99 protein-coding genes (2 of these 99 only partly in view) are annotated in these 115343 nt (G+C 31.9%); 44 read left to right on the plus strand and 55 right to left on the minus strand.

Going from position 1 to position 115343, the window contains the following annotated elements; all coding sequences use genetic code 11:
- Window positions 1-134, minus strand: the 5' end (the start) of a protein-coding gene (gene flgM / locus H7355_RS05590) for a flagellar biosynthesis anti-sigma factor FlgM (protein WP_186645734.1). It extends 235 nt beyond the left edge of the window; only the first 134 of its 369 coding nucleotides appear in the window; the start codon lies at window positions 132-134; its stop codon lies beyond the left edge, outside the window.
- A 432-nt stretch (window positions 135-566) separates the two neighbouring features.
- Here flgM and H7355_RS05595 point away from each other — a divergent pair, with 432 nt between their 5' ends.
- The gene (locus tag H7355_RS05595; protein ID WP_186645735.1) at window positions 567-2309 is read left to right on the plus strand and encodes an AMP-binding protein; all 1743 of its coding nucleotides are present in this window, start codon (window positions 567-569) and stop codon (window positions 2307-2309) included.
- A 7-nt stretch (window positions 2310-2316) separates the two neighbouring features.
- On the plus strand, window positions 2317-3288 hold the full coding sequence (locus H7355_RS05600) for an SGNH/GDSL hydrolase family protein (protein ID WP_186645736.1): 972 nt from the start codon (window positions 2317-2319) through the stop codon (window positions 3286-3288).
- Here the strand turns inward: H7355_RS05600 and H7355_RS05605 are convergent.
- The 6 genes from H7355_RS05605 to fni are packed head-to-tail and all read right to left on the minus strand — an operon-like array spanning window position 3281 to window position 10029.
- The gene (locus H7355_RS05605) at window positions 3281-4366 is read right to left on the minus strand and encodes a tyrosine-type recombinase/integrase (RefSeq protein WP_186645737.1); all 1086 of its coding nucleotides are present in this window, start codon (window positions 4364-4366) and stop codon (window positions 3281-3283) included. The two genes, H7355_RS05600 and H7355_RS05605, sit on opposite strands and share 8 nt — an antisense overlap.
- The gene (gene mvk / locus H7355_RS05610) at window positions 4347-5351 is read right to left on the minus strand and encodes a mevalonate kinase (RefSeq protein ID WP_186645738.1); all 1005 of its coding nucleotides are present in this window, start codon (window positions 5349-5351) and stop codon (window positions 4347-4349) included. The genes H7355_RS05605 and mvk overlap by 20 nt, the downstream gene beginning before the upstream one ends.
- Before the next feature lie 27 nt (window positions 5352-5378).
- Window positions 5379-6584, minus strand: coding sequence for a diphosphomevalonate decarboxylase (gene mvaD, locus H7355_RS05615; protein WP_186645739.1), 1206 nt, complete (start codon window positions 6582-6584; stop codon window positions 5379-5381).
- A complete protein-coding gene (locus H7355_RS05620; protein ID WP_186645740.1) occupies window positions 6581-7585 on the minus strand; it encodes a hypothetical protein in 1005 nt (334 codons plus the stop codon). Before H7355_RS05620 ends, mvaD begins: the two co-directional genes overlap by 4 nt.
- 14 nt (window positions 7586-7599) lie before the next feature.
- Window positions 7600-8910 (minus strand): hydroxymethylglutaryl-CoA reductase, degradative, encoded by a 1311-nt coding sequence (locus H7355_RS05625; RefSeq protein WP_186645741.1) that lies wholly within the window; start codon window positions 8908-8910, stop codon window positions 7600-7602.
- 15 nt (window positions 8911-8925) lie between these two features.
- Window positions 8926-10029 carry a type 2 isopentenyl-diphosphate Delta-isomerase gene (gene fni / locus H7355_RS05630; RefSeq protein WP_186645742.1) on the minus strand — a complete coding sequence of 368 codons (1104 nt, stop codon included), beginning with the start codon at window positions 10027-10029 and terminating at the stop codon, window positions 8926-8928.
- A 228-nt stretch (window positions 10030-10257) separates the two neighbouring features.
- On the opposite strand from fni, the gene H7355_RS05635 reads away from it, so the two are divergent.
- From H7355_RS05635 to H7355_RS05680, 10 genes are all read left to right on the plus strand, one after another.
- Window positions 10258-10875, plus strand: coding sequence for a hypothetical protein (locus H7355_RS05635; RefSeq protein ID WP_186645743.1), 618 nt, complete (start codon window positions 10258-10260; stop codon window positions 10873-10875).
- 2 nt (window positions 10876-10877) lie between these two features.
- Window positions 10878-11522 carry a hypothetical protein gene (locus H7355_RS05640; RefSeq protein ID WP_186645744.1) on the plus strand — a complete coding sequence of 215 codons (645 nt, stop codon included), beginning with the start codon at window positions 10878-10880 and terminating at the stop codon, window positions 11520-11522.
- Window positions 11523-11842: 320 nt separating this feature from the next.
- A complete protein-coding gene (locus H7355_RS05645; protein WP_186645745.1) occupies window positions 11843-12067 on the plus strand; it encodes a hypothetical protein in 225 nt (74 codons plus the stop codon).
- A gap of 55 nt (window positions 12068-12122) precedes the next feature.
- Entirely contained in the window at window positions 12123-12734 is a 612-nt protein-coding gene (locus tag H7355_RS05650) for an HAD family hydrolase (protein ID WP_186645746.1), read from the plus strand.
- Between the two features lie 611 nt (window positions 12735-13345).
- Window positions 13346-14359: a hypothetical protein gene (locus H7355_RS05655; RefSeq protein ID WP_186645747.1), complete on the plus strand. Its 1014-nt coding sequence runs from the start codon at window positions 13346-13348 to the stop codon at window positions 14357-14359.
- 108 nt (window positions 14360-14467) lie between these two features.
- Complete coding sequence (locus tag H7355_RS05660) at window positions 14468-14920, plus strand: hypothetical protein (RefSeq protein ID WP_186645748.1); 453 nt, start codon at window positions 14468-14470, stop codon at window positions 14918-14920.
- A gap of 501 nt (window positions 14921-15421) precedes the next feature.
- Entirely contained in the window at window positions 15422-15859 is a 438-nt protein-coding gene (locus H7355_RS05665) for a hypothetical protein (RefSeq protein WP_186645749.1), read from the plus strand.
- A gap of 129 nt (window positions 15860-15988) precedes the next feature.
- Window positions 15989-16639 carry a hypothetical protein gene (locus tag H7355_RS05670; protein ID WP_186645750.1) on the plus strand — a complete coding sequence of 217 codons (651 nt, stop codon included), beginning with the start codon at window positions 15989-15991 and terminating at the stop codon, window positions 16637-16639.
- A 142-nt stretch (window positions 16640-16781) separates the two neighbouring features.
- Window positions 16782-17429: a hypothetical protein gene (locus H7355_RS05675; RefSeq protein ID WP_186645751.1), complete on the plus strand. Its 648-nt coding sequence runs from the start codon at window positions 16782-16784 to the stop codon at window positions 17427-17429.
- An 847-nt stretch (window positions 17430-18276) separates the two neighbouring features.
- Entirely contained in the window at window positions 18277-18894 is a 618-nt protein-coding gene (locus H7355_RS05680; RefSeq protein ID WP_186645752.1) for a hypothetical protein, read from the plus strand.
- Window positions 18895-18930: 36 nt separating this feature from the next.
- On the opposite strand, the gene H7355_RS05685 is transcribed toward H7355_RS05680, so the two are convergent.
- Window positions 18931-19188: a hypothetical protein gene (locus tag H7355_RS05685; RefSeq protein WP_186645753.1), complete on the minus strand. Its 258-nt coding sequence runs from the start codon at window positions 19186-19188 to the stop codon at window positions 18931-18933.
- Between the two features lie 173 nt (window positions 19189-19361).
- Here H7355_RS05685 and H7355_RS05690 point away from each other — a divergent pair, with 173 nt between their 5' ends.
- On the plus strand, window positions 19362-20060 hold the full coding sequence (locus H7355_RS05690) for a hypothetical protein (RefSeq protein WP_186645754.1): 699 nt from the start codon (window positions 19362-19364) through the stop codon (window positions 20058-20060).
- Here the strand turns inward: H7355_RS05690 and H7355_RS05695 are convergent, their stop codons facing one another.
- From H7355_RS05695 to ptsP, 3 genes are read right to left on the minus strand one after another with little or no spacing between them, the layout of a single operon-like run.
- Window positions 20061-21788, minus strand: coding sequence for a fructose-specific PTS transporter subunit EIIC (locus tag H7355_RS05695; RefSeq protein ID WP_186645755.1), 1728 nt, complete (start codon window positions 21786-21788; stop codon window positions 20061-20063).
- 23 nt (window positions 21789-21811) lie between these two features.
- Window positions 21812-22765, minus strand: a complete 954-nt coding sequence (pfkB, locus tag H7355_RS05700) for a 1-phosphofructokinase (RefSeq protein ID WP_186645756.1) — start codon at window positions 22763-22765, stop codon at window positions 21812-21814.
- Complete coding sequence (ptsP, locus tag H7355_RS05705) at window positions 22762-25287, minus strand: phosphoenolpyruvate--protein phosphotransferase (RefSeq protein WP_186645757.1); 2526 nt, start codon at window positions 25285-25287, stop codon at window positions 22762-22764. The genes pfkB and ptsP overlap by 4 nt, the downstream gene beginning before the upstream one ends.
- Before the next feature lie 519 nt (window positions 25288-25806).
- Here ptsP and H7355_RS05710 point away from each other — a divergent pair.
- Window positions 25807-27495, plus strand: a complete 1689-nt coding sequence (locus H7355_RS05710) for a hypothetical protein (RefSeq protein WP_186645758.1) — start codon at window positions 25807-25809, stop codon at window positions 27493-27495.
- Window positions 27496-27567: 72 nt separating this feature from the next.
- Here H7355_RS05710 and rpmF read toward each other — a convergent pair whose 3' ends face one another.
- Entirely contained in the window at window positions 27568-27774 is a 207-nt protein-coding gene (gene rpmF, locus H7355_RS05715) for a 50S ribosomal protein L32 (RefSeq protein ID WP_186645759.1), read from the minus strand.
- A gap of 163 nt (window positions 27775-27937) precedes the next feature.
- A complete protein-coding gene (locus H7355_RS05720; protein WP_186645760.1) occupies window positions 27938-32269 on the minus strand; it encodes a serine/threonine-protein kinase in 4332 nt (1443 codons plus the stop codon).
- Between the two features lie 156 nt (window positions 32270-32425).
- Between H7355_RS05720 and alr the strand changes: the two genes are divergently transcribed.
- The 6 genes from alr to H7355_RS05750 are packed head-to-tail and all read left to right on the plus strand — an operon-like array spanning window position 32426 to window position 38097.
- Window positions 32426-33637: an alanine racemase gene (gene alr / locus H7355_RS05725; protein WP_186645761.1), complete on the plus strand. Its 1212-nt coding sequence runs from the start codon at window positions 32426-32428 to the stop codon at window positions 33635-33637.
- A complete protein-coding gene (gene queA, locus H7355_RS05730) occupies window positions 33637-34809 on the plus strand; it encodes a tRNA preQ1(34) S-adenosylmethionine ribosyltransferase-isomerase QueA (protein ID WP_186645762.1) in 1173 nt (390 codons plus the stop codon). The genes alr and queA overlap by 1 nt, the downstream gene beginning before the upstream one ends.
- Window positions 34810-34811: 2 nt before the next feature.
- The gene (gene tgt, locus H7355_RS05735; protein ID WP_186645763.1) at window positions 34812-36086 is read left to right on the plus strand and encodes a tRNA guanosine(34) transglycosylase Tgt; all 1275 of its coding nucleotides are present in this window, start codon (window positions 34812-34814) and stop codon (window positions 36084-36086) included.
- Window positions 36087-36088: 2 nt separating this feature from the next.
- Window positions 36089-36394 (plus strand): hypothetical protein, encoded by a 306-nt coding sequence (locus H7355_RS05740; RefSeq protein WP_186645764.1) that lies wholly within the window; start codon window positions 36089-36091, stop codon window positions 36392-36394.
- Window positions 36395-36443: 49 nt separating this feature from the next.
- Window positions 36444-37079 (plus strand): hypothetical protein, encoded by a 636-nt coding sequence (locus H7355_RS05745; protein WP_186645765.1) that lies wholly within the window; start codon window positions 36444-36446, stop codon window positions 37077-37079.
- Between the two features lie 43 nt (window positions 37080-37122).
- Entirely contained in the window at window positions 37123-38097 is a 975-nt protein-coding gene (locus H7355_RS05750; RefSeq protein WP_186645766.1) for an LPP20 family lipoprotein, read from the plus strand.
- Between the two features lies 1 nt (window position 38098).
- On the opposite strand, the gene H7355_RS05755 is transcribed toward H7355_RS05750, so the two are convergent.
- Complete coding sequence (locus tag H7355_RS05755; RefSeq protein ID WP_186645767.1) at window positions 38099-40339, minus strand: heavy metal translocating P-type ATPase; 2241 nt, start codon at window positions 40337-40339, stop codon at window positions 38099-38101.
- Between the two features lie 96 nt (window positions 40340-40435).
- On the opposite strand from H7355_RS05755, the gene H7355_RS05760 reads away from it, so the two are divergent.
- Complete coding sequence (locus H7355_RS05760) at window positions 40436-40744, plus strand: metal/formaldehyde-sensitive transcriptional repressor (protein WP_186645768.1); 309 nt, start codon at window positions 40436-40438, stop codon at window positions 40742-40744.
- 117 nt (window positions 40745-40861) lie between these two features.
- Window positions 40862-41395, plus strand: a complete 534-nt coding sequence (locus tag H7355_RS05765) for a gamma carbonic anhydrase family protein (RefSeq protein ID WP_186645769.1) — start codon at window positions 40862-40864, stop codon at window positions 41393-41395.
- 22 nt (window positions 41396-41417) lie between these two features.
- Here H7355_RS05765 and H7355_RS05770 read toward each other — a convergent pair whose 3' ends face one another.
- The 11 genes from H7355_RS05770 to H7355_RS05820 all read right to left on the minus strand — a co-directional run bounded on the left by H7355_RS05770 (window position 41418) and on the right by H7355_RS05820 (window position 55671).
- Entirely contained in the window at window positions 41418-43103 is a 1686-nt protein-coding gene (locus H7355_RS05770; protein WP_186645770.1) for a hypothetical protein, read from the minus strand.
- Between the two features lie 189 nt (window positions 43104-43292).
- Window positions 43293-44336 (minus strand): rod shape-determining protein, encoded by a 1044-nt coding sequence (locus tag H7355_RS05775; protein WP_186645771.1) that lies wholly within the window; start codon window positions 44334-44336, stop codon window positions 43293-43295.
- A 206-nt stretch (window positions 44337-44542) separates the two neighbouring features.
- Entirely contained in the window at window positions 44543-47224 is a 2682-nt protein-coding gene (locus H7355_RS05780) for a 1-acyl-sn-glycerol-3-phosphate acyltransferase (protein ID WP_186645772.1), read from the minus strand.
- A 20-nt stretch (window positions 47225-47244) separates the two neighbouring features.
- A complete protein-coding gene (gene panC / locus H7355_RS05785) occupies window positions 47245-48162 on the minus strand; it encodes a pantoate--beta-alanine ligase (protein WP_186645773.1) in 918 nt (305 codons plus the stop codon).
- Between the two features lie 6 nt (window positions 48163-48168).
- Complete coding sequence (locus H7355_RS05790; protein WP_186645774.1) at window positions 48169-48876, minus strand: ABC transporter ATP-binding protein; 708 nt, start codon at window positions 48874-48876, stop codon at window positions 48169-48171.
- Window positions 48863-49672, minus strand: coding sequence for an ABC transporter ATP-binding protein (locus tag H7355_RS05795; RefSeq protein WP_186645775.1), 810 nt, complete (start codon window positions 49670-49672; stop codon window positions 48863-48865). Before H7355_RS05795 ends, H7355_RS05790 begins: the two co-directional genes overlap by 14 nt.
- Window positions 49665-50624, minus strand: a complete 960-nt coding sequence (locus tag H7355_RS05800) for a branched-chain amino acid ABC transporter permease (protein ID WP_186645776.1) — start codon at window positions 50622-50624, stop codon at window positions 49665-49667. Before H7355_RS05800 ends, H7355_RS05795 begins: the two co-directional genes overlap by 8 nt.
- 5 nt (window positions 50625-50629) lie before the next feature.
- A complete protein-coding gene (locus H7355_RS05805) occupies window positions 50630-51505 on the minus strand; it encodes a branched-chain amino acid ABC transporter permease (protein WP_186645777.1) in 876 nt (291 codons plus the stop codon).
- 42 nt (window positions 51506-51547) lie between these two features.
- Window positions 51548-52720 (minus strand): ABC transporter substrate-binding protein, encoded by a 1173-nt coding sequence (locus tag H7355_RS05810; protein WP_186645778.1) that lies wholly within the window; start codon window positions 52718-52720, stop codon window positions 51548-51550.
- 364 nt (window positions 52721-53084) lie between these two features.
- Window positions 53085-54248 (minus strand): ABC transporter substrate-binding protein, encoded by a 1164-nt coding sequence (locus H7355_RS05815; RefSeq protein ID WP_186645779.1) that lies wholly within the window; start codon window positions 54246-54248, stop codon window positions 53085-53087.
- A 268-nt stretch (window positions 54249-54516) separates the two neighbouring features.
- Window positions 54517-55671, minus strand: a complete 1155-nt coding sequence (locus H7355_RS05820; RefSeq protein ID WP_186645780.1) for an ABC transporter substrate-binding protein — start codon at window positions 55669-55671, stop codon at window positions 54517-54519.
- 168 nt (window positions 55672-55839) lie between these two features.
- On the opposite strand from H7355_RS05820, the gene nadE reads away from it, so the two are divergent.
- Window positions 55840-57729, plus strand: coding sequence for an NAD(+) synthase (gene nadE / locus H7355_RS05825; RefSeq protein ID WP_186645781.1), 1890 nt, complete (start codon window positions 55840-55842; stop codon window positions 57727-57729).
- Between the two features lie 395 nt (window positions 57730-58124).
- On the plus strand, window positions 58125-58697 hold the full coding sequence (locus tag H7355_RS05830) for a hypothetical protein (protein ID WP_186645782.1): 573 nt from the start codon (window positions 58125-58127) through the stop codon (window positions 58695-58697).
- A 36-nt stretch (window positions 58698-58733) separates the two neighbouring features.
- Here H7355_RS05830 and H7355_RS05835 read toward each other — a convergent pair whose 3' ends face one another.
- The 4 genes from H7355_RS05835 to H7355_RS05850 are packed head-to-tail and all read right to left on the minus strand — an operon-like array spanning window position 58734 to window position 61600.
- The gene (locus H7355_RS05835; protein WP_186645783.1) at window positions 58734-59039 is read right to left on the minus strand and encodes a Trp family transcriptional regulator; all 306 of its coding nucleotides are present in this window, start codon (window positions 59037-59039) and stop codon (window positions 58734-58736) included.
- 11 nt (window positions 59040-59050) lie between these two features.
- Window positions 59051-59761, minus strand: a complete 711-nt coding sequence (locus tag H7355_RS05840; protein ID WP_222435668.1) for a hypothetical protein — start codon at window positions 59759-59761, stop codon at window positions 59051-59053.
- Complete coding sequence (locus H7355_RS05845) at window positions 59745-60212, minus strand: hypothetical protein (protein WP_186645785.1); 468 nt, start codon at window positions 60210-60212, stop codon at window positions 59745-59747. The genes H7355_RS05840 and H7355_RS05845 overlap by 17 nt, the downstream gene beginning before the upstream one ends.
- Window positions 60213-60232: 20 nt before the next feature.
- Window positions 60233-61600, minus strand: a complete 1368-nt coding sequence (locus H7355_RS05850; protein WP_186645786.1) for a 1-acyl-sn-glycerol-3-phosphate acyltransferase — start codon at window positions 61598-61600, stop codon at window positions 60233-60235.
- 92 nt (window positions 61601-61692) lie between these two features.
- On the opposite strand from H7355_RS05850, the gene H7355_RS05855 reads away from it, so the two are divergent.
- From H7355_RS05855 to murB, 4 genes are read left to right on the plus strand one after another with little or no spacing between them, the layout of a single operon-like run.
- The gene (locus tag H7355_RS05855) at window positions 61693-62379 is read left to right on the plus strand and encodes an alpha/beta hydrolase (RefSeq protein ID WP_186645787.1); all 687 of its coding nucleotides are present in this window, start codon (window positions 61693-61695) and stop codon (window positions 62377-62379) included.
- Window positions 62376-63743: a GTPase HflX gene (gene hflX, locus H7355_RS05860; protein ID WP_186645788.1), complete on the plus strand. Its 1368-nt coding sequence runs from the start codon at window positions 62376-62378 to the stop codon at window positions 63741-63743. Before H7355_RS05855 ends, hflX begins: the two co-directional genes overlap by 4 nt.
- Window positions 63722-64057, plus strand: coding sequence for a hypothetical protein (locus H7355_RS05865; RefSeq protein ID WP_186645789.1), 336 nt, complete (start codon window positions 63722-63724; stop codon window positions 64055-64057). The genes hflX and H7355_RS05865 overlap by 22 nt, the downstream gene beginning before the upstream one ends.
- Window positions 64058-65764: a UDP-N-acetylmuramate dehydrogenase gene (gene murB / locus H7355_RS05870; RefSeq protein WP_186645790.1), complete on the plus strand. Its 1707-nt coding sequence runs from the start codon at window positions 64058-64060 to the stop codon at window positions 65762-65764.
- 13 nt (window positions 65765-65777) lie between these two features.
- Here the strand turns inward: murB and H7355_RS05875 are convergent, their stop codons facing one another.
- Window positions 65778-67724 carry a leucine-rich repeat domain-containing protein gene (locus H7355_RS05875; RefSeq protein ID WP_186645791.1) on the minus strand — a complete coding sequence of 649 codons (1947 nt, stop codon included), beginning with the start codon at window positions 67722-67724 and terminating at the stop codon, window positions 65778-65780.
- A gap of 417 nt (window positions 67725-68141) precedes the next feature.
- Here H7355_RS05875 and H7355_RS05880 point away from each other — a divergent pair, with 417 nt between their 5' ends.
- Entirely contained in the window at window positions 68142-69380 is a 1239-nt protein-coding gene (locus tag H7355_RS05880) for an MFS transporter (RefSeq protein WP_186645792.1), read from the plus strand.
- Between the two features lie 101 nt (window positions 69381-69481).
- On the opposite strand, the gene H7355_RS05885 is transcribed toward H7355_RS05880, so the two are convergent.
- From H7355_RS05885 to H7355_RS05935, 11 genes are read right to left on the minus strand one after another with little or no spacing between them, the layout of a single operon-like run.
- On the minus strand, window positions 69482-70363 hold the full coding sequence (locus H7355_RS05885) for a hypothetical protein (RefSeq protein WP_186645793.1): 882 nt from the start codon (window positions 70361-70363) through the stop codon (window positions 69482-69484).
- Entirely contained in the window at window positions 70360-71442 is a 1083-nt protein-coding gene (locus H7355_RS05890; RefSeq protein ID WP_186645794.1) for a type VI secretion system protein TssA, read from the minus strand. The genes H7355_RS05885 and H7355_RS05890 overlap by 4 nt, the downstream gene beginning before the upstream one ends.
- A 41-nt stretch (window positions 71443-71483) precedes the next feature.
- Entirely contained in the window at window positions 71484-71876 is a 393-nt protein-coding gene (tssE, locus tag H7355_RS05895) for a type VI secretion system baseplate subunit TssE (RefSeq protein ID WP_186645795.1), read from the minus strand.
- Between the two features lie 30 nt (window positions 71877-71906).
- Entirely contained in the window at window positions 71907-72467 is a 561-nt protein-coding gene (locus tag H7355_RS05900) for a hypothetical protein (protein WP_186645796.1), read from the minus strand.
- 34 nt (window positions 72468-72501) lie between these two features.
- Window positions 72502-73992, minus strand: a complete 1491-nt coding sequence (gene tssC, locus H7355_RS05905) for a type VI secretion system contractile sheath large subunit (protein ID WP_186645797.1) — start codon at window positions 73990-73992, stop codon at window positions 72502-72504.
- A gap of 19 nt (window positions 73993-74011) precedes the next feature.
- Window positions 74012-74530, minus strand: coding sequence for a type VI secretion system contractile sheath small subunit (tssB, locus tag H7355_RS05910; protein ID WP_186645798.1), 519 nt, complete (start codon window positions 74528-74530; stop codon window positions 74012-74014).
- Between the two features lie 55 nt (window positions 74531-74585).
- The gene (locus H7355_RS05915; protein WP_186645799.1) at window positions 74586-78395 is read right to left on the minus strand and encodes a hypothetical protein; all 3810 of its coding nucleotides are present in this window, start codon (window positions 78393-78395) and stop codon (window positions 74586-74588) included.
- Window positions 78396-78403: 8 nt separating this feature from the next.
- Complete coding sequence (locus H7355_RS05920; protein ID WP_186645800.1) at window positions 78404-79129, minus strand: DotU family type IV/VI secretion system protein; 726 nt, start codon at window positions 79127-79129, stop codon at window positions 78404-78406.
- Window positions 79126-80457, minus strand: a complete 1332-nt coding sequence (gene tssK / locus H7355_RS05925) for a type VI secretion system baseplate subunit TssK (protein WP_186645801.1) — start codon at window positions 80455-80457, stop codon at window positions 79126-79128. Before tssK ends, H7355_RS05920 begins: the two co-directional genes overlap by 4 nt.
- 12 nt (window positions 80458-80469) lie before the next feature.
- Entirely contained in the window at window positions 80470-81129 is a 660-nt protein-coding gene (locus H7355_RS05930) for a hypothetical protein (RefSeq protein WP_186645802.1), read from the minus strand.
- Entirely contained in the window at window positions 81107-81631 is a 525-nt protein-coding gene (locus tag H7355_RS05935) for a hypothetical protein (protein WP_186645803.1), read from the minus strand. The genes H7355_RS05930 and H7355_RS05935 overlap by 23 nt, the downstream gene beginning before the upstream one ends.
- A 600-nt stretch (window positions 81632-82231) precedes the next feature.
- On the opposite strand from H7355_RS05935, the gene H7355_RS05940 reads away from it, so the two are divergent.
- The 7 genes from H7355_RS05940 to H7355_RS05970 all read left to right on the plus strand — a co-directional run bounded on the left by H7355_RS05940 (window position 82232) and on the right by H7355_RS05970 (window position 87623).
- Complete coding sequence (locus H7355_RS05940) at window positions 82232-83545, plus strand: sodium-dependent transporter (protein WP_186645804.1); 1314 nt, start codon at window positions 82232-82234, stop codon at window positions 83543-83545.
- A 38-nt stretch (window positions 83546-83583) separates the two neighbouring features.
- On the plus strand, window positions 83584-84399 hold the full coding sequence (locus H7355_RS05945) for a 2OG-Fe(II) oxygenase (protein WP_186645805.1): 816 nt from the start codon (window positions 83584-83586) through the stop codon (window positions 84397-84399).
- 3 nt (window positions 84400-84402) lie between these two features.
- Entirely contained in the window at window positions 84403-85035 is a 633-nt protein-coding gene (locus tag H7355_RS05950) for a LysE family transporter (protein WP_186645806.1), read from the plus strand.
- A 3-nt stretch (window positions 85036-85038) separates the two neighbouring features.
- A complete protein-coding gene (locus H7355_RS05955; protein ID WP_186645807.1) occupies window positions 85039-85923 on the plus strand; it encodes a DNA-3-methyladenine glycosylase family protein in 885 nt (294 codons plus the stop codon).
- Between the two features lie 21 nt (window positions 85924-85944).
- Window positions 85945-86664, plus strand: coding sequence for an AzlC family ABC transporter permease (locus H7355_RS05960; RefSeq protein ID WP_186645808.1), 720 nt, complete (start codon window positions 85945-85947; stop codon window positions 86662-86664).
- The gene (locus H7355_RS05965) at window positions 86657-87001 is read left to right on the plus strand and encodes an AzlD domain-containing protein (RefSeq protein WP_186645809.1); all 345 of its coding nucleotides are present in this window, start codon (window positions 86657-86659) and stop codon (window positions 86999-87001) included. Before H7355_RS05960 ends, H7355_RS05965 begins: the two co-directional genes overlap by 8 nt.
- A gap of 142 nt (window positions 87002-87143) precedes the next feature.
- Window positions 87144-87623, plus strand: coding sequence for a hypothetical protein (locus H7355_RS05970; protein ID WP_186645810.1), 480 nt, complete (start codon window positions 87144-87146; stop codon window positions 87621-87623).
- Between the two features lie 84 nt (window positions 87624-87707).
- On the opposite strand, the gene H7355_RS16015 is transcribed toward H7355_RS05970, so the two are convergent.
- From H7355_RS16015 to H7355_RS06015, 10 genes are all read right to left on the minus strand, one after another.
- Window positions 87708-87836, minus strand: coding sequence for a hypothetical protein (locus H7355_RS16015; RefSeq protein WP_286190665.1), 129 nt, complete (start codon window positions 87834-87836; stop codon window positions 87708-87710).
- Window positions 87836-88378: a hypothetical protein gene (locus tag H7355_RS05975; protein ID WP_186645811.1), complete on the minus strand. Its 543-nt coding sequence runs from the start codon at window positions 88376-88378 to the stop codon at window positions 87836-87838. Before H7355_RS05975 ends, H7355_RS16015 begins: the two co-directional genes overlap by 1 nt.
- A 321-nt stretch (window positions 88379-88699) precedes the next feature.
- Window positions 88700-90532: a hypothetical protein gene (locus tag H7355_RS05980; RefSeq protein WP_186645812.1), complete on the minus strand. Its 1833-nt coding sequence runs from the start codon at window positions 90530-90532 to the stop codon at window positions 88700-88702.
- A 14-nt stretch (window positions 90533-90546) separates the two neighbouring features.
- Entirely contained in the window at window positions 90547-92271 is a 1725-nt protein-coding gene (locus tag H7355_RS05985; protein WP_186645813.1) for a hypothetical protein, read from the minus strand.
- Window positions 92272-92322: 51 nt separating this feature from the next.
- The gene (locus tag H7355_RS05990) at window positions 92323-94095 is read right to left on the minus strand and encodes a hypothetical protein (RefSeq protein ID WP_186645814.1); all 1773 of its coding nucleotides are present in this window, start codon (window positions 94093-94095) and stop codon (window positions 92323-92325) included.
- Window position 94096: 1 nt separating this feature from the next.
- Complete coding sequence (locus tag H7355_RS05995; RefSeq protein WP_186645815.1) at window positions 94097-95320, minus strand: hypothetical protein; 1224 nt, start codon at window positions 95318-95320, stop codon at window positions 94097-94099.
- Between the two features lie 19 nt (window positions 95321-95339).
- Window positions 95340-97025, minus strand: a complete 1686-nt coding sequence (locus tag H7355_RS06000) for a hypothetical protein (RefSeq protein WP_186645816.1) — start codon at window positions 97023-97025, stop codon at window positions 95340-95342.
- A gap of 14 nt (window positions 97026-97039) precedes the next feature.
- Entirely contained in the window at window positions 97040-98878 is a 1839-nt protein-coding gene (locus H7355_RS06005) for a hypothetical protein (RefSeq protein ID WP_186645817.1), read from the minus strand.
- Window positions 98879-99655: 777 nt separating this feature from the next.
- Window positions 99656-100696, minus strand: a complete 1041-nt coding sequence (locus tag H7355_RS06010) for a tRNA/rRNA methyltransferase (protein ID WP_186645818.1) — start codon at window positions 100694-100696, stop codon at window positions 99656-99658.
- Window positions 100644-101945 carry a DNA recombination protein RmuC gene (locus H7355_RS06015; protein WP_186645819.1) on the minus strand — a complete coding sequence of 434 codons (1302 nt, stop codon included), beginning with the start codon at window positions 101943-101945 and terminating at the stop codon, window positions 100644-100646. The genes H7355_RS06010 and H7355_RS06015 overlap by 53 nt, the downstream gene beginning before the upstream one ends.
- Before the next feature lie 270 nt (window positions 101946-102215).
- Between H7355_RS06015 and H7355_RS06020 the strand changes: the two genes are divergently transcribed.
- The 3 genes from H7355_RS06020 (at window position 102216) to H7355_RS06030 (ending at window position 104509) form a co-directional block, all read left to right on the plus strand.
- On the plus strand, window positions 102216-102746 hold the full coding sequence (locus H7355_RS06020) for a DUF2058 family protein (RefSeq protein WP_186645820.1): 531 nt from the start codon (window positions 102216-102218) through the stop codon (window positions 102744-102746).
- Between the two features lie 68 nt (window positions 102747-102814).
- Complete coding sequence (locus H7355_RS06025) at window positions 102815-103945, plus strand: DsbA family protein (RefSeq protein WP_186645821.1); 1131 nt, start codon at window positions 102815-102817, stop codon at window positions 103943-103945.
- 36 nt (window positions 103946-103981) lie between these two features.
- Entirely contained in the window at window positions 103982-104509 is a 528-nt protein-coding gene (locus tag H7355_RS06030) for a c-type cytochrome (RefSeq protein WP_186645822.1), read from the plus strand.
- Window positions 104510-104516: 7 nt separating this feature from the next.
- Here H7355_RS06030 and H7355_RS06035 read toward each other — a convergent pair whose 3' ends face one another.
- A complete protein-coding gene (locus tag H7355_RS06035) occupies window positions 104517-105248 on the minus strand; it encodes a response regulator (RefSeq protein ID WP_186645823.1) in 732 nt (243 codons plus the stop codon).
- Window positions 105249-105468: 220 nt separating this feature from the next.
- Between H7355_RS06035 and H7355_RS06040 the strand changes: the two genes are divergently transcribed.
- Window positions 105469-106338, plus strand: a complete 870-nt coding sequence (locus H7355_RS06040; RefSeq protein ID WP_186645824.1) for a CheR family methyltransferase — start codon at window positions 105469-105471, stop codon at window positions 106336-106338.
- Here the strand turns inward: H7355_RS06040 and H7355_RS06045 are convergent, their stop codons facing one another.
- Window positions 106339-107721, minus strand: coding sequence for a hypothetical protein (locus tag H7355_RS06045; RefSeq protein WP_186645825.1), 1383 nt, complete (start codon window positions 107719-107721; stop codon window positions 106339-106341).
- A 111-nt stretch (window positions 107722-107832) separates the two neighbouring features.
- The gene (locus tag H7355_RS06050; protein ID WP_186645826.1) at window positions 107833-108720 is read right to left on the minus strand and encodes a phosphatidate cytidylyltransferase; all 888 of its coding nucleotides are present in this window, start codon (window positions 108718-108720) and stop codon (window positions 107833-107835) included.
- 60 nt (window positions 108721-108780) lie between these two features.
- Here H7355_RS06050 and H7355_RS06055 point away from each other — a divergent pair, with 60 nt between their 5' ends.
- Genes H7355_RS06055 through H7355_RS06065 form a run of 3 tightly spaced genes read left to right on the plus strand, consistent with a single transcriptional unit; the run spans window position 108781 to window position 112853 of the window.
- Window positions 108781-110946 carry an Hsp70 family protein gene (locus H7355_RS06055; protein ID WP_186645827.1) on the plus strand — a complete coding sequence of 722 codons (2166 nt, stop codon included), beginning with the start codon at window positions 108781-108783 and terminating at the stop codon, window positions 110944-110946.
- 4 nt (window positions 110947-110950) lie between these two features.
- Entirely contained in the window at window positions 110951-112396 is a 1446-nt protein-coding gene (locus H7355_RS06060; protein ID WP_186645828.1) for a hypothetical protein, read from the plus strand.
- Window positions 112380-112853 (plus strand): hypothetical protein, encoded by a 474-nt coding sequence (locus tag H7355_RS06065; protein WP_186645829.1) that lies wholly within the window; start codon window positions 112380-112382, stop codon window positions 112851-112853. The genes H7355_RS06060 and H7355_RS06065 overlap by 17 nt, the downstream gene beginning before the upstream one ends.
- Before the next feature lie 76 nt (window positions 112854-112929).
- Here H7355_RS06065 and H7355_RS06070 read toward each other — a convergent pair whose 3' ends face one another.
- A complete protein-coding gene (locus tag H7355_RS06070) occupies window positions 112930-113940 on the minus strand; it encodes a C1 family peptidase (protein ID WP_186645830.1) in 1011 nt (336 codons plus the stop codon).
- Between the two features lie 773 nt (window positions 113941-114713).
- Between H7355_RS06070 and H7355_RS06075 the strand changes: the two genes are divergently transcribed.
- Window positions 114714-115343: the start of a tetratricopeptide repeat protein gene (locus H7355_RS06075; protein WP_186645831.1), read on the plus strand. 903 nt of this gene lie beyond the right edge of the window; the window shows 630 of its 1533 coding nt (coding positions 1-630); its start codon is at window positions 114714-114716; its stop codon lies off the right edge, out of view.

Below are 115343 nucleotides of genomic sequence, written 5' to 3' on the forward strand. Positions count from 1 at the left end.
GCATCTTTTACCTTAGCGTAGTTTGCTTGTGCAGAATTTTTGGGCGCAGCTTTTTCGGCTTTAGCTGCTTCTGGAGCAGCGACTGCATTGGGGTTTGTGATCACTCCCGAACCTTTTACTGTATTTACACTCATGACACTCTCCTTTTTTTAGTGGTTTGCTTTGAGTTTAGCTGCATTTCAAAAAACTTTAGCTGCAAGTTTGACTTTTTGTGTCAAATTCTTTGTGTCTCTAGGGAAGGATGTGCACTTTGAATAAAAAATGCATTCACATCGAAGAATAGCATAAATTGAGTTCATTAAATATTCTTAGATTTTGCAAATTAAAATGTATTTACATACACAACAATAGATTTATCCACATTCAATTTATAAAGTCCTCAAAATTAAAGATTGTTCAAAAAATAATTGACAAAAAGATAAAGTTGAAAAATAACATGTAAGATAATTAACTTCATTAAAGATGTTATGACATGCTACATGTTTGAAACAATTTCGTATGTATGAATTTGACGTTTCTTCATGATTAGCTACAATTCGAGTTAAGTGCATTAGAGGAGAACTGTGATGTCAGGTAGTAAATTTGAGTGTGTAGATCGTCCTTGGCAAAATCATTATGGACAAGGAACAAATTGTGAATTAGAAAATTTTGAATATAATAATTTAGCAGAAATGGTTTCAAAAAATTCTGTTCGCTGGAAAGACAGAACTGCTTATCAAATGATTCTCCCTAATGGAATGGATAAAAAGATTACTTTTGCAGAGACAGAAGCACTTTCAAATTATTTTGCTGTTTATTTAAGAGAAGAATTGAAATTAAAAGCAGGTGACAGAGTTGCTATCCAATTGCCAAATTGCCTTGCATACCCAATTGTTGTCTTTGGTTGTTATAAAGCAGGGCTTGCGATCGTCAATGCAAATCCTCTTTATACCGCTCATGAAATGCAACATCAATTCTTAGACAGTGGTGCAAAAGTTCTTGTTATAATTGATATGTTTGCTGATAAACTCAAACAAGTTATTCCAAATACAAAAATTGAAAAAGTTGTATTAGTAAGTGTTGCAGATCTATTCTCACTACATAAAAAAGTTTTGATTAAATCAGTTTTAAAATATGTTAGAAAACAAATTCCAGTCTGTGAAGTTCATTATGTCCCTTTTGAAGAAACTATAAAAAAAGGTAAGAAAATATTAAAGGAAAATAAAATTGATGTGATTAATTATTGGATAACTGTTACATTGGATGATATTTGCGCTTTACAGTATACGGGTGGAACGACTGGGATCAGTAAGGGTGCAATGCTCACTCATAGAAATATTATTGCAAATATGTATCAAATAATAGAAATGGGAAAATCAAAAATCACAAATGGCCAAGAAGTTTTACTGACTGTTCTTCCTCTGTACCATATATTTGCTTTTACTGTTAACTTAATTACATTTTTTAAAGTGGGTGGAATCAGTGTTTTAATTCCTAATCCACGACCGCTTACAAATATTAAAAAAGCTTTTGAAAAAGCAGATATCACCTGGATTTCTGGAGTTAATACTCTATTTAATGGTCTATTAAATGAAAAATGGTTTGCTGAAAATCCACCTATTCATTTAAAAGCATCTATAGCTGGTGGAGCAGCCTTGCATAAAGCAGTTTCGGAACGATGGTTAAAAGTAACAAAAACGTCTGTTGTTGAAGGTTATGGATTAACAGAAACTTCTCCGGTTGTTTGCTTTAATCCCATAAATGGTGTGGTTAAATCAGATACAGTTGGTGTGCCTGTGCCAGGAACAGATGTTCTATTAATCAATGAAGAAGGTAAATCCGTGCCAATCGGCGAAGAAGGAGAAATAGCAGTTAAAGGTCCACAGGTCATGCTCGGTTATTGGCAGCGCCCTGAAGAAACTTCAAAAGTATTGAAAGATGGCTGGATGTTGACTGGTGATATTGCTGTTATGGATCAAGATGGGTATATTAAAATAGTTGATCGTAAAAAAGATATGATACTTGTGAGCGGTTTTAACGTCTATCCAAATGAAGTGGAAGATTGTATCGCAAAATTACAAGGTGTGGGTGAGGTCGCTGTTATTGGGATACCGAATGAACGGACAAGCGAAGCTGTAAAAGCTTTTATTGTAAAAAAAGATTCAGATTTATCTGAAAAGCAAGTTATTGAGCACTGCAAAAAGTATATCACTGCTTATAAAGTTCCAAAATATGTCGAATTTAGAATGGATCTGCCAAAGTCTCCTATCGGTAAGATATTGCGCAAGAATTTGCGAGCAGAAGAATTGAGTAAACCTCATAACGAGTGAGTGAAATATGCTAAAAAAAGGGATTGTTTTTATTGTTACGACTTTTTTCTGTTCCATTTCTTTTGCTCAAGAAAGAAAAAATACGATAAAAGAAGTTATAATATTTGGTGACAGTCTTTCAGATAATGGCAATTACTTTCAAGCTTCAGCTTCTTCTGCCAATCGTATGCCTTTGCCACCTTACTTTAATGGACGTGCTACGAATGGGTTTGTTTGGTCAGAATATTTTGCAAAATCAATAGATGCAAAACTCATTGATTTTGCTTTTTTAGGAGCAATGACCTCAGGAATAAACGCACGCTATCCTTTTGCAATTCCGCTTTTAACGCAGGTCGAAAACTATATTCCAAAATTAAAAAGTGGTGGCGTGAATCCTGCAAACACTTTATTCGTTGTTTGGGCTGGGTCAAATAATATTTTTACTTTAGATTTTGATAAGCCAATTGAATCTATAAAATCACTTTGGAATTTATCATTTGATGTTGTCAATTCCATTCGTTTACTAAAAGACAATGGAGCATTAAATATTCTTGTCGCGAATTTACCTGATTTGGGCAAGATTGCCTTAAATAATGAAGTTGAGGAGTACAGAAAATTAAGCTTTATGTTGTCTCTCATTTCACGCACAGAGAATTTAGCTGTTAAAACACGCGTTCTAAGGCTGAATGAAAATAAGAAAATCAAAGAATTCAAACTTATATATTTCGATGCTAAAGAGTTATTAGAAAAAATTAGGTTAAATCCAAATCAATACAACATTAAAAATTCAGAAAAAGCATGTTATTTAGGCGTTCCCAGCACTCCAGCAAATCCAAATGTTGCTTGTCAAAATCCACGTGATTATTTGTTTTGGGATTTGGTTCATCCTACAACGCGAGTGCACTGCATAGCGGCCTATGAAATCCAAATGTTATTAGCAAAAGAAGCTCTTGTAAAAATGCCAAATGAAAATGATTTAAAAAAATGCAATTCTATTTAGATTTAAAATTTGGAATATTGATTTTAGTAGCAGCTGATTCCTGTAATTCATCTGCTTTTTTTATATAAATAGCTGTTGTTGATATGCTGTTGTGATTAAGTATTTTTTGAATATTTGCGATGGGCACTCCTTTTTTGTGGAGAACTGTAGCAAGTGTTGCTCGGCAACTGTGTGGACTAACTTTTTTTTCAATACCAATTTTTTGGGCAATAGAATTTATCATATAATAAATAGCTGATTGACTTAATTTTGTATCTTTTTTTACTTCTTGTGCTCTTATAAATAGATAATCATTTTCTTTTGCAAAAGTTCGAATGTCTTTTATATAGTTCTGAATAATTAATGATATTTTTTCATGAAGAAAAACGAAATGCTGTTTGTTCCCTTTTGTTCTTAAATGAACTCTGCTGAATTCATTATTAAATTCTAGATCACCAATTTTAATTTCGCAAAGTTCATTCACGCGCATGCCAATTGCAAACATAGTACTGATTAAAGTATATTTTAAATAAGCTGTCTTATATTTTCTTAAATTCTTTATTTTATCTGGCATTATTTTTTGTAAGTCTTCTTTTAAGTGAGCTATTATCTTTTTTGATTCCTCTTCTGTAAAAGCATTTGTTTTACTTTCATCTTTAATTTTAGGTAAATTTATAAATTTCATTGGATTTTCGATTATTAAATTTCGATTGATATTAAATTCTAAAAATGAAGAGAGTGTGACAAGTTTTCTTCGAATACTTTTTTGCGATAATTTTTTTTGTGAATTTAAGTGTTCATGCCATAAAATAAGTATATTTTCTGTAATATCATTAAGATTTTCGCATTTAAAGTTTAGATATTCTGTAAAAGAAATAAAATTTTTTAAATCATTTAAGTAGCTTCTCTGGGTGTGTGGACTGTGAAAGCTCATTATAAAATGTAAAATTGCATCATGGATATTTTGTGTTAAAGGCTTTTGTGCCCAAAGGCTTAGAGCACTTTTTGTATTATTGAGCAATTCTTGTTGAAATGATTCTTTTGCAACAGAATTAATGGTGACTTTGGATAAAGAATTATCAAGTTGATCTTTCGACATATTGAGGGACTCGCGTGATAAAAAGAGAATCTTTCTCAAAGCAAGAGTATAAATTTTCCGGATAATTTTCAAATATACCCAAGACCATTCCACCGCCACCTGCACCTGTCAATTTCGCTGCGAGAGCACCATTTGATTTGAATTTTTGAATAATACTTTCAATTTTTTCAGTTGAGACACCCATTTCGCATAAATATACTTGGGCTAAATTCAAACAATCAGCTAACTGATTTAGTTTGCCTGTATTTAAGGCAACAATTGATTTTTCTGCCAATGCTCCAAGTTGATTGAGTGCATTTTCAGTTTGTAATGGTTGGGAATTGAGTTTCTCAGCTACATTTTTTACCATATTTGCAGTTTCACCACGTTCTTTTGTGTCAACAAGGGCCAGCCAAAATTCTTTTTTATTATGAATGTATTTAGGCAATTCGCCTTTTGTGAATTCAATCATACCATTGCTTGCAACTGTCGAAGCATCTAGGCCACTTGCTTTGCCAAAATGAAATAAGCAATCTATTTCATTTGCATATTGAATTTGTTGCTGAAAACTCATTTCTAGTTTTGTTTTATTTGCTAAGTTAAATATTTGATTTGCTATTTTTAACAAACACGTGCTGATCGCAGCGCTGCCTCCCATTCCTCCGCCCAGTGGAATATCAGAATCAATGAGAATTTTCTGAGGGCGATGCAATTGGAGAGAATCTGTCACACCACAAAGCATAAGTGCTTTAGAAAAAGCTTTATTCAAGAGTTTAGTAACTCTCTCTTCTGGAATAAATGCATCTCCTCTTACATTTGTATACCAAGCATTGTCCCAATCGGTCACTTCACTTGATTTCTCAGGGCTGAATAAAGTGATGTTGAGCTTTACGTCAGGCAGCGCGAGCGCTATGGCTTTGTGACCATACACAACAGAATGCTCACCAATTAAAATAGCTTTCCCAGATGCAGTTGCAGTTAAATCGATTTGAGTTAAAAAAATCATATGTATCCCTAAAACAAAAAAATAAAATCAATTTAAACTGCTTTTAAGTAGTTCTTTATCAAGAATATTATAATATTCATTTTTTCCGATGAGAAGTCCTCCTCGATATACATTTTTGAAGACTTTAATCTCTCTATTCAATAGTTCTTGTAATTTAGCATGATAATCTCTCAGGATTTCTTTAGCATCTTTATAGAATAAGATGTGTATATTTGGTCCGGCATCTAATGTCCAAAACGCCAAAATTTCATTTATGTCTCGCATTTGAATAAAAAGTGCTATGGCTTTGCTGGTCTCTTCATCAAGGTAACAAGCTTTTGGATTTCCTGTTTGCATGACTGCATGCATCGCAAATGCATCTTCTTCACTGATTTGCTGAACAGTTTCAAAATCAAACTCTTTTAATGCTTTGGTCATTCGTGCGATTTTTTTAGTAACTCCGGCAACCCTTATATTGTGAAAAGGAGAAGTGGAAGCTGACTTATGGCCATCTGAACTTGAAATCTTTTTTTCATTTTCATTTAGGACAAAAACGCAATGTTCAACCTGTTTCCATTTGGGATGAAAAATCATTTCAGATGTTTCAGTAAAGTTTTCATTAGAGTTATTTTCTAATTCCCATTTAATGAAAGATTCTTCAGAACTTTGAATAGCACTGCGTGTAGCAGATCCACTGCCTAAGCGAGCCCACTCTGTAAGCCAAATATGTAGTTCTTCTGTTCTAAGATGTTTTTTGAGCTGGAGAAGATCGGCAATGGCACCAACAAGTGCAGCATAACCCGATGCACTCGAAGCAATACCGCAAGCTGTGGGAAAATTATTTATGCTTTCTATTTTCAAAGTAATTTCATCAGCGAAATTATTGAAAATAGATCGAATGAGAATATCCATTTTTTCTGGAATTGGTACTTCAATATCTTTGTTATTTAAAAACAATTTATTTTTAATTGAAATTGTTTTTTCATTAGTTTCGGGAAGGAAACGACCCTGAGTTGTTACTTTAGTAAAGGACCGAAATCCGCCTAAGGTGTAGCTTAAACTTGAATTGTCTGGGATTTGTTTTCTATTTAAATTTTTACCCCAATATTTTATGAGTGCAATATTACTTGGTGCAGTTGAATAACCCTCATCACCATTTTGAATTTCAAATTTCCCTGCTATTTTTAACTGACATAATTTTTCTTGAATTAATGTAAGTTTAGAAGGTATATCTGTTATAATATTATTTTTCATTTGGCTTGTCCATTTGTAGTAAATGCAAAAGGGATATCAGAATCGTTTATCTTAAAATCCTTTATGAATTTATTTTTATCATATAAAACCCAGAGGCAATCACCATGCCCAGCACCCATTGTTTTATAGGGTATTTGCATATCATTTAATTTGTCGAGAAGTATATTTAAATTCAAATTGTTTCTAGGTAAAAGATTTTGTCTTTGAGCAATTTCAAGCGACATTTTCATCAAGTAGATTGTATTCAAAAGTGAAGAATCTTCTATAAATTTATCTGCAAGCAAAGCATGTTCAGAAGCATGCTTTTCCCTATTTTCTTGTGACTGAAAGCCTTTTACTATTTTTGAGGTGTCAGAGTACACACGTGTTTTTATAAAAAAACCATAGTTTTCAATGCTGTCAGACAGCGTAAAGTTTTCAATAATAGGAATCGAGCTTTCTTGGCGGTTTTGAAAAAGCCAAAGTTGAGTTTTATCAAACGGTATATTTTCTTGGCTTGCTGCAAGTTGAACTGCAACATCATAACAGCTTCCCGAACCTTGAATACAATTTAAGGATTCTCGAACAGCTTTCCAAAACTCTTCGTTATTCATGAAATCTTTTTCGTTAAATAACAGTAGCCAAAGCCCCTTTGATATTCCAGCGATGAGTGCTGAAGAACTGCCAAATCCAAGGTCAGGATTAAATGAATTTTTAATTTCAATTTGTAAGTCTTTATTTTGTAAATTCTGCTTCCACGGGAAAAGTAGGTTCTTAAAAAAATTAAGATCACGGTTATCTTTGGAATTTAGGCTCTCGGTTAATTTAAATTCAAGAGGATTTTCTGTAAAAAATGAGCTTTTTACAGTAACTTTTCCATCAGATTGAGTTGGTTGCAAGTGTATATCTATGTGAAATGTATGTTGATAGAAAGTCAGAGCAATAGCTCTTCCTGAATACAATACGCCGTATTCACCAAAAAGCATGGCTTTTGCAGGGACATAAAAACTTATTTGAGGCATTTCTAAAGTTTTCTTTACTTTTGCGCGTTATCTGTTTCAACCACAGATATGCTTGGGAAATGGTCGTATTTTCTCATCATTTCTAGATTTTTTTCATGCAATGCCATATGCCCTTTCTGAATGCCTTCACACCCGAGTGCACGAATCGCTGATAAATTTTGCGCTAAGCCGACGCTTGCAATGATAGATGATAGTTTTGCTGAAGAGGGTGAACCCATTAATTTTAAGCATGCAGCCGCTGAAGGATGCAACGTGGTCACACCACCTACAGTGCCCACAGCAATAGGAACGGCAATTTCACCTTGTAGTCGGTTGTTTTCATTAATAAACCACTTTGTTAGAGGTTTATACACTCCCGACAATGAAGCGTATGCATGGCATCCAGCCTCTACGGCACGCCAATCATTACCAGTTGCAATGACGATTGGATCTATACCATTCATAACACCTTTGTTATGCGTGGCAGCACGAAAGGGATCGAGATCGGCAAACTCCCAAACCGAGCAAATGCGTCTTGCTGCTTCTTCTCCAGAGTATCCATCTCTTTCAAGCGCATTCATATCAATTTCACATTTGACTTTTGTGATTCTATGGGTGGTTAAATTTGTGAGAATTTTAGAACCAACTGCACAAGGGATAACTTCAGGTAATAAGCGTCCCACTTCTTCAGCAATTGAATTTACGATATTTGCACCCATAGCTTCACAGGTATCGACGTTCACATGCACAACATAGTAGCCAGGTTTAGAAAGAGCTCTCAATTCAACACTTTTGACCCCTCCTCCTCGAGAAATAAGTCGAGGATGGCATTTTTGTGCTGCTTCAATAATTCTTTCTTGAACACTTGAGTCAAAAAGTGCAAATATATTTTCTGATGGGGAAGCAAAAAATTGAATTTGGCATGTGGCTATTGTTTCAGTCGGCTCAGAAATAAAACCTCCTCCGGTGCGTGCAAGTTTTGCTCCATAGCTTGCAGCAGCAACAACGCTCGATTCTTCAACGGCCATTGGTATAAACACCTCTTCCCCATCGATGAGAAAGTTTGTCGCAATCCCAAGTGGCAATGTGTAACCACCAATACAATTTTCAATAAACTTTTCAGCTTGTTCAATATTGAGAGCTCCAGAATTATTTAAATAATGAGCTTCATCCGAGCTTATGATATTGCGCGAAACCATTGCTTGAGCGCGGGACTTAGAATTCATTTGGGCAAAATTTGGGATGCGGCTCGAAGAAGGCATGCCTTGATGAATAATAGGCTTAGCATTGACATCCGTTTGCTTAGTTGTGGTTCTTGCTACGATTTGTTGTGCGTCTTTTACCATTGTTGTTACCTTTTCTTATGGAACTTTCTGAACTATGCGAGAATTTAACTGAGTTAAATTAAGAGCTCCCGCACAAAACATGGTTATAGAAAGAGATTTTCTAAAAAAATTAAGCTCTCTTTCTACCGATTCCAAAGGAGTTTCACCAGCAAGAGGAGATACAGCGGCCTTAAATAAAGGCAAACCAACACCAACCATTGAGGCTCCTAGTGCAACCGCTTTTGCAACCTGCAGACCATTGCGAATGCCCCCTGTTGCAATCAATGGGACATTGTATTGAAGATCGTTTTTCAGTCTAGAGCAACAGAGCAGAGAATCATCGGTCGACATTCCCCAATTTTTAAATAAATCGCCAAGCCTCTGTCCTTCTTTGTCCGATCTCAGACCTTCAATTGCGCTCCAACTTGTTCCACCTTTTCCTCCAACATCTACAGCTGCGACCCCTGCAGAAACAAGTTTCTGATAAGTTTCAGACGATATACCAGAACCAACTTCTTTTATTATAACGGGAACGTGAAGGCTTCTGGCAATTTTTTCGATCTTTGTGAGCAACTTTGAAAAATTTCTTTCGCCCTCAGGTTGGATACACTCTTGCAAAGCATTGAGATGAATCGCAAATGCTCCAAGTTCAAGATCATCAACTAATCTTTTAATGTCTTCAAGAGTTATGCCATAATTTAGACTTACAGCCCCTATATTACCAATAACAAAAAGATTTGGGGCCACTTTTCTCACATCAAAAAGCTTTTTAAATTTAGTATCTTTTATCAGCATTTTTTGGGAGCCGAGTCCCATCGGAATATTGAATTTTTCAGCAGCTAGAGCAATGGCCTCATTGATCTCTTGCCCCTTGTCCACACCACCCGTCATACCAGTCACAAGGAGTGGCATAGCAAACGATTTATTAAGAAAATTTTGAGTTAAATCGAGGTCATTAAAGTCAATTTCAGGCAATGCTTCTGGGATAAAATGAAACTGGGAGAAGGGTTCACCATCGGATTCAATATTTTCCGTTTTACAAATACGAATATGATCGTTTTTCCGGCTCACCATGAGTTCGGGAGTGTCTTCGATATTAGAAAGTAATTTTGAATGCTTATGGTTTTTTATATGCGGCAAAGTAAAATGCTCCATAATATAGGGGAGAAAGCCACAGCAGGTAAACAAATTTACCTTTCAATGACTTAACATACAATTAGCTACAATCAAGAATAAACAATAGCAAAAAAGACTTTAAAATTTTGTCCTGTATGTCGATATATTTACAGAGAGACAAAATTGACTAATAGGTCAGTTTATTTTATGATTTATTAAAATATTTGTAAAATTAGCGTATTGGAGGCATTAATGGCTCCCAAATCAATTGAAAACCCAATTTGGATGAACGAGAGCAATGCAGTGCAGTTCTTTCATGAAAAAGTAGTAGAAGCTCAGGAAAGACAAAGACTTAGGTTGACTGAAAATGTCGAATTTTACATTGTTAACTTATTGTGCGAACAAGTTAGGATGAATGAAAGTGAAGACAGTGAAAATTGTCTTGTCCTTATATTAAAAAAAGCTCTTGAAAGCTCACATGTTGAGAAGATTGCTTTATATAAAAAACTCGCTGACACAGCCCTTTATTTTTCCGGATTTTTCCAAGAGTATTTTAATCGAAAAAGTTTTGATATTAAATATTATGTGAATATGGGTGAATCAGCTTACGGCGAATTATCTCATCTGCTTAAAGGTAAAAATACCTATCAAGAAACTATGTCGCAAATTTATCAAGAGATGAGTAAAAGCTTTACGAAAGCAGTTGAAATTTTATTGGATATATCTGAGCAAACAACTCACCAAGATCAAATAAGATCGACTTTAAGCATTTACGATGCCTGGTTAAACACTGCCAGTGCAAAACTTGAAAAAGAACTTTTAGCCCGCGGTGTTCATCCAATTAAGATCAATTCGCGGAAGGTTCAATAAAGATGTCTTCTCTTAAGCCAAATAAAAAAATTGCACAAGGCTGTAAAGTATCATTAAATATATTAGCGCGTTATTATGGCTTAAAAAGTGAAGAGAATATAGAAGAATTCGTGTTATTTCCAAGCGAAGATATTGATGCCTATAGTGGACAAATTCTTTTTGAAGAAAATATAGAGAATGATGAGTTTTTTATCGGTATTCAATTTGGTCATAAAATCTATCAGGAATTTGAAAATGAGAGTATTATTTCTCTCAACTCTTTAGCTGTAGTTGCAGAAGAAACGAGTCATTTTAAATTGATCACCGACTCTGTTTTAGCAAAATCGAATTTAAGTAAACTTGAAATTGAGACTTTGGGTGAAATCGATCGCTTTTTATGTTTAATGCATTGGAATTTTGAAAATAATCTGCATAAAATTGAAAGGAACTGGCAGAACTTACATCAAATCTGTGATGAAGTTTTTCAGGGTAAACGATTTAAAGAAAATAAAAATCCTTTGTATGTGGATGCTGAAGCTCTCGCTTTTAAGCACTTACGCCAAGCTTTTGCAAAGGAATGGGATTCCACTCATTTTAATTTCGCAATTCCTGATAAGCAAGCCTGCCATTATTTAACAGATTTGAGAAAAATGATTTTAAGAGCTTAGTGCTTTTGCAGATAATTTTATATATTTGTGTGTATAAAAAAAATAATAATTTTAATCTTTTTAATTTAATTTATAAATAATCAACTTAATTTCTTTATAAGAAATAATCAAATTACACTAGGATGATATTAGCAGAACATTAAAAAATTTTTAATTTTTTGATTGACAAGCGTTTATAAAAATATATTTTTATAAACGCTTGTCAAATGTAATTTAATTTTACTTTAAGGGTTTTTTTGTAAATACTATTTAAAGATGTGTTTGTCAAAATAAATCCTCATAAGAAAGTACCAACTTTGGTATAAAGGAAAAGTCGAAAAATGATAAAATTAGACTGCCAATATTATTCTGATTATGAAAAAATTTCTTTTCGAGGTTATCTGGTGCATCAGGAATGCACAGAGATCGATCAAGTACTCGTTATTTATCCCGATGCGTTTGGATTGAGTCCGTATTTTAAAGACCTTGCAAATACTTTCGTGCTAAAAAGATCTTATCAAATGATTGAATGCTTTTTAAATGAAAATTTGAAAGAAAGTAATTGATGGTACTCTATTCTCTTAAACAGTCTATAATTTTAATAACAGGAGCGAAAATAAAATGATTAAAAATATAATATTCGATTTTGGTGGTGTGTTAATTGAATGGGAGCCTGATAACTTATATTTATCTTATTTTAAGAGCAAAAAAGCCACAGAAACTTTTTACCAAGAAACAGGAATCAAAATTCTCAATCGAGAAATGGATAGAGGCCTTTCGTTTGACATAGCCATCAAAACTCTTGTGGATAGATTCCCACACTACCAAGAACCTATTATGTTTTGGAAAACCCATTGGCACAAAATGCTCGGTAACATCATAACCGATAACGTGGAACTCTTACAAATATTGGAAAGGAAAGGTTACAACCTTTACGGACTCACGAATTGGTCGGGTGAGACCTTTCCCTACGTATATTATAAACATGAATTTTTCAGAATATTTAAAGATATAGTTGTTTCTGGTAGAGAAGGACTTATAAAACCAGAACCCGATATTTATCATTTGTGTTTAAAGCGTAACAATCTTCAAGCGAGTGAAACAGTCTTTATAGATGACAATTTTGAGAATTGCCTTGCCTCTCGTGATTTAGGAATAAATGCGATCCAATTTACGGACACAGAAAGTTTAAAAGCTGCCCTAAAAGAACTTGGAGTGAAATTAGTGAATTAAAATTTTTTAAATTATTATATTTATAATTCAATCAATAGATTATATAAATAATTTAAATAGTGCTTTAATTAACAGGTATTTTCCGGAATTTTTATGGATAAAAATAAGGTTGATTGTGGCACTTACTATATAATTTCTATCAACTTTTAATTCAATTATTTTTCTATGACAAAATGGCTTGATTGTGAAGTTTACAATTAAAATATTCTTGGATGATATTTCCTGAAAATAAAAAGCATTTTAGCTTTAGAAGATTTTATGTGTAGATGAGTCAAAATAAAATATAGGTTATGGTTAATTTGATGCGAAGATAAGTAAAAATAAATTTATCCTAGAAATTTGTTTTCATGTGTTAATATAAAAATAAATAGTAAAACTTTAAATTTAATTTTTACTATTTATTTGATTATTTATTTATTGAATGAAATATTTTAAATCGCTTTCAGCAATAAATTGAAAGCAAATAAATGTTTAAAAATATAATAAGATAAATTAAATATAATTATAAAAAATAAAAGTTTAATGTCAGTATTTGTATTATTTAATGCAATATTTCTATATTATAAGTTCCAAAATTATATTTTAATTAATAGAAAATAATAGGAGAGAATATGAAATTAAAAATTATAGCAGCCACTTTGGCTCTTCTTTCGTTAAATGCATATGCTTGGAATTATAGATACAATGAAGCTGATAAAGGTTGGATTATCCCATATTCTGATTCATACATTGGCTCGCAAAGTGACGATTGGAGCTGTGGAGCATATGCTGGGACAAAATTCCTCAATGCCTTTGGACATGGAGTTGGATACAGGACATTTAAAATACATTATTCGCAAAAAATGTGGGGGAATGGAGTTGGTAGTGCTTTCGAAATTGGCAATGAACTTGGATTGTCTCCAAACAGATTGCAGCAAGGTATCAATTTTTATGTCGCTGAAAGAGTCGCTTCAAAAATTAAAAAAGGTATTCTCACAACACAAGATGTAAAAGCAGAAGTCTGGCGTGATTATAGTACATCCGCTATTAAGCGAGAAGTCTTGATTAATAAGAGACCTGCAATTGTTCTGCTGAAAAAATCAGGATTGAATTTGCACTGGGTAACAGTAATTGGTTGGATAGAGTCAGCTGATAAAGCAATTTATGCAGATAGCGATGGCACAATAAGAACTGCTGACTTTTATGAATTTAATAGTATGCGTTTAAATGATTATAGTTATTTAGCTGTTGGAATTTACCCTAAAACTGTGATTACTGGGTCAATTGTTAAATTTAATACTCTAGATTCATTTTTCGATACTTTAGTAAGTGGCTCTGAACATCTTAATTACAAAGTTCCTGTTTTAAGTGAGGTATATAATTTAAATAAATTGGGTGGTGAAACGATTAATTCAATCTTAGGTTATGGAGTTAACGACATAAATGATACTTTAAGAAATTTAGGAATTCATGGGTTAGTCCCTGATTTAACAATCCCTTTATCAATGTCAGATATTGTTAAAATTAAAAATGAGGCAAAAAGAATTGTAGAAAATGTAGCCAATAGTCTTGGCTATCAACATGCTGAGAAAGGAGTGAAAAGAGTTAATAATGAAATAAGAAGATTTTTTGGTTGGAGGAGATAATATTTATTAAAATTAATTTTTACAAAAAATAATTTATATTTAGAAAAAGGGGAATTAAAGACTGTTAATTCCCCTCAGTTTTTGTTAAAAAAAATTAGGAGATTTTTAATGGGATATATTTTAAAATTATTTATAGTAAATACTACTATTTTTTCATTGGTCTCATGTAAAGAGAATAAGACCCGTGAAGAAGGAGAGCGGAGAATAAAAGATTCCGAAATAACAATCTATTCTAATAAAGATCTAAGAGATTTAAGTATTGGCGATTTTATATACGCAGACTTTACTCAAAAATCAATCGAGAATCATAAAGGATTTTTTAGTGATTATTATTCTCCAATTATCATAAATATAATAAGCGGTTTAAGAAGATTAGAGTGTCGTGATATATTTTCAGAAAAAACGCAATGCTATCAAATAACAAGTGAAAATATAGAGTTTAGCTATATAATGGTAGGTTCATTTTATAGAACAAGGGGAGGTATTCTCATTCATGGCAGACCGCAAACTATTCAATCTGAAATTAAAACTTATAAATTTTCTCTTAGTCTTTATAGATGACAATTTTGAGAATTGCCTTGCCTCTCGTGATTTAGGAATAAATGCGATCCAATTTACGGACACAGAAAGTTTAAAAGCTGCCCTAAAAGAACTCGGGGTTGCATATCTTCAATGATTCATGTCTAAAATAATAAATAATTAACTGATATCAAATTTTAAAAGAATTTATTTTACATGAATAATATTAAAATAAATGAAATTTTAATTCTTTATATTTAATTATTATTCAAAATATAAATTTAGAAAATCTAATTAAATATTTATAATATTTCTTATTAAAACGAATTATTTAATGGTGAATAAATATTCTTAATAATTATAAGTATATAATATTAAAGGATTTAGAGCTTTAATTAATTAAAAAAAATATTAATATCATGACAAGGGAGTCGATCTCAAAAAGAATAATATACATTAATATCTTGATTTTAATTTGTATTAGTATTAAATATATGACTGAAAAATCAAGTTTTTCTGAAAGCACTATATAGAGGAAATTATATGATAAAAAATGCTTTATTGATTCTATCTACTTTTGTTACTTTTTATGTTAATCCAAATGCACGGGCTATGGATACTGATATAAATTTCATTTTTGGAACAGCTTTTTTAGCGCAGATATGTCATATCGATTTTAGCACTCCAACGACTGCAAGAAAAAATTGTTCTCCTCTCCTCGGTGCTGGAGGGAATTATACAATAAAAAATAAAAATATAAATGAAACTTTTTGTATTTCAGTATTGAGCTGGCCAATTATTATCCCTGTGCTGACTGAGTATTATTTTAAAATTGATAAAAATGAGAATGCTAAAATTGAAATGTGGGGCGCATCTGTTAATCCTCAATATCAATATTCTGATTCCATATCACTTATTGAAAGTAAAACGATTCCAGCTGCTAATAATTACTGTGCAAATATTCCAAGTATAATATATTAAAAAGTAAAATGCATATTTTATATAACTCTATTTTGTTTTAAGCTTTAGAAATAATCTATTGCTTGCTTTTTAAGATAGATATAGATATTTAGATCTCTGGCGCTATTTATATACTTGGCAGAGGTTTAAATGTCTCTTAAATTCTTAATTTATTTTTTATTTTCGATATCTTCTTCGTCTATTTATGCGAAAAATGAATCGACTGCTCCGAAGCATATTGATCTCATAGGCAGTATAGGATTTAGTTTTTTAAATAACTTTAGTGATTCTTTAAAAAAAATTCAATCAACAAATGGCTCACAGGTTAGAGTTGGCAGTGAATTCAATTTTTCGGGTTTGTATACATTTCCAGAAATAGGAGGTTTTATCACTCCTATTTTAGGAGCAGGACTTCATGGAGTGCACTCATCAAAAAAAATAAACGAAAATAATTTTAATGGCAGATATGTTATTGGTTGGATAAGTCTTGAAGCAAATGCCGGTTTGAAATTTAATATTGCATCTGAAATTAAGTTATATACATTAGCAAATTTTGGTTTTGCGGGTGCCACTTGTATTGAAAATATAGCAAATAAATATTCTAGCAATGCTAAAGTTAAAGATCATTATTACTATGGTGTCACAGCAATAACACTTATGCCTTTAACGGACACTGTTGGTATGGGTGGAACTTTGTCAATAAATAAACAGCAAATGAAGATTTCATATATGAATGATTCTTATAATCCAGCCTCTTTCAAGCAGTTCACAGCTGGTCTTGTTCTTATTTATAGTTTATAATTATTTGAATAAAAATTAATTAAATTAAAGCTTTAAGTAAAAAATAGAATAAAAATTAAATAATTTATAAAATTATCTTGATCTTTGTAACCATAACCTTTAATCAGTATATTGGTTTTATGTTATTTTAGTGAGGTTTAGAATGTATTTAAAGTCTTTGGCATGTGTTCTTTCTTCGGTTGTTTCTGTTTCAATTTACGCTCAAACAGAAAGTAAAGTATCTAAAAATATCGATCTTTTTGCTAATTTGGGATTCTCTTATCTAAATGATATTGTTGAGCCAATCAAGACAACAGATGCAGGAGTCGAATTAGGTTTCTTTGGACTCTACTCTTTACCGAGTTATAAAAATGTGACTCCAGTCATAGGTGGTGGTTTGCATAGCTCCGCATTTAGAAAAAAATTGTCACAAAGTGTTAATTTGCCAAGTGTAATACAAAACGTATTGAAGGATCCTGAATTTAATATTTCATGGGCGAGTCTAGAAGCGAATGCAGGGGTCAAAATCAACCCTGTAGCCAACTTAAATCTATTTGCGCTGGCAAATTTAGGTTATGCATCCAACACTAAAACAACAATTGAATTTTCAAATATTGAAATTGGGAGCACTTCCAAAAATCATTACTATTATGGAGCAACACTCATTGGAACTGTGCCTTTAACAGATACTATGAGTATTGGTGGTTCTTTTACATATAATAGACATCAAATGTCTAGTAATAAAATCTTCGTCGAAGATCTATCTTTTAATCAATATACCACCTCTCTTGTTCTTCAATACAGCATATAATAGGTGTTTTAAATTATTTAAATAAGGTTATTATTTTAAATAATAACCTTATTTAAAATAATCAATTCCTCATTATAAAATTTTATATTAAAAATTTTATAATAACTAAGAAAAAAATTGTTTATCTAGCCAGATTATTTTATAAATTTTATTTAAATAAATAATAATGTAAATTTTATAAATACATTATAAGTAAATTATTGTAAATCATTGAATTTATGAAATAAAATTTAAAAATAAATAAATGTCTTGATTTTAATTCTTATAAATTATAATTCTTTAATGCGATTTGGTTATTTTAAAAATGAGGTATAAATATTATTTAGAGGCTGTATTATTTTTGCTCTTTAGATTTTCTTCTCTATCTATATAAGCACGAATAGAAAATAAAGAATTGAAAATATAAAACAATATTCTTTTGCTTGGTATTTAAAGAAAACTTATATATAGTATTGAAGTAAATATAATTAATAACTTGAGGTGTATAATTTTTGTAAAAAAAGAGAATTCATAATTTGATATACTTTTCGTAATAATATTTTTGTTTTCATCTAACAATAAAGATTTATTTAAGCTTTTTCTGGTTAAATTTTTTAATATCAAAAGTTTTATTTTAAATATCGTTTGTCTAGCCAATTATGATTTGCAGCTAAAATCAGTATACACTTCATGCATAACTTCATAAGTCTTGTAAAATAATTTTCAAATTAAAAATTTAAAATAAATCATTGATTTTATAGACAAAATAAATTTTCATATAAAATATATACATATTTCGCTTGATTTTTATTTTTGTAAAATATAATTATTAATTTGGTTTTTTGTTAATTTAAAAATGAGGTATAAAATGTATTTAAAGTCCGTCGTATGTGCGCTTTCTTCAGCAGTTTCTTTCTCAGTTTTTGCACAAACAGAAAATAGTGAATCAAAAAATATCGATCTTTTTGCTTCTGCTGGTTACTCATTTACAAAAAATTTAAAATTGAAGAATGATACTTTTGGTACTTATAAGCCGGATTCATCAGCTGATTTTGGAGCTGAATTAAGTCTTTCTGCTCTTTATTCTCTGCCTAGTTTAGGAATTGTGACACCAGTTATAGGTGGAGGTCTGCATAGCGCATATACTGCTAATAAAATTGAAAAAGAAAAAACAGAAATATACTGGGCAAGTGCTGAGGCAAATGCAGGTGTGAAATTCAACCCAGTTTCGAGTCTTCAAGTCTTTACTTTAGCGAACTTAGGTTATGCTGGTATTAGTGAAATAAGTGATAAAACTGACAGTTCAAGATTGAAAAATCATTATTATTATGGGGCAACTGTGATTGGTACAGTTCCTTTAACAGATGCAATGAGCGTAGGTGGTTCTGTTGCTTATAATAGACACTCTGCGAAATATAAAGATGATGATACTTCATTATCATTCAATCAATTTACCACTGCCCTTGTACTTCAGTACAGTATATAATAAATTAAATTAATTATTATAAAAAAAAGGATATTATTAAAGTAATATCCTTTTTTTTGCGATAAAATTTTCTATTTCTTCTTCTGAATAATGAATATTTAAGTTTTCTTTTGCTTGATTTTCTTTTCTCCATAAGAACCAAGCTAAAGACTGTTCTTCTAGCCAAGTATAGTTTTCCCTTGAAGGAAGTGGAATTTGTGATTCACAAAAAATTTTTGCTTCTTCATAGGATGCATTTGGGTTGGAATCTAACCATTTTCTAAAATTAATTTTAAATTCATTTTTATCAAACATTTTAATTCACGCCTTTTAGCTGAATATATGAAAATGCTTGCTTATAAATCAAGCATTGTAATTTTTTCGGAAAAAATTTAATCTTCTTGAGTGTGATTTTCAGGCTTTTGTGTAAAAATACATTTAAGCAGTAGATCTGCTCGCAAGAAAAGACCCAAAAAAAAGGATAGACTATGAATCGAGTCACAATCGAGTCAAAATTTGTCAGCAATGATGCACTCTTTGAGCTTAAACATGCCCATGAGCTTAAAATAGCAAAAGAACTGAATAGTTTTTTACTTGAAGTCGAATTTCCTTGGAAAGCATTGGGCAAATCTCTTACCCAATTTGTTGAAAGCATAGTGCAAAAAATACCTTTAGAAGAGAGAATTCAGGGACAAGTGAGTCCACATGCCTATATTGAAAATCGTGATTCCGTAGTGATCTGTGAAGGAGCTATTGTTGAGCCGGGAGCTTATATCTCTGGTCCAACCTTTATCGGCCCAAAAGCCGTCGTACGCCATGGAGCTTATATCCGAGGTTCTGTTTACATTTCTGAAGGAGCCATCGTTGGCCACTCATCAGAATGCAAGGGAGCAATTCTATTACCAAATGCAAAAGCAGCTCATTTTAACTATGTCGGTGATTCCATATTAGGTTATGATTGTAATTTAGGAGCAGGCACAAAGCTTGCAAATCTAAAAATAAATCACAGTAATATCATTCTTCGTCTTGATAATAAAAAAGTCGATTCAGGTTTAAAAAAATTCGGAGCAATCCTTGGCAATAGAGCTCAAACTGGATGCAATTCGGTGACAAATCCTGGAACTATTATGTTACCTGAGGTGGTTTTGTTACCTAATCAAACGGCATTAGGAATACTCAAAAGATAATTACTTCAGTATTGGCTTTTTTATTATTCCTAGCAATATTGCTGTTATTGCAGTTCCAACAGTCAGTGCAAATATAAATCCACTTATATGGACGACAGCATTTGGAATGGGCAGTATAAATATTCCGCCGTGTGGAACTTTTATTTCGATTTTAAAGTACATGGCTAAGGCTCCTGCGATGGCGGATCCAATCACAAATATGGGAATAACTCTCAACGGATCTTTAGCTGCGTAGGGAATGGCACCTTCGGTTATAAATGATATGCCTAAGAGTGCTGTAGAGTTTCCCGCTTCTCTCTCTTCTTTATTGAATTTTGTCTTAAAAAGTTTAGTTGCTAAAGCAGCTCCTAAGGGGGGAACCATTCCTGCTATCATTGCAGCGCCCATTGGTGTGTAAATTTGGCTCGAAATCAAACCTGTCGAAAATGCATAAGCAGCTTTATTTAATGGGCCACCCATATCGAAAGCCATCATTCCACCAATGATTAGACCGAGTATAATTGCGCTTCCATCTTGTAAATTATTTAAGCTTGTTGTTAAAAAGTGCATTAGTCCTGAGACAGGTTTGCCTACAATATAAAGCATAAACAAACCTATAATCAGTGAAGAAAGAACGGGTAGGATAATGACTGGTTTTAAACCCTCTAAGTTTTTATTGAGTTTTATTTTCTGATTCAAAAATTCTGTCACGTATCCTGCTAAATATCCAGAAATAATTCCTCCTAGAAAGCCAGCATCTGAATACACTGCGAGCATGCCGCCAATCATGCCAGGAGCAATACCGGGTCTATTGGCAATGGAATAAGCAATATAGCCAGAGAGTGCTGGAACCATAAGAGGAAAAGCTCCCTTAGCTCCAATTTGGAATAAAGCCCAAGCGAGAGACTCTTTATAAGATTCATCTGATGCATAGATTCCACCTAAGGCAAATGCTAAGGCTATCATCAAACCGCCAGCGGTAACAAAAGGAAGCATATAGGAAACACCGGTCATCAGATGTTTATAATTTTGTTTAAAAGCAAAATTCTTATTTGAAGCGTGAAATGTTTCAGTTTGAGTGGAACTTTCAGAATATAATTTTGCTTCTTTGATTGCGGTCTGAATAAGAAAAACTCCATTATTAATCGCTTGTTTTGTATTAGTCTGAAAAATTTTTTTGTTTTGAAAACGACTGAGATCAACTTTCGTATCAGCAGAAATTAAAACAAGATCTGCTGATTTAATTTCTGCATCATTTAAAGTATTTTGTTTACCAACAGAACCTTGAGTTTCAACTTTAATATTCATGCCTAATTCACTAGCTGCTTGTATAAGTCCTTCTGCAGCCATGAATGTATGGGCAATTCCTGTTGGACAGGAAGTAACAGCGACTATATTAAAAGTCTTATTTACGATTTCGTTTTTTTTCTTTTGTTTATCATTCATTTTGTGATGAACTGCATTCAATAATTCTTGTTCAGTATTATTGAATATTTTTTCAAAGGTTGTTTTATAAATAGGCAAATCATTGAATCTATTTTCTTCAATTTCCTGTCCTACTTGAATAATTATATCTGTATTTTCTGAATTGGGCTCAGTAGCAAAAGATTTTTGTATAATTTTATTCGAATGGATTTCTGAATCAACAGTATGATTATGTTTTAAAGCTGCTTGTATTAAAAGATCGTTAGCTAAAAATGGTTGAATACTATATTCCTGACTCGTTATTATAATTTTTATTCTTGCCATAAATTATTTCCTTTATAAATAGATCACTTTAATAAAGTTACTTTTACCTTTTCTTCATATTTTTTGACTTCTCCTATATTTGGTAGATGAGGACCAATATGTCCGAGTTTTGCAACTGAAAAAGCAACAGCGAGTCTAGCAATTTGTTCGAATTGAAGATTTCCATGAAATCCAGCTATGAGTCCTGCAACAAGAGCATCGCCGGCGCCAACAGAACTGATCGCTTTAATTGGAGGCAATGCTGCATGCAGAGCATTTTTATTATTAATAAATAAAGAACCATTTTCTCCAAGGGAAACAACAACATTTTCGATGCCTTTTTCTTGAAGGGATTTAGCGAATTGTAATATATCATCTTGTGTGAGCAAATTTTTTTGTGCTAATTGCGACAATTCATGTTGATTTGGTTTGATACAATTTGGCAAATATTTTTCTTTTACTGAGAGTGATTCTTTCAGTGGCTTTCCGCTTGTATCAAGTAAAACCCACGCTCCTAATTTTTTTACAATTTTAGTAATCTGCGCATAACTGTCAGCAGCTAAACCTTCTGGCACACTTCCAGCCAACACGACAATTGATTTTTCATTGACAATATTTTTTAAATATTTAAGGAGTTCTTGAAAATGATCGTTAGTCAATTTAAGTCCTGTTAAATTAATATCTGTCGTTTCTCCTTTTAAAATATCGGACAATTTAATGTTAACCCTTGTTTCTCCTTCTAAGCGTATGAAGGAATCTATAATATGTTTGGATTGAAAAAGGATTTCAAAAGGATTTATATTTGCCTTGCCTAAAAAGCCAGTTGCATTTGCTGAGATTCCCCAGTCTGCAAGACAACTGGCAACATTTATTCCTTTTCCTCCAGAGCTTTTATGAAAATTTTGTGCAATGTTTACTTTTCCTAATGTAATACCATTTAAAATAATTGTTTGATCAATAGCTGGATTTAAAGTAACAGTGACAACATTCTGTTTCATAAAAATTCCTTTTCAAGTAAACGTACTTCTTCGGCGCTTTCACAATTTAATGCTTGATGAGCTATGGAGGAAAATTTGTAAAAATTATTTCTTCTAATAAAAGATTTCACTGCATTTATTTCATTTGGATTCATAGAAACTTCGTTGACTCCTAAACCTATTAATAAAGCAGCACCAAAAGGTTCACCCGCCAATCCTCCACACACACCGACCCACTTATTGTGTTTTTTTGCAGCTGATACTGTTTTATGAATAAGCTGTAAAATTGAAGGATGATAGATATCTGCCTGCTTCGATAGGAGTGGATGCTCACGATCAATTGCAAGGGTATATTGAGTGAGATCATTTGTACCTATCGAAAAAAAATCAACATATTTTGCAATTTGATTCGCAATAAGTGCAATGGATGGAACCTCTACCATAATACCAAGTGGAACATAGGGGGCATCTAATTCTTTTCTTATATTTTCGGAGTATTCTTTCAAAAATAAAATCTCTTCTTTCGTTGTTATCATAGGAAACATAATAGAAAGACCATCTGTTTTTTTTGCTGCGTTATAGAGAGCTCTTAGTTGTGTTTTAAGAAGTTCTTTTCTTTTTATAAGTAAACGAGAACCGCGCATTCCAAGAAAAGGATTTTTTTCTATATCTAAGTTGAGATAGCTTACTTTTTTATCTCCGCCTATATCAAGTAAGCGTTTTATAATTGGTAAGCCATTTAGCTTTTCTATAATGGACACATATGAATTAAATTGTTCTTCTTCTGTTGGTTGAGAACTGCGGTCAAGAAATAAAAACTCGGTGCGCATAAGACCGATGCTTTCAGCACCCATAGCAAGTGCTTTTTCAATAGTGCTTGGGTCATTTATATTAGCTGCAATTTCAATAGAATGATTGTCTCGAGTGGTTGCAGGCAGCTTTAATAACACATTTGCTTCTAATTTATCGTGTAAATTTTTTTCATCAATCCACATCTTTGCAGAAACAATATCTTGGTCCGATAAATTAAAATAAATATGCCCAGTGTATCCATCTAAGATAGCTGTCTGCCCATGGTGAGCAAAAAGAAATACATCTTGAGCTCCTACGATAGCTGCAATGCCTAAAGATCTTGAAAGGATTGAAGAATGGGACGAGGAGCCACCCTGAACAGTAATGATACCTTTCACTTTTGCGTGATCCAGTTCGATGGTTTCAGATGGAGTTAATTCCGTTGAGACAATTATACTGTTATCTTTGAGTTCTCTTAGTATGATGTCTTTATTTAAAGTTGGATTAATGTGTTTTAATACTCTTGATCTGACATCAATCAAATCAGCGGCACGAGATGCAATAATTTCGTCCGATGAACTTTTCATTTTGTCAACGATAGCTTGGACAGCATTGTGCCACGCCCATTCAACTCCGTGACCTCCTATTAGATATCGACAGATCATTATAAGAAGTTCTTTATCTTGTAAAAAATCAGATTGTGCTTTAAAAATTTTTGCCTCGCTCTCACCAATGCTCATTTTTGTGTTTAGGTAAAGAAGATTTAAATCATTTTGTGTGAGCTTAAAAGCTTGATCGAGTTTGTTACTGGCATCTGTATATGAGCTAAAAATATCAGGAATAGATGAATTTTTTTGAGTTAACAAATGAATATTTCCAATCACTAACCCAGGGCTGACAGGTATTCCTTTTATTTTATTATGACTATCAATTGGAGTCCAGATTTTATGAATTAAAAATAATTTTTCTCTTTCAAATTCTCTATGTGCAGCAATACTTTCTTCTAAAGAAATGGACTCTATGGCTTTTTTTAGAGCACTAAGTGCTTTTTTTTCATCGCTTCCTTTTGTTGAAATTGTAAATTTATCATTTTTTCTCAAGCCTAAATTTAAAAGATCCACTAAATTTTTGCAATCTGCAATATTATTTATAAAACGTATTTGTATATCTGAATTAAATTTTCGTGCAGTCTCTAACCATAAAGAAGCTGGTCTTGCATGAAGACCGTTCGGATAATCAAGAGTCAATTCATAGGAGCAAGCAAAATCCGAACTTTTAATAGTTATATCTTTAGTATTAATATTTATTACTTTTGATAATGCAAAAGTTTTGAGAAAGTCATGTGGGTCATTTGTATGGATTAAATGATTTAATTTATCTTTATTACGAATTAATCTCGTTATTTTTTTAAGAATTTCAATGTGCTCATCTGATTTTGCTGATATTGCAAAAATAAGTTGAGCTTTTTCACCAGAGTTCCACTCCACTCCGTTGGGTATTTGGACTACAGATATTCCTGAAGCATTTATTAAATATCTATCATTAGACATTCCATGAGGTATAGCGACTCCATTGCCAAGATAAGTATTGGATATTTTTTCTCGGGCAAATAAACTTTCAACATATTTCTTATCTACATAATTTTCATCAACTAAAGCCTTTGCAGCAGAGATGATAGCCTCATTTTTATTGGCAAAATGCATATTTAATTTTATGAGATTTAAATCAATCAAATTTTTACATGTATTCAAAGCATCTCCTTAATAGTGAAGAATTAAAAATTTAAGTTATATTTTTATTTTATTAAATTGCAAATCGATTGAACTTGGCTATTACTTTGAGAATGAGTGATAATTTTAATAATTAAGCTTAGGTTCTCACCTCAACAAAGAGAAACATAACCTAAAAAAAATAATTTTTCATCGAATTTGCATAAAACTTACAAAAAATTTTGCTAAAAAAAAGAGTGTTAAAATTTGCGGTTTTTCTTATAACTATTTCAAAATTATACAAAAATAAGTTTAATATCTTTATAAATTATAAGCATAATATTACAGCATAAATAAATTTATTTTTTTGGTAAGTTTATTGAGCCATTCTATGTGGGATAAATAATTATAATCAATTCGTATAAAATATAAACGATACTAGTTCATATGTATTTAAAAAAAATTGGCCGTCCACTTGTTTTTTTGGAAAGAACTCATATTATGTTAAAAATCGAACTTTTTTTAATGCAGCAGTTTTGCCATAACCTATAGGGGTGCATGATGTCTCAGATTACGCGAATATTGCCAATTGTATCTGTACTTTCAGCAATTTTTGTTTCATGTTCCAACAAAGAAGTTAACTCTCCTGAAATTGCTTCGTTAAAAAATAATTTAACCGAAATGCGTAGTTCTATTTTAAATAGTGATGGTTCTTCTGCAAAACTTTTGCAGGGCTTTAATAAAATGGGTTTTCAATTTTCAGAAAATTGTCTAGAAGGCGGTGATTATGTTCAGCCTAAATCAATTGAAAAATCTATTGTTGATTTTTCTGATAACTTAAAAGAACACGATTTTAGAAAGGTTTTAAATATCGGTGTTTCTGCAACAGTTCCAGTTAAAGGTGTTGATATTTCACCTGAAGTAAAGTTTGCTCGTGAAGCCTCTGCTACAAAATTAAGTCGTACTACAACTTATTCTGTCTATGTAAGATTTGGTGAAAACAAAATTGCTCCGAAAGTTGGTAATGCTTATGTTTTAAAAGAAGGTCTGAGTGAAAATTTTAATGCTGACGGGAAATTGTTTAATCATTATAATTTTATTAAAAAGTGTGGAGATGAAGTTATTACATCCCAACGACTTTCTGCAAAAATACTATTGACTATGAAACTTAATTTTGAATCCAAAAAAGTATTAAATGATTTTCAAACAACAGTTGGTGCTTCTGTAAAGGATATATTAACAAACAATGAGAAAATTGCTATTAATACAAAATTAAAGTACTTGAATGAAGATACTAAAAGACAGATATATTTAAACATTTATGGTTTACAATTGGGTGGAGATCCAAAAAAGTTAGCATCTGTTCTGACGTCAAAAGTAACATGTCGCTTGGATAAAGTAGAGGAATGTCAACCTCTGTTTGATCGCTTAAATAAATATGCTTCTGAAGATTTTGTTCAACAATTAAATCCAGCCGATGTAAACACATGGGCAATCGAAAATTCCTCAACAGTTTCTTATGAGGAACTAAATATAGTTGATAAAGCTGGAAAAGCTTTAAATTTAAGCGTTACGGACGATCCTACTGAATTACTTAAATTAACAAAGCTAAAAAGTGAAGTGAGTCATACAATTTCTAAGCAAATTGATAACTATACTTTAGCAAATTCACTATTAAACATTTCTTACCTTGCGGACAATGAGCGAGAAGGATTAGAAAATATATCGCACTTATCTCATACAAATATTGAAATGCTTCAAGGATTTTCAAGTCAATGCTTTATTAATTTAGCAGATTGCTTAAATAATTCAGCATTTAAGATAAATTCTCTCGTTTCACAATATGATGATTCATTATTAGAAACAAATATGGGGGAATTGATTGCCAAAATCCGCTCACAAAACACTCCACTTTCTGGGCAAAAAGAGCGTTCATCTGAAGATTTTGTTAATTTGAGTCCGGTCATAGAAAAAGGAAAATACTCAAGTTTTTACTTCAAGCTAAAGAATATTGAGAATAATACAATAAGAAATGCGGGCGCTCGTTTCGATTTAAAGTGTAATAAACCATGGTACAAAGGTTTCGATCCTGTTTTATTTGCTTCGATTCATCCAAACTATGAAGTTCTTTCTGACACAGTGGTTATGAATTATAATGATAATTGTGGAGGTAAAGAGTCTGTTTATGTAGCAAATCCAAAAAATATTACTGAAAGTGATTTTATAGTTGAAATATGGGGTAGAGAGTAGTTTTATTAAGTAATTTAGACGAAAAAAAAGGCTCTCAATGAATTGAGAGCCTTTTTTGTGTAAAGCTTGAAATTAGCGAAGAACTGCTAATAAGTCAGCTTTTAAAATATTTTTAGCGACAAAGCGGCCTTTGTAAAACCCACAGGATTCGCAAACTGAGTGTGGAAGTCTTGGGGCAGCGCAATTTGAGCACTTAGAAAAGTTAATAGGTGTTAAAGCGTCGTGAGCACGGCGCATATTACGGCGTGAACGGGAAACTTTCATCTTTGGAGTTGGCATACTAAAATCCTCTTAGTGCAAATTTTAACCTTAAGGCATTGAATTTGCTGCACACATTGTAGGCAGAAATTAACGAATGTGATATCTAGAGAGCATTTTCCCCATCACATCACGCAACAAAACGTCACATGTACATAATAGAGTCAAAGAACTCTGTCAATAGCTATCCAGCGCGCTTGAGAGAATCGTTTTTATTTTCTTTAGAAACGTTAAGTTCTTCATTTTTTTCAGATTCTTCTTGTAAATGCTGATCATCATGCCCCTCTGAGTTCTTTAAATGTATTCTTTTTGCTGAAGCTTTTAGGGCTGCTCCTAGGGTTGATTCGATCAAATCGGTTTCTCTTGGCACAGATTTTCTAATAAATTCAGATATATGCTTAAGCTCAGACTCTTGTAGTTCGGCAGCCTGAACATTATGTTGAAAGTTATGGAGAAACTCAAGAATATAATTAATAGCTACACCCTGTTCAGGATAGGCTTGCATTTTGCCATAATTCTCATTTTGCTCATAGTGATAGCTGGGTTCAGGCAATGGATGGAGTGAAGTTGCTTTTTTTTCATCTTTATCTAAAGATATGATTTCATTTGATATTACGCCTAAATCTGTTCGTGCTTTGCTTGCAAGACGGTGCGCTGACCAATGAAATCCAGCTCGAAATAGATTTTGAGCTAAAAAATGTAATCTCTCCGTGTCTTGAGTGCTTGATTTGTCAATTTTAATATTATCTTTAATAGCTCTATCTTCACCCCAATATTTTGAAATTGTTTCTTTTTTTCTAAATAAGGTTTTCGCCATAGATACAAATAAATTTTTTCTTTTTTTGATTTTTACACTCTGGTTTTGTGAACCGCGCATAATGGCTGTGTATTCAATAATTTTGAGGGCAAAAGATTCAGGGGCGTATTCCATATGCATAGAGGTATTGAACCATTGTCTAATCTGCTTTTCTTTGGCTTCTTGTGTTACCATCGAGGCGCTTTGTGCATGTCCGCCTTCAAATAAATAGTGGGTATAGAGAAGGAGCTGGTCTGTTTTTTCAGCTAAAATATTACCTATGAACATTTCATCACCCGGTACTTTTTTAAGGGTCGGATGAACTTGCTTTAAAAAAAGTATAGTATAGCCAATATCCCAATCCATGAGTTCATAATCTTGCATTTTTCGATTGTATTTTTGAATATGTGTTTGGTGATTTAGTATTTGCTCAATCGATGATTTTTCAAATTCAACTAATAAATGTAATTTATGTGCACACTGCCTTAAGGAGAATGGTAATTCTCCTGAGGATGAGTTTATCCGATCCAAATTCTTTTTGCTTTCGTTTAAATCCCCTTCATAAAAAAATGCACACCAAGCACGCATTATAAGAACTTCATATAAAGCAATTTCATTGCCAATACGTCCGGCAAGATCTGTTATTGTTTCAAGGATAAATGATCGTATTTTTGTTGTAATATTTCTTTCTGCACAAAGAATAAGTGAAAATAAAAGATGTATTGTATTTTCTCCATCATTATTTTCAGTTGTAAATTGCAATGCTCTTACCACTTGTGGAAATAGAATATTGTTATCAATCCAACCTATGCATGAGCGCAGCAATTGAGAAATGACGATACCACGAATTGGTTTTGAGCGTGGTGAGAAAGGTAATTTATCTGATTTTGACTCTGAGCTTTTATCATCACGTATAAAAGATTTAAATAAAAGTTTTAAATTTTTTGACTCTTCTGCATCATAAAATGCTTGTGGATCAATAAGTTTTTTTTGAATTTTGTATAGTTCAAACTCAATAGCAGAACGATAAGTAAAATTTAAACTATGAGGAATATCAGAAAATAATTCAGCTTTTTCTGATTGATGAATGATTTTTAAAAATTGTTCTGTTCTTTTCTCTTTATTTTTAAACTGAGAAGGAAAGAAATTTTTCATAGCAAGAATTGCTTTTCTTTTTGGATTCATTAAATTCCAGCTGACCGCATGATAATATTTTTCAGCTTGTTCAATATTTCCAAGTGATTTAGATAAATCGGCAATATGCTCTCTTATTTTTGGCACAAGCACTGATGCATCGTCAGGCCGATCCTTTTCTACAGATTCCCCCAGCATCTGCAATTTAGTAATGACAAACTCAGCAGAATTAATATCGAATAATTCATCCGAGGCAACAAGGAGTGATGAATAAGCTCCATAAGCGCTCTTAGATAAATCACTCTTAGAGAGATATTCAGATATGTGTATAATATCAAAAAGTGTTGTTTTATCTTGTATATTATTACATAAGTATTCTGACAAAATATAATAAATATCTGATTTTGTTTTTTGACTTAATAAAAGAGATAAGCTTAACCAAATATATTGGTGTTCCCAGTAGTAACAAAGTAACTGCCCAGTTAAAGCATCTCTATTTTCAGAAACTAAACCAATTCTTATAGCAGTTTTCAAAGCGTCATAAGCTAAATGGAGAGGCTCTTTTTTCTTTTCGAGTTCTTCTTCCTCTTCATCAGTCATAGGTTTTACTTCTTCAACGATTACTTTTTCTTCTTCTTTTATTAGATCTTCGGGTTCGGGTGCATTAGCTACAGTATCACTTTTTCCGAAATGATAACTTTCTGAGAATATATCATGAATCATTATTACTTTATTGCTTAATAGTTCTATAATTTCTGTATTTATTTGCAGATCAACCATGGACCATGTAGCAAGAAATCGTGCTTGTTGACTTGTTAAATTGTTGAGTTTTGTTACCCAAAAAGAGCGGGTTCTGTCATCTTTTAAAGTACTGTAGGAAGGATCTTGATGTTTTAAAAGATTTAAATTTTTCTTATTTTCATCATCATTTATATCTTCTTCAGATCTCACTCCTATGACCCATTTAATGTTTTTTGATTGCTTTTTTAAAAGTCGTAGTAAAACGGCGAGAGATGAATTATCTGCTCGATTAATATCATCAATAATTATCATACTGAGTTTAGAAGAATTTAAAACTTTATCAAAAATTTTATCAATATTATTATGTAAACATTCATGTCTAACTTGTATAAGTAAGTTTTTCATACTTTTATTTGGAGTGGTTTTATTATCGCTATATTTAATGAGCGAAGGTAAAACATAAAATACTGAATCTACTTCGCTTCCAAGATTATAAAATAAGGTGCGTAGTTCTTGCAGAAAAAGTGGATTATGAAACAATGCATTATTTAATAAGCAATTACAAAATTCGTCTAAACTTGAAAACGGAACGTTGATAGGACTAAACTTAACCCCATAATAAATTGTATTTTTTTGAGTGACATTCATGCTTGAGTTTAAATTTCGCATAAATGAAAATTTATTTGCCGTTTTATTGCGAGCATCAATCCAAAAGCGGTTGCTATGGTTTTTTGTTTTATTAAAGCAAAACTCAGTGAGAATTTCGGGAACATCAAATTTTTTAAGAAAAATATTTTTATATGAATCTTCATCAAAGTCAGGATTAATTTCATTAAAAAAGCTAGTTAAATTTTGATGTTCTGAGGATTCTCCCAGTCGATTTGCCAACAGCATAATTTCATATGCCATTTCTCTTGCGCCAATGTTTCTTTTTTCAGGCACCGGATCGGTAGCGCGGGTTAAAATATTTTTTAATCGTTTCATAACATCTGTTATGGGATGACGAGTGGTCCATTTGTACCATTTTTTCCCTAAGTTAAAGACGTTGGGATCATTGATAATATACATGGGCCAAAGAGCATTTAATGCAGACTGTTTTTCAATGGAAATGATACCCAAATCATATGCCATAATGGCTGCCAAACTAAAAACTTCAGAGTTTTCTTGATAACAGCCGTCTAAAATTCCTCTGGCTTCAGGGGGGAGCCAGTAATTTCTATTAATGATATCATTTGCTTTTGAGAACTTATCTTCGAGGTTATGGGATTGGTAAGGAAGAAAGTGAGCATAACCTCCATCAAGGAAAGCGACTTGGGGTACCTCCTCTTTTTTATCAAAAAATTCAGAATCATAGGTTTGTTTTAAGTCAACGGCACTACGGTCTTTTATTAAAATATTTTGCGGTTTGATATTACCATGTAAAATTCCTTTCGCGTGATAGTAAGATAAATTTTCAAAAATTCGCACCCAAAGCCTTAAACGATTGCGGAAGCGTATGATTTCCTCTGGTTTTAATGGAACTTCTTTCGCCAAATTTTCAGCAAGTGTCATTCCTTCAATCCATAGCGAATAAATCTCGATTTCATTTGTTTTTAAATAAAATTCCATATTTTCACCATATTCGATGAAAAAGGTCTTTTTAATTATTTCGAGATTTTCTTGTATTTTTAACTTAATTAAGCGAGATTTTCCAAGATTGAGAACACGAATCGTTTTTTTACGAAGTTCATCAGCTCTTTGCATACGCGAGATCACTGTGCTGGTTTTCGCTGAAAGTGTTCCAACTTTATCAACGCCCGCATCATCTCGTTGAGATATTTGTGCAATGAGTTTTTCGTTTTCCATGCTACCCCGTAAAACATTCTCACTTTTTTCCAAATGATGTATCGGCGTAAAGTTTTTGTTCCATAGGCGTGTTACAAAAAAATAAAAATCAATATAATTGTAGTTAAACTCAATGTCATAAACTGTGTGAGTTGTAAGCTTTGGAGGCAAAAAAATATGGGTGATCTGGCGTCTATTAGTGAATTTCCTGAGCAAGCTTCGTGGCTTGAAATCAGTCAAGCAGCTATTGTTCATAATATTGCCATTTATCGAAATTCTGTCGACTCCAACGTGTTATTGGGTTGTGTTTTGAAAGGAAATGCTTACGGACATGGGCTCATGCAATGTCTTGAAATAATGCATGGATATATTGATATTATCTTCGTTATCAATCCTATCGATGCGTTTAAAATTCGCAAATATGAAAAAGAAAATGATTTGACTCAAAAAAGGGTTGTGGTGCTTGGGGCAATAAGTGCAGACGAAGCAGTACGTTGCGCTCGAAAGGTCATTGAAGTTGTTATTGGAGATGAAAATTGGTTGCATAAACTTCATAATTTAAAGCGATCAGAAGAAGACGCAGGAAATGCCTATCGCCCCTTAAAAGCACATATCCATATCGATACAGGGCTTGGGCGTGAAGGTTTCACAGTCGATAATATTGCTGAAAAAATTGATTTTTTAACAAAATTTAAGGATCTTATTCATATCCAAGGGGTAATGTCGCATTTTTCAAATACCGAAGATGTGACGGAGCAATCTTATGCATATGAGCAATTGGCTGCTTTTGATAATGCTTTTGCACAAATAGAAAAAAAATTGGCATTGGCTTATCCTTTAGAACGGCACTTTGCTCAGAGCGCAGCTTCTTTAGTTTTACCAAATGCTCGCTATGAAATAATGCGTGTTGGTATAGCGTTGTATGGTCTCTGGCCCTCTATTGAAACGAAATTGTCAACTCGAGTGGTTTTACAGGATTTACCTAAGTTAAAACCAGCACTTACATGGAAGTGTTTGAGCCAAAGCATTAAACATATTCGTGAAGGATCCTATATTGGATATGGTTGTACGTTTAGAGCAGATCGAGATTTGCGTGTAGCGCTTTTTCCGCTTGGCTATTATGATGGTTATCCAAGACTTTTATCGAATAAAAGCTACGTGCTCATTAATGAGATGCGCTGTCGAGTATTAGGTCGAGTGATGATGAATCATATAATAGTTGACGTGACCGAAGCGACAAGCGATGAAACATCTGTGGTAGCGACACTGATTGGTTCGAATGGAAAAGAGTCTATTTCTGCAGAAAACTTAGCGGATTGGTCTCAAACTATCAATTATGAAATTGTGACGCGCATTGGATCTCATCTTAAGCGAGTGGTTGTGGATTAGTGAAAACAAGTTTTTTTAATTATGAATTGCCAGAAGAATTAATTGCTCAGGTTCCTTTAAAGAAAAGAGAAAACAGTCGTTTATTGGTTGCTCGTTCTTTAAATAAATCAATTGTTGATAGCGATTTTATTCAAATAGCTGATGAAATAAATAGAGTATTTAATTTAAAAAATAAAAACCTAAAAGCTTTGTTAATTGCCAATGACTCAAGAGTTTATCCGGCTCGTGTCAGAATTCGGAGAAAGACAGGAGCTAGAGGTGAGGTTTTTTTACTTGAAAGGGGAAATAAAGATTTCTATCGCTGTTTACTGAGACCGAAAAGTAAAATCAAACAGGGAGAAATTCTTTATGCTGATCAAGATGAACTTAAACCGTTATTTAAAGTTACGAGTTTATCTCCCCCCCATGTTGAAACAATCGATTCTTTGCCCTTAGATTATTTATTAGAACAATACGGAGAGATGCCTTTGCCTCCATATATACAACGGGGAAAAGTAGATAATAAAGATTTAAAAGAAATTGATAAAGAACGATATCAAACTGTATATTCTAATAAAATGGAAATAGGGAGTTCTGCAGCGCCAACTGCTGGATTGCATTTTACTCCAGAAATAATTCAAAAATGCACTGAAAATAATATTGAATTTGCATCAGTTACTTTACATGTTGGTTTGGGAACTTTTCAACCTGTACAAACAGAAAATGTGCATCAACACAACATGCATGAAGAACATTATATCGTTTCTAAAGATGTTGCTGAAAAAATTACTTTGTATTTAGAAAATGATTGGCCCATTATATTCGTAGGAACAACGGCATTAAGGGCTGTAGAAAGTTTTTATAGAGCAGTGTTTCCAGAATTTAATAGATATGAAATTAAACAAAAAGCTAAAGATAAAGAGTTAAATAAACATATATTGAATTTTGCTGATAAATGGCATGCGACACGTATTTTTATTCATCCTACGCATGAAAATGATATCGTTACTCCATGTGTTGGCAATGCAATAATAACGAATTTTCATCAACCTGAAAGCACGTTAGCTATGTTGATTTCGGCACTTATGGGTTTTAATTTCTGGAAAGAAATTTATTCTCATGCTATTTGTAAAAAATATCGTTTTTTTAGTTATGGAGACTCGAGTCTTCTTGTCTTTGGAGAAAATTTTTAAAAATGTTAGCAAATAGAAACTTAATTGAATTTTCGTTACTTAAATCAATTGAACTAGACAATTCGTTTAAATCAGGTGCATACGACACTGCAGATTTAAAAGCAGAAGACTTAGAAAATGAATTTTCTGTTGCTGTGGAAAAAGGTGCCGCTCTAGAAGAAGAAAAAAATCTTGTACAGAAAGTGGGTCCACGCATAACGAAGTTGAAATTTGGTGATATTGAACTTGAAACTCCAATTTTTATGCCTGTTGGGACTGTAGGCAGCGTAAAATCTCTTTCACCAGAGGATGTTTATTCCATAGGTTATAGGCTTATATTAGGTAATACTTATCATCTAAATTTAAGACCTGGAATGGAGCTCATGCGTGAATTTGGTGGATTGCATGAATTTATGCGTTGGCCAGGTGCAATTCTCACCGACAGTGGTGGTTTTCAGGTGATGAGTTTAGCCAAAATTCGTAAGCTCAATGAAGAAGGGGCTACATTTGCAAATCATATTAATGGAGCAAAAATTACCTTAACACCAGAAAATGTTGTTCATATTCAAGAAGATATTGACTCTGATATTCAAATGGTCTTAGACGAATGCACTTCCTATCCTGCAACACATGCAGAAGCCAAAGCGAGCATGGAGCGTTCTATGCGTTGGGCACAGAGGGCTCGAGCAGCACGAAAAAAGTTGAACAGAGCTCAATTTGGAATCGTGCAAGGAGGGATGTATGCAGATCTTAGAGTCAAAAGTATAAAAGAATTAAAGAAAAATGACTTTGAGGGTTATGCAATTGGTGGACTTTCCGTCGGTGAGTCTAAACGGGAAATGAGAAGACTCCTTTCGGCAACAATCCCATTTATGCCACATGATAAACCTCGTTACCTAATGGGTGTAGGAGCTCCAGACGATATTATTGATTCTATCATGCTTGGAATTGATATGTTTGACTGTGTTATGCCAACGCGAAATGCACGGAATGGAAGTGTGTTTGTTCGCTCCAAATCAGCTGCCAATGGGAAAATTCAAATTAAAAATGCAGCGCATAAATCGAGTAAGGAACCATTGGATTCGGAATGCGGCTGCTATACTTGCAAAAATTATTCTCGTGCTTATCTTCGTCATCTTTTTGTTGCTGAAGAGCTTTTAGTTTTTCGTCTCCTGTCGATCCATAATCTACAATTCCTTTATGATTTAACCGAAGAGATGAGAGAAGCGATCCGTCAAAGAAAAATATTCGCAGAACTTCCTCATATAAGAAAGAAGTATGCACCTGGGAGTGTTTAGGCATGGGAGAATTAAAACAGACATCGTATGATCATGTAAATAATGAAAAAGCTTTGTCTGTTCCAATTGGTGCACATGAAGCGCAAAATTTTATGAATGAGGTTATAAGAAATTCTTATTCACGGAAAAAAGATTCTATTCATAAAATAGAAATAAAAAAAAGGTGGTTTTGGCTAGGTTTTATAGGTGGAATTTTTATTTCTTGTTTAGGAATTTTTTTCGTTTTTACAACTGTTTATTTTATCCAATATTCAATTTTTGAAAAGCCAAATTTAATTTATAATAAAGCCATTTGCGAAATTAAATAAACAATGTTAAATTCCAATTTTCTTAGATAACTAATGAAGGGAAATTTTTATGAAAATTTATAAACGTTCGCTCAATATTGCTGTAAGTTGTGCGTCCGCTTTCTTATTTATTGCTAGCTGTACTTCTTCAAAATATGTAAAACCCGAAGTGATAGCTAATTCAACTAAAACTTTAAAAACACCTGATTGGGTTCTTAATCCTGAAATTGTATTGGAAGAGGGTGGTAATTTTATTTTTATCCATAAAATGTCTTTAAGTGGCACATCAAGACCTGATGCTTGTATTTCTATGGCTCGCACTCAAGCAGTGGGAGAAATGATGAAGTATATTAAAAACTCCGTTACATCTTCAGGGCAAGTTGAAGATTTAAATGCTTCTTCTGATCCTTCTATGTCCTCATTAACCGCATTTTTATCTCAAGGGAATATTTCAGGGGCAAAGGTAACAACGACTTATTGGGAACAAACCATGGAAGCAGATGATACCGGAGTCAGACCCGTAAAAAAATTAATGTGTGCAGTGCAAGTTTCTATTGATAAATCAACTCTTGAAAGACAAATGAGAGAAGCGATCAATGGAGCTCCTGGAGGAAATCCTGAGATTCGCCAAAAACTTTTAGATGCTCAAAAGAATTTTATTGATGGTGTAGGCAAGAAAGAATCAAATGATAAATCATCTAATTAAATATTATTATAATTAATTTTTATTTTATTTAAAAAGGTGTTTTATGTTATTAAAAAATATAATATTACTATTTTCATCAATATCTATTTCTACTCTCGCTTTAGCTCAAACGGATCCTTGTTCAACCCTTGCTGACATGCAATCAAAAAATAATGAATCCATTTTTGTTGGATTTGGTGCTGCAGGAACACAAAAGGAAGCGGATCAAAATGCACAAATTGATTTGGCAAGAAATATTAGACAAAAAGTAACCTCATCCTCAACTGTTAACGAAACAAATACAGACGCAACATTAAATTCTACTTCAAAGTCTGTTGTATCAGAAGTATTAATAGGTGCAAAGGTCATTAAGAGATGTCCTCATACTGATAGCTTTTCTTCAGTTGTGACATTGGATCGCAACATGTTTGTAACTTCATTAACAGAAAAAATTTCTACCAATTTAAAAAAAGCTGTTAATTTAAAGAAATCACTTGAAAATTCAAAATCTGAAGAAGTATCAGCTAAACTTATTGATGATGCGAAAAAATTCTTAAGTGATTATCAGGAAAATTCGGAAAGTGATTTAGAGCTCTGCAAAATTTATAAAGGTTGTAAAGATTTAAAAATCGATACAGCTTTTCACGATCTCGCTGAAATCGTTGCAAAAGATGGAGATAAAGATCAATATATTTTCTTTTCAAGTAATGATGATATTACAAACGGTTTGAGAGAAGAATTGATTTCGTTAATTGAAGCCGATAATATAAAAGTTATGGATGGAAATGTTATTGAAAAATCAAATGATCTTAAACCTCATGATGTAAAACGAAAAATCATTGGAAACTGTAAGGTAAAAGCAGGTACAAAAATACCTGGTTCTGAAGACCGTGTTGTTGAAACAAAATGTACAGTCGAAGCATATATAGGTAAGCAAAAGAAATTTAGAAAAGTATATAGCTGTAAAGCTGTAGGTGATAATGATTTTTCTAATGAAGATGCGGTAAACTCTTGTTCAGGCAGATTGCAATTAGAATGAACTATAGATTTATAATTCCTTTATAGCGCAAAAGCCGAATAGCATTTAAAGTTACAATTACTGTTGCGCCTGTATCCGCTAAGATCGCCATCCAGAGCTGTGTTCCACCTACAATGGTTAAAAATAAAAAAATAGCTTTTAAACCTATAGAAATTGAAATATTTTGCTTAATATTATTCATAGTCTTTCGAGACAGCTCAATAGTTTCAACAATGGATTTTATCCCGTTGCGGGCAATTATGATTTGCGCAGTATCTACGGCAACATCTGTTCCTTTACCCATAGCTATGCCAATATCGGCAGCTGCAATCGCAGGCGCATCGTTAATCCCGTCTCCTACCATGGCAATTTTTTCAGTTTTAGCAATTGATTGAATACGTAAAAGTTTGTCTTTGGGTAATAACTCTGCAAAGATTTCTGCGTCGAGCCCTGCGGCTATCGCATTTGCAGATATAGTATGATCCCCAGTAAGAATTATACTTTTTACCCCGATATTCTTTAATTTTGCGAGTGAAGATTTGGCATCGGCTTTAAGTTCGTCAGTTAGAGAGATGAATCCTATTGCATTTTTTTCTTGAATAATTGTAGTGACAGTTTTGCCTTCAGATTGACACTTTTCGATAAGTAAAATCTGGTCATAGGTTAATAAATTATTTTCTTTTGCATAGGCCGGAGAACAGATTAAAACTTCTTTGCCATCTACTAAAGCAGAAGCGCCAATTCCTGGTTGTGTTTTTCCATTCGCTCCTTCGACAATTTTAATATTTTTTTCCTGCGCATACGCTAAAATTGCTTTTGCCAGAGGATGAGTTGACTTTTCTTCAACTGCGGCAGCAAGTTGTAAAATGAAATTTTCATCATGCCTAAAATTGTGCACAGCATGAACTTTAAGATATCCATTTGTCAAAGTGCCAGTTTTATCGAAAGCGACAGTCGTTACTTTACCAATGAGCTCAAGAGCTCCCGCATTTTTTATTAATATTCCAAGTTTGCTTGCAGCTGTAATACCAGAAGCAATTGCTGAAGGAGTTGAAATAACCAAAGCACAGGGGCAACCAATTAAAAGAATAGTCAATCCACGGTAAATCCATTCAATCAATGGGTAAGAAAAAATAAGAGGTGGAAGAACAGCAACTAAAGTACCAATTAAGAGAATTAGAGGGGTATAAATTCTGCTGAATTTTTCTATGCTGCGCATACTGCGAGATTTTGAACCTTGAGCCTCTTCTACCATTTTAATCATGCGTAGTATTGTATTGTCACTACCTTGACGAGTGGCCTGAATTATTAAATACCCATCTGTACTGATTGATCCTGCTACCACATTATCTTTAACCGATTTGTTTATAGGGAGTGACTCTCCAGTTAATAAAGATTCATCGATAAAGCTTGTGCCAGAGTGAATAACACCGTCTATTGGGATTCTATTTCCGGGTTTAACTTCTATTAAATCCCCAGGAATTATTTCATGAATTTGTATATTTTTTTTCTCACCATTTTTATCTATACGCAAAGCATTTGCTGGTAATAAAGATGCTAGAGCTTGGATTCCTGAGCGCGCTCGGCGTGCTGTATAGCCTTCTAAAGTTTCACCAATCATAAATAGAATAATGACTGCGGCAGCTTCTTCTGCCGCTCCTATGGCGATTGCCCCTATTGCTGAAATTGTCATTAATGTTTCTACGCTAAAAAGATATCCAACTTTTGCCATAACATATGCTTTTCTAGCAACTGGTAAGAGTCCTAGAAGTGTTAAAATTATAAAAGCACCTAAGCCGAATTTTTCTGAGAAGGCTTCAATAAAGGATGAAATTAAAAATCCAATGGATAAAAAGAGAATAGGAAACCAAATATTTTTTTGGAGTAAACTAAAAAGAGAAAATAAAATTTTATTTTTGGGAGAAAATAGGGGGTGAGAATTATTATTATTATGAACATGTTCAAGTATATCTAATTCATTATTATGTTTTTTCTCATTATGGCAACAGGATTTGTTTTCATCTTGTTTTATTTCGAGTGGATCACTTTTAATTAATTGGAAACCTAGTGAATGGATGCCTTTTTCTAAAATCAGATTCGCATTTGATCCTTCACTTATATGTACAATTAATTGAGCATTCGTATAATTGACTTCTGTTTTTATAACACCTTTTATTTTATTACAAAAAAGTTCAATTTTATTTGCACAACCAGCACAATCCATGCCTTTAATTAAATAAGAGAAAATTTTAATATTGACCATTGCTTATTGTCCCATCGTTTATATTAAAGAAATATTTCATAACTTTGCTTTTGCGTATATTTCTTGTTAGGTTATTATAGGGTAGGGGGGTATATAATGTCAATGGTGAAGCAAAATCCAAAAGGACAAAAACATATAATTACTAATAAAAACAAACTATTAGGAAGAATAAGGAAAATTAAAGGGCAGCTCGAGGGAGTTGAAAAATCGTTGGGCGAAGACGCTGACTGTAAAAAAATTTTACATATTTTAGCATCTATAAGAGGAGCTTTGGGAGGGTTAATGGCAGAAGTCATGGAAAGTCATATCTTAGAACATATTGGTGAAGAGAAAAGAGAGCCTTCTGTTAATGAAATACTGATGGCACAAGAACTTGTCGATTCAATTAAAGTATTTATGAAATAAATAATAATATGAAAAGCAAGTTTTTTTAGAAAATTAACTGTAAATTTTATTTACACAGGAATTTTATTATGTTAAGTATAAATATCTTTTAATCAATTCTCTATATTGGAACACAAAATGAATTATACTGTCTATAATAATTTACCTGATATAAAAAATGCGTATTTTATTGCTCCAAATGCTGATATTATTGGCAATGTTAAAATTGGCCGGGCATCGAGTGTCTGGTTTGGGGCAGTGATTCGAGGTGATTCTGAAATGATTCTCATAGGCGAGGAGACAAACATCCAAGACCTCTGTGTTTTGCATGCAGATGGTGGAATCAATGTTAACATAGGTAATAGAGTCACCATAGGCCACAAATGTATGATCCATGGTTGCACCATAGGCGATAACTCTTTAATCGGCATAGGGGCAATCGTTTTAAACAATGCAAAAATTGGTAAAAATTGCATGGTAGGAGCCGGGAGCTTAGTTCTTGAAAATACGATTATTCCAGACAACTCGTTGGTTGTGGGTTCGCCTGCAAAAGTCAAGCGACTTTTAACGGAAGAGGAAATAAATAAAATTACTCAGAATGCCATAAATTATAAAAATAAAAGCTTACAATACAACAAAATGGAACAGCCCCGCTTAAATGTTGTGAATTAGATATTTTAATTTTATAATATCTCTAAAAGTTCTTTGATATTTTTTTTTCATTATTTAAATATTGCAATGATACTGATTTAAAATTTATATTTAATTCCTTAATTACATCAAATTTTCCTGCATTTAAAAAATCGATGATTTCATTTATAGTGACATATCCCTTTGGTTTTGTAGATAAGCTAAAACCTTGTCTAAAATGAATGAAATTTTCAAATGCTTCTAGATTGTGAGCTAGATGGTATTGAGGGAGGGTCTCTTTTGACTTTGATTTTAATATATCCACAAGTGTTGGAACATTTATCTGCAAATCTTTAGCAATATTTTTAATTATATTGTCAAATACTACTTTGCCAGTCACTGAACATTTAATTTCATCAATGGTTGAGTCAAGTAAAGATGATTCGGCTTCAAATTGACTTTTACAGTTAAGATTGAAAGTATTATCTATTTTTGTTGAAAAGTTATAAGTGATTGAGTTTTCTGATTCATATTTTTCTTCATTTAAACGGTATAAAAGTTTAATGTCAACAAGAGATTTTTCCTTGCTTTTTTTAAATATTTCTTTAAATAAATCAGAATTTTTCACTAAATGTTTTAAAGGAATAGGGATTTCTTCGAGATTTATATCAGCTTTTTTGAGATCAAAATTATTACGTAAGAAATTTATAGAAGTAGTAAAAATTGCATTTTTTTCTTCTTTTGAATCTTTATTGAGGTTCAATTTGGCGAATTCACTAATTTCATTCGCAATTCTCGAATCTAAATTTAAATAGTCAGGGATGTTTATGGCAAAATAGACTTTTGCTTTTTTATTAAAAATAATTTCTGTCTCAAAATCAATTGAACCATTATCATTATATGTAGAAATTGAATTTGCTTCGGCTGATTTTAAAAAATAATTTACCAGTTCTGAATATCTTTTATGAATTTTTAAGTTGAATTTTTTTTCTAATTCCTGCAATGTTTTTTTAGATTTGACTCCAAAATACTCTTCTCTTGTTGAGAAGAATTTCGAATTTATTTTTTTTATATCAATTAAATTATAATTTTTTGCAGTATAATTGATTTCGAAGTTGTTTTCTTTTGTAACTGAGTTGACCTCAATTTGATTAGAATGCATATCTTTTGGATAAGTTTTATTATTTTCATGTATCAAATTTAAAAGTTGTGCTCGTTCTGTAATAATTGTTGTTGTCTCATTTTCGCCAAAATGTTTTGTATTCTGCACTTCTACCCAGTGTTTAAATTCAACGGTTTGTGGATAAAAAATTCCGTCTTTTTTCTCTATATTTGTTGCAATAATATTTTCAATTGTAACAAATCTATTTGCAGACTTATCTTTCAATTTAACATCAATAAGCTCAATGCGTTTTGGTAAATCTGAATTGAGGGTTGCTGGGAAGGAAAAAATTTTCCCTGTTAATTTTTTTTGGGTAAGGGAAAAGTCATTGTAATGATATATAATTTCTCTTATTTCGTATTCTGCATTCAGCGATTCTATGCAATTATTTGTGTCATATAATATTTCAGAAATATCATTTTTAAAAAGATTCTCTATTAAATAATTTTCGGGTTGTGATTTTATATTCTTTTCACTTTCGGGTAATTGAATTTCGGCATTCTGTGCAGTTGTGCATGTAATGCTACAAAAACTGATAGCACTTATGACAGTTATACTAATAAGTGATTTGACTTTCGAAAATTTCATTTCAGTTCCAATCAATTAAGAATTTTAGATTTCAAAAATAACATTTTTAATATATAATAAATTTAATAAAAGTAAATACTTTATATAATATTTTGTTTATTTATTGTATTTTAGTTAATTAAAATTTTGCTAGATAAACAATCAAATTATGCTTAAAAGAATTTGTAGGTATACAATTTTTAATTAATATCAGAAATCTTTTAGTGCTTTTAGCGCAGGAAATAAATGCTGAATTTCAGAAATTTTTAAATTCCCAAAAACTACTCCGTTTAATGGTTCACTTGATTCAATAACAGGAATATTGAGCTTAAATTGAAGATACTCACTTAAGCCATCAATTAATGTTCCACCTCCAGAAAGAAGAATTCCTGTATGGTAGAGATCTCCAACAAGCTCGGGTGGAGAATTTTCAAGTGTTTCTTCAACTAAATTTAATATTTGATTTGCAAATATTAAAAGAATTTTTGCAATTTCTAAATAATCGAATTCTAGAGTAGATGGAAGTTTTGTTCTTAAAGAGAATCCAGGAATTTTTGTTTTGTGTGATTTTTGTAAGTTTTGTAAGCTAGTTTGTTGTTTAAGAAGTTCTGCAGTATTTTTTGATATGAGAAAGTCGTAATGATTTCTAAAATACTGAATAATTTCTTGACTACAACTTTCACCCCCTTTGCGAACGGATTTAAAATTGACGGTTTCACCCATAGAAATAAGTACCGACTCTGTTATTCCACATCCAACATCAACAACCAATTTTCCTTCGGGATTCCAAACATCAAGTCCAGCTCCGACAGCAGCTGCAAGAGGCTCTTCGACAAGTAATATTTCTCCACTTCCAACAGCTCTGGCCACCTCAAAAAAGGCGCTTTTTTCAATCTTTGTCGAGTCACTTGGGACGGATATTATAATTCCTCTTCGCTGAATAAAAGTGTCTTTAATAAAGCTTTTTCCACCTCTAAGTAACTCTTTTATAAGAGTTTGCGCTAAAGATATATCGTGAACCATACCATCCGCTAAGGGGGTTTTCACTTCAATAAAAGAGGGTGCTTTACCTTGCATATGCAATGCCTGTTTCCCAACAGCAATTTGTTTTTCCCCATTCCTTGTATCATATGCAATTATACTTGGCTCATTAATTAAAATTCCTAAGCCTTTTTTATATATGAGCGTATTAGCTGTCCCAAGATCAATAAATGTGTCATATATTATTTTCTTGGAGATAAAAAAATTGAACATTTTAGATTTCCCAGTTCTTTTAACTTAAGATAACTCATATTATAGCAAAGAATACAAATTGTATTTTCAAAAGTTGATCATATGACATTATTCCAAAAACTCAATCGTTTTCGGAATAATTATCTTGAGGGGGTGTTTCTGGTAATTTTAAAAAATAATTTAAAAAGTTCTAGATAATAAAAATTAAATTAATTATCAATGCAATATTAGGGAACGAAATCGCTCCACAAGGTTACATCAAGAAAGTCTGAAAATGCATTCAATGAAGTTGCATTTAAAGAGAATTTGATATTTTTATGAGGAATAAAAACTCCTGCCTTAAAATAAGATTCAAAAGTTCTTTGGGCAAAAACTTTGGAAAATATTGGAGGTTGTATAGCAATAGTTCTTAAAAATGCAGCTGAATGTGTTGTAATTGTTTTTTGAATCAATTCATCACGTGTAAAAGAACCTTTTTCTTTTACAAGTTCAATTGCTGTTGCTAACTGGATTCCATATAATTCTATTTCTGGTTTAACGATTCGAGATAAAAATTCTAATGAATTTAAAATAGAATTTTCTTTCGAAAGAATGATTAAATCATTTTCAATTTTTATAAACTGCAATTGAATAAAAATATTTAAGCAAGATTGAGTTATTAACTGGCTTGAAGTTTTACTATCCCAATAAAGATCATCTTGCCAAATTCGGCGTATTGACGACATTTTTCCTTCAAGTTGGTCGACATGGTATTGATTTTTTTCGCTAAGAAGAATAGCTGCAATAATACCAAACGGAGCAAGAATATGAAAGATAGTGCCTCTATACCACCATAAATTCATTTCCTTTTCATCATTTCTTGTGAATTCAAATTCATTATTGTTATTCTTTATTTTTTTCATCAACGACCAGCGTTCACCTGCATTAAATATTTGATTAGCTAAGTTGATAATCGAGTTTGAATCATTATCAGAAAGTATAATTTCGGTGGTCGAACTTAACGCACTCTCTGAGTCATTATTTTGATAATGGCTCATTAGATATGAAAGAGAATTATCTGCATTTGAACTGGTTGATATCTTCCAATTCAATGGTTTAGCCAATGAATTAATCAAATAATGTAGTAATATCACTTGAAATTGAAGACTTTTGTATTGAATACATTTTTCTTGTGATGTGAGAAGGCATGCTGCTAAAAGAGAAGTATCAGAAGCCGTCGCTGCTCCATTTATTTTTTGATTCACTCTTTTTGATAAATATTTCACAAAACCTTGAACTTGTGGATCTCTTGCGTCAAAGTTTTCAGGTAAATATGTTAAGTTATCAGGCAATGCTTTTCCAGGATCAACATGAAATTCTGAATTGGATTCTTTTTTTATTTTCTCAATATATTCTTTCCAAATATCACCGATGCGCAAAGGATCTCCAAAAGAAACATCGACACTGCCATAATTGGTAAATATTTTTCTGACACCATTTAAAAATTGTAATGCATTTTCTTTTTGTTTTTTTGCACCCTTCAATTCCTTCGCATATGTATCGTCTTCCATCACCTTATCATAACCAAAATAAACAGGAACAATATAAGTATTTTCTGCTTTACGCGTAAGTATACTTTGAACACAAATACTTAGCATACCAACCTTAGGTTGAAGTAATTTTCCTATTCGACTTCTTCCTCCTTCATGGAAAAACTCAACTGGAAAACTATTTTGCAAAAGAAAATTTACATATTCTGTAAAAGTATGAGCATAAATGCGGTTGCCTGCAAAACTTCTTCTGATAAAAAAGGCTCCTCCCTTTCTTAGAATAGAACCAATTGGCCAAAAATTTAGATTTATTCCAGCTGCAATATGAGGAATAACAAAACCTTTTTTAAATAAAACGTAAGAGAGAAGGAGATAATCAAAATGGCTTCTATGACTTGGCATCCATAGAATTTGTCCATCTTTTGCAACTCGTTCAATATGCTCAAAATTACGAACACGAACACCTTCAAATATTTTAGTCCAAATAAAGTCAAAGACTTTCTCGAGCGCACGAATTGTCACGTAATTATAATTTGCACCAATTTCGCGAATGTATCGAACGATTTGTTGTTCTGTTTTTAATGGATTATCTGAAGATTGAATGAAATTTTTTGTAGATTGGCTGTTTAGAATCCATTGACTGATTTTTTCATTATCATACAAAGCTGGGCCAAATGCTGCAGCCCTTTCTTTTGCAAATTCGATATTAAAAAGTCGCCGCATTTTTCGTGCATTTTCATACTCTATTTCAATATTTTCATTGTTATCTTGGGTGGTTATGGCAGTTGTTGTTTCAGTTTTATTTGTTTCAAAATTTTGCAGTTCTATGAGAGGGGAATGAAATATTTTTCCGAAAGAAATATTGACTTCACCACGATGCAGCGCAAGCATAAATAATTTTTGTAGACCATTCCCTGTACCATCATCAGGAAATAATGAACGTAAGAAAAAACTTTTTTCATGTCTCTCTGGTGCTCGACTCCAAAAAATACTAACAGGAATAAATATTAATTTTTCACTTTTAGCACGTGGATCATTGCGAATAAGTCGAACAAAATCACTTAAAAAATTATCTCTGGAGGAGTTGGAAAATATAAGTGAACTTGTTTTAATCGCCATGAGTGCGGATGAGCGAAAACGTTTTGGTTTTGCTTCTAATGTCACTTTTTTTAGTGCAAATTCATTGAGAGCTTTATTCAATACAAGCGTATCTATGATAGACATTCTTGGAAGGACATAAACTACAGATTTGTTATTCAGGGTTTCTTGTATACTCTCTTTTGAAATCGATTTTGGGTAAATGCGTATTCGCATAAATGAAGCGAGCGGTGAAATGAGCCAAGCCCAGCGTCTAAAATGAATGCCTAACATGGAATACATATAAATTCATCTCCAATAAACTAACCTAATGCCCTCTTGATAAGCTCATTGAGAGCATCAATTTGGGAAGAATCGTTGCCGAGAACGATATTGTCAATAAGGCGAGTCTTGGATCCATCTATTTCAATAAATTGGGCTATCGCTAGGACGCATTCTGCGTTAAGGCTATCTTCATATTTTTGAGTTATATCAGAGATCAGGCGGAATTCTAGGTACTGAGGGATGAGATTTTCTTTTTTTAATTCTGCAAGGCACAATTCGTCTAGTTTATTGACAGATCGTTCGCCAGCAAGAAAAGCTTTTGCAACGAGAGCCAGAGCTTTTGGGATAGCAACTGCTTTTCTTCGTCCTTCTGGACTTAAATAGCGATTGCGACTGCTTAAAGCGAGGCCATCTTTTTCCCTTACAGTAGGGCACGATAGAATTTGGGTACGAAAGAGTAAATCGGTGGCCATTTTTCTTACGACTTGGACCTGTTGAAAATCTTTTTGGCCTAAATAGAGTTTATTTGCTTGAGTTAAATTAATTAATAAAGCAAGTACTGTAGAAACACCATCAAAATGTCCAGGTCTAAATGCTCCACATAGGACTTCAGTCAATCCGGTTACTTTAACCTCGGTTTTAAAATTGAGTGGATACATTTCCTCTACCGTCGGAGCAAAAAGTAATGTTGCATTGCATTTATCGCAAAGTTCTGAATCACTTTGAAACGTTCTTGGGTAGTTCGCCAAATCTTCATGAATAGAGAATTGTTTTGGATTAACGAATATTGAAACGATAGTACAATCATTTTCATTCACAGATTGGCGGATAAGACTTGCGTGTCCCTCGTGAAGTGCTCCCATTGTTGGGACAAAACCAATCGTTTTTCTTTTTTCTTTTTGTTCATCAACATATTGCATGAGCTCTTTTTTGCGCGTGATAATAATGAGTGGCATAAAAAACTACCCTCCTAGATAAGCTCTTTGAACATCATCATCAAATAAGAGGGATTGAGCATCACCTTTTTTAATTACCGAGCCAAGCTCTAAAACATATGCTCTGTGAGAAATTTTCAAAGCCAAACGGGCATTTTGTTCTGCGAGTAGAATAGTCATTCCTTCACGATTGAGTTCTGAAATAATTTTAAATATTTGTTGAACAATAAGTGGGGCAATCCCTAAGCTAGGTTCATCTAAAAGCAGTAATTTAGGTTTAGCCATCAATGCGCGGGCTATGGCTAACATTTGCTGTTCACCACCTGAGAGGAGAATGGATTTTTGGGCCATGCGCTCTCCTAATCGGGGAAACCAAGCGACCATTCTGTCAATATCGTTCTGAACTTCTTGAGATGATTTTTTTGTACAAAAAGCTCCCATCAAAAGATTTTCTTTAACTGTCATATCTGGAAAAACCATACGGCCTTCAGGAGATTGACTCACTCCAAGTTTTACAATTTCATGTGACTCTAAGTTTGAAATGTTATTTTTATTAAAAAATATTTTACCACTCTTCGATTTAACAAGGCCGGATAATGTTCTTAAAAAAGTTGTTTTTCCTGCTCCATTACTTCCAACTAAGGAAACAATTTCATTTTGAAAAATTTCAAAATTAATATTTTTTAATGCTTGAATAGCTCCGTAATTAACAGATAAATTCTCAACGAGCAACATTTAATGTATCCTTAATAATAAAATCATCTTCAACATCTGAACCAAGATATGCTTCAATCACTTCATGGTTTGTTTGAATAACATCAGGGGTTCCCTCAGCTATGACGCTGCCATAGTTTAGAACGGTTATATTTTCGCATAAATTCATAACGAATTTCATGTCATGTTCTATAAGTAAAACAGATATTTTTTGTTCAGATATTTTTTGCACAAGTTCTTGTAACGCAATTTTTTCTGTTGGATTCATGCCTGCTGCAGGTTCATCTAGTAAAAGCAAATGTGGGTCAGTCATCAGAGCTCTTGCAATTTCTAATTTTCTTTGCATTCCGTAAGGAAGAGAAACTGCAGGAAAGTCTTTAAATTTTTCGAGTCCACAAAACTGAAGGAGTTTATTTGCTTTATTTAATATTTCTTTTTCTTGCTTCATCGCTTTAGGTAACAAAAATAAAGATGAAAAAAATGTTCCTTCTCTTTTAATGCAAGCTCCGGCAATTACGTTTTCTATGACGTTCATATTTGCAAATAAACGTATATTTTGGAAAGTGCGAGCAACCTTCTGATGAGCTATAACATGAGTAGGTGTTCCAACAAGTTCCTTGTTATTTACTTTTACCGAACCAGAAAATGGTTTATAAACTCCGGTAATAATATTAAAAACTGTTGTTTTACCTGCACCATTTGGCCCAATAACTCCTGATATGCCACCTTCTCGAACATTTATATAGAAATCATTTAATGCGACAAGTCCGCCAAATTTTACTGTTACGTTTGAAATAGAAAGGATATTATTAGTCATTTGTCTTTCTCATTTTGTTTATTCTCTCAAATAAAGAAGCAACACCTTTTGGATTAAGGAGCATTATAAAAACAACAAGAACAGAAAATATAAGTGTTCTATTCGATAAAATAGAGTCAATTATTGGGATGAGCGAAGGTAACAAAAATCCTTTATCAGACATAATCAATAAATATGGATTAATCAGTTGAGGAATGAAGCGCAATACTTCTGGAATTATAACTATAATAAACGCTCCAAAAATACTTCCAAATACACTATACATTCCGCCAATGACAACTGCTAGTACGAGAACGACACTATTGTAAAATCCTGCTTCATCAGGGCTGATAAATTGGAGAGTATGTGCATAGAATACACCTGCTAAACCTGCAAGAGAGCTACCTAATAGAAAAGAAATTAATTTTGTTTTGTAAATATTAATACCTAGGCTTCTAGCAGATATCTCATCATCACGGGTTGCTCTGACTGCATAGCCTAAATTAGTTTTATAAAACCTTATTATAAATAAAAAGATTAAGACCATAATAGAAAAAATAAGGAGTGGAGAACCTAATTTAGGTATGTCTTTAAAACCTCTCGTTCCACCAACAAAATCTAGGTTTTTAAAAAAAGTAGCTACAATTTCACCGACTCCTAAGGTTGCCATCGCTAAATAATCACCCCGTAACTTTAAGCAGGGTATAGCCACTATTAATCCAGTAAGTGCTGCAGCAATCATGCCAACAAGGCATGCGCATATTAATAAAAGAGACGTATCATTTATTCCTAATAAAGGAGCTAGGAATACGGTGAACATTGCAGATGTGTATCCACCGACCGTGTAAAATGCGGCATGACCAAGGGAAAGTAAACCTGTTCCACCTAAAATCAATTGTAAACTCATTGCTTGAATAGCAAGAATAGAAAACATAATAAAAGGCAATTGACTATAATTTAAAAAATCTATCATAGATATTAAACTTTAACTAGCTGTGTTCGCCCTAATATCCCTTGTGGTCTTATTAGAAGAACGAGAATTAAAATGACGAAAGCAAAGCCATCTTTATAAGTAGAGAGCCCATAGCTCACTAGCATGCTTTCAGAAATACCAAGAACAAGTCCGCCTAAAACAGCGCCTCGAATTTCTCCAATACCTCCTAAAACAGCAGCAGCAAACGCTTTCAAACCCGCATTGACACCCATGAGAGGAAAGATTTGATTTGTTGCCATTCCTTGAATTGTTCCTGCTACAACAGCAAGAATAGCACCTATAAAAAAAGTTAAACTAACAGTACGATTAAATGGCACACCGCATAAGCGAGAGGCATCGGCATGCATTGCTAAAGCACGGATTCCAGTTCCCGCTTTTGTTTTAAATAAAAATAATTCTAGTAAAAATGCCAGTAATAAAGTCAAAGAAAAAATTCCAATGTCTCGAATTCGAACAAAAAGTTCTCCAAAAGTTAAAATATTTCCGGGGATATTTATCGGAAAACTGAGTGAGTTCGGAGAAAATAAAACTTGGATAATGTTTTGTAAAAATAAACTTATAGCCACAGCAGTGATGAGAGGAGCTAAGCGACTGTGCTTCCGCAACGGCTTATATGCAACTCTTTCAATGACAACAGCAATAGTGCCAACGCTTAAAAGAGAAAATAAAATTGCAACCCAGAGAGGTGCTCCGAGGGTGAGAAAAAGCATGACAAAATAAGCGCCAAGCATAAATAACTCACCATGCGCAAAGTTAACAAATTGGAGAACGCCAAAAACCATTGAATAGCCAATTGCGATAAGTGCGTAAAGACTTCCAATTGCGATACCATCGATGATTGCTTGTGTAAAATCTAGCATGTTACTTCTGTTACCTTAAAAAAGTCAGTTTTAGTGAGATGACTATTGTGGATTTATGCTTGCTTTAAATTTATATCCATTTTGAATATATTCAAGTATAACTGCCGGTTTTATCGGATTATGGTTTTTATCCATAGTAATGGTTCCTGTTATACCTTTAAAGTTTTTTAATTTAGCTAATGCAGTATTGATTTCTTCAGAAGTTATAGCTTCTGATTTTTTAGATTTGGCTGCTTTGATTTCAGTAATTACACTATGAATAATTTTATAAGAATCATAGCCTAATGCTGCATGTGCACTTGGCATTGCTTTGTATTCAGCTTGATAAGCATCGACAAAGGCTTTGACGTGTGGATTAACATTATTTTCTGAATCTTTACTTTCCGGTGAATAAAAATGAGTCGAAATAATTCCACCATTAACAGCCTCTTTGGCTATTGATCTTAGGTCTGGTGTGTACCATCCATCACCACCAAGTTTTTTAGATTTTATACCAAGATCTTCTGCTTCCCGTAAGATGACTCCAACCTGTTGATGAAATCCGGGAATATAAAGAATATCAGGTTTTGATCTGCGCACATCACCGAGTTGCGATGTAAAGCTTGTGTCTTTTTGTGAATACTTTAAAACTTTTAAAATTTTTCCACCTTCGTTTTCAAAAGTAGCTTTAAAATTATTGCTTAGTCCTTTGCTGTAATCAGAATCTGAGTCTTCAAGGATAATAGCATTTTTTGCATTTAAATGTTCTTTAGCATATTTTGCCATAACGACACCTTGGAAACTGTCGATAAAACAAGTTCTATAAATATATTTTTTTCCTAAAGTGACAGTGTCATTTGTCGCAGCAGGAGAGAGCATTGGAATTTTAGCTTTTTCAGAAATGGAAGCTGCGGCAATTGCGTTGGAGCTAATTACTTCTGCAATTACGACATTTACTCGGTCTGAAGTGATTAATTTATTCATTCCTTTAGCAGCTTCTACAGGGGTACTTTGAGTGTCTTCTACAACTATTTTTAAATCGATATCTGAAGAAGAGAGTTCCTGCCGAGCGAGATCAATTCCATTTTTTGCTTCTTTACCATAAAAAGCCTGGGAACCCGTTAAAGGTAACAGAACTCCTACTTTTGCATCGATAGCCAAAGCGTGAGTGTTTGTCGCAAAAGCTATAAAAGATGTAAAAGCGCAAGTTATAATTTTGGTACATTTTAATTTCATTTAACGATTCTCCTCTAAATTTTGCTTTTTATAAAAGCTTTTATTAAGTGCGATATTAAAAATAATAATTAATAAAAATAGAATTAAAAAAATTAATTCATTTGAATATAATATTTTTAAATTCTCCTTATTAATTATCAATTATACACAAAATACCACGACTTAATACACCAACTCCATATGGTATAGCTAAAATAAGTATCACTCATTTTGTTAAAGAGCAAATAAGCACAATACAAATAAATACAAATTCAAGCACCTTCCATAACCAAAAAATTCCCCATTTTGATTTAAAAATAATCAAAAAGTGAAATTCAAAATTAATTATTTTTGTAAAACGGAGAATTAATTTTCAGCAATTTATTCATTCACTTTTTTGTTGAGGAAGAATTGAAGTGACAAATTTGAAACCATTTGGAACAAATTGTAGAATAACGGCAGGCTTAATTGCATTATTATTTTTGTCCATTGTAATATTTCCTGTGACTCCAGAAAAATCTTTAATATTGCTAAGTGCATTTCTTATTTTCTCAGAAGCTTTTGTTTTTTCAGTTTCAGTGATTTTTGCGTTTTCAATTGCTGTATATAGGATTTTTAATGTGTCATATCCTAAAGCAGAAAAGGCGCTCGGCTGAGCTTCGTATTTTTCGGAATAGACTTTAATGAATTTTTGTAGGGATGGATTTTCTTTATTATCTGGAGAGTAGTGGGTTGAGAAATAGGAGCCGTCTTCGTGCCCTTCGGCAATTTTACGTAACTCAGGAGTGTTCCAACCATCTGTTCCAACCAGGGTCGATTTTATTTGTAAATCCTTAGCTTCACGTATAATAACTCCAACTTGTTGATGGTATGCGGGTATAAAAAGAATATCGGGTTTCCTTTTTCGTACATCCCCTAATTGCGCTGTAAAAGTTGTATCCTTTTGAGAGAATTTTAAAGTTTTTAGAATTTTACCGCCATCTTTCTCAAATGTTGCTTTAAAGTTTTCCGCCAAACCTCTGCTATAGTCAGAATCAGAATCTTCAAGGATAATTGCTGTTTTAGCTTTTAAGTTTTTTAAACTGAAATTAGCCATGACAACGCCTTGGAAACTATCTTTAAAGCAAGTTCTAAAAATATATTTTTTATTATCTGTAATGGTATCATTTGTTGCGCTTGGAGTTATGATTGGAATTTTTTCTTTTTCTGCGATTGAGCCGGCGGCAATTGTGTTAGAACTTGTCATGTCACCAACGACCGCTATAACTTTATCTGAAGTGATAAGTTTATGCATAGCTTTTGCTGATTCGGATGGAGAACTAGCAGAGTCTTCTATAAAGACTTTAAGGGAAGGTTCAGATTTTTGCAGTTCTTCTAAAGCAATTTTAATCCCTTTTTCTGCTTCTTTGCCATAAAACGCTTGAGTTCCTGTTAACGGCAGTATGATCCCAATACGGGCTTCAACAGACATTGCATTTAGTGAAAATGCAAAACTTGAAGTTAATGCACATCCTGCCAAAAAAAAGTTTCGTTTGCTAAAAGATTTCATACTTCGTTCTCCTCATGAAAATTTCGTTCGTATGTCCACAGGTACTAAAAATTGGGTTTCTTCCTGAAACGCAAATATTTTGGACAAGAATCGATTTCTCATTTGTACGAGATAAATACTTACGAATTCTTGTCAAAATACATCAAACAGAAATGAGTAAGTATCATCTTTATATATATAATGCAATTAGTAAAAATAGGAAAAATTTATTTATGTACTTGTAACAATAAAAATACTGGCTTGTCAGTTAAGAAAGAAGCACTAACAATTATAGTTTAGTTTTTTGCTTTTGGATAGGATCTACGCTCGTAATATATTTGTACCCATCTTTCACATATTCGAGTACAACTGCAGGCTTAAGGGCATTGTGATTTTGATCAATGGTTATAGTACCTGTAACACCGGCAAAATTTTTTATTTCACTCATTGCAGTTCGTATCTTTTCAGGATTATCAGAGTTGGATTTTTTAATTGCACTTAATACAATATTAATTGAATCATATGCTAGAGCTGCATATGCACTTGGAGAGGATTTATACTTTTTTTGATATGCTATTATAAAGTTTTTAAGGACGACATTTTCTGAATCTGTGGAATAATGATTTGATATATAAGCTCCATTTTCTGCGCCTTTAGCAATTGCTCTTAATTCGGGCGTGTCCCAACCGTCACCACCAAGTATTTTTGCCGATATTTGCAGATCTTTAGCTTCGCGGAGAATCACTCCAACCTGTTGGTGAAATCCAGGAATAAATAAGACTTCTGGTTTTAAACGGCGAACCTCCGCAAGCTGAGCTGTAAAACTGGTATCTTTTTGAGAATAATATAAGACTTTAATTATCTTGCCACCATTTTTTTCAAAGTCATTGCGAAAACTTTGGCTCAATCCTTTACTGTAATCGGAATCTGCATCTTCTATGACAATAGCTTTTTTTGCTTTCAGATTGTGAAGGGCAAAATTGGACATCACATAGCCTTGAAAACTATCTATAAAGCATGCGCGGAAAATATATTTTTTCCCAAAAGTGATGGAATCATTAGTTGAGCTAGGAGATATAATTGGAATTTTTTCTTTTTCTGCAATCGATGCAGCTGCAATTGTATTGGAGCTCGTCATTTCACCTATGACAACGCGAACTTTATCTGAGACAATCAATTTATTTATTGCTTTCGCAGATTCTGAAGGAGTGCTTTGTGTGTCTTCGTAAATAATGATTAATTTCACATCGGATTTTGGCATTTGCTCTAGAGCCAGTTCAATACCTTTTTTAGCATCTTGGCCATAAGCTGCTAAAGTGTTTGTCAGTGATAGGAGCGCTCCTACTTTCACTTCTAATGCATGCACCTTTGCAAAAAAAGTAAGACAGAATAGTGCCAGAATAGAGTAGTATACTTTTTCTTTAACACTGGATTGAAAAGTCATTTTGACCCCTTATTTTTTTATTTTCAATTTGAATTGTCTCAATTTTTTTTTATGAACTCAAGTTCGATCTAAAAGGTTTTTTTGTTGAAGAGCATTTGGTTTCATATTAGTTTTGCACTGTTTTAGATTAGGCTCGTTGTAAAAAAGGGTAAAAAGGTAAAATAAAATATGAAAATTGCCATAGCTCAAATCAGAGTGCTCTCGGAAAATTGCAAACAAAATTTTGAAACGATGAAAAGCTACATAGAGCAAGCATTGAGGCAAAATGCAAATCTTATCGTTTTCCCAGAAATGTCTTTGCCAGGATATTTTAATGGAGACATTTGGGAACAAAATTCTTTTCTGAGAGAGTGTGAATTTTATAACAATAAAATATCTGAACTGTCCAAAGATGTTGATATTATATTTGGATCGGTGGGGATCGATTGGAAAAGAAAAAATGAAGACGGGCGAGTGAGAAAATACAATGCTGTTTTTCATGCACAGAATGGTCAATTTCAAATAAATAAGAAATCAAACTATCCATTTTGGATAAAAGCCCTAATGCCAAATTATAAAGAGTTTGATGATTCACGGTACTTTTTTGATCTTCGAAAACTTGCGTTTGAAAGAAAATGTAAAGTTATTGACCTCTACGAACCCTTAATCTTAAAATTTGAAAAAAAGAAAATTAAAGTTGGTGTTACTGTTTGTGAAGATGGCTGGAGTCAAGACTATGATGTCTCTCCATTTAAAATATATTCTAGTCGGTATAAGCATGATTTTTTTGTTAATTTAAGTTGCTCTCCTTTTACTAGAGGAAAACAAGAAAAAAGAGAAAATATATTTTCAAAAGAGTGTATAAAAAATAAAATACAAATATTTTATGTTAATTGCGTCGGTATTCAAAATATAGGAAAAACAGTTTTTGGTTTTGATGGTTCTTCATCATTTTATAATTCGGTAGGGGACGTGATTAATTTATGCGGATTTTTTACTGAAGAACTAAAAGTAATAGACCTTGACTTAGCAACAAACGAAGTAAAAAATAATGAAAAAATAAAATGTTTAAAAGCATTATCAATTGTGGAAGAAACACAAAAGTCCTTAGAATATATAATTCAGAAGTGTCTTGAGGAATGGAAAATTAATAGAGTCGTCATTGGAGCAAGCGGGGGAATAGACTCAGCTCTAAGTGCAGTGATATTTTCAAGAATATTAGGAGCCCAAAACGTTTATTTAGTTAATATGCCATCTAAATTTAATTCGCAATTAACTATCAATGCTGCAAAAAAACTCGCAGAAAATCTTGGTTGTCCCTATGCAAGTGTGGGAATAGAGGACTCTGTAAACTTAAGTGCAGAGCAATTAGAAAATCTCAAGTTTATAAATGCAACAGCGCAACCACAAATGACAAAATTAGTGTTTGAAAATATTCAAGCTCGGGATAGGGGCGGACGTATTTTAGCTGCATTGGCTCAATCTTTGGGGGCTGTGTTTTCATGTAATGCAAATAAGACTGAGCTATCGGTTGGGTATTCAACTTTATATGGTGATCAAGCTGGTTTTTTGTGTCCTTTAGCTGATTTATGGAAACACGATGTTTATAGTTTAGCCTATTTTTATAATGAAACGATTTACAAAATGCAGGTTATTCCAAGAGAAACTCTTGATGTCGTTCCAAGTGCTGAACTGAGTGCTGAGCAGAATGTTTTAGAGAATAAAGGAGATCCATTAATTTACAATTATCACGATTTTCTTTTTCGTTCTTGGGTCGAACATTGGGAGAGAAAAACGCCTGAAGATTGTTTAAATGCATATGTTGATGGTACTTTGGAAAAAATGATCGGTTGCGAAAAAGGATTGGTTCGAAAACTATTTCCTACTGTCCAAGAATTTACTAGAGATTTAGAGCGCTGGTGGTATAATTTTGTCGAATCTGGAGTGATTAAACGTATGCAAGCTCCACCTGTAATTGCCATTTCACCAAGGGCTTATGGTTTCGATCTGAGAGAACATATTCGTAAAGTTGTTTTTACTCATACATATATGAATTTAAAAAAGAAACTTTTGAACTGATGAATTGACTTTTTTACTCTTAAATAAAATTTTATTATCAATTATTGATTCTAATTCAAAAATATATTAAAAAATTAAACCTAAAAAATGTAATCAAAGGTTGCGTATAATTCCAGAAATAAGGATAGATTTATCTTCTATCTATAGTGGTTTCAAAGGAATTTAAAACTACTAAAATTCTTTAAAAATTATATTTTATAATAATTATAGATGCTTGTCTGGAAATGTTCCGTAAAAATAAAAAAAAATTACAAAATAATTAATGGGTTAAATTTTAGAGAATTTTTTAAATGGTTTTCATTTCCACTGAAAAGGTGGATTCCTTTAAAACTGTATAGTAACAGATTCAAAGAAGGTGGAGATCTTCATAAGATTACAAAGGAATGAAAAACTTTATGGATGAAGTTAAGATAAATACAGATGAACAAAAGCACATACGGACATTATCACATTACCTTGAGAAAATTCATACTGCTACAGGTTACCAAAACAAGGAGGTTGCGGAACTTTTAGGTATGGATAAAAGCTATTATAACAAGATAAGACTGAAAAAGTTTTCTCCTTTAACGAATAGCATAGCAACCTTAAGGAAATTTGCTTCTTTAAACAATCAAAGTCTTATTCATTTTTTAGCAGAAATAGAGGAAATTTCACTAGAATCTAAAGAAAAAGAATGGATGATAATTGCTGAAAAAGCATTTACGGATGTTGGGCCTATCTTGAGAAGAGCATTGCTTGTAAATCGAATTAAGCCAATTATAGATAAAGATGATGAGCAAATTGATGTTCTAATTAAAAACTTTCTTTTACTTTGTTTAATCATAGATATTTCTAAGAAGGAGAAATGGTTTAAAATTGTTTTTGAATTGATTTTAAAGATTTATCAAAATATTGATGATGAAAAAGATAATGATATACGTATTCTTATTGAAAGAATTCGAAAATACAAGGAAGATGTAAAGGTGTGAATCCAATCATTCTCTAAGTAAGAATTCATTTATAAATCAAAAAGAATCGGAGATTCTTGGGAAGACTCTGCTTAAAAGATCTGGATTTTCTTGGAGCATTCTACTTCCACGTGTGACAGTAGCTATGCCCACTCCAAGTTTTTCAGAAATTTCTCGTTGAGCAACCCCTTTAGAAATTAAATCAACTATTTGAACTCTTTGTGCAATAGCATCAATTTCTGCAGGGGTTAAAAATACTTTAAGAAGCTGTTCACATTCAATTGAATTTAAATCTTTGCAATGTATTTCTTGTAAAAATTGAATTATTTCTTTAGAGGTTTTGTGAGATCTTAATTGAATCATGGAGAAATCCTTTAAAAGTAAACTGATATTACAGATTCAATAGGTTTTATTAAGAGTTTTTGTCCCAACGCTTTGTTACTTAAACCATGGGAAGGTCTTTCTAATAAAAAATGACCATTGAATTCTGCGCCTGATATTTCAAGAGATCCTCTTGTTCCTCTTATGAAAACAGAAAATAACATCTTATTTGCTTTTAATATTTCAAATTCAACTGAAGATATTATGACTCCCCCATGGAAATAGCAAATTCCTCCGAGTGGGAGCTGGCAAATAAAACGTTCTGCTTCAAGAATATTTGCAACTTCATGATCTCTTCGTCCCCCCAAGCCATAAAAAACTTCTAGGAAGACTTGATGATCTGTTGCTTCTTTAAGAATTCTGTCAAGAAGAACAGAAAAGTCATTAAAGTTCTTGTTTTTCACAAGAAGGATTTTTTCTAAAGGAGAACTCTTAGATTTCTGATTGTTGTAACTGAGAGAAGAATTGTCAAGATATTTTTTGGATTTATTGTTTAAACTATCAGAATCCCCAGACCAAATTATATTTTGGTAACTTACTTTATTTTGTAAAATATGATTCAAACCACCATCAGCAGCATAAAGTGTGTCAAAATGGTTTTTTTTAAAATCTGTTGATTTAATTTTGTAACAAAGTACCTTAATGGGAGAAAACTCATGAAAACCATTTAAAAAGATCACATATTTCTTAATTTTCAAATTCATAATTTTTTGGGGCATTTTCTTTTGTGCTGAGTTTATTATTTTGTTCTAAGAGCCATACTTGGCGGACAGAAGTTTCAAGTTGTTCAGAATGAAATAAAAGATCTTTAGCTTTGGAAAATCCTAAGAGAAGTCCTATCAATAAAAACATAAGAGATATAATAAATCCTATTGTACATATGATGATAATGCTGTTGTGAATGGAAGTTTCAGTAATGACTTCTGCGAATTTACCACCTTCAACACTGGTTAAAATTGCTTTTTTAAAAAAAGCAATAGTCAGAGAAATAATCGCAAAAAAGATGATAGGTATAAAGAAAGATAACAATGGGTAAAAAAAGCGGACGATATTTGCATTACTTTTTGCGAGTAAAATTCTTCTTGCGTGTTCAGGATATGATTTTTTTAAAAAGTATTCAAAAGACGTATCATTAGGTTTGTTATACAAAGACATAAATTTTTATTGCCTCAAATTCAATTTTGTTTAGGTTTTTTAGATTCTTCTTGGGATTTAATTTTAAGCATGACTCCATCAGAGATTTCTCTCCACTCTTTCATGAGCTCATACCACCCTCTGGGGAAGAAGAAACGGAGTTTTGCTAATCTTAAAAAACCTGGGAAGAAGTTAATACTTTCTCTCACCATCAGACTCAAAGCAAGAAATGTAGGAGTCAAGATTAAGAAAGCAACCCATATTACGATTTTATTAATATGAGGTAAATAGGCGCCTAGCAGATATGTAAATACAGATGATGTAAAAAAAGCCCAAAGTGGAAAGAACCACATACCATGAGCAATCTTCATGGTAGCTCTGACATCGCGATCGGAGGTACTTTTTTTTGCAAGTGATTCACAAAATTTAGAAGGAATTGCCCAAACAATTGTTCCTAAAAATTCAATAGGAAGGGTTAGAAATAAATAAAACCAACCATGTCTAAAAATAACCCAAAAGAAGTTTCTCCGTTTATAATTCACATCTCCCCAGACGAGTTGAATGGGGGATACATTAACGGCTTGCATCATGCGGCGCATAGTTTGTATACGTGCCATCAAAATCGGGTCTACGTCGAATTCTGGGCGAAGTTTTTCGACAAAAATTCTAAATTCACGTGATGAATATGCTTGTCGACCATAAGAAAGTTCAAATAAAAATCTCCAGTTTCTTTTTTCATCCCAGCTAAAAAAACTTGCAAAACCTGCTTCTAATGATTCTCGAACTCCATCCATAATATCGTTGACTGAATTATCGGCTGAAGTGATCACGACTGGTTCACAATAATGCAAATTGAGTTCACTACGAAATTCATCTTTTTCAGAATAATCTATGACCACGGGTTGAACGACAACATGAAAATTTTCATCGTTAGCACGACTCATTGCTTGCAATGCCATTCGCGCTAAGCCTGTTTTAAATTTATAAATATAAGGATCGTCATGACTGACGCCTTCTGGAAAGATTAAAATGCAATCCCCTTTTAGAAGCGCATCACCGACGGCTTGAAAAGCTTCGTTATTTGCTTTTGCGCGCCAATCGGGGTCAAAATTACCTTGTTGCAGCATTTCTTTTTGTGCTTGCACATCCTTTTTGATATCCTGCAAGCGTGTTACAGGTATTGCTTTTGTGATCTGTAGTATTTGTTTCATCACAGGCATTTCCCAAAGGGTATGCTTAGCAAGTGGTCGAATTGTGACAGGTGCCAATCCAAGCATCACAGCGGGATCTACAATGCCGCTTGAATGATTTGCCGCCCAAATTGCCGAACCACCTGTATAAGGAGTTCCAGAAACGCTTATGCGTTTAAAGAAAATCCTACAAAGAATAAATGCGAGAAGACGCATCATGAGTTTGCCCCAGTTGTTTTGCGCTGATCTAGAAACAAGTATATTGCCTTAGTTGGTATTAATAAATCGTCAAATTCACCTATGGAGAAAGAATGTCAATTCAGCATAACATCAAATGGATAGGATCGAAAAGTCTTGATAAACTGCAGAGTCCTTTAAAAACAGTGGCGCAGTTTAAAGGTAATGAAGTTAAGAATGTGATTATAGCTTTGCATGGATTTGGTGATAATGCTGCAAATTTTGCATCGTTGGCAAACGAAATTAAGGTAACTGATGTTCTCTGGCTTTTTCCACAAGGACCGAGAAACTATCCTATGGGTATTGATGGTGCACAATGGTTTCCGCTTTTTAATAATCCCACAGAAGAAAGAAGAGTTTCAGAAGACTCTATCTTGCAATTATTATATAACGTAACTGAACAGATTAATGTCCCGTTTCATAAAATATTTGTTTTGGGTTTTTCACAAGGTGCTTCGATGTCACTCAATTGTGGATTAAAAGGTAAAGAGAATTTAGCTGGTATTATTTCATTGAGTGGATTTATGATTCAAGGCCATGTAATTAAAAATAGTTATGCAGGTGAAAGAATAACAACTCCGATATTCGTTGCACATGGCTTGCAAGATCAAGTTGTGTTACCAGCTATGTATTTCGAAACAATCGATATATTAAAAGATATGGGGACAGCTAAATTAAGAGCAAAAACATATCAAATGGGTCATAATATTAGTCAAGAAGAGATAAATGATATTACAAAATTCATAGAGGAATTTCGTTGAGTAAAAATAATATTGATATAGAAAAAACTTTAGAACTTGAAAAAGCACGGCAACAATTAGAAAATCGTCTTCAAGGTGGGATGAAATCCTATCTCGTAAGCCTTGAGTTGCCAGATGATGATCCCGTAGAGATTCAAGAAAGTTTAGTAGAGCTTGGCGCTTTAGTCAGAACTTTAGGGGATGATTGTGTTGGTGTAACGGTACAAAAGAAAGTCAAACCTATCCCTGCAACCTATATCGGTCTTGGGAAAGCTGAAGAAATAAAAAAAGCCTGTGAATTGTTAAAATTCGATTATGTAACTTTCGATCAAGAACTTTCTCCAACCCAAGTGCGAAATCTTGAAAACTTAATTGGTAAACCTATTCTGGATAGAACAGGAGTTATCCTGCAAATATTTAGAAAAAATGCGCGTTCAAAAGAGGCGCGTACGCAGGTTGAAATTGCTCATCTGGAGTATATAGCACCTAGGCTTTCAAATGCATGGATCACTTGGGAAAGACAAAGAGGTGGTGGAGGTTCTGGGGGGCGTCTTAAAGGAGCAGGAGAAACGCAGATCGAAATTGATAGGCGTAGAATGAAAGATAAGATTGCTAGCCTTAGAAAAGACCTTGAGAAAATACAAAAAGAACGTGAGACCCAAAGAAAAAATCGAGCTGATGAGTGGAATGTCGTGTTGGTTGGTTATACAAATGCAGGGAAAACAACTTTGATGAATGCTCTCACTGAGAGCCATTTATCAGCAAAAGATTCCCTATTTGAAACACTCGATTCTAGTATACGTCGTATTCGTGGCGTAAATAATATGAATATTCTTGTGACAGACACTGTGGGTTTTATTCGCAATTTACCGCATGGCTTGGTTGCAAGTTTTAGGAGCACTTTAGAGGAAACAAGCAAGGCAGATCTCTTGCTTCATATCGTAGATATTACTCATAAGTCTTATAAAGATCATATAAAAGTAACAGATGAAGTGCTGGTGCAAGTTGGTGCATCCGATGTGCCAAGGATTATTGTTTTCAATAAGATTGATAAAGTTGTAGGAGAACCTAGATTGCCAAAAATTCTCGCACGCGGATACCCACGAAGTATCTGCTTGTCTAGTTATAAAGAAGAGGATATCAAACGTTTTCGAGAGATGATTGTGAATTTCCTAGCCCAAAATATGGTCGAGGAAGTCTTTCATGTATCATATGGTGATTCTAAAATGCTATCACTTATTTACTCTCACACACGTGTCTTAGAGTCCAATTGGACTCAAGATGAAGGAATTTTTAAGGTGCGCATGTCTAAAAGTATTTTTCAGCGATATTTTGCACCCGTTAAATCTGAGGAAGAACAAGAATGGCAAGTAAAATCGAATTAAAAAAAATTCCTGATTCAATTCATAAAAAAATTATAGAGCTGAAACATATCGAAACTAAACTCGGACATTTACCACCAGATAATTGGAAAGTTGGAGAGTTATTTAATCGAATTGATAACCCTGATTATTATCAAAGTTTTGTACAATTGGAAAAACAAACAGAATTGCTATTTTCTGAAATTTGTGAAGATCTAAAGGTGCGTAATTTTGAAATTCTTGAAATAGTCAGTGCAATAAATGCAGAATTATTTTATGAAGGCGGTCCTAAATACTGCAATGAATCAGAAGTCCTCGATGCTTTAGGACAGGAATAAATGAAAAATCGGTTGCCCTATTTCTTTTTAGAAAATCAACCTTTAAATAATAAAACATATTATCGGATGGGTGGAAAAGCCCGTTTTTTTGCTGAACCAAATAATATTTCAGAGATACAACAAGCAATCTTTTGGACAAAAGAAAATTCAATTCCATGTTCAGTATTGGGCTCTGGTAGCAACTCTGTTTATGCAGATGGAGATTTTGCTGGTCTCGTTATTTCTTTAGAAAAACTTTCAGCTTGGCATTGGGAGAATTCAGAAACTTTATTTGTAGAAGCTGGGGTTACAAATACTGAAATAGCTGAAATATGTTTGCAAGAAAATCGTGCAGGAGCGGGCTGGATGTACCGTATGCCAGGGCAGTTGGGTGCATCTGTGCGTATGAATGCGCGCTGTTATGGTGGCGAAATCTCACAAATCGTATCGCAAATTTTTACGCTCGATATGGATGGTATTTTAAAGACATATCGTAATGAAGAGGTTTTTCAAGGTTATAAAAAAACACTTCTCATGAATAAGCCGGAAATTGTAATTGGTGCACGTCTGAGATTTCCACAAACTGAATCACCTGAAATATTAATGCAATTTATGCATGAATGTGAAGCAGATAGGCATAAAAAAAAGCATTTTTTTATGCCAAGTTGTGGCTCAACTTTTAAAAATAATTATTCAATTGGAAAACCGAGTGGTCAGTTATTTGATCAATTAGGTTTAAAGGGAACACGTGTTGGTAATGCTGCTGTGAGTGAGTTTCATGCAAATTTTGTTTGGAATCTTGGAAATGCATCTACATATGATATGTTATCATTAACTGCAATTATGCGTAGCAAAGCTATGACTGAACTCGATGCTGACTTAGAATTAGAAGTTCAACCAGTGGGTGAATTTTCTCAAACATTGTATACGAAATGTGGCATGCAGGCGCTTGGTCCAAGTTATCAAAGTGAGAAAAATAATAAGTGGGTAGGTCTTTTGTGGCATCCAAATGAAAGACATACTAAGAAATCAGCATCTCTAAAAGCATTTCCAAAAAAAATCTTTGAGTCACCATATTTAGAATATTCGCAAAATTCTTATCAAGGTATACCATCAATAGGTATAGAAATTGTCCAATTAATATCGATGAGTAAAGCCATTAAAAATGCAAATCAGCCTTTTCTAAAATGGTTAACTTATTGCCCGGATTCACTTGAAAAATATTTTCTCCATTCACCTCCTAGAAAAAATAATAAGAAAAATAACTTTGTAGATGAGCTATGGAAATACAGTGTGAGTGAATTATTTATTGCTGATGTTAAGAATTCCAATCGATATCTTGAATTTGAAATGACTGTAAATGGAGATTGGATTGCTCTCGAATTCATTGGGCTGAGACAAAGATCAGAGCGGAGTCAAATACCGAATGAACAGCTTTGGTCAGGTTTAGAAATTATTAGACTGTACAAAAATGATTTATTAAAAGGAGAACTAAGGAATTCTTTTGGTATGTCGTTTACTTACAATCAATTAAAAACAATTATAAATAAAAAAAGTCGAAAAATTCTTATACAAGGTGCATTGAGCCTTGGGGATAGAAAATATTTATTGGCGCCCTATTGGAAACAGAATAAATATTCAAAAAGTGAAGGCGGGGAAATAGTTAAAAATGAAATCGTTCCCAATTTTCATCAACCATCGAAATATTGGCTAATCTCACTATTTTAAATTGCGAGATTAGCTATTTTTTTTCTTCTAAAACATCTTCAACTTCAAATGGAATGCGGCATTTATCTTTGAGGCTAATGAATTCTTCTATGGTAACTTTACGTGTATATGTAATTGTTTCAACAAGTATATTTTTTAATTTATCATTATCATTAACTACGTCTAAATTTGAATAACTAAATACATAATCATCTGCAACTTTTTTGTAATTGGTAGTTAACTCAATATTGCTTCCCGGATTTTTAAAACTAAATGATTTATTATAGGGACTAAAATTAAGTAATCTAAGGCTTCCATTAAATACAATTTTACTTGTTGATTTTGCAATTGAGCAAAAATATATTTTATCATTTCTTATAGCCATATAATCTATAATATCTGAATAATTAGTTGATGGTAGTATGACCTTTACTCCTTCATTGTTTACGAACTGTCTGACTTTATTTGTTATTTCCCAAGTATTTGAGGTCATAAATTCTGAATAGGATCTATTTAACGGACTCATTTCGCTTTCTATTTCCTCTGTGATGTATTCTAAGTTTTCTTCATTCTCGTTATTTTCTTCACACATGCTATCGCCAAATTCGCATAATTTTAAAGAAAAATTAATCTTTTTTCCTTTTATAAAGTTGATTTCACTTAAAGATTCTTTATTTAATTTCTTATGTTTGCTAAATAAATTATCGGATAAGTCAAATTTTTTACTAGAAAGTAGTGAAATTCGTTTTAAAGAAGTAAGTATGTCAAAAGATTTTTCTTCAATTTTCTCGAATAAGTTATTGCCAAGATATAATTGGCTCAAATTATTTAAACCAATAAAATTGCTAGGATATATTTTTGTAATCTGATTTTCGCTCAAATCAAGGGTTTTGAGTTCTCTCAGGTTATAAAAGATTCCTTGAGGGATCCTTTTTAAGGAACTTCGTCTTAAATCAAGTTCTTCGAGTTTTATAAAGCCAGTGAGAGGAGCGAGATCGCTTATGACATTTGAGCTCAATTTTAAAGTTTTAATTGACTTTATTTTTTCAAGTTCAGATCTACTAAGTGAAAAATCTCTTGTCTGCTTAAAATGATCTACAATGGCTAAAGCGGATTTTTCTGCATTACTCATTGGTGTCTTCGCAGGGAAGCACCAGTCTAAAAATGTTTTGTTAAATAGAAGATTAAAGGATGCTAATTTCTTATCATTGTCATAAACTTCGTACGTGCAAAACTGCGCTTTTTTAAAGTCTTTAAATACCTCAATCGGCATACTTTCTTTTAAAATAATCTCTGGATATACATTTTCTTTAGCGACTGTAAATGCGACTTTTTCACAAAAACTATTTTTATTCCCTTCTTTTGGCCTGACTGTAAATTTATATAAACCCATCGGGCCTACATCGCTCATGACTGGTATTCTAAATCTCAATAATTCTTCTGGGAAAAGCCCACCATAATTTAAATTCCCATCGTTATCTTCTGCAAGTGCTATTTTTGTTTTTCCATCTGTATCAAGTGTTAAATAAGCTATGTGAAAAGTATTTTCCTTGTTTATTTGAAAGTAGAGGTAACTTTTAAAAAACTCTTCCATGTCATCATCAAATGTATCTTCTTTATCTTGGGTTTTTGTAAGCTCCTCTTCTGTAGGGATATCTGATTCAATTGGACTTTTAATATTTTTTATATCTTGGCTAGGAGAAGTTTCATCTTTATTTTTGCTATCATCTTGTAAATATTCACTTTCATCTTCAGAAACAATTTCATTGACTTCAGGTGCTGGGACAATTTCATTTACGCTAGGTTCTTTTGTGGCAGGTTTTTTACACATTCCTTTAGAATTTTTAGAGCAAGTAGAAATATTCGCTAAAGTTGGAGACTTTGGAGTGGAAGAGTCGTTGATAGTTTTTTTAGCACAACTGGCTAAAAAAAGTGAACAGAAGGCAATCTTAGTCAAAGAAGCAAAACTATGATATCTCATGAATAAACCTCAAAAAATATGTTAGGACTTCAGAAATGACACAACGAATGTCTATTTTTTATAAAAACAAAAAATCAAAATAATAAAGTAAATTTGAATAAATTATTAAAATATTTTATTTATATTAGTTATATAAGCGTCTTACGTATTTTGATGGGAGAGGGGAGTAGATGAATTGATTTTTATTTTAATGTAAAATTACATTTAATTTTTTTGTATAGATGAGTTCGATTTATAAATTCATACAATTATAGTAGTTTAGGTTGATATACTTAAACTAAATTTAACTCAAGCGATTTTTTGAGTTAAATTTTACTATTTGTACGAGATTTTTTTGCCTCATATTTCTTATATATCAATTAGATTTCTTTATCATTTATGTTATCTAGTTTAAATAGTTTTTATTAAGAGGTATTTATGTTAGAAGAATATTATAATCTTTTTAAAATTAAAAATTATGCTAAACTTTGGCTTGCCCAATTCATTTCTATCATTGGTGAAACGTCTTATCATGTCGCATATTTTTGGCTTGCCTATAAGATGAGTCCATCATCTGCTGTAACCGCACTTGTCATACTTTGTTTCTCTGTGCCCTATCTTATTTTTGGTATGATTGGTGGTGTCTATGCAGATCGTTTGAATAAAAAAAAACTAATGATTTTTTGCGATATTATTCGTGCATTTTTATTAGGAACTGTTCCTTTAGCGTATTATTTGGATTTACTCGGTTTAGCTCAACTCGCAATTGTGGCATTTATCAGTTCAAGTGTGCGATGCTTTTTTCAACCAAGTCTCAAGTCATCAGTAAATGATGCTCTACCCGTTCAAAGTTTACAAATAGGAGTGTCCATCTTCCATGTTGCTTTCCAAACATCCCGAGTGATAGGTTTTGCAATCGGAGGAATATTAATCGCACATATAAGCGCTCCACATATTTATTTATTAACATTTATAACCCACCTAATTGCAGCTTTCCTTGCTATCTCATTGGAAGGAAATTGGCAAAGGCAGATCAATCCATTAAAAGAAAATATAGTAAAAGACCTTGGAAAAATATTGAGTATTATAAAAGGAAATATGAATTTATTTTGGAGTTTTGCAATACTTCCTATTGGCTTAATTTTCATTGTTGGGCTTGATAAAATTGCATTGCCGATTCTTTCAGATCAAATATGGAAAATAAATGCAAAAGGGCTTGGTTATATGCTAGCTGCTTTTGCAATCGGCAATGTTGCTTCGTCCATAGTATTAAGTAAACGAAAATTAAATAATTTACTTATTACTATTTTCTTCGGTTGGAGTTTGTGGGGATTTTTTTATGTAGGTATAGGTTTATCGTCTTCACTTATTATTGCACTTTTTTTAGCATTTTTTGCAGGAATATCTGAATCAATCATTGATGTCCCACATATGCTTCTGATTCAAACAGAAGTACCTAAAGAACATATTGGCAAAGTCTATAGCTTTTGGTCAACGATAGCTTTTGCAGGTGATTCGTTGAGTGGAATTTGGATTTCTTTTTTATTGGGTTTTTTAAGTGCGAAACAATCCTATATTGTTTGCGGGATATTTGTTTTTTTACTTGGATCAGTCGCTGCCATTGTTTTATCCAGAGCAAAGCGAAAAACAATGCTGCGAGCGAATGAAGCAAAATGATAATGAGTTTAAATGAACAAAGGGGATATTGACATTTTTTTAGTGTGAGAAATTGTCTGGCAATATGCATCATATTGCCTTTTTATTTTGCGCAGAGAATTTTATATCAATCGCTCTATCTTTGCTTTTTCCATTTTATTTTTAATAGCCTCTCTCAAGAGAGCTGGAACTTGCGCTGACTTTTTTTTGTATCCATTTTTTGTTTTTGATTTTTTTGCGATCTTATTTAAAGGCTTTTTTAAGAAACTTGGGATTGCTCTTTGCAGTTTTGCATGTGTAGCCTCAATTTCCATTTTTATTATTGCTCTGCTCCTTTTATTTGTAGCATAATCAACTAGCAATTCATTTAATTTCTTAGTTTCATAAGAAATGCTTGCCATTTTATGAGCTGATTTATCAATTAAAACTTGAGTCGTTTCTGAGCGCCAATTTTCTTTAGCGCTAGCAATTAATTCATTATACCAAGCGGAACTTTTTTCCTCACCGTTTTCACTCTGTTCATTACTTGGTGAAGAAGAACGACTTTGTGGTTTAAAATTAGATTCTAACTCATACATAAATTCATTGATTGCAAGAACACGGGAAAAACCAAACTCACTGATGGCAAGCATAGTGGGTATGGAGGTATAAAACCTTCTTCTTTCTGGTAAAAGACTGCGCATAATATCCGTCGAAAGAGAGCGGATAAGTTCTAAATCGGGTGTCTCTACTAAAAATATTTCAAAATAAAGTTTCGAGCCATAGGCAGGGAAGATAAGTAACAATCTGCGATCGAGAAGAGCACCATCTAATTCAAACATATATATCGGCTCAGGAATTCCAGGTTGAGCAGGTGAATTGATTATTTGCAGACAAGCGTATAATGCTTCCACTTGCTCAATTGAATTAATATGCGGATAGAGAGAGCAGACAATATCCCATAGCGATTCTTTTGCTTCGGGTTGACATAGCAACATTTTCTTATTTTCAAGATCATCTATCATTTACTCTCCTTTGCACTATTTACTGAAAAATGTTTTAAAAAACCTTCCGTATCTTTACTGATTGTAAGCAATTCGCGTAGGAGTTCTGTCAAATCGAGATTGCGATAGCTGAGAGTTTTTTTTATCAGGCTTGGAATAAGCGCTTGCGGATCTTGATTTAAAATAAAGGAATTGGCTTTTTCTATTAGGGTGTAAGCATCTTCTATAGTTTGAATTTCATTTGGAAGATCGAATCTATGAACGGAAATACTGTTACCTTTCAGAGGGGTCATATTTTGTGAAGATATTTTTTCGATCGCTTGAGAATTTTGCTCTGTATTTTTAACGATCTCATAAACCGATTGGGACAGTGCATTTTCTTTTTTATCGAGCGCCGATTGAAGCATTCGAGAAATTTGATTGAGATATTTTTCAGAAAGTAGAAGTTCAATTTCATCATCTTCTAGTAAACTCGAAAAGTCAGATGCTTTAATAAGATTATCTTTTATTTCATTTAAGGCATCAATTCTTATTTGTAATTCTTGTTCAGTGAGTTTGAATAAATGAGTTTCAATTTTATTTTTTAAAAAATTTGCTTTATTCGAATTTGTTTCTTCGACCAACTGAGATAAATTAACAGATTCATTTTCGTTCTCAATTAATTTATAGCTGAGTAAAAGTTTGACGAGTGAACTTTGTAAAAGTTTAAATGGAATGACACGCATTTCTGAGCTGTCTTCGCTAAACTCAGGATAGAGAGCGCTCCAATAATTTTCACATAAAATATTAAAAACTTTAAGTCCATGTAAAAGACCTGTGATAGAATCTATTTTGAAAAGAGCTTCAATATAATAAACTGCAATCATTAGGTCTTTAGATTCTCTTTTTAAAATATCTTCACATATATTGGCAAATTTTTGCTGACTGGGCTGTATATCTTTTGTTGTAGTCCATTCCGCCGTGTTGTCACTTTGAAATTTTTGTAATTCAAGGCGTTGATCGCGTAACCAGGACATTTTATCAGTTAGATTTAAATCTATTCCACAGGGAGGGTTGCTAGAACAAGGTTCGATGAAACTTTCAACATTTTTCTCGTACATTCTTTGACTCACTTAAATTTCATATAAATTATTTTCTGTTTTTATTCACAATTAAATTTCCAGACAGAAACATGTAAAAATAAATTAATCGTCGCATTATTTACATCAATAAATCCACTAACACAAATTTTAGCTACTCGCTTATTTTTATCATAATTTTGAAATGATACATTGATATTTTTAAACCTTGGCTCAAAAGAGTTTAAAGCAAGTTTTATACAAGAGCATAGACTTTCTTTATCTTCTTCATTTGCCAAGGAAAGTTTATTTACATTTGGCAGACCAAAATTTGAAGAATTGAGTTGACTTGCCTGCAGAGATAAAAATTCATTTACAGTCAATGTATTTCTCGTATTTAAAATGTAATCAAAGTTACTTTTAACTGAAAAATGTATATCATCTTGTAAATATTTATCTTCAAGCAAGCGAATCATGCATTAGACTCCAAATTTATTCTATAAAAATTATGCTTTAAGGGCATAATTTTTATAGATATCAAGAGATACTTTAATATTCTTAAGATCTTCATAAGTGATGAGTTGTGGATCAAGAATAACGGGATTACCTTGAGCTTGGTTTTTATCAGCATATTTAACACCAACATAAGCTGTCGCATTGGTAATTTTGATTTTAAGAGTTTTTTTACCATCACCGATAAATACAGGGAGTGCTAAGTCAACATGTAAATCCAAATAAGAAGCATGCTTAACATATTTTGGAGAACGATCTTGATCTTCAAGATATTCCATAATTTTTGCGGCTTTTATTTTAGATTGCTCAAGTTGAGCATAAATATCATCAATCTCAGCTGCATCAGGAGATGAAAGAGTGATTTCAACATTCACGGGATAATTTTTAAATGTCCTTTCTTTGAGAGTTGTATTGATATTTGCTTCTGGCATAAACTCTCCAGCTATATCTTGAATGATCAAATATTCTGGAAGAGCAGGATGCGCAGCATTTTTAGGTGAATAACCAGAAAAAGAAATAGCTAACTTTGTTTGCGACTTTGGCACTAAAGACATATTATAATCTCCGATTAAATTAATTTAAAAAATGTTATTTTCCTGCTGGCAATTCACTCACCAAACGCATTGAAATTGTCAATTCATTTAGATAAAAATGTGGCCTGAGGTACATGACAGCGCTGTAAATACCCGGCTTACCAGGAACGGTCGAAACGTCAATACGTGCTTCACGAAGTGGGAATGCGCTTTTTACCCAATCAGAGGCTGTATCAGATAAAATAACGTAACTGGAAATCCAGTTATTTAAATATGCAGAAACTGCTTCTGCAGAAGAAAAACTTCCAATTTTATCACGCATAATGCTTTTTAGATAATGAGCAAAGCGTGATATGGCCATAATGTATGGCATTTGCACAGTAAGTGAGGCGTTTGCATTTGCTAGATCATTGTCGTACTCCTTCAATTTATGGATTGTTTTTGCACCAAAAAAGACAGCTTGATCGGTGCCACGCTTGTAAACGAGACTAAGTAAGCCAAGATCATCAAGTTCTTTTTCCCGTCGATCGGTGATCGTGACTTCAACAGGAATTTTTTGTATGCGATTGCCTTCGTCATCGTTAAACATATAAATGGGCAAGCCATCCACGGTTCCACCATTTTCAACCCCACGAATATTTTGGAACCAACCAAATTGACGATAGGATTGCCCTACGCGCTCTGCGAGATGGAATGCGGCATTTCCCCATAAGAATTTTTCATGTTGCTTTTCATTTAAATCTTCGACAAATTTAAATTCTTTCACAGGAATTCCATCATCAGAATATTCATTGCGCATGATTACGCTTGGAAGAGTGAGGCAAACATATTTTGATTCTTCTTTTGAGCGGAATGTGTTCCAGTTTGCATAGTCTACAGAGTTAAATATGCGTTCCAGGCTTTTTGGTTTATTAAGATCAGTAAATGATTCCATATCAAATAATTTTGCATCGGCAGCAGATATAAATGGAACATGTGCAGCAGATGCAACTAAAGAAACAGCGCGTAAAAATTCAATATCAGTTTGTGAACGGCTGCAGTAATAATCACCAACTAGCATGCCAAATGGTTCACCACCAAATGTTCCATATTCGCTTTCATAAACTAATTTAAATAAACCACTCTGATCCCAATCTGGCGCAGTGCGATGATCTAATAATACATCGTCTTTTTTTGCATCGAGAATGCGAATTTTCAATTTTTCATCTGGCTCTAAATTATTAACTAACATTTCGAGTCCACGCCAGCTTGCTTCAAGTGTTTGAAATTCTTCATGGTGAATTATTTTATTTATTTGTTCAGTAAGTATACGGTCAATATCTGAAATTCGCTCATTAATCATTTTATTAAAATCATTTTGAGTATTAAAATTATTTTGCACAGCTTCTTCAGCAAAAACCTGGAGCATAGATTTTAAATTTTCTTTTTGCTGAATATCGATGTTATTTTGAACAGTATTAATAATATTATCTGCTAAATCATTTCCGTTTTCAAAAAATGACATATCTGCTTCTAAGATATCCTGATAAGTAGTCTGTGTGCTCATGAAATCTCCTTAAGTAAATTTAGTTTTTCACAATGTCATCATCAGTTTTTTTAGGTGCTGCAATTTTCATGAGAGCTTCTGGATTCTGGATAAGTTTATTGAGAACTTCCTCAAGAGTTTCACTGCTATCAGCCTTTGCTTGGAGATCAATTAGCTTTTTTCTAATTTCTAATAATTTATTGAGTTCAGGGTGATTTTCTGCAATTTTTCCTGGACTAAAATCTGCCATACTGTTCATTTTTAATTTAACATTTAAGCTGCTCCCATCTTTTTTAATCGTATTTTCAACTTTGAAAGTAAGTTCTGGAGCGACCTTTTGCATTGTGGTATTGAAGCAATCCTTATCGATTGGAAGAAATTGTGCATTTTTAAGTTTCTGCGGCTTTTTATTTTTATGACCCGAAAAATTTGCCATAACTCCAACTACAAATGGAATGTCTTTTGCTTTTACATTTCCTTCAGCTTGCAAATCATAAGTGATTTGCACACGCGGTGGTCTTACTTTTGTTAATTTGTGCTGAATACTATTGTTTGACATTAAACTCTCCTAAATTACAGTCTCCTCTATAGGAACTGGGTGTTAAAAAAATGATTCAATCAATTAAACTAATTGTTCTATCTGAATTAGTATTTAAATTTTCTTGTATTTCTGGAGCAAAAAATGGGAATTCTGGAATTATTACATTCTCATAGAATGTATTCATTTTTAAAATTTTGAAACTAAAATAAACAACGATTTCATTGTCTCCAGCATTTGTTGCAAAATTAAGCTTTAGTAGGTTTGGATTACAAATTTTTTCGCAATCTCTATATTGGGAAATTAAAGTTAGAAGAGCCCATGGATTGTTCTCTTCTACAGAAATATCTTGTATTTCACGTCCAACAATATTGCTTTTTTTTGATTTAGAAATGCGGAATGCCATTTTCAAAGGATCTCCTACTTTCCAATTAAGTAATGCTTTTTCTGGTGTTCCATAGTTTGAGCCATATTTTTGATTTCCTGATTCAATTTTCCAGCTGATAACACGATTTCCATTGATTTCATTTGCTCTATTTGCTCTAAACTCTAATTCAACGGGATATTTTATAAGGCTATCTTTGTCTTTATTAAAATTTATAAAGTTATAGACATTGCTCATTTTTGAAAGAAATTCTTTTAAATCTCTATTTAAAATAGATGGATGAAATTCTCTTAAAAATGGATAAAAATCTTTAATAAATAAAGAATATTTTTGATTAAAAACTATAACATCATCTATAAGTGCAAAATGGTAATTTGTTTTAGAATTTTTATATTTCGCAAATGGAAACTTTCCAGCAAGTGTATTATTAAATATTTTAGCAAGTGAATTAAATTCGGTAATACTTTTAATTTTAAATATATCTTCACATTTATGCGATAATTTATTGGAAATATTAAATTTTATATTTGAAAAATATTCAAACTCATCTTTTTTAATATTTTGGAACTTCTTTATAAATTGATAACAGTTGGTGCTATTTGTTTTATCTATAGTATTAAATATAAAATCATTTAAAGATATGAGAGAGCCTTTTCTTGTTTTATCTATCACTTCGAACTTTATTTCCTGCCAAAACTTATTTGTTGAGTTATATGATGTATCTTTGAAAGTTGAGTTAAGGGCAATTTGAATTTGAACAAGTGATTCCATATTTTCAGAATAGAATTTCTCGATCAAATTTTTTTGTTTTTCTAAATAACTTGATAAATCTGCCTCATTTTGTTGTGAAAAATAATATTGTGCAGGCGATGATTCGCCATTCCAATTATCAAAATTATGTTTATTGCTTGTATATAAACCGAGATTATAAAATTTATTCATATTATTTTCTAAGTGGTAATTTATCTTTGTAAAAATAATTGGATATATCAAGCCAGCAACTTTATTTAAGTTATTCTTTTTTATGAGGGCATCGAGAGGTTTTATAGTTTTATATGAATTTAAAATATTTTGATGCAACTCTTCATCACCATTTGCAAGTATATTCAAATTAGAATCTGGAATTTCAGTAAGCAAATTATTTTTATTTGCAAAAATATCCATCTCTATTACATACTTTAATGTATCTCTAAGAATTTGGTTAAATGCTAATGGGTAATTCCGCTCTGCAAAATTATTTATTACAGAATCTAAATTTAAAATCTTAATGTAAGTGTCTTCTAAAAAATGTGTGTTTAAAAATAAACTTTGAGCCTGTTGAGAACGATCAACTTTTTTCTCATCCATTGTTTGCATATTGCGGTATGATTTAGTTAAGTGTGTTAGGTAGAAATTAATATCTTTATTTATATGAACAGTATTATTTGTATCAAATGAAAAAATATTTTGATTAAAAATAGGGCTTTCATATTTTTTCAGAAGTGATTGATACACTTTAAGTTCTGTAGCTAATTTTGCTTTATATGTTTCTTTTTCTTTATCAGAAATTAATCCAGAATTTTTAAAATATGATAAAATTTTATTATGGATATTTTCTGAATTATTTTCTTCTTGAATTTTAATTAATTCATTAGATAAATTTACGTATTCATTAAGTTTTTCATAACTGTTAACAAGATTACTAATTTTTATATTTTTTTCTTGATCGCTTAGAAATAAGAATGAACTGTTTTCATTTGAAAATATTTCAAGAGAATTTTTATTAAAGTTGTCTACCAAATTATCTATATAAGTTTTGCTAAATTGATTTTGTAAAATATTATTAAAGATTTCGTCTAATTTATCTTTAGCTTTTAAAATAAATTCATTATATGAAAATTTCAAATCTACCTTGAAATTTTTATTTTTTAAAATAGAAAAATTTCTTGAAATCTTTGTTTGAGAGAATGTGCATATATCATTTTTTTTCTGATTTTCACTAAGTAATGTATAAATATTAAATAATGATTTTTGAAAAGAGTCAGGATTATTTTTATTTATTTGATTATAAATTAAATTTATTTGTTTTAAATCATTGGTAAGTTTCTCTATATCTAATATTGAAAAATTAGAGTTGTTAAAATGAATTCCTGATTGATTTAGTAATAAAATATTATCAGTTAGTTCATTGAATTTATTTATTAAATTGTTATTTAAAAAAAATGAGAATTGCTTAGAATATTCAGGAATAAGTGGTTCTGGAAATTTTTGCAACCAAGACTTTGGTATGAAAAGATAACTTTCAGACATATCTCCAAATTTAAATGCATTTTCAATTATTTCACATGAATGAGTGAATGCCTTTGTGCTAGATAATTTGTCAATAGAAGAATTAAAAGATTGCATTTTAAGCATGTTAGTTTTTATATTCTTAAAATCTGAAATATAGTGAGTAAGAGACTTTAAGAAAATAGTCAATATAATTCCACTAAAACAAATGGTTATTATAACTCCAGTATAAATTGAATGTTTATAAAATGTAAATTTATTTTTAGAAAGCTTTATATTCTCTAAAGGATATTGAGCAAGTGCTTGCAAAGAATTCTTCAAAGAGTAGTTCTTTTCTCCAGCAAAAAAGAAAATAGCTCTTGAGTTTAATAAAAGTCTAAATTTTTCTAATTTTAATTCAAGGCTTTCAATATGACTTTTATTGATTTGAATTAGTCTTTCCTTAAGTATGCTTGAAATACTTAAATATTTTCTAAGATCAGACTCAGGTAGGTTTAATTGAAGCATTTTAAACTTTTTTTGATCTATAGAAGTTTGGAAGTCATTAAATAAATCTTGGGAGATTTTAAATTTAGAATTTTGTCGCAAATCTGCTGATATTTTGTCAGTATATCCTATTAAATCTGTTCCTTTTTTAGCAAAAAAATTGGGGATTACATCATATAAATCTTCTGAAAAATTGATCGCTGAAAGACTGTAATATGGAATGGGTGCTCTGTATATACCATAAAGTTCTGTACACAGAAAATACTCTTGCAGAACTTGATGATTGCATTCTTCGTATGAATTATTTTCATCTTTAATTGATATTATTCCTTTTAGTTGAAAATAATCCATGTTTTTTCTAAGACGTTTGAATAGGCGGATATATCTTTTTTTAATGTCAGAATTATATTGATTTTTTTCATCTATTAGATTTTTGCATTGAAGAATAATAAAACATTTATTTTCAATAAAAATTGTTGAAAATAGTGATTCATCAGGAAAATTAAAATTTTCATCTTCTGTAAATGACTTTAATAAATTTTCTTTATTCATATTTGAAGATATAATAAAAAAATCTTTTTTCTTTGATTTGCTTTTTATTTGATAAAAATAAAAATAATCTGTAAAATATGTAATTGCTGATTTAAAGTAAAGTGATGAATAATTTCTTTTCTTGTAGAAAATAAATTTTCTTATCGTTATAAATAAAAAGAAAAATATGGTAATAATTAATAGAAAAAATATCATAATATATTTTACCTTGTGTGGAGCATGAATTGGTTTGTTATGAACCAGCATAAATCGCCAGAAAGTAATAACCCAATTGTTAATATTGTTATGAATTTAATATAAAAATATATGGATTCTATTTTCAAATATTTTTCAATCCTTGAATTATATGCAAGAAATGAAGGAGGACTTAATTGAGTATTTTCTGCAAAGAAATCGTCTATTATTTCACTGAGTATCTTAACGTAATTTTGTCTTACATTATTATACGATATCTGTCTGTATTTCCCTTGAAAACCAATTTTTAATGCTGAATAATATAACTTTATCAATTCCTGTTTTTTTTGATGAGGTTGAGCAATAATAATATCTATCTGGTCAAAAATAACATGTCCACCTGAAGTAGAACCAAATATTTTTTCTTCAAGAGGACTGTTTTTCCAGAAAATTGCAAATTCACTTTTTTGATGAATAAGAATATCATCGAATAAGCATACTACTAAATAAATAACTTCTTCAACAATTTGTGTGTCATGAGTTCGTCTATTTGTTTTTAATTCAATCATTTCTTTATTAAAATAATTTACAAGTTCAATTTTAATCTGAGTTGTCTTTTCATCTATTATTTCTGATTTTGAAGTAAAATCATCATCGAATTTTAATAATATTTCACTTAATTTTTTTATTGAATTATCGAAAAAATTAATTAGATTTTGATTATTGTTTGGTTCATATATTTTTTCATTACTCATAATGTTTTCTCTTGGTATATTAATATTTCATCTGGAGCATTATTTTGTATCAAATTATTTGTTTGAAAAATGATGAGTTCATTGTTTGCATGATGGCTTTTAAAATCACACTTGATTAAAAATCCAATATATTTATCTTTTAGAATTTCATCATATGATATTGCTTCAAGATTTCTTTCAAAACCAAGTGAGCGCTTTTCTTTCGATGCTTGGAAGTCTCTGTTTTCACAAATGAGAGCAGTTTTGAACCATTCAATCAATTCCAAGTCATTCATTTTTTTGTTTCTCTTTAAAAGTATAATAATTTCTTTTTTGGAGAACTCTACAGAAATATTTAAACTGTATACTTTTTCATTTTTGTTGAACTTAATTAGAACAAATTTTTCCGAAATTTCAGCTTCCAATATTTTTTCAATTTTTTCAATTAATGGCTTGAAAGTAAGTAATAGATTTTCATGTTGATAATTTATAAAAAAAGGTAAAGAATCTGTAGTTTCGAAAGATAAAACAAATGATAGAATTTTATTGCATTCTAGAAAAAGTTGATTCGGTGATATACCATCGCATTCAATAAGTGGTTCAAGTATGCCAATAGTTTTTTTAAGTGTAGCACATTTATTTAAGCATTGCATATAGCTTAAAGTATTATTAATATTTTGAAATAGTAGTGCTTCCTTTGTAATGAATTCTAGTTTTTTCCTGAGTAAACTATTTAGTGATTTAATTATTTTAATTAGTTGTGAACTATCTTTAAAATGTATGTGTGGTGGTATATACTCAGCGATCTCTACAAAACCATTAATTTTATTTATTTTTGCGATTGGCAAATATGAGCAATTAATTGGAGGATAATCGCTTATTTGTAAAATAGCATTTGGTTCTAAGATTGAAAATGTTTTTTCTTCATCAAAATGATTAATTGTCTCAGGAGTATTTTTTAAAAATCTTGATTCTTTTTCATTGTCATTTTCTAATATACTATTGCCATAGGGGATTGTTATATAAATCATAGCTTCATTTGTTGCGAATTTTTCAAATTCATTAAGTGAAATTATAAGTTCTCTAGTTTGTGTTTTATGATTATAATAATACTCGTATCCATCATTGAATATGCAATCAATTTCTATTATTTTAAATGAATTTGTATATGACCTATTTAATTCATATGTAAGATTAAATATTCCATATTGATTTTTATTGACTTTAATATGCCTAATTCTATTTAAATTTTCTGAACGTTGTAATGCGTAGTTTAGAACTGTTGGAATTAAAATTTCGCCAGATTTCCAAGCGACAAGTTTTGGGGCATTTGCAAAACTTATATTCATTTATCCTCCTTTCTAAAAATTTCCAAGAGAAATTTTAACAATATATTCGATATTACTTTCAGAAATTAATCTTTCATTATTAAAGATGTATCTATATTGTATACCAATAGAAAAATTTAAATATTTCCAAATATTAGACTCTAGATAGAGACTTGGTGAAATGGAATCAAATTGAACTGGTAAATTTGTTGCAGTATTTAAAAGACTTAATTGTGTTCTTCCATAATCAATACCTAATTTAGGATGAATATAATATGTTCCAAATGGAGTGTATGATGCACCTATATTAAGAGTACTAAAATTTAATATTGAAACCTTTTCTTCAGTATTTTGAATTTTATAATTTATGGTAGGCTTGTTGAATAAATAAAATGCTCCACCATATAATTGAAATGAGTTGTTAATATTTATACCAATTTGAGTTGAAAAAATTGGAATATAACTGTCCCCATATTTGGAAATCTTGAATCCTTCTTCAAGATAGAATCCATTATGGGTATTAAATTCTTGGTAAGAATTGCTTGCAAACAAGTTTTGTCTATTTTCTTTTGGATAGGGTATTTCGTACTCATTAGCTTCTTCTTCAATTGAATACGCATTTTCATTTGATGTAAAAAATATAAAAACCATTGATAAATAAACTTTATTATTAAACATTTTCGTTGCTTTCATTTTCCCTAATAACGGTTTCAAGTTCATCTCTTTCTTGTTTAGTTCTCCCTGACTCTTTTACTTCGATTTGATTTTCATTGAAAATAATTGTGACATTGCTTTCTGTATCAATTTTAAGTGGGTATGATTTCAATAAGGCGTTATAACGATTGAATAAATAAATTTGCTTGCATCCAGGTGGTAAATTCACAGCTATAGATTTTCTTATATACTGTGGGACAGTGTAGACTTTAAAAATTTTAAGATCTTTAGTTTTTTTTAAATTTACTAGTTCTTGATAGGAATCATCAAACCATTCTTGATTTGTATATTTAAGTATTTTTTCGTGAAATTCATCTTTTTTTACAACAACTATATCAGTTTCAAATGCAAAGTTATTGTTTGATTCTCTTTTCACCATTGCATTAATTATAAAACTTTTTCCCCAGATATTGTCGGCTGTTTCACAACTAGAGAACAAAATAGAAAATAGTAAAAATGATATGAATGTGACTTTAGTCATTTTATTTTATTCCAATATACATATTTAATTTAGATTAATTCTTAATAAATAATTAAGAATATATTATTTTTTTTAGACAAACTTTTTGTTTCCATAAGATGCTTTTGCCTTCTTATGGAAGGGAGGGAGTTTAAACAGTCTACTTACCTCTGAGATTGAATTAAATACAAAAATGAATCCTAGCTATTTCATATATGTATATTGACTAAATTGCAAGTTTGTTGAGTAGAAAAATAAAGTGATAAAGGAAGTTTCTAAATAAAAGATTGCTCGATAAAATTTTATAATAACTTTTAAATTCAATAAGAGTAAAAATTTAAAAAATTTAGATTAAATTTATGTTGTTTTGATAGCTTTATTTTTATTTTTAAGTTACCATAACTTTTTAAATTTGTTTACTAAATCAAATTATCGTCGTTTTTGTATATTTTGTTTTAAAATGTAATTAATATTTAATAGTTTGCTGAATAAGAAATTATTTCAGCATAAAAATAGCACTAGTGTAGCATAATAGCCTTATTTTAAACCTTCCATTATAATTGTTTGTAAAATATTTTTAATGTACAGCATGCAAGAAGAATTATTAGAATTGGAGTTATTATGAAGCGCTCGCAATGGAGTTCGAAAATTGGATTTATTCTTGCATCTACTGGAGCAACAGTTGGATTGGGGTCAATCTGGAAATTTCCATACGTAACTGCGATGAATGGTGGAGGTGCGTTTTTAATTATTTTTTTACTGATAATATTTACTCTAGGAGTTTCACTTTTATTTGCAGAAATCGCTATTGGACGAGCAGCTAGCTGTGGTGCAGTTGGAGCCTTTCGTAGTTTAGGCGGAAAAAAGTGGTCCTTTATTGGTTATATGGGTGTTGTGTGTGGGTTTATAGTTCTTTCATTTTATAGTGTGATTGGAGGTTGGACTATAGGTTATTTGATGCGTGCGCTTGATGGGCGTGTTATGACAAATGATTCTAAAATTCTTTCGTCTCTATTTAGCAATTATGTTTCGCATCCCTATGAACCAATTATTACACATGGTTTATTTGTTTTATTTACTCTTTTAATCGTTATTTTTGGTGTACAAAAAGGGATCGAACGTGCAAGTAAAGTACTTATGCCAGCATTATTTTTTCTTATGCTTATTTTAATCGTCCGCTCAGTTACATTACCAGGTGCTTTTGCTGGAGTTCTCATCTTATTATCGCCTGACTTTTCAAAAATAAACTCATCCATGATTGTAGAAGCTTTGGGCTTAGCTTTTTTCTCATTATCTGTTGGAGCAGGTTGTATGCTTGCTTATGGCTCGTATCTATCTAAAGGAACAAAGCTAACAAGCGCAATTTTATGGATCACTTCATTGACAATGTTGACTTCAATTTTAGCAGGTCTTATGATTTTTCCTGCTGTGGCTTCATTTGGATTAGATCCTGCTTCTGGTCCAGGCTTAACTTATATGACTATGCCGATCGTTTTTAATCATCTTCCATTTGGCCAATTCTTTGCAATATCATTTTTTTCTCTTCTATTAGTTGCATCATTAACTTCTGCTGTTTCTCTATTAGAGTTAATTATTATTTTTCCTATAGATGAATGGCATTTTGAAAGAAAACATGTAACTGTGACAATTTGTTTTCTTATATTTATAGTTGGCATACCAGCATCTTTATCATTTGGAATTTTATCTGAGTACAAATTTTTTGGCAGAAATATATTTGATTCAATGGATTATCTTGCCACAAATATCCTCCTTCCTTTGGGTGGAATAGGAACAGCACTTTTCACTGGCTGGAAGATATGGCCGCTGATCGAGGATGAATTATCACACTCTCCAAGTATATCTTTGGGTATGAAATGGATATGCAGAATTATTGCTCCTGTTCTTATTGCGCTTATTTTAATATTTAATATTTAAAAAATTTTGTTGCACCGAACTATTATAAGGAGATGTATATGTTCAATGAGAAAATTATCGTTCGAGATAGTCTTGATGAAATATCGTTAAAAAAACTTTTTAACGATGAAGCTTTAGCAATACATATTAAAAAATTTGCAGATGTTAACTTATCAAATAAGTTAACAGAATATTTTCTTGAGCATCCAAAATTAGAATGTCATCCTCACGATCTTAAAAAAGAGAATAAAACTATTTTAGTTGATTATGGGGTAGACCGTGTCGGAGTATCTTATAATACAACTTTTGGTCAAAGCAAAGAGAGTGAAAGTTATAAAAAATATTTTGACGGAGCTTTGCCAGCAATCCGAGATGTGCGTAAAGCATGTTCACCATATTTGGCACCATTTGATAAATTTCGCTTAGAACTAGATGAGATTTGGTCGTATGGAGCAAGTTTAGCAAATTTTGAAGGAAAAAAAATGCATGCAGGTATTGCACGTATTATGAAGAGGCCTGAATTATCCTATTCTGTTGAAAAACAGCCACACTTTGATGGATTACAACAAAAGGAAGTAAAACTATTAGGGCAATATTCAGTAAATATATACATATCTATGCCTGAAATCGGTGGTGAATTGGAGCTTTGGGATGTTCCAGCAATTCCTATAGAAAATTATATAGAAGATTCATCTGAATGTGATTGGCGTGGTATTTTACCTACTTCTCTTATTGTTAGGCCTGAACAAGGTGACTTAATCATGTTTAATACTCGGAAACCGCATGCAATTCGTAGCTTTTCAGCTAACTATCGTGTAACATTACAAAGTTTTATAGGTATATTGCCAGACAAACATTTAATGCTATGGAATTAAATAATGGAGTCTTTGATTAGTCCATTTGCTGTTTTTATTGCTTTAGGAATTGGTGCAGCTGCTCCAATTGGTCCAATAAATATTGAAATAATGCGCCGGCATATAAATATCAGTTGGATCCATGCAGTTATATTTGGCTTGGGAGCCTGCCTTGCGGACTTAATTTTCCTTGCTCTTTTAGGATTAGGGCTTTTGGAGTTATTTTCAAATTCAATTTATATGCCTATTTTTGGAATATTTGGAGCAGCACTCGTTTTTTGGTTTGGTATAATGAGTTTTAGAGCCCCCCCAGCTGAAAGCAAAAGAAAAAGTTTAAATAAATCTTTTGCAAAGCAACTTCTAGATGGAGTTCTGCTCACTTTGTTAAATCCTTACAATGTAATTTTTTGGCTTTCTGTGAGTGCGCAAATTAATAATCTTATTTCAAGTCAGCACTCTTTTTTTATGGGTAGTATCGGAACTCTCACTGGTATATTGATTTGGATTATATTGATTAACTTAATTATCTTCTTTTCTAAGAAAATGCTTACACAAAAAGTTGTTATAATTATAAATCAAGTGAGTGGAGCAATTCTCATATTATTAGCAGGGTATTTTGCTTATAATTCTGTTAAACTTTTGATGTTAAAATTGTGATTTATGGTTAAAATTAATATTAATAAAATAGAGATAGATAATTTTTTTCAAAATATATCTACATATTCTGTTCATTCTCAATCTGCAAGTTTTTATGAAGATGCACTTTATCTTGCCTATAGTGATTTGTCATCTGACTCTGCACAGATCGTTAAACTTACAAGAGAAAATTTTAATAATATTTTAAATGAACATTCTATTATTGCATCTCTTTTAGGATATGATTATGTGCTTCCAGACAAAGTTTCAGAAAATATTCGCAAATTTGCTCTATTTAAAAAAATTGGATTGGAAAAATGTCCTCCTATTAGACTGAGTGGATTTGAAGGTCTTTTTGAGGGGCTTGGACAAATTGTAATAGGTCAGCAAATTTCTGTGGCTGCTGCAAATACGATTAGAACAAATCTTATAAAATGTTTTGGAACAAAAATATCGTTTGATAATGCTGTTACCTTACAAACTTTTCCTTCAGCTTCTATTTTTAAATCTCTTAAAGACCATCAGCTTTCTGATGTTGGCTTGAGTGCAATGAAGCGCAAGTGCTTAAAAGAACTATCAGATTTCTTTTTGAAAAACATATTAGATATTAAAAATGTAATGCTTGGACATGGTGATTTAGTTGCATTCAGAAAAGCCTTAAAAAATATTCATGGCATAGGTGATTGGACACTTGATTGGTTTGAACTTAAAATCATGCGTAACTTTAATTGTATTCCTGTGAGTGATTTTGCAGTTAAAAAATCCTTTCAATGGGCATTAGGTGCAAATGATTTGGCTACTCGTGAGGAAATTGAACAATATTCCATTAAAGTAAAACCTTTTTCGGGCATTTTGTGTCATAATTTATTGTATAGTTATCAAAAGCACATGAGAAGTTTAAAAAAGTGAATGCTTTGACTGAAGGTTTGCATGGAAAATATAAAATCAAATACAATATATTTTAAAGAAGGTTTAGTCGATGCATTACCCATCTGGCTGTCTTTCTTTTTTATGTTTTCATCTCTAGGTTCTCTATGTCATGAAAGTCAATTAAATAATATAAATACTTTGCTAATGACCATGCTTATTTTTGCAGCTCCTGCTCAGCTGGCTCTCATCTATGCCTTTAAGCAAGATGTGAATGTTCTCTATATTACGTTTGTTGTTTTTGTTATTAATTTTCGTTTTTTATTAAATTCTGCAGTACTGGCTCCCTATTTTAAGAAGTCAAAAGCAATTCACTCTATAATTGCTATGTTTATGTTTAGTGCAAGTACTTTTACAGTTGCTTACACTAAATATAAATCGGAAAATATGATGCATGGACACATTGCGTATTTTTATGGTGTCGCAATTCCTAGCTATATTTTTGCTTGCCTTACAACTTTATTTGGCTATTATTTTGTAAAAGATATTACAGATACACGTATTCCACTCATTTTTATGATCGTGATGCCTTTGCATTTTGCAGCGCTGACTGCACGGCGTTATCCTGATATTTTTGCAATTGTAGCAACAGTCAGTGGTTTTCTTACCATGCCTTTCTTGCAACGCTTGCATTTAAAATTTATTGAGCTTGTCTATGCATTAGTAATAGGAGTTCTTTTTTGTGCTTTAGATGCAAGAAAAGAAAGGGCTAAAAATGGATAATGCAATACTGATTGCTATTTTGGCTGCTGCAGTTGTAAATTATATGTTTAAAATTATTCCCATGTTTGTAGTAAGAAACATAGATTTAAAAAAGAATACAATTTTTAAAATCCTTGATTACGCTTCTTGCTGTATCATTGGTGAAATTATTTATTCTGCTGCTTTTAAAAACGCAAGTTTGAAAGTTCTTTGGGATACTAAGACTCTGCTTTATCTGCTTAATATTATTTTTATAATACTATCATTTTATATCTGCATAAAAACTGGATCTATTCTAAAAAGCGTATTTATTTCGTTGAGTCTTTTCACACTTTGTTTGTATGCTTGGACTTTTTAAATCCTTACCTCTTTGGTGGTATAAATCTTTATTTTAAATTTTATAATATTATTTATGGATTTTTCTTGAAATAAAATAATATATTATTTATAAAAGTAAATGAATTTTCTTGTTAGTTATTTTTTTACAAATGGAGATTTTTATGTATATGAATCTAAGTAAATATTTTTTTATTTCTTTAAGTTTTATTTTTATTGGATGTAGTCTTGAACAAGAAAATGCCAAAAGTCTTGGTGAGGTCAAACATATTTATATTGCCAAAAAAGAGACAATTTATGATAGTAAAAACCTATTTGGAAAAGAACTCAAATTAATCGATAATGCTCTTGAACTGTCACAATGTAAAAGAGAAAATAAGAATATTTGTAATTATGTTGTTATTGGTCTTGGTGATCGCTCAAAAATAATACATAGAGCAAATTGTTTGTTTTGTGATACTGAGAGCTATGATAAGCCTCACTATGACAATATAACTAAATTAATAGATGTTAGCAAAAAAAGTCAAACTGTGGAATTAATAATTGGTGATTTTGGAGATATTATAAAAAATAAATTTGAGTTAAGCCTTGAACGTATAGATAGTGAAGCCGATAGAGAGCTTTTGATAAATGTATTTAAGTGAATTACTTCATTGTATGATATTTCTAGGGAGTTAGTGAGATATTTTTCCTTTTCTATTTCTAATAAAATACTTTTTAAAGTCTTTTTACCAATGAATTTCTCTAACTTCTTTTACCCATTTTATTTCTCCTTGGTTTATTATTTTTGATTGAGAAATTAAGGAACTAGTTGAAAATAATATAAAAAATGAAGAAACTGTAATTATAAATTTCATTATAAATCCTTCCTTTGGTTGTAAAAGCTTAAGTAACTAAATTCACAGTCAACATCACCCTTATTTTGAAGTTTTTGTAAATCTGTTATCTTTAATAATAGTTTCTTTGCATCGTGGATTATTTCATCATATTTTTCTTTTGGAACTTTTTTATAGTTTAAGTAAAACATTTTACTTTCCTCAAGATTTTTTTCGGACATGACATCTAAGCTTCCTTCGACAGCCCCTGCAATTCTTTTTACTTTCTCCTTCAAAGCTGGGCTTTCAAATATTAAATTTTTATGAGCAGCTTTAAAACCATTTTCTCCTTCAATGATTAATTTATCTTTGAGAAGATTTGGTAGAATAAGATGCTTGATCTTTTCAATCATAAAGCCATTGTAATTTTCAAAAATATCAATTTTATGAGAAATTCTTTGATAGACATCGACAAGAAGTCGGAGTTCAAGATTAGAAAGAAGTATGAAGCAATGTGGTGCTGTTACTTCATTTGCAATAAACATACTCTTTTTTAAAGCTTCAATATCAGGATCCTTTTCCATTATTTTGCCTCGCTATTTTTATTTTAAAATTTATTATAATAATAAATTGGCTGGGTCAAGCTAAAATTATTGCTTTGAGTAAAATATTTTAATTATTGTTATTTGTCTGTAACTAAAAATCTCTTAAATTTTATAAGTATTAATAATTTTTATTTTTAGAATGGTTATAAATTGCGTGTGGATAAAGTCAATTTTTTTTCTATTAATAGCGTAGATGATAATATACAAATATTTGATAATTTTTATGTTAAAATTTTGCATACTTTTGAAAATTAAGGAAGATTTCAAAAAGGTTATGGCATGAAGAATGATTTTTTTATTTTAAATTCTTTCAAATTTTTCAATTTCTTTAACACAGGCGAATCGATCTTCAGCTTCACTACAAGGTGTGACTTCTGCTTTGCACTCTTGAGCTTTTTTATTATCGACATTGACTTCTTTTAATTGGAATGAGTCTTTATCAATAGGAGTGATCAAGACATCTTTTTCATATGTACAATAAAAAGGTGTTTTTTCTTTAAGAGGAACATGGATTTTATAACGCATATATATTTCATTAAGACTTCTGAACCCTCCTGAAGCATGCTGAGTGATATATCCTTCTTCTATATGCATATTTTTAATGCCGTTTAAGATTTCTCCCGTTTGCACTAACGATAAAAATGAGTATTTATCCGATTGCCAAAATCCAGTGTAATTATATGGTATTTTTGTTAAGCTATTATCTATAAAATTGCTTAATGCTCTTCGATCATATTTGATAAGTTTATTATATGCACTTTCTGCTCCAAGCACACATGCACTTGTATTGCTACGATGAACGTTTTCATCCGTTGTTGTTTGGTGCATAAAACATTTTGCAGCCGCATCTGCAATTATTTCTTTGTTTTTACGACAAGCTTTGACAATATCATTCACCTGTTCCTTTGTTCCACTTGGAAGAATGAACTTTTGTAGTTCTTCCGCACGCATACTGTCATTTAATATTTGAAGATATTTTTCTTTAAGATCAAGTCTCGTGCTTTTGACTTCATTGGTAAGTGGGAGGGAGGGTTTTTCTGGGGTAAGTAATGCTATAGAATCTTTATAATTAAGTGCTTGCCTTTCGTAAGAGGCTAGGTTCCATTTTATAACCGCAAGACCAGCTGGATTTGTTTCATCATAAGTACTTTGAGCAATTTGATTGGTGAATTGATTTTTTCTATATGAATCAAGAGCTTTTAAAACTTCAAAGCATGCATTTGCATTTTCACCGCTGCAATTTATGAACGATGTTTCACTTTCCGTAGGGATTGCTGTGGACATTTGGGAAGGTTCTCCCCCCAATTGAAAGGCATAGACTGCAAGTCGAAATGATTTTTTAATGTTTGTATCCAATTTTGCAATTTCACTTTCTAATTCTCCAAGATTTTGCAGATTTGTTTTAATATTTCTTTGAAAAAGAAATTTTGTGCCTATACTTTTAAAAGAAAATTTAACAGTTGTATATAATTTTGCACCAATGCTGACGCTGTCTACAAATGAATCACCACATGCTTCCTCAACAGTATCGAGAGTCTTTCCATTGCTATCTATTTGAGATTGAGCTAAAATAGACACAGATTTGTCATTTGTAGTTAAATCAAATCCAATTATTCCTGCATTCAATTCTGCAATTTCAGTAAAACTTATGCTCGTATGAGAAGCTCCAGCTTTTTTTGCGTATTCAGTTGAACGACTTGAGGAAAAAAATGAATAATTTATATCATAAGGTAACACTCCTGAAATGTTTCTTATTAAGTTTTCAGTAGATAAATTGTATAAATATGCAACTTCAAAATTACTAATATTAAATCTTGGGATCCTTATCGTGCCAGTGACGCACTGGGATTTTAACACTTGACTTTTTCTATCGTAACCACTGCCTAACAGGGCGGGAACCATCGATTCTCCTGGGATAGAAGTGTGGTTCATTTTCTTAAGTGACGAAAAACTGAGAGAGTTAAATTTATCGTTTGTGGATAAATCTTTTGACAATTTCACTGTATTCATCACTTTTTCACTTGGAGGTATCAATATATAATCAGGTTTATTAGAAATATTTTGATATGCTGCATAGGAAAGACATGAAATAACTATGCTGAGTGAGGTAAATATAAAAATTTTATTTTTCATTTTTTACTCCTTCTTTAAAATGGTACACGGGTAAAGAGAGTTTTTTCGAGGCAATTATAAGAATCACCTTTAGTGCAAATCTGAAATTTGTCAGTTTCAAAACATTTTTTGTAATCATCTTCAGATGAATATTTAATTCTTAAATTGAAGTTTTCATCATCAATTATGGATAATTTAGCGGTTGCATTGAGGGAGCAATAAGTATTGTCTTGCTTTCTCTTTATAACAGTAATTGGTAAAAAAGCTGTTTCTTCGTCGATAAAACTTCCATTATAAGAATAGAAAGTTAATTCCCCACGATAATCATAAACACCCATTGCTATTCGTGATCCTGTTTGGGAAATTTGGAACATGTTTATGCTTGCTGGGTTCCATGAAGTCCATAATCCAGATAGAATATTTTTTGGTAATATGTTCATAATATTTGAATGCAATACACCAGAATTATATATATTGAGATTTGCATAGACTTCTTCTGTTGCAAACTTGCAATTGCTTGGCTCAGAAAAGCAGGTATCAGCTGCGCGTCTTAATAAATTTTTATTTTCTGTAGATTTTAAAAGGATATTGCTTAATTGCTCTTTTATATATTCGTTATTAATCTTGAAATTAAAGAGTAAAGAACTTACACGATTCAGGTTTGTGACTTCTTCTTCATATTTATATAAAAGGTCCTTTTTTAATTGTTCGAGTTCAAAGTCATATTTGGGCAAGTCATTTTTGGGAATGAAACGAATGGCAGTGTTATTGTGTGCGACTAGGTGATTTGCATATTGAGCAGTTTGCCAATTAATTACAGCAAAGCCTTTTTCAGTTTCAGGATTCAGCTCAATCTTTCGTAATTGATCTGAATATTCATTTGCTTTATAATTTTCTAGTTTATTGATAGTATCAATACATTTTTTGACATTATTGAGATCACAGTTTAAATCTGATGCTTCGATAACTTCTCGAATTTTATCATAGTCTCCGCCAAATTGTCTGACAGAAATCTGCAAGTTAATATTTTCTGAAAATTTATCTTTGTCTGTCTCCAATTTTTTTAGAATATTACCAATATTAATCGACTCAAAATTGGTAACTTCTTCAAAATTATTTTTTTGTAGCTCATTTTCAAAAGCAAACTTGATTGTATAAATTAATTTCGATCCAAGGTTAACTGCATTTATAAATTCATCTCCGCAAATTTGAGTTACGGAATTTTTGATTGTATTATTAGGATTAATTGTGCTTCCTCCAATTTTTGAAGTCTTTAGATTTGTGAGAGTGATCTGTTTTGCTTTGTAGGTCGTAATGTTTGTAAAAGTTGAGCTATAATCATCATTTGTAATTTCTCCAACATAGTCAGCAAGAGTGATCTCTTTAAATGCACTGTATTGAACTTTGTTATTAGCATTACCAGAAAGTTCATTTATGAGTGAATGCATATCTATATTGTGATAAATATTTGTTTCCATACTGTGTTGGCCAACATGACGGATATCTCCCTCTATACATTGTGCTGCATACTCTTGTGTTTTGCTGTCATAGCCGCTACCGAGCAGGAGTTTGTCTGAAATACCGGGTGGGATAATACTTTCTGAATTTTTTGTCTTTAAAAATGTTTTCATTTCAGCACTGATATTTCTATCAATTACCTGAGGCTGGTATTCATTTTGACTTTTTCTTCCGCAGGAAGAAAAATTAAATGCTAAAAATAATCCAATAGATATAGATATTTTTAATCTTTTTAAAATCATAAAGAACCTTTCTTTAAAGAAAATTTAACAATATCAGGGAAGAAATAAATGTTAATTTGTTATTGCATAATTGCCCTTAAATTCGCCTATTTTTTTAATTTCTTTCTTTTTATTTACAAGTTCGGCTTCAGCATTATAATAATAGATAGAATCACCTTTTGAAAATAGTAAAAATGCTTTAGTAAAATCACTATTTATAGATTTTATATCTGTAATTTCTTCAGGTGTGATCAAATTTTCAAGTGAATTTTTTGAAAAATCATACAAGATTACTTTTCCTTTGATAGAAAGACTCATTGTTAAATCATCTATTGTCTCAATTTTCGATATTTTTTCTGTTGTAATATCTGATTTTATAGTATTATTAGGCGATTTAATATATATATTCCCATCTTCTTGAATAAAATATCTAGTATCAGATCTATCTTCATTGTCAATAATATTTATAATTTTTTTAGGAAAATCAATTTTCTCAATTTTTCCATTATTATTATATTCATTATGTATAGAATAATTACAAGCATAAACTTCTCCATTTTCAAGTAGTAAATAGCAATGAGCAGTATTATCTTGAAATGAGACGGAAACATTTTTTACAGAACTCGGTAATTTAAATTCATTATCTTCAGTAGTATATTTATCAGTTCTAGGTATAAGATCCCAAACCCAAAGACTATTATCATCTAAAGCAGCAAATATTTTAGCTGGAGCTTGACGAGATCCATGATATCTCGAATAAAAATATTTAATTGAATGATCAAAAGTACGAGGAAATTCTCTTACGTATTGATCCCAGATGTAAAGTGAGTTAGATGAACCAAATGCATAAAATGAATACCTAGAGCGAGGAGTTTTTATAATATCAATATTACTTGGTAATTCGGTTTTGGCTGGAAGAAAAATTTCTTCTTTAGGGAGAGAACTTGATATTTCATTATTATAATTACTACCAAATCCATATATATCTCCAGTATTATCCTTAAAAAAATATGTATAATCAAGTATTCGATAGAGAAGTTTAAGATGTCTTCGTTCTTCTCTGCTTATAGTAGAATCCTCATATGGAGTAAAAAATTTTTTTATTCGTAAATTAGGCATCAATTCTTTCCCAAAAATATCTTTAAGTTCTCCATTTTTATATAATATAAAATATCCGTATTTAGTGGTAAAAATATTTTCAATATTGTCTTTTTGCTCCAATGAATAGTAAAAATTATTAAAAGCTAGTTCTCCATTCTTTAGTTGCAATGAAGTACAAAAATCATTCATAGTGAAAACTTTAATGATTTTATCTTTTAATTCTATTGGCTTTATGTATGTAATGCGCTCCATGTCTCGATGAATTTTAACGGAATAATAATTATCAAATATTTTATATAACTTTTTATTTATTATAAATAAATTATCTTCCCATTCAGGGCCAAAAAATCGGCTGAATATTTCATTCTCAACCTTTTCAATCTTTGCCGGTTTGCTTGTAACAAATAATTTTTCTCCATTTTTTTTATTTTCAATTTCAACTTGACATTTTACCCATTCATATTTTCCTCTTTCTTCTTTTGGATTTATCGTGACAGTTTGTAGGGTATTTTGATTTTCAAGAAGCTTATGTGAAGGGTATTTTGAGTAGTATCCATCTTTTTCTTTGTTACTACTTATCATCCATTGGTAAGATTTATTTTTTTCTTCTATATCTTCATCACTAGAATTAAGCTTACAAATCATTTTATTCTCATCGATCTCAACACTTACTTCAGATTGAGCATATGCAGAATTAAATATGCTAATAAAATAAGATATTGATATAGCACTTTTGAATTTCATTTTAATTTCCTCGAGAATCTATAGTGTTTAAATTGAGTGATTTTTCGTCATAATCTATTAAATTTTTGAAGCTTTCTATTTTTAGATCATTGCATTGGTAACGGTCAATCATGCAATTATCCATTACTCTTTTAAGAATATTTAAGTTGTATTCGCTTTTTTTTGAAAGATCTTGGATAATTTCGAATTGCGATAGATTTAATCTAAATATATTTGAATTTTTTAACAATTGTTCTGCCCTTTCATTGTGAATATATTCAGAATCAATTTTTTCTTGTATTTCTCTGATAGCATTCTCTATATTCAATGCATTTATGAAATCACTATTATTTGCCTCTTTTGAGGATAAATATGGAAAACCTTGTCTTGTATAATCTGAAAATTCAAAGGAAAGTGCTATTGGACCATGGTTTTCTTCCATTGTGAAGTTCATATTATTTAATTGCTTTGGAAATTCTTCTTGACCATATTTAATAAGATTTTGAAAATATGTTTGACATGGTTGTAAATTTAGTAAAGAGCAATTAGGTTTGTCCCCTAATTTTTTTAGAAAATTATAAAAATATTTCTCATTGCCCCCGATTTGATAAACATTCACACCTATTGAAACATCATTTTTAAATTTTTCAAAAACTTTATCAAAAATATTTTTAGTGAAGCTCATCCAAAGTAACTTAAATGTGACTGATGCTTTAAATCTATTTTTTACCTCTTCATTTCTGAAATAAAGTTTAACACTTGCCATGAAAAATGCTCCAAGATTTATACCAGTGACAAATTTATCTCCGCATATTTTTCGTCTTTCTTTTGGTGTTAAATTAATTGTTGAAATTCCTATATTAGAAAGTAAGGGATTCATAACATGGACAGATTTGCCTTCTATTCTATTATTGTATATTATAGATAAATCTGAATTTTTTGATGAATATAATTTATTTAAACTAATATTTACTTTAGAAGATAAAACTTTAAAATTAACCCCTCCTGTCCCATTTGCATTTAAATTATGAGAAATTTGTTCTTCATTCAAGTCATAATAATAGAAGGTTTTTATACTGTTTTGTCCTGTATAGTATAATTGATTTATATCTTCTTCTAAGCAATTATCTTTAAACGTATTTAATAAAGAATCATAACCTACACTCGGCATTTTTTTTTCAATTGCGAATGCGTTTTTAGATAATATTAATATACTAATCAAGCATGTTAATTTTTTAAGTAGCATAAAAATTCCTATTAATACGTCAGAAGCGTTGAAATGACACAGTTTCACAAATTCGATAATCTATAGAACTCATATCTTTCAATAATTTAATGTCATTTCTATCAAAGATACACACATCATCAGGACTTATTTCACATTCGTTATTGTATTTAAATAATGGACTCTGAGGCTTAAATTGAATATTAATATGGTTCTTATCAATGTATTTAATTTTAATATTGATATATGATTTACACTTAATATTTGATTTGTCCTTAAACATATCTTTTTCAGTTTCTCCTGATAGAAAGAAAATATTTTCCCCAATGTATCCACCTTTTGCTGTTGAAGTTAAGTTATTAAGTTTAACTGAATTTATAATGGCCGTCACTTTATTACTGTATTGAGCAATATTTATAAATGTATTATCGTTTGATATCCATAGACCAGAAAATTTCTTGTCGGGATCTGTATAATCAAATTCAATAAAATCATTTTCTTCAAATTCCTGTAGATTATTCAATGCATAAGAAGTTGATTCTACACAATATGATATATCTTCTCCAAAACATTTTTTAGCAGCAGAAGCAATTTTATATAAGTTTGAGCTTATTTGACTTGATAATTCTTGAATTTTTACCAATTTTGCGGTTGGAATATTAAAGTGCATTAATTCATAAGCTGTTTTAGAATATTTCAATTGATAATCAAATGCTTCTTTTAATTTTTGTCTAGAACTCTTAATTTCTTGAGCAAGTGGGGGTGATGGGTTATTGGGAGTTAATTGTATTGGCTTATTTTTAAATGAAATAAGAGCATTTTTATATTTCGTTGAAATCCATCCAAAATAGGCCCAACCGTTGGGATCGTGTGGATCAAAAGTTTTGTCTTTAAGCTGAGCTGAAAATTTTTCTTTATAATTAGATAGTTTTTCTAAAGTTTTTAGACAGAAATCAATTGGTCTGATCTCTTTATCGCCTACTTTTATAGGTGTTTTATCTAAACTACAATAGACTGAATCACTAGGGATTGCTGATGAAAATAGAGTCGCGTTACCGCCAATTTGCTTTGCATCTATTGAAACAACGGTTTTTGCTAAAAGTTTTTCATCAATTACCTTTAAACTTCCTTCAATTTCAGCAATCGAGAAAATATTTGCTCCTACTTTACCGAAAAATTCTTTTTTATCCATAGAATTTTTAAATAAAAAATTTACATTTATTAAAAGTTTTGCTCCTATAACTGCCTGAGTTACGAACTCATCGCCACAGAACATTTCAATATTATTATTGATTGATCCATCTGAGTTGACGAGTAATTTTTCCATTCCGCTTGCAATCTTATAATTAATGAGAGTGGGTTTTTTAGGATTTATGGATATAATATCTGTATACGATAAATTCAAATCACTTGCTGAATTTTTGGAAGCATAATCAAATTGGCCATTTACATTAAAGTATTGAAAATTTAGACTCCCTTTGACTCCTCCATTGAGTACTTCAACTAAATCAGTGTAAGAAGAGTTTAATAAAAAACTTTCTTCAGCGGTATTCTTTCCTGAAAATACAATGTTTCCATCAATACATTTTCCAGTCGATATTTGGTTTTTAGTGTCATAGCCTTTTGCTAAAAAAGTGAATTTATTCACACCTGAAATATATGTGTCTGCATGTAAAGATTGATTTTGAAGAATATAAAATAAGGTTAACAAAATTTTAATTTTCATATTATTATTTTCTTTCATAATTTATAGGAATAATTATTATCCATACTTATAAGCAATTTTTCATAGATTGAAGGCTTGCAGTTTTCTTGATACATTTTTTCTCCTGGAAGATTGCAGTTAATTATTGGAATTTTGCAATTATTTGGATAAACTCGTTCAAATTTTTTTAAAATTGTTTTATTTATTTCGATTTTTTGAAAAAAAACTACTTTTTTATTATATATGCAATTACTACCATCATTATATTCAATAATATTATCTGAATCTAGATGGGCAGTGTCTGAGTTCATGTATATTCCATAATTATGAGAATATATATTTTCGTCTTGCGAAGAAATAGCATCTACTCCAATCCCTATTTGAGAAATGTTTAATAGTATATTTGCATTGCGATCTTGCCAAACTCCTGAAAGATTAAAGAGAGGTTTTACAGTAATAAGGTTTAGTATACCTAATTCATATTTTATTGCGTTTTTTCTTGCATCTTCCTTTTTTTCAAGACAATTTTCCATTTCTCGATAGCATGAAATTCCTGCATTCGCATATCTTTTCATATTTTCAGAAGCGCTTTTTTGAATCTCCAATAATTGGTTTCTTTGATATTCATTTGCCCGCGTAGAAAGAATATCTTTTGCTCTTATGTATATATTTTGTTCAAAATTGTACCATTGACTTAATTCACTTCGGGCTTGTTCAATAAATGGCTTAACGTAATCTGGGATGTTGTTTGTTAGAATAATACTATCTGATTTATTTTCATCGTCTATGTATATTAATGGTGAGCGATTGTAAGAAGAGTGATCGACATCGACAACAGCTAAACCATTTAAATTATTTTTGTCATTTATGAATTTCGTTAAGCTTGGTGTAAAAGTATTGGTACCGTAGTTACTTAATTCTTTTAAAGTTCTGATACATGATTCTCGACTGTTTTTATCTTCTAAACTGCATTTTAGAGCATCTAAAGGGATTGCTGCTGCAAGTTGACTGACATCCCCACCTATTTGCTTAATAAATATTGAAATTGATTTATCTTTGGCTGTTTTTTCATCAAGTGCAGTAATATATCCTGCAATGCTTCCAAATGCTGGTACGGTTACATCGAGATCACCGCTAATTTTTTGTGCTTCTAGAGAATCACTGAGAGATATTTTAACAGTAATGAGTAATTTGGCACCCAATGAAAGAGAGGACACAAATTGATTTCCGCAGACATCATCCGAAATATGATTAACACTTTTTGTTGTTTTATTTATCAAGCTATAAGCATCTTTGTTGAGATATGGCTTTAAAATCGTAATGTGATTGTTTTCATAATTTATTATATTTGTAAAAGTTACGCTATTTTTTGTTCTTTGTGCTTTAGAAGAATATTCAAAAGAGCCATTTGCTGAAAAACTACTAAATGTTGTTGTTCCATCAGCTCTGCCGTTTATAACAGAATTTAACTCTTCGAATGACATATTTGTTCTTTGATGAACTGTACTACTTGGCTGACCTGTATATATGATTTCTGATTCAGTGTCTGAGACGCATTGAGATAAATACTCTTCTGTATTGGAATTATATCCTTGTCCTAGTATGGGATCTCTTGTGACGATACTATCATCAAAGTCGTAATCTTTATCTGACATTTGTATATCTTGTACTTTTTTTAAATTTGTATTGTTTTCTGTTTGTTCTTTGTTTTTATACGAATCATTAATATTGATTTTATGGTTAGATATTTCAATGCTAATTGAGTTTTTTAGTTTTCCAATATTTTCATTATTAGATTTTTTTTCATATTTACTGCATGCTGTCATTGATAAAAAAACTATTGAAGGTAATAAAGCTAAATAATATAATTTCATATTGTTGATATCCTATTTAAATGAATATTCATTGCGCATGTATTTAATATTTTAAGCAATATTTTCTCCTTTTTTATTGTTTTTTCCAAGGATTTTTTTATCTGTTTTTTAGAATCTTTGGAGTAGTGTCAGAGTATTATTCTCACTGCAATATATTGTCTAAAAAAAATTTACAAGGTAATAAAACATTTATTATTTTTTTATTAATCAATAATTATTTTAAAAAAACTTTTCAAAAAAAAAGTATTTATCTATGCGAGAGAAGAATAAAAATAAAATTTGGTATATTGTATAATTAATTGTTAAAAATTAAAATTTTTTATAGTGCAACTGCAGAAGGTTGTTCGTGTTGTATAAGTGAAATATGTATTTCTTGTGTTCAAGAGTATCAGAAAATAAAATTGCAGACAAAATTGTCTTCAATAGAAAAAATTTGGGTGGGATGTTTTCTAAAAAAAGCAAAGACTGAGCGAAACTATTGAAGTCACGGCAAAAACAACGTAATCACATAAAAATACAATTTTAAAATATGAGTTAACGTTTATTCCAAAATACTCTCGAAGCAAAGTTTGAGCAAAAACCTCGAAGTGTCAGCAAAAATACAATTTTAAAATATAAGTTGTTTAATTTAGAATTAATTGAAGCAGAGAGATAGGCCTTTACAGAGGGCATTTGCGGCCAGCAACTCTGCCCTCAGTAAAGGCCTATCTCTCTGCGCATTTTAAGAAAAAATCTTCAACTTATAATTTTAAAATCCCACGAAATAATATAAAAAAATTATTTCATATTATTTCGCCAGAATTCTGCAAGAATAATACTAGAGGCACAAGCAACATTTAAACTTTCAACATGACCTGTACTTGGAATACGGACAAGATTGTCACCCGCTTTTAAAAGTTGCTGGCTCAGGCCATCACCTTCAGAACCGAAGAGAACGAGAAGTTTTCTAGGCATTTCGATTTCGAATAATGATTTACCTGTGTGACTTGTGGTGCTCATGACTTTAAAGTTACTTTTTCTAAATGCCTGAACTGATTTTTCAAAACTATCGGTTGAAATCACTTTGATCCATTCTGCTCCACCTTCCGAAGTGCGGTAAGCTGCTCCTGACATGGCAGCTTCTGCTTGGGAGAGAAGAATAGCTTTCACGCCAAAACTTGCGCATACGCGCATAATAGCTCCAAGGTTATGTGGATTTTGCACATTTTCGAGAGCGACTACACAGGCAGGTTGATTGTTTTTTTCGTGTTCAGCTAAAAAATCTTCTAAAGTAACGGTAGGGATTTTTCGAACTAAAAAACAAACGCCTTCATGGTGACTTGACTCAGATATTCTTTCAAGTTCGTCATCGGTCACAACTCGATAAGCTAATTTTTTATCTGCGCAGTATTTCAAGACTTTTGTAAATTCTTTCAGTTGATTTTCTGTTACGTAAGCACGGATGATATCTTGCGGACGTTTTTTAAAAACCATATGGCAGGCATGAATCCCACAGATTTTCATTTCCACATGTCTACGTGGTTTAGGCACTTGGCGATTTTCGCCATGTCTTTCTTTTTTCTTAAACTCACCATCGAATTTATTTTCACTTTCTTCTGTAGAATAAGATCTTTTTTCTTCTCTCGGAGTGAAGGAATCCTTAGAATACTCTTTCTTTTCGGCTTTTGGTTTAAATGAGTCCTTAGAATATTCTTTCTTTTCGGCTTTTGGTTTAAATGAATCCTTAGAATACTCTTTCTTTTCTGCTCTCGGTTTAAAGGAATCCTTAGAGTATTCTTTTTTCTGCGAGTGTTTCTTGTCCTGTTTCTTTATACCCATTGACTTCTCCATTGATATTTACAAATTCACTGTCTTCATTTTCAAGTTCTTTTTGGGGGAGACTTTCGACTCTCATTAATTTATTTGAAATTATTTTGGAACGATGAGAGGCTTCCCCAATTTGTTTGCTGGCATCGTTTAATTTTTCTTGTGTCTTTTCTAATAAATCTCCAAATTTATAGAAGTCCTTTTTCACATTTCCGAGTAACAGGCGTATTTCATCGGAGCGTTTTTCAACAGCAAGGGTTCTAAACCCCATCTGTAAGCTGTTTAGCAGGGCAACGAGGGTTGAAGGTCCTGCAACAACGACTTGTAACTCTCGGCGCAAATGCTCTGATAGTCCAGCAATTCTTAAAACCTCAGAGTATAAACCCTCTGTGGGTAGAAATAGGATTCCGAAATCCGTAGTGCTCGGAGGATCGATATATTTCTCTTTGATGTCTTTTGCAAAGTTTTTTATTTTTGTTTCTAATTGTTTAATAGAATGAGTGACTTTTTCATGATCCCCTTTTTCGCTAGCATCGAGGATCCGTTCGTAATCTTCCATGGGAAATTTTGCATCGATCGGTAACCAAAGAGCTTTTTTGTCATTTGAATTGTGTGGAAGTTTTACTGCAAACTCAATAAAATTGGTGCTATTTTTTTTTGTTTTAACATTTTTTTCATATTGCTCTGGCGAGAGTATATCACTTAAGATTCTATCAAGTTGTTCTTCTCCTAAAATTCCTCTTGTTTTAATATTACTTAAGACTCTTTGTAAATTGCCAACTTCTGAGGCCATTTTCTGCATTTCGCCTATTCCAGTATGGACAAGATCGAGTCTATCTCCAACCTGTTTAAAGGAGGCATTTAAGCGAAGTTCAAGGGTTGCATGCAGTTTATCCTCAACAAGTCCGCGCATTTTGTCGAGTTGGAGTTCATTTTCATGTCTTAATTTTGAAATTTGAGAGTCAAGTGTGTCACGGATTTCTCTTTGTCCTCGGCTACTATTTTGTGCGAGTGAATTTAGGAGCAAAGCATTGTTTTCAGACAAATCTTTGCGTATTTTTTGGATATTGTTAGCAAGTTCTTCACGATTTATCCTGATTTCATTTTTTAAGGCGTGTTCAAATTTATCTTCAAAATATTCAAATTTTTCGAAAATATTTTTATCAAAGTTTGTCATATGTTTTATTTTGTTGTAAATAATTAAAATAAATAAGCTTGTTATGGCACAGAGAGCAAGCAGGCTTGTATTCAGTAAATCCATAAAAAGTCCTTTTGAAAAATGGCCTTGATAATACAAGGAAAATTTATTCGAAGAATTAATAGCTACAAAAAACAGCATACCATTGAAATGCACAATTTGACAGTATAAGTCATCTCTCAAGCGGCGAGTTATCCACTTTCAATGTGGATAACTCATATGCGGTTAATGCTTAAATTTGAGGCAAATATTTACCACAAGAAAACGAATTTGAAATGCAAATTGACAATATGCGTAAGTCGAGTGAAGGATGCATGATGAGGAGGGTGAGATATGAGCTTGAGAGACCAGCTACTTAAAGCAGGGCTTGTTTCCAAAAAGCAAGCACAAAAAACAGAAGCAGCTAATCGCAAGCAAGCACATGATACTAAAAAGAACAAAGAGCTTGCTGATAAAGTCAATGCTGAAAAATTAGAAGAATTAAAAAAAATTGAAGATGAAAAAAATCAAAGAAGAGAACTTGATAAGGAATTAAATAAGCAACGTGATTTATTAATGAGTCAACGTGAATCATATTATCGCTCTTTACAGATTCTCAATAGTAATAGTATGAATATCAGAAGTGCAAATGAATGTTATTTTTTTGCTGAAGGTAACAAAATAAAGAAAATTATGGTAAATTCATGGCAAAGAGAAATGCTTGCTCGTGGAAAAATGGGGATAGGCAAACCTCATAAAGATATTGATGAATATGTGATTATACCTTTGAATGCAGCGCGTGTCATCCATGATATTTATCCGCAAAAATTAATCACTTTACATTCAGAAATAGATGATTCTGAAGAGTTAGATGATGGATTTTAAAATATAGTTGTATTAAAGTATATTTTCTCAATTGTTTAAATATCTTTTTTCTTATTTTTGGAGTGAAAATGAATATAGATGATAAGTGGAGTTCAAGCATGAGTCCTTTAAGAAGTGTGGGTTTTATTGTTGGAGGAATTGTTCTTGGGAGTTTATTGACTGCTGGAATAATGATTTCTAAATATAATAAAAAAGCTGTCGATGTCTCCGATGCTGTTGGACAACCACTTTTTATTGTGGATGGTAAAACTTGGAATACCAGCGAATTGCCAGGTGACTCGCGTATGGAGTATTTTGATTTAGAAAATAATATCTTCAATGCTCGTCAAGCAATTGCAAGTAAAACCGCACTTCGTCTTGCTTTATCAAAAGATTTAGGAAAACCTATCACTCCAGAAAATATAGCAAAAATTGAAGATTTATTACCTCTGCAAAGTGTCACAGAAATCGATGCTCGAACTTTTTATGATCAAAACGTGGCAAAGTGGGGACTAAGCTTTTTTGGTGGCAAAAGTTATGAAGAAATTAAAGACCAATTGCTTCAACAGATGAAACATGAAAAAGCGAGAGAACTGCTTGCGACAAAAATTAAAGAATTTGAAGATTCCGGTAGAATAAAAGTTTTGCTAAAAGCGCCTACAGCACCACCCGTGAAGTTAAATTTATCAGGATTTCCTGTGAGAGGGAATGCTAATTCATCTAAAGTACTTGTGGTGGTGGCGGATTATTTATGTACTCATTGTAGAGAATCCGAAGAGGCACTTGAGAAAATCTACCAAGAATTTTCTAATAAAGTCAAATTTGTGCATGTATCCTATCCTCTTGCTCCTCAGGGGCTCAGCGGTGCCTTGGCGCGCGGAGCTTATTGTGCAACAGAACAGGGAGAAAAAGAATTTTGGGATTATCAAAAAGCTGCTTTTGCCATTCCATTTGCAAAAATGCAACCTCCAAGTTTAATGGAACCTGAAAAGGCATTTAATCTAGAAACAATAGAATTGGCTAAATCTGTCAAGTTAAACGTAGAAAAGTTTTCGACTTGCCTTGAGTCAGAAAATGCAAGAAAATATATAGATATTGTTCGCAATCAGTTTAATGAAAATGTAGGTTTTTCTGGGACACCCGCATTTTATTTAAATGGAAGTTTAATTCAGGTAAGTCCACAAAAGCTTGCCGCAACTTTAAAATTAGCCTTAAATTGATTCATTTTTTGTTACTTTTTTCACTAGGAGGTTATCATGAAGGCTCCAGCGCGGGTACTGCTTATTTCTACAATTGTTTCAGTCTTAGTTATATGTGTTGCTCTTTATCGCTACAATCTTATTTTAAAAGGTGATAGTTCTAAATCACCAACTGTAGATGCTATTTTACCAGAAGTAACAGGCGAAAGTGCAAATGCCGATGTTGGTAAAACTCCAGCTGCAAAGCCGTCTGATAAAAGTGAAAAAGTAAATGCTGGAGGTAAAGCTCCTACAGCAAAACAATTGGAAAATGGCAAAAAACTTTATGCTCAAACCACCTGTGGTGTATGCCATGGTGCTGATGGCAAAGCAGATAGTCCTACTGCAAAAGCAATGAAAGCGACAAATTTAGCTGCTGGTAAATTCCAACATAATAAAACAAATTTATCGCCTGTAGCTTATATTGCAAAAGTGATTGCCGAAGGAGTGCCTGGAACAGGTATGGCAAGTTTTAAAGCTCAATTGCCAAAAGAGAGTGATAGAATGGATTTGGCTGAATATGTTCATTCTTTATCAGGAAAATAAAGAATATTTAATCAATTTTAGTTAATCTTTGTGGAATATATTCGAGACATTTGTGATTCATTAACGTGTGAATCGCAAATGCTCTTGTGGAATCAGAGAAGTATTTAAACTCTAATCCTGCACAGTATTCACCATTGTGATTGAGAGCTCCATTCCAAACGATTTCTCCAATTCCTGAAATTTCTTCTCCACCTTTTAATTGAATTTGAAAATTTATAAACGCACCTGCATTCAATAATATCGTATTGGTTGGAATCAATGCTCCTCCACGTCCCATGCGAAAATCGTTACAATCTTTAGCGGATATTTTGTAAATATTTTCATCTATAATTTTTTCTTTGGGTTTTAATGAGTAGCGATCTTCCGGTGCGTACATAAACCATTCTAAGGAACTGATAAGGAACAGGAGATCGAATGGTTTTGCAAAAAGTCCCTCTACTCCATGTGCATGCAACTCTTCTCTTGTATTATCTGAATATGCTGTAATAAAAATAAAAACAGGTTTATTGAGGCTGATTTTTTTGGTTTCATCTAAAAACTCTATGCCATTTCCACCAGGCATGCGAACATCACTGATAATTAGATCAATTTTTTCATTTTTAACAATTTCTAACGCTTCTTTTCCATTCTTTGCTTCTAGAGTTTTAGCGCCAATATTTTGTAGTTCAAAAATAAGCATTTCTCGTAGATCAATTTCATCATCAACAACGAGTACAATTTTATCTTTTAAAATGCTCATAATTGACTCCAGCATAAATGCGATTCAAAGCTTTAAGGTTTATGTTAAAATGCTTTATTTACAAAATATTTTCATCATTTTATATAGTAGTCATATTGAGAATTCCTGACAAGCTCTGAATTGTGTTAAAAAACCGACATAAAGTTTATACTTATTTTAAATATGACCGAAAACATTTAGGTATTGATGACATAAAAATTTTACAACTAAAGGTAACACTGTGACTGATACCGAACTTAAAAATCCATTAGCTCATGATGTCCTAATGACAGATATCAAGGGCTACGAAATTTTAGCAAAAAAATTATTTGAGCACACTGGTATTTTCATGGATCCTTGCGAAAAAAATTATTCTCTCATGTCAAATCGAATGCAAAAAATCTTAAAAAAATACAACTGCCAAAACTATCAGGAATTTATAAATATATTAAATACAAATAATAATGATGCTAAAGAAGATTTTTATCAAGCTCTCACAACAAATACAACGCAATTTTTTAGAGAAAATGAACATTTTATTTTTTTGAAAGCAAAAATGCCAGAAATTGAAAGCTATTTATTGGCAGAAAAAAGAAAAGAAATAAGAATTTGGTGTGCAGCTGCGAGTACAGGTGAGGAACCATACACGATTTTAATGTCCGTTTTAGAATCTTTGAATCCATTAAATAATATTGCTGTGAAAATCACAGCAACTGATATTAACACTCTAGTTTTAGAAAAAGCTAAGTTAGGTGTTTATAAAAAAGAATTATTAGAAAGCGTAAGCCCAGCACTTGTCTTAAAATATTTTGAAAGGAATGCAAATACTGGAGAAGAGTTTCTACAAATCAAAGAAAAATATAGATGTATGATTGAGTTTTCGAAGTTCAATTTAAATGCAGAATCATATTTATTTATAAATAAGTTTGATATTATTTTCTGCAGAAATGTTCTTATATATTTTACCCATAAAGCTGTTGAAGAGGTAATAGTCAAATTATCGAGATGTCTTGACAAAAAAGGATACTTATTTATTGCTCACTCTGAAGCAATTATGGGTGATAAATTGACTTTAAAATCAATAGCCCCTTCTGTATATCAACTTAAATAATTATTTTGTAAAACCCAAATGTTTGGCAATTGGAGAATATATTTTATTCCAAATAAATTTATCGATGACCACATCGTTAGCAAGAATTCCTTTAGCATCAAGTATAAGAGGAGTTTCTTTGGTTTTCTTCTCACTGACATCACTTTTCCAAGCTAATTGGACTGGCTGAAAACCAACTCGCATATAAAGTTGTTTTAAAGCAATTGGGGCACTTGTAAGAATATGAGTATGTCCAGATTCTATTACAATGCGAACGACATGTCTTATCATATTTATAAAAATATCACTTTCTCTATAATCTTTCTCCCAGGCAAAACGTGAAATTTCGACAAATTTTTTTGACCAAAGCCATTCAGGCATATTTATGATATATGTGGCCATTTCACAATGATTTTTATCTTTATTATTAAATATTATACGCAAAGCAGCTACTGCTTTTCTTCCGACTTTACAGACAACTTGGCGTGAGAACTCGTCAAATTTATCTTGCAATCCACCATAGGGGTTTTCAACTAACGTATCACCGATTTGGATAAAAGCTTCTGTCGAAATTTCAACTTCTTCAAATAAACTTTTTTTTCTTAAATCCATTATTATCGGAATTTCATCTTCTGCAGCATAGCTAAAAGAAAGACTTTTTTCAATTATTGCAACTGGAAGCTTTTCATTTCTAAGTTCTTGCGGCGTAACTTCCACACCACAAAATAATATATATTCTACCATCATTTGCATAAATGCATTATTCTTATGGGTGAATTCTACGTTAACCGTGTATCGATCAACAAGATTTGTTTCTGTTGAGCTTTTAGTTTCAATAATTTTTGTGTGAACTTCAAATTCACCTTGAAAAGGGAGGTACATTTTAAGTGATAAAGGAAGATTTGGTATAAGTGTCTTATTTCGAGCAGATGTGACTAACAGCATGCCATTGGCATAGAAACTCGTTACTTTAAATAATATTCTTTCTTGAAAGAAAAATGGGTCATTACACCAAGCATGCGGAGCAAAAATATCTGGAACTTCGTATTTTTTTAATTGGGCATTTGCTTCTGTAACTTTGTTCTTTTCAATTATAAATTCTATACCAAAGCGGACATATGGATTTTCATCCAAAGATAAATTTACAACATTTGTTACTTTTCCTTTTACAAAGGTATTCAATTTATCCTGAATTGTATAATGAATTCGAACGATATCATCTTTTTTTGGATACGTTGAGAGTTTTTGATCGACAATTAATACGTTTATACCCCATGGAGAAAAGTCCGTTGCCTCCCCTTTAATAGAATAAATTTCGCTGTCGTCTTTTAGATGAACTTTTATTCCCTCACCTAAATGAACAGTTCTTCTTGTTTCTCTACGTCTATTTGTTTTTACATTCATAAAAGGGATCCAATTAAAAAACGAATGTAATTTGCTTATTTCCCAATGTATGAATCGGCTTCTATGGAAGTTAAAAAAAGGTAAGATAGAAAAAAGGTGTCAAAAGTATTCTTATTTATAAAGTGAGAAAAATAAAAATGCGATAGGGACAGCAAGAATCAGTGAATCGATGCGGTCGAGAAAACCTCCATGCCCAGGAAGTAAATTGCCGCTGTCTTTGTATTTTCCAGCGCGTTTAAAAGCGCTTTCCATAAGGTCACCTATTTGGCCAGCAATACCCATAGAAATACCTACGAGGATAGAGAACCAAGGAGGAAAAGGAAGGTTAAAAAGATGCGTTAGAATAAGTGCTGTTAATCCACTAAATAAAAGACCTCCCAGCGCACCTTCGATACTTTTTTTCGGGGAAACTTTAGGAATGAGTTTGTGTTTTCCAAATTTAGAACCTATGAAATAGGCACCCGTATCTCCCATAAAAACAGTGGCAAGACAAAAATACAATTGGGCACTGCGATAAGAACCTTCGAATTGTAAAAGGCTTAGATTTGTCAAGCAAACAGCAGGAAGAGCCAAATAAATAAAACCTGCAATCACATTGAGAAGTTTATTTGATGCCGTGTGCATGTCATGTGCCCTGCGATAAATGAGTGCAGCAGCTACAAAAAAACAGAGAAATATCCAAGTGATTGGAATAATAAGAATTTTCTGAGGTTCGCTTGCAAAAATAACATTTGAAATCGAAAATGTGATAATTAGAAAAGAATAGGAGAATCCAACAGCAAAATGTTTTGCTTTTAGTTTGGGTCTTGGCTGTTCAATATTATTCGTTCCATCTAAAATATTCCAACGGAGAGCTGCATATTCAGTACCAGATAGAAAAATTGCGATTGTTGTTACAGTTACGAAAAGGGGATAAAAAAGTGAGATAGGAGAGAAACTGAGGATATAAATTATGACTGCAGAACAAATTGCAGCCGTAGTCAGTCGCGTTTTAAGCATATTAAAAAAACCATTCTTTCAAATTGAATTACAACTATTCCGGGTTAACCGGTTTGCATTATGCAATATGCCATAGTAATCACAGTCTATCAAATAGACATGCCCGCACCTGATTCAGGAGCGCACTTTGGAGTCTGTAGCATGAATGTTCTTCAGTTCAAGAAAAAAAATAAAGAAAATAATAGAAATAATAGTTACAGTTCGGAATCATATCCGAAGAGTCCCCAAGGAGCTTCAGCGATTGGAATCGATCTTGGTACTACGAATTCAGTTGTTTCAGTCTTTTCGAATGGAGCAAGTCATCCTGTTACTTTAGAATATGAAAATTCATATCTCGTACCATCAATGATTTTTTTTAATAAAAATGAAAATGAAAATCTTGTTGGTAATAAAGCTAAACTACAAAATGAAATTACTCCTGCTGAAGTTATTAAAAGTACAAAAAGAAGTATGGGTAAAAATAATACTTTATTTGAATCAAACGGAAAGCAATTTAGTGCAGAAGATGCTGCAGCACTTGTTTTAAATTACTTAGTTTCACATCCAATTTTACAAGAAGAAAAAGAAAAATTTGGTGGGATTTGGGCCGTTATCACAGTTCCAGCACATTTTGATGACGCAGCTCGCTTGGCAACAGTTGCCGCAGCAGAAAAAGCTGGTATACATGTGTTAAGAATAGTGAATGAGCCCACTGCTGCTGCACTTGCATATAGCATGATGCCTGAAGATAAAAAAACAGAAAAAGAAACCCTTGCCGTATTTGATTTGGGCGGAGGTACTTTTGATGTGAGTATAGTTGATCGAGATGGTTTGGTCTTCAACGTTTTAAGCAGTGAAGGTGACGTGCATTTAGGTGGAGATGATATAGATGAAGCTATAGCAAATTCACTTATCGAAAAAGTACATCCGCAACTGGTAGCACGGCGTTCATCAAAGTCATCTGAACTTTATAGAAATTTAATAATATTAGCAGAACGTGCAAAAAAAGCTTTGCAATCAGAAGGACTATATCATGTCCAATCAAATGATTTGGATGGAAAAGGCTCATCGATTGAAACAGAGTTGAGTCGTGAACATTTTGATGAAATGGTTGCTCCAATTTTGCAAAGAACTTTATTTTTAACTGAAAGTGCTATGCACGCTGCAAAAAGAAATCCAAAATATATTTCACGGATATTGCTTGTTGGGGGGAGTACACGGCTTGTTCTCGTGCGCAAAATGCTATCAGACTATTTTGCATGTATTGTTGATGCACGCTTAGAACCCGATCTCGCTGTCAGCTGGGGTGCATCTTTACAAGCAGCCATCATAATTGGGATTCAACCGGACACGATTTTAGTTGATGTTTGTAGCCATTCTTTAGGTATTGGCGTAGTTGAAAATACAGAAGCTATTAATGAAAATTTTAAGTCCGTAGCGAAAAAATTTGGTATACCCTATCCAATTTCAGAGCAAGAGTTGCATCGTAAACTGGGAGCGCGTATCGAAGATTTTAATAACGAATTGCAAAAATTATTGCATGTAGCCCCAATTTTACATAGGAATAGTGCTTTACCAGCAAGAAGATCCGAATTTTTTAATACAATATATCACAATCAACATGCTGTCCACGTAGTTGTCGTGCAGGGTGAAGGTGATATTGTTGGCGAAAATAGATTAATTGGTTCATTTTTATTTGAACTTGAACAACCTTGTCCTAAAGGAACGCGCTGCGAAATTCAATTAACTTATGATGTGAATGGAATGGTGCATGTTTTTGCAAGACAACTCGGCACAAAAAATGAGGCGAAAGCTCAATTTGATAGTCGGACAGGTGAAGTGACAGGTTGGACTTCACTTAATCTTGAAGAAGAAGAACAATTTGCAGAAAAAGAGAAACTACAAACAGTTGATGAGATCTATGAAAAAAAGACGTCAACAAAGCAGCTCGAAAAAGTTATGTCCCATGAAAATATTGTTAGTTTTCCCTTTGGTAGAAAAAATGAAGATATACAAAAGGCTGAATTATCTGAATATGAATGTGAACCTGAGATTGTAAATGCTTTAATATTAAGAGCAAAAAGGTATCTAAATAAAATTAAAAAAGAAAATAAAGAATATAATCTTATATTAGAAAGTTTAAAAACTTATTCATCTTTGCTATTAAAAGCGCAGCAAGGACATGAAAATGATGAAGAAATAGAGTTGGTTGAAACACAATTGCTTGCGTTATTGGAAGGAAAATAAAGCAATGCTGAATTCAACCACAAAGAAAATTATCATTGAAATAGAAAATAATTTTGATCTTTTTGAAAAATATTTGTATTCACCTACTTTAATTAAAGATTTTAAGAAATTTCTTTTAAATTATCGTGGAATGAAAGTTTTAGATATTCCTCAATCTTATAATCGAGATCAATTGGCTAAACAGACCGCAGAAAATATAGTTAATTTTTTTATAAATATCTTTGCCAAAACTGGATTAGCCGAACATTCAGAAGAAGAAATTTTAAATATTTTAAATGAAGTTGAAGAAAGTGTTAATTTATCTCTCTATTATTGGTTTGGTTTAAGCGATCGCAATTACCAATTTAGAACACTTATTCACTTTTTTGAGTTAGAAGGAATAGGATCTGTCTTTCTCACAAAAAATAAACATGACTTTGCAGTTTCTTTAAGTGAAGATGGCATCCGCTTTGGATTGGCTTCAAGTGATCATGAACCAAAATATATGCCTGTTTCTAAAGTTTGCGAATTAGAAAAATTTACAGAAAAAACAACAGAAAGAAAATTATTTGCACGGATTCGAACAATTCAAAGGGAAATTTGTTTACTTATTGATGATTGGGAGCACTTAAATTCTATTCTTGCCGTTGAATATGGGAGAACTTTTCAAGACTTTCAAAATTTAAGATCAAAAAAAGCTGAAGAAGAGCATCTTCAAGTCGTTAATAAAATGAATTCACGACGAGATACTTTAGCAACTTGGTGCTTGCAATCATTTTGTGACTTTCAAGAGTGGTTTGAAAGAATTTCTTTGGCGAAAGATTTTTCGGATGATATCCGTTTAGAACTCGAAGCAGCATCTTCATTGCTATTATCTGGTTTGCAAAAAATATTTTTGCCCGCTTCTGTCAGTCGTCACCGTTATTGTGAAAGTGTTCCAAATCTTCTAGAAAGATATGCTCTATCAAGAGTGAGATTAAATAATAACGACGTTTCTTCAAGACTTTTATTGCAAGCTTGTATGAGTGCACAAGGAAAACCTTTTGATGAGACTTTATTTGATTTTATTGAAAAAAAACCTTTTGAATGGACATTTTCATTCGATCCTTCATCTGCCATCAAATCATTTTCATGGAGTTATTCGCGTGAATTACATCTGGTTTTGAGTTCAATTTATGGTGTCTGTTGCTTTAAAAAAACATTACCTAATTCAATCGATGCAAATTTTCTTTCCGACATTGCAACAACTATACAAATGCCAGAGACTTTTCCTCCAGATTTAAATCCAATGAGAAAGATATTTGAAAATAAGATTGATCTTCTTGATAAAAATATTCAGAAAACAATTCAATATTTGTTAAATTTTTTAGAAACAAATGTTAAGGTAACTAAAAATACAAAAGAATTATGTCAATTTATTAAGACAAATCTTCAGCCCGCTCAGGAGACTTTAAATGGATCTCTATCATGAAGAAAAGCATGAAGAAAATATGATCGTTCCGCGTCGGAGGGCGGCAAGTGAAATAAAACTTCTGCGCCTCGAACTCATTCCAAAAGGAAAAAGTCCTTGTGAAGAAATTGGCAGTGAATGGTCTTCCGCTCAGCCTGCAGAAAATTTATCCCCTTCAAAAGCAGCTGCAAGCTTAGGTGTGGAAATCTGGGCTCCGTCTTCGGTTGTAAAAAAAAGGTATAAGACTTTACAACTTCGCTATCCTCCGGATCAATTTGTTGATAAGCACATTGATTGGCGACCTTCAGCAGATCTTTTAGGCAATCCAAGAAATCGTTTAAATTGGTTTTGGCAAAGTGGTTTTATTCCTCTACCTGAAAGCTCACTTTCTTATAAAGAAAACTCATTGTGGGACAAGGAAAATGCTGAAGCTATTCTAGACAGCCGAACAGCATTAAAACGCTTGTTTGAAAGTTAAACTAAATAATAAAAAGCAGGATATTTATGAATATATCCTGCTTTTTTAATTCAATTTCAAAATAAATTATTAATTATCACTTAACTTCTGTGTGGTCCATTTCCATGACATTGAAGAAATTGTAGCTCATATAGTAGTCGCCAGAATCACCCACTCCTGCGCCCCAAGAGTTACGAATTTTGAAGAGTTTTTGGTTATCGTCATAACCTATGATAACAACTTCATGACCCGCATTGCTTCTGCCACAGTAGTTTCTGCTGCCAGGTTGATCACAAGCCCAAAGTCCACCATTGGTTTTTTTACCATTGATTTTAAAACTAAAGCCATTGACACCTGTGCTGTCCGCCGTTGAAAGCAATGAACCAATTGCCACTCTATGTCCATTTTTAAGTGCAGCTTTTACTGCATTGATGTCTCTAGTACCTACATAAGTCCAATTGATATTACCAGCTTGGCTCTTATCGCTCGTACTTTGGTATTGGGTAGGAGAAACTTTTTGGCTCGGAGTAGGGTAAGTTGAGCCAAAACATTTGCCTTTTGGAATAATGCCGTAAGTTTTTAAAGGTTGAAGTATTTGGACGGCAGTGTATGCACCATTCCAAAAGTCATTGCCAAGATATTTATTAAGAGCGAGGCTACATTGTTGGTCAATAAAGTCACCGGCAGATAATCTTGCATCCAATGCTGCTGTAGCAGCAAACGTAACACAGGTTCCGTATTGACCTTGATTGAGTACAGGAACGTTGCTCATGCCAAGATCGACGGCTCCAGGAGATTGGCTAAATGGAACTATGGTGCTGTAGTTCGGTTCTGCTCCTATTTTTGTTTTGAATTCTTCTAATGCATAGTCATTTTCAGCAAGCATTTCTGCTGATGGTTTAATAGTCATAAGCTTAATTGTTTTAAAACCTGTTAATGCTTCTAGATCCGTACTTAATTCGAATGGATCCACACCTGCAGGAATAGTTACTGTTTGGCTACCTTCTACAGTGTAGCGAGGAGAATTCTCGCTTCCTGCTGCGTATGCAGCAATTGATAAAAGAGCGAAAGACGATATGACTGCTTTTGCTTTCGAAAAATTACGCATAACGAATCTCCTTGGTTAAAAATGAGTTAATTATTGAACTAAGCTATTTAATGAGTGAAGAAATTTCATCATAAATATTATTCTTTGTTCATGTATAAATTAACCTTTTAAACGATAAATCAAATTATTTGTTACGTAAAGAAGGGGGTTTTAAACTCGAAAAAAACTTTCAATAGAATACCATAACTATAGATTATGAAATTTGTACTTAGGAAGTAAAATAAAAATAGTAAGCTCTATTTATAGTTTTCTCTCTAAAATAAATAGTACTAGCATGCATGTCTTTTGTTGATCGGAGCAAAACGATGAAATATATTAAGAGATTCATTTTTTTGATTGATGGAATATTATTTTAGGCTATCTAGTCAATTATTTGCTTTATTTTTTATGTTTTTCTTTTATTTAAAAAAATAATATAATTTAAAAAATAAAAATCTGTTGTTGTGTTTTTATTGTTATCAATAATAGATAAATAAAAAAATATAGGATTTCTTTTTTTATTCTTAAAATAATGAGCGTCTTTTTTATATAGTGGAAAATAATTGTTTAAGAATATTTCATTAAATGTAGATTTTTTATTCAGGATGGATTTTTGATTCATTCCTAAGATTAAATTAAAAGTTCATGTCAAAGAGTTGACATTGTGTTCTTTGAGCCCTGCAAATTTGTGCTGACAAGAATACTTTCGCATTTCTCACTGATTTCTCAATTTCTGTCGATGTTGCTTAAGAAATTTGATTTTTGCCATCTTTATGAACGAAAGGTCATTTTTGATGACTGTTGGCAAATTCGATCATCTAAAAGCAATCGTGATTGATGATCAATTAAATATGAGAAAAGCAGTGAATAGAATCCTCGAAAAAACGGGTCAATTTTCAGTTGAAGATTTTCCCAATGGTCGGGAGGCAATAGCTTATTTAAAAACCCACAGTGTTGATATTGTGATCACTGATATTTATATGCAGCAAGGGGATGGTTTCGAGGTTCTCGCTTTTATTCGCAATCGTACAATGCAAAACGACATTCCAGTTTTATTTTTCTCAGGTGAAGCTACTAAAGAAGACATTATTCGAAGTGTTGACTTAGGAGTGTCTGATTATATTTTAAAACCTTTTGAGACAAATGATATCATACAAAAAGTTATAAATTTAATCGATAAGTATAAAAATCCCCCAGAAGAAATTAAAACTTTAAGAATTGCCGAAACACTGTATTTAAATGAAAAGTATCAAGAGGCAAAAATTGAGTTTTTAAAAATTATAAGTCAAGGTAAACCAAGTGCACAGGTTATGTGTGGAATTGCTTTAGTCGAATCAAAACTCGGAAATGTGACAAAGTCACTCGATTATATAAAAGAAGCTATTAAAATAAATAGTATGTATTTTCCAGCATATTCAACAGCT

The sequence above is a fragment of the Fluviispira vulneris genome, from assembly GCF_014281055.1.
GTDB lineage: Bacteria > Bdellovibrionota_B > Oligoflexia > Silvanigrellales > Silvanigrellaceae > Silvanigrella > Silvanigrella vulneris.

Coding starts and splice junctions, on each gene's coding strand:
- tssB (WP_186645798.1), bottom strand. CDS start 74,530: ATGTCAAACAATAGTATTCAGCACAAATTAACAAAAGTAAGACCACCG.
- H7355_RS05970 (WP_186645810.1), top strand. CDS start 87,144: ATGTATATGAATCTAAGTAAATATTTTTTTATTTCTTTAAGTTTTATT.
- H7355_RS05955 (WP_186645807.1), top strand. CDS start 85,039: ATGGTTAAAATTAATATTAATAAAATAGAGATAGATAATTTTTTTCAA.
- H7355_RS05595 (WP_186645735.1), top strand. CDS start 567: ATGTCAGGTAGTAAATTTGAGTGTGTAGATCGTCCTTGGCAAAATCAT.
- H7355_RS05655 (WP_186645747.1), top strand. CDS start 13,346: ATGAAATTAAAAATTATAGCAGCCACTTTGGCTCTTCTTTCGTTAAAT.
- H7355_RS05920 (WP_186645800.1), bottom strand. CDS start 79,129: ATGAGTAATGAAAAAATATATGAACCAAACAATAATCAAAATCTAATT.
- H7355_RS05960 (WP_186645808.1), top strand. CDS start 85,945: ATGGAAAATATAAAATCAAATACAATATATTTTAAAGAAGGTTTAGTC.
- H7355_RS06025 (WP_186645821.1), top strand. CDS start 102,815: ATGAATATAGATGATAAGTGGAGTTCAAGCATGAGTCCTTTAAGAAGT.
- rpmF (WP_186645759.1), bottom strand. CDS start 27,774: ATGCCAACTCCAAAGATGAAAGTTTCCCGTTCACGCCGTAATATGCGC.
- H7355_RS05745 (WP_186645765.1), top strand. CDS start 36,444: ATGAAAATTTATAAACGTTCGCTCAATATTGCTGTAAGTTGTGCGTCC.
- tssE (WP_186645795.1), bottom strand. CDS start 71,876: ATGATTCGCTTGCTTGAAGATAAATATTTACAAGATGATATACATTTT.
- H7355_RS05845 (WP_186645785.1), bottom strand. CDS start 60,212: ATGTCTTTGTATAACAAACCTAATGATACGTCTTTTGAATACTTTTTA.
- H7355_RS05875 (WP_186645791.1), bottom strand. CDS start 67,724: ATGAGATATCATAGTTTTGCTTCTTTGACTAAGATTGCCTTCTGTTCA.
- H7355_RS05795 (WP_186645775.1), bottom strand. CDS start 49,672: ATGACTAATAATATCCTTTCTATTTCAAACGTAACAGTAAAATTTGGC.
- H7355_RS06065 (WP_186645829.1), top strand. CDS start 112,380: ATGGATCTCTATCATGAAGAAAAGCATGAAGAAAATATGATCGTTCCG.
- H7355_RS05675 (WP_186645751.1), top strand. CDS start 16,782: ATGTATTTAAAGTCTTTGGCATGTGTTCTTTCTTCGGTTGTTTCTGTT.
- H7355_RS05800 (WP_186645776.1), bottom strand. CDS start 50,624: ATGATAGATTTTTTAAATTATAGTCAATTGCCTTTTATTATGTTTTCT.
- H7355_RS05990 (WP_186645814.1), bottom strand. CDS start 94,095: ATGAAATTCAAAAGTGCTATATCAATATCTTATTTTATTAGCATATTT.
- H7355_RS05885 (WP_186645793.1), bottom strand. CDS start 70,363: ATGATAGATGATCTTGAAAATAAGAAAATGTTGCTATGTCAACCCGAA.
- H7355_RS05695 (WP_186645755.1), bottom strand. CDS start 21,788: ATGGCAAGAATAAAAATTATAATAACGAGTCAGGAATATAGTATTCAA.
- H7355_RS05965 (WP_186645809.1), top strand. CDS start 86,657: ATGGATAATGCAATACTGATTGCTATTTTGGCTGCTGCAGTTGTAAAT.
- H7355_RS05830 (WP_186645782.1), top strand. CDS start 58,125: ATGGATGAAGTTAAGATAAATACAGATGAACAAAAGCACATACGGACA.
- nadE (WP_186645781.1), top strand. CDS start 55,840: ATGAAAATTGCCATAGCTCAAATCAGAGTGCTCTCGGAAAATTGCAAA.
- H7355_RS05980 (WP_186645812.1), bottom strand. CDS start 90,532: ATGAAAAATAAAATTTTTATATTTACCTCACTCAGCATAGTTATTTCA.
- H7355_RS06035 (WP_186645823.1), bottom strand. CDS start 105,248: ATGAGCATTTTAAAAGATAAAATTGTACTCGTTGTTGATGATGAAATT.
- H7355_RS05625 (WP_186645741.1), bottom strand. CDS start 8,910: ATGGTAAAAGACGCACAACAAATCGTAGCAAGAACCACAACTAAGCAA.
- H7355_RS05755 (WP_186645767.1), bottom strand. CDS start 40,339: ATGGTCAATATTAAAATTTTCTCTTATTTAATTAAAGGCATGGATTGT.
- H7355_RS05690 (WP_186645754.1), top strand. CDS start 19,362: ATGAATCGAGTCACAATCGAGTCAAAATTTGTCAGCAATGATGCACTC.
- H7355_RS05880 (WP_186645792.1), top strand. CDS start 68,142: ATGTTAGAAGAATATTATAATCTTTTTAAAATTAAAAATTATGCTAAA.
- H7355_RS05850 (WP_186645786.1), bottom strand. CDS start 61,600: ATGATGCGTCTTCTCGCATTTATTCTTTGTAGGATTTTCTTTAAACGC.
- H7355_RS05710 (WP_186645758.1), top strand. CDS start 25,807: ATGTCTCAGATTACGCGAATATTGCCAATTGTATCTGTACTTTCAGCA.
- H7355_RS05670 (WP_186645750.1), top strand. CDS start 15,989: ATGTCTCTTAAATTCTTAATTTATTTTTTATTTTCGATATCTTCTTCG.
- H7355_RS05660 (WP_186645748.1), top strand. CDS start 14,468: ATGGGATATATTTTAAAATTATTTATAGTAAATACTACTATTTTTTCA.
- H7355_RS06030 (WP_186645822.1), top strand. CDS start 103,982: ATGAAGGCTCCAGCGCGGGTACTGCTTATTTCTACAATTGTTTCAGTC.
- H7355_RS05620 (WP_186645740.1), bottom strand. CDS start 7,585: ATGCCTCAAATAAGTTTTTATGTCCCTGCAAAAGCCATGCTTTTTGGT.
- H7355_RS06015 (WP_186645819.1), bottom strand. CDS start 101,945: ATGGATTTACTGAATACAAGCCTGCTTGCTCTCTGTGCCATAACAAGC.
- H7355_RS06050 (WP_186645826.1), bottom strand. CDS start 108,720: ATGCTTAAAACGCGACTGACTACGGCTGCAATTTGTTCTGCAGTCATA.
- H7355_RS05820 (WP_186645780.1), bottom strand. CDS start 55,671: ATGACTTTTCAATCCAGTGTTAAAGAAAAAGTATACTACTCTATTCTG.
- H7355_RS05720 (WP_186645760.1), bottom strand. CDS start 32,269: ATGGAAAACGAAAAACTCATTGCACAAATATCTCAACGAGATGATGCG.
- tssK (WP_186645801.1), bottom strand. CDS start 80,457: ATGAATATAAGTTTTGCAAATGCCCCAAAACTTGTCGCTTGGAAATCT.
- H7355_RS05770 (WP_186645770.1), bottom strand. CDS start 43,103: ATGAAATTTTCGAAAGTCAAATCACTTATTAGTATAACTGTCATAAGT.
- H7355_RS06010 (WP_186645818.1), bottom strand. CDS start 100,696: ATGGGTATAAAGAAACAGGACAAGAAACACTCGCAGAAAAAAGAATAC.
- H7355_RS05680 (WP_186645752.1), top strand. CDS start 18,277: ATGTATTTAAAGTCCGTCGTATGTGCGCTTTCTTCAGCAGTTTCTTTC.
- H7355_RS05765 (WP_186645769.1), top strand. CDS start 40,862: ATGAATTATACTGTCTATAATAATTTACCTGATATAAAAAATGCGTAT.
- H7355_RS05935 (WP_186645803.1), bottom strand. CDS start 81,631: ATGACTAAAGTCACATTCATATCATTTTTACTATTTTCTATTTTGTTC.
- H7355_RS05950 (WP_186645806.1), top strand. CDS start 84,403: ATGGAGTCTTTGATTAGTCCATTTGCTGTTTTTATTGCTTTAGGAATT.
- H7355_RS06070 (WP_186645830.1), bottom strand. CDS start 113,940: ATGCGTAATTTTTCGAAAGCAAAAGCAGTCATATCGTCTTTCGCTCTT.
- H7355_RS05605 (WP_186645737.1), bottom strand. CDS start 4,366: ATGTCGAAAGATCAACTTGATAATTCTTTATCCAAAGTCACCATTAAT.
- H7355_RS05975 (WP_186645811.1), bottom strand. CDS start 88,378: ATGGAAAAGGATCCTGATATTGAAGCTTTAAAAAAGAGTATGTTTATT.
- murB (WP_186645790.1), top strand. CDS start 64,058: ATGAAAAATCGGTTGCCCTATTTCTTTTTAGAAAATCAACCTTTAAAT.
- H7355_RS06055 (WP_186645827.1), top strand. CDS start 108,781: ATGCAATATGCCATAGTAATCACAGTCTATCAAATAGACATGCCCGCA.
- H7355_RS05945 (WP_186645805.1), top strand. CDS start 83,584: ATGTTCAATGAGAAAATTATCGTTCGAGATAGTCTTGATGAAATATCG.
- panC (WP_186645773.1), bottom strand. CDS start 48,162: ATGCCACTCATTATTATCACGCGCAAAAAAGAGCTCATGCAATATGTT.
- H7355_RS05775 (WP_186645771.1), bottom strand. CDS start 44,336: ATGTTCAATTTTTTTATCTCCAAGAAAATAATATATGACACATTTATT.
- H7355_RS05840 (WP_222435668.1), bottom strand. CDS start 59,761: ATGAATTTGAAAATTAAGAAATATGTGATCTTTTTAAATGGTTTTCAT.
- H7355_RS06045 (WP_186645825.1), bottom strand. CDS start 107,721: ATGAATGTAAAAACAAATAGACGTAGAGAAACAAGAAGAACTGTTCAT.
- H7355_RS05645 (WP_186645745.1), top strand. CDS start 11,843: ATGATAAAATTAGACTGCCAATATTATTCTGATTATGAAAAAATTTCT.
- H7355_RS05985 (WP_186645813.1), bottom strand. CDS start 92,271: ATGATTTTAAAAAGATTAAAAATATCTATATCTATTGGATTATTTTTA.
- tgt (WP_186645763.1), top strand. CDS start 34,812: ATGTTAGCAAATAGAAACTTAATTGAATTTTCGTTACTTAAATCAATT.
- H7355_RS05640 (WP_186645744.1), top strand. CDS start 10,878: ATGTCTTCTCTTAAGCCAAATAAAAAAATTGCACAAGGCTGTAAAGTA.
- H7355_RS16015 (WP_286190665.1), bottom strand. CDS start 87,836: ATGAAATTTATAATTACAGTTTCTTCATTTTTTATATTATTTTCAACT.
- H7355_RS05650 (WP_186645746.1), top strand. CDS start 12,123: ATGATTAAAAATATAATATTCGATTTTGGTGGTGTGTTAATTGAATGG.
- H7355_RS05995 (WP_186645815.1), bottom strand. CDS start 95,320: ATGCTACTTAAAAAATTAACATGCTTGATTAGTATATTAATATTATCT.
- tssC (WP_186645797.1), bottom strand. CDS start 73,992: ATGAGCACACAGACTACTTATCAGGATATCTTAGAAGCAGATATGTCA.
- H7355_RS05635 (WP_186645743.1), top strand. CDS start 10,258: ATGGCTCCCAAATCAATTGAAAACCCAATTTGGATGAACGAGAGCAAT.
- H7355_RS06005 (WP_186645817.1), bottom strand. CDS start 98,878: ATGAAATTATATTATTTAGCTTTATTACCTTCAATAGTTTTTTTATCA.
- H7355_RS05815 (WP_186645779.1), bottom strand. CDS start 54,248: ATGAAATCTTTTAGCAAACGAAACTTTTTTTTGGCAGGATGTGCATTA.
- H7355_RS05685 (WP_186645753.1), bottom strand. CDS start 19,188: ATGTTTGATAAAAATGAATTTAAAATTAATTTTAGAAAATGGTTAGAT.
- mvk (WP_186645738.1), bottom strand. CDS start 5,351: ATGATTTTTTTAACTCAAATCGATTTAACTGCAACTGCATCTGGGAAA.
- H7355_RS05750 (WP_186645766.1), top strand. CDS start 37,123: ATGTTATTAAAAAATATAATATTACTATTTTCATCAATATCTATTTCT.
- H7355_RS05915 (WP_186645799.1), bottom strand. CDS start 78,395: ATGATATTTTTTCTATTAATTATTACCATATTTTTCTTTTTATTTATA.
- H7355_RS05865 (WP_186645789.1), top strand. CDS start 63,722: ATGGCAAGTAAAATCGAATTAAAAAAAATTCCTGATTCAATTCATAAA.
- H7355_RS05810 (WP_186645778.1), bottom strand. CDS start 52,720: ATGAAATTAAAATGTACCAAAATTATAACTTGCGCTTTTACATCTTTT.
- H7355_RS05665 (WP_186645749.1), top strand. CDS start 15,422: ATGATAAAAAATGCTTTATTGATTCTATCTACTTTTGTTACTTTTTAT.
- mvaD (WP_186645739.1), bottom strand. CDS start 6,584: ATGAAAAATAATATTATAACAGATATACCTTCTAAACTTACATTAATT.
- H7355_RS06000 (WP_186645816.1), bottom strand. CDS start 97,025: ATGAAAATTAAAATTTTGTTAACCTTATTTTATATTCTTCAAAATCAA.
- H7355_RS05805 (WP_186645777.1), bottom strand. CDS start 51,505: ATGCTAGATTTTACACAAGCAATCATCGATGGTATCGCAATTGGAAGT.
- H7355_RS06060 (WP_186645828.1), top strand. CDS start 110,951: ATGCTGAATTCAACCACAAAGAAAATTATCATTGAAATAGAAAATAAT.
- H7355_RS05740 (WP_186645764.1), top strand. CDS start 36,089: ATGGGAGAATTAAAACAGACATCGTATGATCATGTAAATAATGAAAAA.
- H7355_RS05760 (WP_186645768.1), top strand. CDS start 40,436: ATGTCAATGGTGAAGCAAAATCCAAAAGGACAAAAACATATAATTACT.
- H7355_RS06020 (WP_186645820.1), top strand. CDS start 102,216: ATGAGCTTGAGAGACCAGCTACTTAAAGCAGGGCTTGTTTCCAAAAAG.
- H7355_RS05790 (WP_186645774.1), bottom strand. CDS start 48,876: ATGTTGCTCGTTGAGAATTTATCTGTTAATTACGGAGCTATTCAAGCA.
- pfkB (WP_186645756.1), bottom strand. CDS start 22,765: ATGAAACAGAATGTTGTCACTGTTACTTTAAATCCAGCTATTGATCAA.
- H7355_RS05835 (WP_186645783.1), bottom strand. CDS start 59,039: ATGATTCAATTAAGATCTCACAAAACCTCTAAAGAAATAATTCAATTT.
- H7355_RS05855 (WP_186645787.1), top strand. CDS start 61,693: ATGTCAATTCAGCATAACATCAAATGGATAGGATCGAAAAGTCTTGAT.
- H7355_RS05600 (WP_186645736.1), top strand. CDS start 2,317: ATGCTAAAAAAAGGGATTGTTTTTATTGTTACGACTTTTTTCTGTTCC.
- H7355_RS05940 (WP_186645804.1), top strand. CDS start 82,232: ATGAAGCGCTCGCAATGGAGTTCGAAAATTGGATTTATTCTTGCATCT.
- H7355_RS05930 (WP_186645802.1), bottom strand. CDS start 81,129: ATGAAAGCAACGAAAATGTTTAATAATAAAGTTTATTTATCAATGGTT.
- H7355_RS05900 (WP_186645796.1), bottom strand. CDS start 72,467: ATGTCTTTAGTGCCAAAGTCGCAAACAAAGTTAGCTATTTCTTTTTCT.
- H7355_RS05890 (WP_186645794.1), bottom strand. CDS start 71,442: ATGTACGAGAAAAATGTTGAAAGTTTCATCGAACCTTGTTCTAGCAAC.
- alr (WP_186645761.1), top strand. CDS start 32,426: ATGGGTGATCTGGCGTCTATTAGTGAATTTCCTGAGCAAGCTTCGTGG.
- H7355_RS05780 (WP_186645772.1), bottom strand. CDS start 47,224: ATGTATTCCATGTTAGGCATTCATTTTAGACGCTGGGCTTGGCTCATT.